The 113,233-nt window shown below is 46.3% G+C and carries 122 protein-coding genes (1 of these 122 cut by a window edge); 77 read left to right on the forward strand and 45 right to left on the reverse strand.

Features of this window, described 5'->3' with window-relative positions; translation table 11 throughout:
- The first annotated feature begins 151 nt into the window (after positions 1-151).
- From AC0IYG_RS05130 to AC0IYG_RS05175, 10 genes are all read left to right on the forward strand, one after another.
- Positions 152-292, forward strand: coding sequence for a helix-turn-helix domain-containing protein (locus AC0IYG_RS05130; RefSeq protein ID WP_471709982.1), 141 nt, complete (start codon positions 152-154; stop codon positions 290-292).
- A 310-nt stretch (positions 293-602) separates the two neighbouring features.
- Positions 603-911, forward strand: coding sequence for a hypothetical protein (locus AC0IYG_RS05135; protein ID WP_471710331.1), 309 nt, complete (start codon positions 603-605; stop codon positions 909-911).
- Positions 912-1,359: 448 nt separating this feature from the next.
- On the forward strand, positions 1,360-1,800 hold the full coding sequence (locus AC0IYG_RS05140; protein WP_471709983.1) for a divalent metal cation transporter: 441 nt from the start codon (positions 1,360-1,362) through the stop codon (positions 1,798-1,800).
- Entirely contained in the window at positions 1,743-2,585 is an 843-nt protein-coding gene (locus tag AC0IYG_RS05145; RefSeq protein WP_471710332.1) for an NRAMP family divalent metal transporter, read from the forward strand. Before AC0IYG_RS05140 ends, AC0IYG_RS05145 begins: the two co-directional genes overlap by 58 nt.
- Positions 2,585-2,749: a hypothetical protein gene (locus AC0IYG_RS05150; protein ID WP_471709984.1), complete on the forward strand. Its 165-nt coding sequence runs from the start codon at positions 2,585-2,587 to the stop codon at positions 2,747-2,749. Before AC0IYG_RS05145 ends, AC0IYG_RS05150 begins: the two co-directional genes overlap by 1 nt.
- Entirely contained in the window at positions 2,746-2,949 is a 204-nt protein-coding gene (locus AC0IYG_RS05155) for a hypothetical protein (protein ID WP_471709985.1), read from the forward strand. The genes AC0IYG_RS05150 and AC0IYG_RS05155 overlap by 4 nt, the downstream gene beginning before the upstream one ends.
- The gene (locus AC0IYG_RS05160; protein ID WP_471709986.1) at positions 2,946-3,155 is read left to right on the forward strand and encodes a hypothetical protein; all 210 of its coding nucleotides are present in this window, start codon (positions 2,946-2,948) and stop codon (positions 3,153-3,155) included. Before AC0IYG_RS05155 ends, AC0IYG_RS05160 begins: the two co-directional genes overlap by 4 nt.
- A gap of 192 nt (positions 3,156-3,347) precedes the next feature.
- On the forward strand, positions 3,348-3,608 hold the full coding sequence (locus tag AC0IYG_RS05165; protein WP_471709987.1) for a hypothetical protein: 261 nt from the start codon (positions 3,348-3,350) through the stop codon (positions 3,606-3,608).
- A 29-nt stretch (positions 3,609-3,637) separates the two neighbouring features.
- Positions 3,638-4,381 (forward strand): dihydrodipicolinate synthase family protein, encoded by a 744-nt coding sequence (locus tag AC0IYG_RS05170; protein ID WP_471709988.1) that lies wholly within the window; start codon positions 3,638-3,640, stop codon positions 4,379-4,381.
- Between the two features lie 11 nt (positions 4,382-4,392).
- On the forward strand, positions 4,393-4,689 hold the full coding sequence (locus AC0IYG_RS05175) for a hypothetical protein (RefSeq protein ID WP_471709989.1): 297 nt from the start codon (positions 4,393-4,395) through the stop codon (positions 4,687-4,689).
- A gap of 124 nt (positions 4,690-4,813) precedes the next feature.
- Here AC0IYG_RS05175 and AC0IYG_RS05180 read toward each other — a convergent pair whose 3' ends face one another.
- The 3 genes from AC0IYG_RS05180 to AC0IYG_RS05190 are packed head-to-tail and all read right to left on the reverse strand — an operon-like array spanning position 4,814 to position 7,448.
- Entirely contained in the window at positions 4,814-5,473 is a 660-nt protein-coding gene (locus AC0IYG_RS05180) for a LytR/AlgR family response regulator transcription factor (protein WP_471709990.1), read from the reverse strand.
- Positions 5,470-6,486 (reverse strand): sensor histidine kinase, encoded by a 1,017-nt coding sequence (locus tag AC0IYG_RS05185; RefSeq protein ID WP_471709991.1) that lies wholly within the window; start codon positions 6,484-6,486, stop codon positions 5,470-5,472. Before AC0IYG_RS05185 ends, AC0IYG_RS05180 begins: the two co-directional genes overlap by 4 nt.
- 26 nt (positions 6,487-6,512) lie before the next feature.
- Positions 6,513-7,448, reverse strand: a complete 936-nt coding sequence (locus AC0IYG_RS05190) for a hypothetical protein (RefSeq protein ID WP_471709992.1) — start codon at positions 7,446-7,448, stop codon at positions 6,513-6,515.
- A gap of 467 nt (positions 7,449-7,915) precedes the next feature.
- Between AC0IYG_RS05190 and AC0IYG_RS05195 the strand changes: the two genes are divergently transcribed.
- The 30 genes from AC0IYG_RS05195 (at position 7,916) to AC0IYG_RS05340 (ending at position 27,591) form a co-directional block, all read left to right on the forward strand.
- Positions 7,916-8,779 carry an ester cyclase gene (locus AC0IYG_RS05195; protein ID WP_471709993.1) on the forward strand — a complete coding sequence of 288 codons (864 nt, stop codon included), beginning with the start codon at positions 7,916-7,918 and terminating at the stop codon, positions 8,777-8,779.
- Positions 8,776-9,186 (forward strand): ester cyclase, encoded by a 411-nt coding sequence (locus tag AC0IYG_RS05200; RefSeq protein ID WP_471709994.1) that lies wholly within the window; start codon positions 8,776-8,778, stop codon positions 9,184-9,186. The genes AC0IYG_RS05195 and AC0IYG_RS05200 overlap by 4 nt, the downstream gene beginning before the upstream one ends.
- A 1-nt stretch (position 9,187) precedes the next feature.
- Entirely contained in the window at positions 9,188-10,657 is a 1,470-nt protein-coding gene (locus AC0IYG_RS05205) for a nuclear transport factor 2 family protein (RefSeq protein ID WP_471709995.1), read from the forward strand.
- Positions 10,632-10,898, forward strand: coding sequence for an ester cyclase (locus tag AC0IYG_RS05210; protein ID WP_471709996.1), 267 nt, complete (start codon positions 10,632-10,634; stop codon positions 10,896-10,898). Before AC0IYG_RS05205 ends, AC0IYG_RS05210 begins: the two co-directional genes overlap by 26 nt.
- Before the next feature lie 58 nt (positions 10,899-10,956).
- Positions 10,957-12,066, forward strand: coding sequence for a thiamine pyrophosphate-binding protein (locus AC0IYG_RS05215; protein WP_471709998.1), 1,110 nt, complete (start codon positions 10,957-10,959; stop codon positions 12,064-12,066).
- Positions 12,060-12,773, forward strand: coding sequence for a hypothetical protein (locus tag AC0IYG_RS05220; protein ID WP_471709999.1), 714 nt, complete (start codon positions 12,060-12,062; stop codon positions 12,771-12,773). Before AC0IYG_RS05215 ends, AC0IYG_RS05220 begins: the two co-directional genes overlap by 7 nt.
- Positions 12,773-13,480, forward strand: a complete 708-nt coding sequence (locus AC0IYG_RS05225) for a thiamine pyrophosphate-dependent enzyme (protein ID WP_471710333.1) — start codon at positions 12,773-12,775, stop codon at positions 13,478-13,480. Before AC0IYG_RS05220 ends, AC0IYG_RS05225 begins: the two co-directional genes overlap by 1 nt.
- Before the next feature lie 32 nt (positions 13,481-13,512).
- On the forward strand, positions 13,513-14,682 hold the full coding sequence (locus tag AC0IYG_RS05230) for a GMC family oxidoreductase (protein ID WP_471710000.1): 1,170 nt from the start codon (positions 13,513-13,515) through the stop codon (positions 14,680-14,682).
- On the forward strand, positions 14,657-15,073 hold the full coding sequence (locus tag AC0IYG_RS05235) for a GMC oxidoreductase (protein ID WP_471710001.1): 417 nt from the start codon (positions 14,657-14,659) through the stop codon (positions 15,071-15,073). Before AC0IYG_RS05230 ends, AC0IYG_RS05235 begins: the two co-directional genes overlap by 26 nt.
- A gap of 31 nt (positions 15,074-15,104) precedes the next feature.
- The gene (locus AC0IYG_RS05240; protein ID WP_471710002.1) at positions 15,105-15,296 is read left to right on the forward strand and encodes a hypothetical protein; all 192 of its coding nucleotides are present in this window, start codon (positions 15,105-15,107) and stop codon (positions 15,294-15,296) included.
- A gap of 4 nt (positions 15,297-15,300) precedes the next feature.
- Positions 15,301-15,531 carry a hypothetical protein gene (locus tag AC0IYG_RS05245; RefSeq protein ID WP_471710003.1) on the forward strand — a complete coding sequence of 77 codons (231 nt, stop codon included), beginning with the start codon at positions 15,301-15,303 and terminating at the stop codon, positions 15,529-15,531.
- A 38-nt stretch (positions 15,532-15,569) separates the two neighbouring features.
- Positions 15,570-15,962, forward strand: a complete 393-nt coding sequence (locus tag AC0IYG_RS05250) for a nuclear transport factor 2 family protein (protein ID WP_082216371.1) — start codon at positions 15,570-15,572, stop codon at positions 15,960-15,962.
- 29 nt (positions 15,963-15,991) lie between these two features.
- Positions 15,992-16,570 (forward strand): DJ-1/PfpI family protein, encoded by a 579-nt coding sequence (locus AC0IYG_RS05255; RefSeq protein ID WP_471710004.1) that lies wholly within the window; start codon positions 15,992-15,994, stop codon positions 16,568-16,570.
- Positions 16,571-16,647: 77 nt separating this feature from the next.
- The gene (locus AC0IYG_RS05260) at positions 16,648-16,995 is read left to right on the forward strand and encodes a VOC family protein (RefSeq protein ID WP_471710005.1); all 348 of its coding nucleotides are present in this window, start codon (positions 16,648-16,650) and stop codon (positions 16,993-16,995) included.
- 32 nt (positions 16,996-17,027) lie between these two features.
- Positions 17,028-17,813 (forward strand): hypothetical protein, encoded by a 786-nt coding sequence (locus tag AC0IYG_RS05265; protein WP_471710006.1) that lies wholly within the window; start codon positions 17,028-17,030, stop codon positions 17,811-17,813.
- A complete protein-coding gene (locus AC0IYG_RS05270) occupies positions 17,710-18,852 on the forward strand; it encodes an AGE family epimerase/isomerase (protein ID WP_471710007.1) in 1,143 nt (380 codons plus the stop codon). The genes AC0IYG_RS05265 and AC0IYG_RS05270 overlap by 104 nt, the downstream gene beginning before the upstream one ends.
- Positions 18,853-18,880: 28 nt before the next feature.
- Positions 18,881-19,219 (forward strand): STAS domain-containing protein, encoded by a 339-nt coding sequence (locus AC0IYG_RS05275; protein ID WP_471710008.1) that lies wholly within the window; start codon positions 18,881-18,883, stop codon positions 19,217-19,219.
- Positions 19,220-19,222: 3 nt separating this feature from the next.
- Complete coding sequence (locus tag AC0IYG_RS05280) at positions 19,223-21,010, forward strand: glycogen debranching protein (protein WP_471710009.1); 1,788 nt, start codon at positions 19,223-19,225, stop codon at positions 21,008-21,010.
- Positions 21,011-21,131: 121 nt separating this feature from the next.
- Positions 21,132-21,347, forward strand: coding sequence for a hypothetical protein (locus AC0IYG_RS05285; RefSeq protein WP_471710010.1), 216 nt, complete (start codon positions 21,132-21,134; stop codon positions 21,345-21,347).
- Positions 21,348-21,374: 27 nt separating this feature from the next.
- The gene (locus tag AC0IYG_RS05290; RefSeq protein ID WP_471710011.1) at positions 21,375-21,635 is read left to right on the forward strand and encodes an STAS domain-containing protein; all 261 of its coding nucleotides are present in this window, start codon (positions 21,375-21,377) and stop codon (positions 21,633-21,635) included.
- 73 nt (positions 21,636-21,708) lie between these two features.
- Positions 21,709-22,134, forward strand: coding sequence for an ATP-binding protein (locus AC0IYG_RS05295; protein WP_471710012.1), 426 nt, complete (start codon positions 21,709-21,711; stop codon positions 22,132-22,134).
- A gap of 5 nt (positions 22,135-22,139) precedes the next feature.
- A complete protein-coding gene (locus AC0IYG_RS05300) occupies positions 22,140-22,433 on the forward strand; it encodes an nSTAND1 domain-containing NTPase (RefSeq protein WP_471710013.1) in 294 nt (97 codons plus the stop codon).
- Positions 22,354-23,001: an nSTAND1 domain-containing NTPase gene (locus AC0IYG_RS05305; RefSeq protein ID WP_471710014.1), complete on the forward strand. Its 648-nt coding sequence runs from the start codon at positions 22,354-22,356 to the stop codon at positions 22,999-23,001. Before AC0IYG_RS05300 ends, AC0IYG_RS05305 begins: the two co-directional genes overlap by 80 nt.
- Positions 22,961-23,212, forward strand: coding sequence for an nSTAND1 domain-containing NTPase (locus AC0IYG_RS05310; RefSeq protein WP_471710015.1), 252 nt, complete (start codon positions 22,961-22,963; stop codon positions 23,210-23,212). The genes AC0IYG_RS05305 and AC0IYG_RS05310 overlap by 41 nt, the downstream gene beginning before the upstream one ends.
- A complete protein-coding gene (locus tag AC0IYG_RS05315; RefSeq protein ID WP_471710016.1) occupies positions 23,212-23,958 on the forward strand; it encodes a hypothetical protein in 747 nt (248 codons plus the stop codon). Before AC0IYG_RS05310 ends, AC0IYG_RS05315 begins: the two co-directional genes overlap by 1 nt.
- Positions 23,958-24,281 carry a hypothetical protein gene (locus AC0IYG_RS05320; protein ID WP_471710018.1) on the forward strand — a complete coding sequence of 108 codons (324 nt, stop codon included), beginning with the start codon at positions 23,958-23,960 and terminating at the stop codon, positions 24,279-24,281. The genes AC0IYG_RS05315 and AC0IYG_RS05320 overlap by 1 nt, the downstream gene beginning before the upstream one ends.
- A 20-nt stretch (positions 24,282-24,301) precedes the next feature.
- Positions 24,302-25,333, forward strand: a complete 1,032-nt coding sequence (locus AC0IYG_RS05325; RefSeq protein ID WP_471710019.1) for a WD40 repeat domain-containing protein — start codon at positions 24,302-24,304, stop codon at positions 25,331-25,333.
- Positions 25,334-25,337: 4 nt separating this feature from the next.
- Positions 25,338-26,393: a TonB-dependent receptor gene (locus AC0IYG_RS05330; RefSeq protein WP_471710020.1), complete on the forward strand. Its 1,056-nt coding sequence runs from the start codon at positions 25,338-25,340 to the stop codon at positions 26,391-26,393.
- A gap of 695 nt (positions 26,394-27,088) precedes the next feature.
- On the forward strand, positions 27,089-27,346 hold the full coding sequence (locus AC0IYG_RS05335) for a TonB-dependent receptor domain-containing protein (protein ID WP_471710335.1): 258 nt from the start codon (positions 27,089-27,091) through the stop codon (positions 27,344-27,346).
- 5 nt (positions 27,347-27,351) lie between these two features.
- Positions 27,352-27,591, forward strand: coding sequence for a hypothetical protein (locus tag AC0IYG_RS05340; protein WP_471710021.1), 240 nt, complete (start codon positions 27,352-27,354; stop codon positions 27,589-27,591).
- Between the two features lie 234 nt (positions 27,592-27,825).
- Here AC0IYG_RS05340 and AC0IYG_RS05345 read toward each other — a convergent pair whose 3' ends face one another.
- Positions 27,826-27,960 carry a hypothetical protein gene (locus AC0IYG_RS05345; RefSeq protein WP_471710022.1) on the reverse strand — a complete coding sequence of 45 codons (135 nt, stop codon included), beginning with the start codon at positions 27,958-27,960 and terminating at the stop codon, positions 27,826-27,828.
- A 61-nt stretch (positions 27,961-28,021) separates the two neighbouring features.
- On the opposite strand from AC0IYG_RS05345, the gene AC0IYG_RS05350 reads away from it, so the two are divergent.
- The 11 genes from AC0IYG_RS05350 (at position 28,022) to AC0IYG_RS05400 (ending at position 38,064) form a co-directional block, all read left to right on the forward strand.
- On the forward strand, positions 28,022-28,567 hold the full coding sequence (locus AC0IYG_RS05350; RefSeq protein ID WP_471710024.1) for a GNAT family N-acetyltransferase: 546 nt from the start codon (positions 28,022-28,024) through the stop codon (positions 28,565-28,567).
- Positions 28,568-28,570: 3 nt separating this feature from the next.
- Positions 28,571-28,873: a hypothetical protein gene (locus AC0IYG_RS05355; protein ID WP_471710025.1), complete on the forward strand. Its 303-nt coding sequence runs from the start codon at positions 28,571-28,573 to the stop codon at positions 28,871-28,873.
- A 27-nt stretch (positions 28,874-28,900) separates the two neighbouring features.
- Positions 28,901-29,155 carry a hypothetical protein gene (locus AC0IYG_RS05360; RefSeq protein ID WP_471710027.1) on the forward strand — a complete coding sequence of 85 codons (255 nt, stop codon included), beginning with the start codon at positions 28,901-28,903 and terminating at the stop codon, positions 29,153-29,155.
- Positions 29,156-29,175: 20 nt separating this feature from the next.
- On the forward strand, positions 29,176-29,397 hold the full coding sequence (locus tag AC0IYG_RS05365) for a hypothetical protein (protein WP_471710028.1): 222 nt from the start codon (positions 29,176-29,178) through the stop codon (positions 29,395-29,397).
- 62 nt (positions 29,398-29,459) lie between these two features.
- Positions 29,460-29,741 carry a hypothetical protein gene (locus tag AC0IYG_RS05370; protein WP_471710029.1) on the forward strand — a complete coding sequence of 94 codons (282 nt, stop codon included), beginning with the start codon at positions 29,460-29,462 and terminating at the stop codon, positions 29,739-29,741.
- Between the two features lie 107 nt (positions 29,742-29,848).
- Positions 29,849-31,429: a HEAT repeat domain-containing protein gene (locus AC0IYG_RS05375; protein WP_471710031.1), complete on the forward strand. Its 1,581-nt coding sequence runs from the start codon at positions 29,849-29,851 to the stop codon at positions 31,427-31,429.
- Entirely contained in the window at positions 31,401-33,122 is a 1,722-nt protein-coding gene (locus AC0IYG_RS05380) for a ligand-binding sensor domain-containing protein (RefSeq protein ID WP_471710032.1), read from the forward strand. Before AC0IYG_RS05375 ends, AC0IYG_RS05380 begins: the two co-directional genes overlap by 29 nt.
- Complete coding sequence (locus tag AC0IYG_RS05385; protein WP_471710336.1) at positions 33,010-35,115, forward strand: ATP-binding protein; 2,106 nt, start codon at positions 33,010-33,012, stop codon at positions 35,113-35,115. Before AC0IYG_RS05380 ends, AC0IYG_RS05385 begins: the two co-directional genes overlap by 113 nt.
- Positions 35,116-35,151: 36 nt before the next feature.
- The gene (locus tag AC0IYG_RS05390; protein ID WP_471710033.1) at positions 35,152-35,982 is read left to right on the forward strand and encodes a sensor histidine kinase; all 831 of its coding nucleotides are present in this window, start codon (positions 35,152-35,154) and stop codon (positions 35,980-35,982) included.
- A 60-nt stretch (positions 35,983-36,042) separates the two neighbouring features.
- Positions 36,043-37,224: a PP2C family protein-serine/threonine phosphatase gene (locus AC0IYG_RS05395; RefSeq protein WP_471710034.1), complete on the forward strand. Its 1,182-nt coding sequence runs from the start codon at positions 36,043-36,045 to the stop codon at positions 37,222-37,224.
- 105 nt (positions 37,225-37,329) lie between these two features.
- Positions 37,330-38,064: a DUF3800 domain-containing protein gene (locus AC0IYG_RS05400; protein ID WP_471710036.1), complete on the forward strand. Its 735-nt coding sequence runs from the start codon at positions 37,330-37,332 to the stop codon at positions 38,062-38,064.
- A 114-nt stretch (positions 38,065-38,178) separates the two neighbouring features.
- On the opposite strand, the gene AC0IYG_RS05405 is transcribed toward AC0IYG_RS05400, so the two are convergent.
- Positions 38,179-39,993 carry a glycosyltransferase family protein gene (locus AC0IYG_RS05405; protein ID WP_471710037.1) on the reverse strand — a complete coding sequence of 605 codons (1,815 nt, stop codon included), beginning with the start codon at positions 39,991-39,993 and terminating at the stop codon, positions 38,179-38,181.
- 201 nt (positions 39,994-40,194) lie between these two features.
- Between AC0IYG_RS05405 and AC0IYG_RS05410 the strand changes: the two genes are divergently transcribed.
- A complete protein-coding gene (locus AC0IYG_RS05410) occupies positions 40,195-41,400 on the forward strand; it encodes a heparan-alpha-glucosaminide N-acetyltransferase domain-containing protein (RefSeq protein WP_471710039.1) in 1,206 nt (401 codons plus the stop codon).
- Positions 41,401-41,506: 106 nt separating this feature from the next.
- Positions 41,507-43,156 (forward strand): glucose-6-phosphate isomerase, encoded by a 1,650-nt coding sequence (pgi, locus tag AC0IYG_RS05415; protein ID WP_471710041.1) that lies wholly within the window; start codon positions 41,507-41,509, stop codon positions 43,154-43,156.
- On the opposite strand, the gene AC0IYG_RS05420 is transcribed toward pgi, so the two are convergent.
- Entirely contained in the window at positions 43,135-43,521 is a 387-nt protein-coding gene (locus AC0IYG_RS05420) for a VanZ family protein (RefSeq protein ID WP_471710043.1), read from the reverse strand. The two genes, pgi and AC0IYG_RS05420, sit on opposite strands and share 22 nt — an antisense overlap.
- Positions 43,522-43,687: 166 nt before the next feature.
- Here AC0IYG_RS05420 and AC0IYG_RS05425 point away from each other — a divergent pair, with 166 nt between their 5' ends.
- Entirely contained in the window at positions 43,688-46,144 is a 2,457-nt protein-coding gene (locus AC0IYG_RS05425) for a carboxylesterase family protein (RefSeq protein WP_471710044.1), read from the forward strand.
- Positions 46,145-46,221: 77 nt separating this feature from the next.
- Here AC0IYG_RS05425 and AC0IYG_RS05430 read toward each other — a convergent pair whose 3' ends face one another.
- From AC0IYG_RS05430 to menB, 14 genes are all read right to left on the reverse strand, one after another.
- The gene (locus AC0IYG_RS05430; RefSeq protein ID WP_471710045.1) at positions 46,222-47,046 is read right to left on the reverse strand and encodes an SDR family oxidoreductase; all 825 of its coding nucleotides are present in this window, start codon (positions 47,044-47,046) and stop codon (positions 46,222-46,224) included.
- Positions 47,043-47,258 (reverse strand): hypothetical protein, encoded by a 216-nt coding sequence (locus tag AC0IYG_RS05435; RefSeq protein WP_471710047.1) that lies wholly within the window; start codon positions 47,256-47,258, stop codon positions 47,043-47,045. The genes AC0IYG_RS05430 and AC0IYG_RS05435 overlap by 4 nt, the downstream gene beginning before the upstream one ends.
- A gap of 189 nt (positions 47,259-47,447) precedes the next feature.
- Positions 47,448-49,361, reverse strand: coding sequence for a molecular chaperone DnaK (dnaK, locus tag AC0IYG_RS05440; protein ID WP_471710049.1), 1,914 nt, complete (start codon positions 49,359-49,361; stop codon positions 47,448-47,450).
- 166 nt (positions 49,362-49,527) lie between these two features.
- Positions 49,528-52,080, reverse strand: a complete 2,553-nt coding sequence (locus AC0IYG_RS05445; RefSeq protein ID WP_471710050.1) for a phosphocholine-specific phospholipase C — start codon at positions 52,078-52,080, stop codon at positions 49,528-49,530.
- A gap of 97 nt (positions 52,081-52,177) precedes the next feature.
- Entirely contained in the window at positions 52,178-52,678 is a 501-nt protein-coding gene (locus tag AC0IYG_RS05450; RefSeq protein WP_471710051.1) for a hypothetical protein, read from the reverse strand.
- A 102-nt stretch (positions 52,679-52,780) separates the two neighbouring features.
- Entirely contained in the window at positions 52,781-53,125 is a 345-nt protein-coding gene (rplT, locus tag AC0IYG_RS05455; RefSeq protein ID WP_471710053.1) for a 50S ribosomal protein L20, read from the reverse strand.
- Between the two features lie 105 nt (positions 53,126-53,230).
- Positions 53,231-53,425, reverse strand: coding sequence for a 50S ribosomal protein L35 (gene rpmI / locus AC0IYG_RS05460; protein WP_026631509.1), 195 nt, complete (start codon positions 53,423-53,425; stop codon positions 53,231-53,233).
- Between the two features lie 141 nt (positions 53,426-53,566).
- On the reverse strand, positions 53,567-54,118 hold the full coding sequence (infC, locus tag AC0IYG_RS05465) for a translation initiation factor IF-3 (protein WP_250770227.1): 552 nt from the start codon (positions 54,116-54,118) through the stop codon (positions 53,567-53,569).
- Between the two features lie 112 nt (positions 54,119-54,230).
- Positions 54,231-56,150, reverse strand: a complete 1,920-nt coding sequence (gene thrS, locus AC0IYG_RS05470; protein ID WP_471710337.1) for a threonine--tRNA ligase — start codon at positions 56,148-56,150, stop codon at positions 54,231-54,233.
- A gap of 84 nt (positions 56,151-56,234) precedes the next feature.
- Entirely contained in the window at positions 56,235-57,431 is a 1,197-nt protein-coding gene (locus AC0IYG_RS05475; protein WP_471710056.1) for a tetratricopeptide repeat protein, read from the reverse strand.
- On the reverse strand, positions 57,424-58,311 hold the full coding sequence (locus tag AC0IYG_RS05480) for a class I SAM-dependent methyltransferase (protein WP_471710058.1): 888 nt from the start codon (positions 58,309-58,311) through the stop codon (positions 57,424-57,426). The genes AC0IYG_RS05475 and AC0IYG_RS05480 overlap by 8 nt, the downstream gene beginning before the upstream one ends.
- A 59-nt stretch (positions 58,312-58,370) precedes the next feature.
- Entirely contained in the window at positions 58,371-59,930 is a 1,560-nt protein-coding gene (locus AC0IYG_RS05485) for a hypothetical protein (protein ID WP_471710060.1), read from the reverse strand.
- Position 59,931: 1 nt separating this feature from the next.
- Positions 59,932-60,342 (reverse strand): EVE domain-containing protein, encoded by a 411-nt coding sequence (locus AC0IYG_RS05490; protein WP_471710062.1) that lies wholly within the window; start codon positions 60,340-60,342, stop codon positions 59,932-59,934.
- Positions 60,343-60,393: 51 nt separating this feature from the next.
- On the reverse strand, positions 60,394-61,218 hold the full coding sequence (gene menB, locus AC0IYG_RS05495) for a 1,4-dihydroxy-2-naphthoyl-CoA synthase (protein WP_471710064.1): 825 nt from the start codon (positions 61,216-61,218) through the stop codon (positions 60,394-60,396).
- A gap of 127 nt (positions 61,219-61,345) precedes the next feature.
- Here menB and AC0IYG_RS05500 point away from each other — a divergent pair, with 127 nt between their 5' ends.
- The 4 genes from AC0IYG_RS05500 to AC0IYG_RS05515 are packed head-to-tail and all read left to right on the forward strand — an operon-like array spanning position 61,346 to position 63,187.
- On the forward strand, positions 61,346-62,170 hold the full coding sequence (locus AC0IYG_RS05500) for an AMP-binding protein (protein ID WP_471710066.1): 825 nt from the start codon (positions 61,346-61,348) through the stop codon (positions 62,168-62,170).
- Positions 62,160-62,417 carry a hypothetical protein gene (locus AC0IYG_RS05505; protein WP_471710067.1) on the forward strand — a complete coding sequence of 86 codons (258 nt, stop codon included), beginning with the start codon at positions 62,160-62,162 and terminating at the stop codon, positions 62,415-62,417. The genes AC0IYG_RS05500 and AC0IYG_RS05505 overlap by 11 nt, the downstream gene beginning before the upstream one ends.
- Positions 62,410-62,952, forward strand: a complete 543-nt coding sequence (locus AC0IYG_RS05510; protein WP_471710069.1) for a hypothetical protein — start codon at positions 62,410-62,412, stop codon at positions 62,950-62,952. The genes AC0IYG_RS05505 and AC0IYG_RS05510 overlap by 8 nt, the downstream gene beginning before the upstream one ends.
- Entirely contained in the window at positions 62,918-63,187 is a 270-nt protein-coding gene (locus tag AC0IYG_RS05515; protein ID WP_471710071.1) for a hypothetical protein, read from the forward strand. Before AC0IYG_RS05510 ends, AC0IYG_RS05515 begins: the two co-directional genes overlap by 35 nt.
- Here AC0IYG_RS05515 and AC0IYG_RS05520 read toward each other — a convergent pair.
- Genes AC0IYG_RS05520 through topA form a run of 4 tightly spaced genes read right to left on the reverse strand, consistent with a single transcriptional unit; the run spans position 63,184 to position 68,301 of the window.
- Positions 63,184-64,233: a helix-turn-helix transcriptional regulator gene (locus AC0IYG_RS05520; RefSeq protein WP_471710073.1), complete on the reverse strand. Its 1,050-nt coding sequence runs from the start codon at positions 64,231-64,233 to the stop codon at positions 63,184-63,186. The two genes, AC0IYG_RS05515 and AC0IYG_RS05520, sit on opposite strands and share 4 nt — an antisense overlap.
- Before the next feature lie 18 nt (positions 64,234-64,251).
- Positions 64,252-65,133 (reverse strand): bifunctional 5,10-methylenetetrahydrofolate dehydrogenase/5,10-methenyltetrahydrofolate cyclohydrolase, encoded by an 882-nt coding sequence (locus AC0IYG_RS05525; RefSeq protein ID WP_471710075.1) that lies wholly within the window; start codon positions 65,131-65,133, stop codon positions 64,252-64,254.
- Positions 65,133-65,819 carry an SIR2 family NAD-dependent protein deacylase gene (locus AC0IYG_RS05530; RefSeq protein WP_471710076.1) on the reverse strand — a complete coding sequence of 229 codons (687 nt, stop codon included), beginning with the start codon at positions 65,817-65,819 and terminating at the stop codon, positions 65,133-65,135. Before AC0IYG_RS05530 ends, AC0IYG_RS05525 begins: the two co-directional genes overlap by 1 nt.
- Positions 65,820-65,853: 34 nt before the next feature.
- A complete protein-coding gene (gene topA / locus AC0IYG_RS05535) occupies positions 65,854-68,301 on the reverse strand; it encodes a type I DNA topoisomerase (protein ID WP_471710078.1) in 2,448 nt (815 codons plus the stop codon).
- Between the two features lie 302 nt (positions 68,302-68,603).
- Between topA and AC0IYG_RS05540 the strand changes: the two genes are divergently transcribed.
- Positions 68,604-71,375 carry a bifunctional aconitate hydratase 2/2-methylisocitrate dehydratase gene (locus tag AC0IYG_RS05540; protein WP_471710080.1) on the forward strand — a complete coding sequence of 924 codons (2,772 nt, stop codon included), beginning with the start codon at positions 68,604-68,606 and terminating at the stop codon, positions 71,373-71,375.
- Between the two features lie 57 nt (positions 71,376-71,432).
- The gene (locus tag AC0IYG_RS05545) at positions 71,433-73,703 is read left to right on the forward strand and encodes an aconitate hydratase (protein WP_471710081.1); all 2,271 of its coding nucleotides are present in this window, start codon (positions 71,433-71,435) and stop codon (positions 73,701-73,703) included.
- A gap of 525 nt (positions 73,704-74,228) precedes the next feature.
- On the opposite strand, the gene lspA is transcribed toward AC0IYG_RS05545, so the two are convergent.
- Both lspA and AC0IYG_RS05555 read right to left on the reverse strand, forming a co-directional pair.
- The gene (gene lspA / locus AC0IYG_RS05550) at positions 74,229-74,741 is read right to left on the reverse strand and encodes a signal peptidase II (RefSeq protein ID WP_471710082.1); all 513 of its coding nucleotides are present in this window, start codon (positions 74,739-74,741) and stop codon (positions 74,229-74,231) included.
- Positions 74,742-75,431, reverse strand: coding sequence for a 3-keto-disaccharide hydrolase (locus AC0IYG_RS05555; protein ID WP_471710083.1), 690 nt, complete (start codon positions 75,429-75,431; stop codon positions 74,742-74,744).
- Between the two features lie 139 nt (positions 75,432-75,570).
- On the opposite strand from AC0IYG_RS05555, the gene AC0IYG_RS05560 reads away from it, so the two are divergent.
- A complete protein-coding gene (locus tag AC0IYG_RS05560; protein ID WP_471710085.1) occupies positions 75,571-77,388 on the forward strand; it encodes a M61 family metallopeptidase in 1,818 nt (605 codons plus the stop codon).
- 5 nt (positions 77,389-77,393) lie between these two features.
- Here the strand turns inward: AC0IYG_RS05560 and AC0IYG_RS05565 are convergent, their stop codons facing one another.
- On the reverse strand, positions 77,394-78,164 hold the full coding sequence (locus tag AC0IYG_RS05565; protein ID WP_471710087.1) for a TIGR03915 family putative DNA repair protein: 771 nt from the start codon (positions 78,162-78,164) through the stop codon (positions 77,394-77,396).
- A complete protein-coding gene (locus tag AC0IYG_RS05570; protein WP_471710088.1) occupies positions 78,164-79,420 on the reverse strand; it encodes a putative DNA modification/repair radical SAM protein in 1,257 nt (418 codons plus the stop codon). The genes AC0IYG_RS05565 and AC0IYG_RS05570 overlap by 1 nt, the downstream gene beginning before the upstream one ends.
- Before the next feature lie 141 nt (positions 79,421-79,561).
- Here AC0IYG_RS05570 and AC0IYG_RS05575 point away from each other — a divergent pair, with 141 nt between their 5' ends.
- A complete protein-coding gene (locus tag AC0IYG_RS05575) occupies positions 79,562-80,311 on the forward strand; it encodes a TlpA family protein disulfide reductase (RefSeq protein WP_471710089.1) in 750 nt (249 codons plus the stop codon).
- Here the strand turns inward: AC0IYG_RS05575 and AC0IYG_RS05580 are convergent, their stop codons facing one another.
- Positions 80,312-80,758 carry a DUF2059 domain-containing protein gene (locus AC0IYG_RS05580; protein ID WP_471710090.1) on the reverse strand — a complete coding sequence of 149 codons (447 nt, stop codon included), beginning with the start codon at positions 80,756-80,758 and terminating at the stop codon, positions 80,312-80,314.
- A 37-nt stretch (positions 80,759-80,795) separates the two neighbouring features.
- Positions 80,796-81,596 (reverse strand): GNAT family N-acetyltransferase, encoded by an 801-nt coding sequence (locus tag AC0IYG_RS05585; protein ID WP_471710091.1) that lies wholly within the window; start codon positions 81,594-81,596, stop codon positions 80,796-80,798.
- Between the two features lie 113 nt (positions 81,597-81,709).
- On the opposite strand from AC0IYG_RS05585, the gene AC0IYG_RS05590 reads away from it, so the two are divergent.
- Complete coding sequence (locus AC0IYG_RS05590) at positions 81,710-82,549, forward strand: sulfurtransferase (protein WP_471710092.1); 840 nt, start codon at positions 81,710-81,712, stop codon at positions 82,547-82,549.
- A 56-nt stretch (positions 82,550-82,605) separates the two neighbouring features.
- Here AC0IYG_RS05590 and AC0IYG_RS05595 read toward each other — a convergent pair whose 3' ends face one another.
- Positions 82,606-83,484, reverse strand: a complete 879-nt coding sequence (locus AC0IYG_RS05595; protein ID WP_471710093.1) for a c-type cytochrome — start codon at positions 83,482-83,484, stop codon at positions 82,606-82,608.
- A 200-nt stretch (positions 83,485-83,684) separates the two neighbouring features.
- On the opposite strand from AC0IYG_RS05595, the gene AC0IYG_RS05600 reads away from it, so the two are divergent.
- The 3 genes from AC0IYG_RS05600 to AC0IYG_RS05610 all read left to right on the forward strand — a co-directional run bounded on the left by AC0IYG_RS05600 (position 83,685) and on the right by AC0IYG_RS05610 (position 85,629).
- Positions 83,685-84,695, forward strand: a complete 1,011-nt coding sequence (locus AC0IYG_RS05600) for a helix-turn-helix domain-containing protein (protein ID WP_471710094.1) — start codon at positions 83,685-83,687, stop codon at positions 84,693-84,695.
- The gene (locus tag AC0IYG_RS05605) at positions 84,692-85,246 is read left to right on the forward strand and encodes a YceI family protein (RefSeq protein ID WP_471710095.1); all 555 of its coding nucleotides are present in this window, start codon (positions 84,692-84,694) and stop codon (positions 85,244-85,246) included. The genes AC0IYG_RS05600 and AC0IYG_RS05605 overlap by 4 nt, the downstream gene beginning before the upstream one ends.
- A 95-nt stretch (positions 85,247-85,341) precedes the next feature.
- Positions 85,342-85,629, forward strand: a complete 288-nt coding sequence (locus AC0IYG_RS05610) for a hypothetical protein (RefSeq protein ID WP_471710096.1) — start codon at positions 85,342-85,344, stop codon at positions 85,627-85,629.
- Here the strand turns inward: AC0IYG_RS05610 and AC0IYG_RS05615 are convergent.
- Positions 85,616-85,882: a hypothetical protein gene (locus AC0IYG_RS05615; protein WP_471710097.1), complete on the reverse strand. Its 267-nt coding sequence runs from the start codon at positions 85,880-85,882 to the stop codon at positions 85,616-85,618. The genes AC0IYG_RS05610 and AC0IYG_RS05615 overlap by 14 nt on opposite strands.
- A gap of 176 nt (positions 85,883-86,058) precedes the next feature.
- Between AC0IYG_RS05615 and AC0IYG_RS05620 the strand changes: the two genes are divergently transcribed.
- Positions 86,059-90,159, forward strand: a complete 4,101-nt coding sequence (locus AC0IYG_RS05620; RefSeq protein ID WP_471710098.1) for an FG-GAP-like repeat-containing protein — start codon at positions 86,059-86,061, stop codon at positions 90,157-90,159.
- Between the two features lie 72 nt (positions 90,160-90,231).
- Here the strand turns inward: AC0IYG_RS05620 and AC0IYG_RS05625 are convergent, their stop codons facing one another.
- The gene (locus AC0IYG_RS05625; RefSeq protein ID WP_471710099.1) at positions 90,232-90,465 is read right to left on the reverse strand and encodes a hypothetical protein; all 234 of its coding nucleotides are present in this window, start codon (positions 90,463-90,465) and stop codon (positions 90,232-90,234) included.
- A 75-nt stretch (positions 90,466-90,540) separates the two neighbouring features.
- A complete protein-coding gene (locus AC0IYG_RS05630) occupies positions 90,541-91,170 on the reverse strand; it encodes a pyridoxamine 5'-phosphate oxidase family protein (RefSeq protein WP_471710100.1) in 630 nt (209 codons plus the stop codon).
- A gap of 80 nt (positions 91,171-91,250) precedes the next feature.
- Between AC0IYG_RS05630 and pdxR the strand changes: the two genes are divergently transcribed.
- Together pdxR and AC0IYG_RS05640 are read left to right on the forward strand one after the other, a co-directional pair.
- Positions 91,251-92,744, forward strand: coding sequence for a MocR-like pyridoxine biosynthesis transcription factor PdxR (pdxR, locus tag AC0IYG_RS05635; RefSeq protein WP_471710101.1), 1,494 nt, complete (start codon positions 91,251-91,253; stop codon positions 92,742-92,744).
- A 26-nt stretch (positions 92,745-92,770) separates the two neighbouring features.
- Positions 92,771-93,985, forward strand: a complete 1,215-nt coding sequence (locus tag AC0IYG_RS05640) for an MFS transporter (RefSeq protein ID WP_471710103.1) — start codon at positions 92,771-92,773, stop codon at positions 93,983-93,985.
- Here the strand turns inward: AC0IYG_RS05640 and AC0IYG_RS05645 are convergent.
- Positions 93,982-94,338 (reverse strand): helix-turn-helix domain-containing protein, encoded by a 357-nt coding sequence (locus AC0IYG_RS05645; RefSeq protein WP_471710104.1) that lies wholly within the window; start codon positions 94,336-94,338, stop codon positions 93,982-93,984. The two genes, AC0IYG_RS05640 and AC0IYG_RS05645, sit on opposite strands and share 4 nt — an antisense overlap.
- Positions 94,339-94,463: 125 nt before the next feature.
- On the opposite strand from AC0IYG_RS05645, the gene AC0IYG_RS05650 reads away from it, so the two are divergent.
- Positions 94,464-94,742, forward strand: a complete 279-nt coding sequence (locus tag AC0IYG_RS05650) for a hypothetical protein (protein ID WP_471710105.1) — start codon at positions 94,464-94,466, stop codon at positions 94,740-94,742.
- A 5-nt stretch (positions 94,743-94,747) separates the two neighbouring features.
- Here AC0IYG_RS05650 and AC0IYG_RS05655 read toward each other — a convergent pair whose 3' ends face one another.
- The 4 genes from AC0IYG_RS05655 to AC0IYG_RS05670 form a co-directional block, all read right to left on the reverse strand.
- Positions 94,748-95,104, reverse strand: coding sequence for a cupin domain-containing protein (locus AC0IYG_RS05655; protein WP_471710106.1), 357 nt, complete (start codon positions 95,102-95,104; stop codon positions 94,748-94,750).
- Positions 95,105-95,256: 152 nt separating this feature from the next.
- Positions 95,257-97,425, reverse strand: a complete 2,169-nt coding sequence (locus AC0IYG_RS05660) for a TonB-dependent receptor (RefSeq protein WP_471710107.1) — start codon at positions 97,423-97,425, stop codon at positions 95,257-95,259.
- A 40-nt stretch (positions 97,426-97,465) separates the two neighbouring features.
- Complete coding sequence (locus AC0IYG_RS05665) at positions 97,466-97,786, reverse strand: DUF6660 family protein (protein WP_471710108.1); 321 nt, start codon at positions 97,784-97,786, stop codon at positions 97,466-97,468.
- 20 nt (positions 97,787-97,806) lie between these two features.
- Positions 97,807-99,834, reverse strand: coding sequence for a heavy metal translocating P-type ATPase (locus AC0IYG_RS05670; RefSeq protein WP_471710109.1), 2,028 nt, complete (start codon positions 99,832-99,834; stop codon positions 97,807-97,809).
- 205 nt (positions 99,835-100,039) lie between these two features.
- Here AC0IYG_RS05670 and AC0IYG_RS05675 point away from each other — a divergent pair, with 205 nt between their 5' ends.
- Positions 100,040-100,288: an AbrB/MazE/SpoVT family DNA-binding domain-containing protein gene (locus AC0IYG_RS05675; protein ID WP_471710110.1), complete on the forward strand. Its 249-nt coding sequence runs from the start codon at positions 100,040-100,042 to the stop codon at positions 100,286-100,288.
- Positions 100,276-100,602 (forward strand): type II toxin-antitoxin system PemK/MazF family toxin, encoded by a 327-nt coding sequence (locus AC0IYG_RS05680; protein ID WP_471710112.1) that lies wholly within the window; start codon positions 100,276-100,278, stop codon positions 100,600-100,602. Before AC0IYG_RS05675 ends, AC0IYG_RS05680 begins: the two co-directional genes overlap by 13 nt.
- A 2-nt stretch (positions 100,603-100,604) precedes the next feature.
- Here the strand turns inward: AC0IYG_RS05680 and AC0IYG_RS05685 are convergent, their stop codons facing one another.
- Entirely contained in the window at positions 100,605-102,047 is a 1,443-nt protein-coding gene (locus AC0IYG_RS05685) for an aminotransferase-like domain-containing protein (protein WP_471710113.1), read from the reverse strand.
- Positions 102,048-102,227: 180 nt separating this feature from the next.
- On the opposite strand from AC0IYG_RS05685, the gene AC0IYG_RS05690 reads away from it, so the two are divergent.
- Complete coding sequence (locus AC0IYG_RS05690) at positions 102,228-102,692, forward strand: DinB family protein (protein ID WP_471710115.1); 465 nt, start codon at positions 102,228-102,230, stop codon at positions 102,690-102,692.
- Positions 102,693-102,713: 21 nt separating this feature from the next.
- Complete coding sequence (locus tag AC0IYG_RS05695; protein ID WP_471710116.1) at positions 102,714-104,120, forward strand: pyridoxal phosphate-dependent decarboxylase family protein; 1,407 nt, start codon at positions 102,714-102,716, stop codon at positions 104,118-104,120.
- Here the strand turns inward: AC0IYG_RS05695 and AC0IYG_RS05700 are convergent.
- Positions 104,117-105,919 carry a metallophosphoesterase gene (locus tag AC0IYG_RS05700; RefSeq protein WP_471710117.1) on the reverse strand — a complete coding sequence of 601 codons (1,803 nt, stop codon included), beginning with the start codon at positions 105,917-105,919 and terminating at the stop codon, positions 104,117-104,119. The genes AC0IYG_RS05695 and AC0IYG_RS05700 overlap by 4 nt on opposite strands.
- Positions 105,916-107,718 carry a cytochrome-c peroxidase gene (locus AC0IYG_RS05705; protein WP_471710118.1) on the reverse strand — a complete coding sequence of 601 codons (1,803 nt, stop codon included), beginning with the start codon at positions 107,716-107,718 and terminating at the stop codon, positions 105,916-105,918. The genes AC0IYG_RS05700 and AC0IYG_RS05705 overlap by 4 nt, the downstream gene beginning before the upstream one ends.
- Positions 107,719-108,044: 326 nt before the next feature.
- Between AC0IYG_RS05705 and AC0IYG_RS05710 the strand changes: the two genes are divergently transcribed.
- The 3 genes from AC0IYG_RS05710 to AC0IYG_RS05720 are packed head-to-tail and all read left to right on the forward strand — an operon-like array spanning position 108,045 to position 111,428.
- Complete coding sequence (locus AC0IYG_RS05710; RefSeq protein WP_471710119.1) at positions 108,045-109,292, forward strand: glycosyltransferase family 1 protein; 1,248 nt, start codon at positions 108,045-108,047, stop codon at positions 109,290-109,292.
- Positions 109,289-110,569 carry an amine oxidase gene (locus AC0IYG_RS05715; RefSeq protein WP_471710121.1) on the forward strand — a complete coding sequence of 427 codons (1,281 nt, stop codon included), beginning with the start codon at positions 109,289-109,291 and terminating at the stop codon, positions 110,567-110,569. The genes AC0IYG_RS05710 and AC0IYG_RS05715 overlap by 4 nt, the downstream gene beginning before the upstream one ends.
- A complete protein-coding gene (locus tag AC0IYG_RS05720; protein WP_471710122.1) occupies positions 110,544-111,428 on the forward strand; it encodes a helix-turn-helix domain-containing protein in 885 nt (294 codons plus the stop codon). Before AC0IYG_RS05715 ends, AC0IYG_RS05720 begins: the two co-directional genes overlap by 26 nt.
- On the opposite strand, the gene AC0IYG_RS05725 is transcribed toward AC0IYG_RS05720, so the two are convergent.
- The 3 genes from AC0IYG_RS05725 to AC0IYG_RS05735 all read right to left on the reverse strand — a co-directional run.
- Positions 111,425-111,814, reverse strand: coding sequence for a DUF983 domain-containing protein (locus tag AC0IYG_RS05725; RefSeq protein WP_471710123.1), 390 nt, complete (start codon positions 111,812-111,814; stop codon positions 111,425-111,427). The two genes, AC0IYG_RS05720 and AC0IYG_RS05725, sit on opposite strands and share 4 nt — an antisense overlap.
- A gap of 143 nt (positions 111,815-111,957) precedes the next feature.
- The gene (locus tag AC0IYG_RS05730) at positions 111,958-112,539 is read right to left on the reverse strand and encodes a chemotaxis protein CheB (RefSeq protein WP_471710124.1); all 582 of its coding nucleotides are present in this window, start codon (positions 112,537-112,539) and stop codon (positions 111,958-111,960) included.
- Positions 112,521-113,233, reverse strand: the 3' portion of a protein-coding gene (locus AC0IYG_RS05735; protein ID WP_471710126.1) for a CheR family methyltransferase. Its footprint extends 97 nt past the window's final position; the window shows 713 of its 810 coding nt (coding positions 98-810); its start codon lies beyond the right edge, outside the window — the gene reads right to left on this strand; its stop codon occupies positions 112,521-112,523. The genes AC0IYG_RS05730 and AC0IYG_RS05735 overlap by 19 nt, the downstream gene beginning before the upstream one ends.

The raw sequence follows: 113,233 nt of genomic DNA on the forward strand, positions 1-113,233 counted from the left end.
GTCTTCCAGATTGCCTGCATCGTTCTTCTTCTTGTTGCGTCAATTTTTCCATTTCTACGAGGTTTTCGTAAATCTACGAATGTTTCGTAGTTAATTCAAAGTGTTTCCTAATATTTTATATTTACCCGGATAACATCAAATTAAATCCTGGATGGAAAAAGAGCAGACTTTGTTTGGCGTGAAGGAAATTGCAAGGCGGGCGAATGTATCCACAGCCACAGTCGACCGCGTGCTGCACAACAGGACCGGGGTTTCTGGAAAAGACAAAACAGCGGATCAACGACATCATTAAGGAGCTTGATTATCAGCCCAATATCCTGGCCAGCCGCCTCGCTTCGAAGAAAATCATCACGCTGGCAATTCTCATTCCCGAAGTTTCGGAGGAAACCGATTTTTGGCAAGCGCCGCTGAACGGTGTGCGCAGGGCAGAAGCGGAGATCAACACATGGGATTCAGGCCCACATTTTTCTTCTTCATCCTCACAGCAAGGGAATCCGATGCCCAAAAGGTGAAGGACATGGAGTTGCAGTTACGGGAATTCGATCGCGCCGTCTTTCATTTCCGAAACACAGGATTTTGCCAGAGAATGCACAAACCGGAAGATTCCTTTCGTTTTCATTGATTCTGATGTTCCCGATCTGCAAAGTCTGTCATACATTGGGCCGCATCTTTTTAAAAGTGGTTATGTAGGAGCCAAGTTGCTGACTTACAGACTGCAACCGGATAAAAAAGTGCTGATTATCAACATTTCAAAAGAAATTGACAACTTCAATTACGAAACGATTGAAGAAGGTTTCCGTGCTTACTTTGCCGACAATCAGAATGCTAACGAAATCGTGCGGATCGATATTCAAGAGACGGATTACCAATCTCGTTGCCCGGCACCTTACTTATGTTTTCCACCTCAATAAAGACATTGGCGCAGCGTTTGTGACAAATTCCCGTGTGAACACAGTCGCGTCATTTCTTAAAAACAGCCACCGCACCGAGGTTTCCTTGATCGGCTATGATTTTGTAAAAGACAATGTTCAATATCTGGAAAGTAATGTCATCGATTTTCTCATTTGCCACCGCCCCGAGGATCAGGCTTATCGCGGCATAATGGCGCTTTATCAAACATTGGTAGTGAATGCCAGCGTAGCAAAAGTGAGTTATATGCCCATCGATATTGTTACAAAAGAAAATTGCGAGTTTTATCAGAACTAGAAATAAATGATTGCAGGAATTCCCAACCGACAACTTTATTAACATATCAATTTGTGAATGAAATCATTTCCTTTCTAGATTCAACGGGCACGTGCCCGTTCGATCAATCATTGAATTAGTCATTTGAAGCTGAACCCTTAAACCGCAGACATTTTGAAAGATTCTATTCTTAAATGGCTCCGCTCGCTGGGGCCGGGAATGATCACAGCTGCATTGGTCTTCGGGCCCAGCAAAATGACCATTACTTCCAAGCTGGGAGCGGTTTATGGCTATTCTCTGCTTTGGGTTGTGGTTGCAGCCATCCTTTTTATGGCTGTTTTCACCGCAATGTCAACGCGGATCGGGATCGCAACAAACCAGTCGCTGCTATCATCTGTGCGGCAGAAGTGGGGAAAGCCCGCTTCGATTGCGATGGGCATAGGGGTTTTTCTGGTGAGCACATCTTTTCAGGCCGGAAATTCCATTGGCGTCGGGATTTCGGTGGGCGAATTATATACCACACTTCCCCGGTGCCCTGGATCATCTTTTTCAATTTGGTGGGAATCAGTTTGCTGTTTTTCCGGAGCTTCTATTCTGTGCTCGAAAAGACAATGATCTTCTTGATTTTCATGATGTTATTCTCTTTCATCACCACATTTTTCTGGGCAGCGCCGGATGCTTCTGATATATTTAAAGGCTTCACAACGCCGGTCATTCCGGAAGGCTCGCAAGGATTGATCATCGCATTTGTTGCGTCCTGTTTTTCCATTGTGGGCGCACTATATCAATGTTATCTCATTCAGGAGCGCATCCGCGTAAGGCCGGAAGTGCGAAGTGGTCGAAATGACAGCGTAACTGGCATTATTGTCCTCGGCGTCATGTGCGCCATTGTGATCATCTGCGCTGCGGCTATCCTGCATCCGAAAGGGATCGCGGTGAATTCTGCGACGGATATGGCTAAGGCGCTCGAACCGCTATTCGGCAATAAAGCATCCACACTGTTCCTGGTAGGACTTTTCGGAGCAGCGTTTTCATCATTGATCGGAAATGCTTCTGTGGGCGGCACATTACTCGGTGATGCGCTGGGCTTAGGGAGTAATTTCAGTGCCAAATCGGTGCGTTATCTGGTTGCGCTCGTCATGGTTTTTGGTGCAGGAATCGCTGTGAAGTTCGGCAAACTGCCACTCGAACTCATTGTATTTGCGCAAAGCGTCACCATTTTCGTCGTCCCGTTCATCGGGACAGCGATTTACATGGTCGCCAATGATAAAAAGATCATGGGCGAAAAGGTCAATAGTCCGCTTGTGAAAGTCGTCGCGGGAGTCGGACTGCTGGTCATTTTCTCACTCGCCATCATTAATAGTAAAGAATTATTTTTCAACAATCCGCTATTCAAATAATGACTGATTTTGAAAGTTTAGAGGAAAAGTGGCTGAGCCCGTCGCCCGCATTGATTGAGGAAATGAAGCAGATTGAAGGTGACATCCTTATTTTGGGCGCAGGCGGAAAATCGGACCAAGCATTGCAAAGCTGGCCAAACAAGCCATCGAACGTGCCGGATTGAACAAGCGCGTCATCGGCGTTTCCCGCTTCACAGAGGAAGGTCTGGCCGAAGAACTGAATGCTGCCGGAATCGAAACAATAGCAGCCAATATACTCGATGATAGTCAGTTACAAGCTTTGCCTGAGATTGCAAATGTGCTTTATCTGGCCGGGAACCAAGTCTTGGCACTTCCAATAACGAGCCTTACACATGGGCAATGAACACCTATTTACCAGGGCGTGTGGCCGAAAAATTCAGGAATTCGAAAATCGTTGTTTATTCAACGGGAAATGTTGATCCATTTACAACGGTCGCGTCGGGTGGTGCGACGGAGGAAATGCGGGCTGATCCGGTGGGAGAGTATGGTCAGTCCTGTCTTGGTCGGGAGCGCCTATTTCAATATTTCTCATCTGTGCACGGGAACTGAAGCCGCCGATTTACAGACTGAATTATGCAATTGATTTTCGTAATATGGCGTGTTGCTGGAAATCGCAAAATCTGTCCTCGGGGGTAAGCCGGTAGATCTGCGGACGGGACATGTGAACGTGATCTGGCAGGGCGATGCGAATGAAATGGCGATCCGCTCCTGCCGCCGCATTGTGAAGCGCCTTCCAAAATATTGAATATTACGGGACCTGAAACGGTTTCGCTGCGCTGGCTTGCGGCAGAGTTCGGCAGGATTTTCAATGTCGAACCGCAGTTTGTCAACGAAGAGCAGCCGACAGCCTTGCTAAGCAATGCGGCCGAATCATTCAAACTCTTCGGATATCCGCGGACAACATTGAAGCAAATGATCGGAATCACAGCGCAATGGCTGCTTGAAGGTGGAAAAACGATCAATAAGCCAACGCATTTTCAGGAAAGGCAGGGACAAGTTTGAAGGGATTTTTGAATAAAAAGAAATAGGAAATGCTTAATAATGAGACCATAAAGCTGCTCTACGAAGGCACCGTAATCCCTGCGCATCCGCTCGCACTCCGCAGCGATCTGCAACTGGATGAAGCCAGACAACGCGGCCTGACACGATATTACATGGCGAGTGGAGCAGGCGGAGTTGCCGTCGGTGTGCACACCACGCAATTCGAGATCCGTGATCCGGAAGTGGGGCTTTATGAAACCGTGCTTCGACTGGCAGCTGAGGAAGTGGATCGGGCAAGACTTGACCGTCCATTTATTAAAGTGGCAGGGGTGGTTGGGCTTACAGATCAGGCAGTTAAGGAAGCGAATGTTGCGCTGAAATATGGTTACGACATTGCTTTGGTCAGCATGGCAGCATTCAAAGACAAATCCGAAGCCGACATTATCCAACACATTAAAACTGTTGCAGAAATTATCCCTGTTTTTGGGTTTTATTTGCAAGCTGCGATCGGCGGGAGGGTTTATTCTTATAGTTTCTGGGAGCAGTTTGCAGAGATTCCCAATGTGCTGGCAATCAAAATAGCGGCATTTAACCGTTATCAAACCCTGGATGTTGTGCGCGCGGTCTGTAACAGTTCACGCGTTAATGAAATTGCACTTTACACTGGGAACGACGACAACATTGTAGCCGACCTCATTACGCCTTACCGATTCAGTGTCAATGGTCAAATCATTGAAAAAACGTTTGTCGGCGGTTTGCTGGGACATTGGGCCGTGTGGACTGAAAGGCGGTGAAAGTGCTTGCTATGGTAAAAGAATTTGTCAAAAATAACCGCGCTGACGCCACCGAAATCCTGCGTATGAACATTGAAGTTACAGATATGAATGCAGCCATTTTTGATCCGGCGCATAACTTTCACGGATGCATCACGGGTGTGCATGAAGTGCTGAAACGGCAAGGATTAATGGAAGGAATATGGACATTGAACCCGAACGAAACGCTGTCGCCCGGGCAGGCGGAGCAAATTACGCGTGTCACACAAGCATATCCACATTTAATTGATGATGAGTTTGTTAAATCATTTTTATCATCATTACATTAAAGTGGTTTAAGATAATTCTTCAAACCATTTCTTGAAAACGGGGCACCCTTCTCTTTACTGATCTAAAATTTGGTTTGAAGAAGACGGCGAAGTTCTGACGAGCAGCCTGCCATTGAAATACAATTCAATTTCCGAAATGCATTGCCGGGCAGCTGATGAACTGGCGGTTAGCACGGAAAAAGTTTGCGGGGTCTAACTGGTTTTCAAGTTCTTCGAGGGACTTATCAACGACAAATGCTTTATCATCGTTCAGAGTCACCACTACAACGCCATTTTTAATGGTTAGCCACGCAAAATCGGAATCTTTAAGCGGAATGAGCTTGTCGCGATAGGGAACCAGGAAACTTCTGCGTGGGCTTTTGCGGTTAAGAATCTGCGTGTGCATTAGCTCTTCCAGATATTTCACCTTACTGATCGCATTCTCCTCATTCAGCTGATAATATTTTTCGAGGCTAAATTGCAATGCTTCCTGCCGGATCGGTTTGAGCAAATAATCAATACTGTTCAGCTTGAAAGCGCGCATTGCATATTCGTCATGCGCTGTCGTGAAAATCACGGGACAGCCGATGGAAATTTGTTCAAAGATCTGGAAACAAGTGCCATCGCCCAGCTGGACATCCAGGAAAATCAGATCGGGAACCGGATTGCTGCTGAGCCATTCCACGGCCGTTTCCACGCTTTCGAGCACAGTCAGTATTTCAGTTTTCGGGTCAATTTTTTGGATTAATTGCGTCAGATATTGGCCCGCCGGCTGTTCATCTTCAATGATAAGAATTTTGGTCATGGGGCTTCAATCAAAGGGACTTTTACTGTGAAGTGTTGTTCGTCTTCCGTCAGCAGCGGTTTCTGGCCGGTCTGGATCTTGTAACGTTTGTCCAGGTTTTGAAGGCCAATTCCCGTGCCGGGGGAATTTAGTTTTTTATTTACGGAATTGGTAACCACAATGTGCTTTTCCTGCTCATTCAACCGAAGCTCGATCATCAGAACCTGATTGGATGTGATCACATTATGCTTAATGGCGTTTTCGATCAGGATTTGCAGCGAAAGCGGGATGATATACCATTGTCTCTGCGTTTCAGTTTCCAAAAAACAAAATGCCATTTTACCACCAAAACGTGCTTTATAAAGATCCAGATAAGCTTTTGCAGCATTCAACTCATCTTTCAGCAAGATCAGACTTTGGTTCTGGACTTTAAGGTTATAGCGCAAAATATCCGAAAGATCCAGCACGATCCGCTGCGCAAGATCCGGATTGGTAGCAATGGAAATGTTGAGAATGTTCAGCGCATTGAAAAGAAAATGCGGATTAAGCTGATTTTGCAGTGCTTCCAGCTGTGCTTTGAGCTGCTCCCGTTTGAGCTGCTCATTTTCCAGACCGATCTGGTGATTTTCCTGCGTAGTGAGCAAAAAGTTGCGAAAACCCAGGATGGCCAGCAGCAGCAGAATGTGATACAGATAATACACGACGCGGAAAACAAGCATATCCGACGCATTGTTATCCAATGTCAGCCTGAGCTGGAAGAGAATCTCGTTGATGGAGAAAAACAGCACGATCAGCATCAGCAGCTGGACCCACGGCTTCTGGCGGTTGAACCAGCTCGGGATTTTGTAAGTATGCTGCAGGCAGATGTAAACGAAGATCCAGGAAAACTCGAAACTGATAATAAACTGGATGCAAATGTCCAGAATGCCGGAGCCCGCGCTCGCCGGGTCCAGGAGTGATTCCCAGACGAAGATGAGGCGCGGAATGGTGGCAAATAAGCTTAGGATGAAACAGAGACGCCAACCTAATGACATCCCGTTCCTGTAATTTAAATCGGGGTTCATGCCAGGCTAGTCAAATATTGGCTGTTCCTGGATGTCTTACCGGATAATGTGTTTTGTTTTTGGATTAATGCCGCAACAGACTCGATTAACGCAATTTCTGCGCTCGTCCATTCGCGGTTATTGAGTGTATCTTCCAGGCCAATAAAGCCCGACCAGCCATTTGCGCCCTGAACGGGAACGGCCAGCATCGATTGTGCATCTTGCTGGTTAAACCATTGCGTTTCAGCGCTTGTCATGTGAGCGGATGGTTCGGTAACCGGTTGTTTCGCGTCAAAAAGTGCATTCCAGCGATTGAAACCAGGAACTTTAACTGATTTCCCGGCATATTTGGAAGGAACACCCGGCGCAGTTACTTCCGATTTGAGCGAAAGGTCATCGGCTTCTCCGGAGGCTTTGATGTTTTTGGTAAATAGATAGATCCTGCTCAGATCCATCACTTCCAGCAGCAAGTTGAAACCATTAGGGAAAGAATCCGCAGCCAGCTCTTCTTCAAATCGCAGTAAAACTTTTTTATGAAGACTTTCGTGGTTCTGGTTGTGCTGTGCGATCTTCTTACGCGCATTGTTTTTCCATTTTGCCAATGTGTTTTCAAGCGCAGGAATCCAGCCCAGTTTATTGGAGCAGTTGATATAATAACTCGTTTCCGTGACAGCAAGGACTCTTTCAGCCGTCACCGGGCAATGTCCTTCGGTCATGACAAGACAAGGAAGGTGATTGCCGAGCACATTGGCGAGGTCCGTGATTTTACCGTCGGGAAGCAGGCAATTGGAAATCAGTAAGTCGTATTTGGATTCATAAAAAGCTTCGATAGCAGATTGTTTCGAAGCGACTTGCCGGATGCTGAATTTATAGCCCGCATAGCCGAGCGAATCTTCCAGTAGGGCAAGGTAATCTTTTTGAATGGCAACGATTAGGAGGTTTAACGGTTTCATTCTATAAACGGTTGAGATTAGTTAAAAGAGGTAACTAGCACAAATAGGAATATGTTGACTATCAAGACACAGCGGTTTCAGCTTACTGAAATTACTTAGGAGCCTGAGTATCAAAGTGTATGTAGTTTTCCTGAGAATCTTATGACGGCTAATGTGAAAAACCGTAATGCGGAAGTGGATATTTTCATTGCAATTATACTAATTTAAGTAGAAACAGTACTACTTTTTCTGATCAAATAGCTAGAAAAAAATTGGACAAGAGATTTCATAAATCGGGGAACGGTTCGAAGTCGGGAATCAACAGGTTCACCTTTATTTTTTTCAGTTTCAATAAACATTTGAAGGTCTCAGCGGCGCTTATGGGGATATTTATGGAAGAAAAGGACAAAGACGCGAAAATATATTTCTTTTCCTTGCTCTTATTTTTTAAAAAACATAAATCCTTCTAACTGATTAATTCAAAAAACATGAACGCTAATAAAGTACTTTCTCGACGATATTTTTATCAAATTATGAATGGCAAGAATGAGCAGGTTGCTCGGGAGATCTTGTCAGACGATTTCGTTTTCACGCTGCCTACACACCCTGAACCATTTCACGGCCCGGAAGGATTCATCGGACTAATTCGCATGCTCCACGATTCGTTCCCTGATTTTTATCTTAACCCGCAGGAAATGGTTGCCAATGATGACTGGGTGATCACACGCTGGAAAGGCGGCGGCACGCACACAGGCGGCCCTTTGCTGACTGTTAAAGGCAATGTGGAGGCAACCGGCAAATCTTTTGAAGTGGACGGAATGACATGGCACACCATTAAGGATGGCAAGATCGTCGAGTCTGTTGGTCACGAAGATACGCTTGGCTTATTGCTTCAATTGGGCATTCTGCCTTCCGAGCCAAAGGCGGATACGACCGATCTGGCACTTAACCAGACCTTGGTAACACGTTATTTTGATGAGATCATGAGCCAGGGCAAACTGGAAGTGATCGAAGAAATTCTGGATCCTGAATTCGCATTCATCATTCCTACACAACCTGAGCCAATCGCAGGTTATCTTGCATTCACAAACTTCGTAAAATACCTGCGCAACGCATTTCCGGACATCAAATTCACGATCATGCGCCAAACCGGAGAAGGCAACAAAGTGGCAACGCGCTGGAACATTGAAGGAACGCATCAGGGAGAATTCCTGGGTGCAGCCGCCACAGGAAACCACGTGAAAGACTACGGCATCGACATTTTTACAATCAAAAACGGTAAGATCCATTCGGTTCAGGTGAACGAAAACGACTTCGGGCTTATGCAGCAACTCGGAGCAATCCCATCATGATGTTAGAAGACAATAAAGCAATAGTACGCAGATACTGGTTCGATTTCTGGAACGAAAAGAATGTGGCAGTCCTGGACGAAATCGCGGTTGAAGATGTGATTTTTCATTTTCCTCCCGGTCAGGCACATCAGCCGCCGACATTGAGAAAATGGTTTGAAACAGCCTTAGTCGCATTCCCAGACGTGTTTTTCACATTGCACGACGAGCTGGCAGAAGGAGACAAAGTGGTAAGCCGCTGGTCATACGAAGCCACCAACACGGGCAACTTCCTCGGAAGAGAAACCACCAGTATAAGAGTCCAGGACCAAGGCATTGACATATTTCGCATTGAAAACGGGAAGATCGTTGAAATGTGGGTTGCCCAGGACAGTCTGGGTTTGTTGCAACAATTGAAAGTAATTCAGTAAAATGGAAAAAGCAGTTGTCCGTCATAATGTGAAAAGAGGCGGACAGCTTCCGGTAAAGCCAGTGATCATTGCAGATTTCGATCCGGACACGGACGTGCTGTTTATCGATGAGCCAGAGCTTTCCAGAAAAGACCTCGTTTTCGAACAGGACGCAGACGACACATTGATCAGGCTCGCCGATTCATTCATGATCCTTGCCTCTTTAACAAATTTCACTGCGATTGATCTGGACCCGGGTCCGTTTTTGAAGAAGTTCTATAATGCATTGCAGGATAATGATATAGACGAAATTTTATCATTCGTAGCCGACGATGTGCTCTGGGAAATGGGCGGGCCGCAGGACTTAATTCCCTGGGCAGGCGCCTGGGAAGGAAAAGCAGGCGTAACCCGGTTTTTCCAACTGCAAAAAGAAGAATTGGCTTTTGAAAAACTGAATCCAACCCGGTTTGTAGCGCAGGGAAACACCGTGGCGGTTGTGCTGGAAGGAAACGGAGAAACAAAATCGGGGCAAGCGTTTTCGGGTGGCGTTGTGCATTGGGTTATTGTCAAAAATGGCAGGATCAGCCAGTTGCAATGTTACCGCGATACGTTTCCCATCATTGAAGCATTACAAGGCGGCAGGCCGTTTACCATTGCAGCAACGAGTGATCAATCAGCACATTATACCAATAAATCCGTCGCTTCACCACGAACAACGGACAGCATTGTGTTTGATGAAACGGTTTTTGACACTGCGCCAGCAACCGTAAAGTCCGCGAGGGCCATGTATGCAGCGTTGCAGGAATTGAAATCGGAAGATGTGCGCAAAGCATTCGCACCTAATGTAATCTGGCACATGTTCGGGCCACGCGACATTATTGCCTGGTCTGGTGAGCGCATAGGGCCGATCGCAGCCGTGGAATCGGCAAAGCAGATCATTGAGACAATGCGTTTTGACCATTTTAAAGCAGTCAGAATGCTTTATCAGGACAATGTTGCAGCGGTTCTTATTGATGAGCCCGGGGTTTCAAAAGCAACCGGAATCCCGTTTCACACCAGCGTCGTGCACATTGTAGTCATCAATGCAGACGGAAAAGTGGCCTCGATCCACAACCACGTCAACACAGCAGAAATAGTAGAAGCCTTTTTAGGCGGCAGACCTTATACATTAGAACGGCTTTCGGCTGTCAGCTATCAGCCGTCAGCAATCAGCATACAACCGAAAGCCGACGGCCGACCGCCGAAAGCCAAAATATTAACCCTTAAATCCAAAACTATGTCACTTACAGCAGAACAAAACAATGCGATTTGCGTAGAATTTTTCGAAACGGCCTGGAATACAGGCGTTGTACGCGAAGATTTACTGACATCCGACGCGATAGACCATTCACAAGTGGGCGGTAAAACCGTTTCTGAGCCGGGTTCGGCCAGTTTCAAAGGCATCGTGGGCATGTTCCGCCGGCGCTATGCCGGATGCGAAACTGAGCATTGAAGATCAGATATATGTTGCCGACAAAGTGGTGCACAGATGGAGACTGAACGGCACAGACACAGGCGGCGTAATGGGCATGCCGCCATCGGGAAAATCCATATCATTAACCGGCACAACCACAGCCCGCATGAAAGACGGAAAAATCGCTGAGCGCTGGGCTAACGTAGACGAATTGGGCCTTTTGCAGCAATTAGGCGTTGTGCCGCCACCGCCCGGAGCGTCGGCTCCCGGAGCACATTGATCAGAAATTTGTAAACCCTCCTCGACATTGTTTTTAAAATTGTTCAAACCCGAATTTTATGTCTAAAAAAGTACTCGCCATCTTATCAGAATACGGATATTGGGGCATTGAGCTGGTTGGCCCGCTCGAAAAACTGGAAGAAGCCGGTTACACTGTTGATTTCATCACACCCAATGGCAAAAAGGCAGAAGCATTGCCTCCAAGCTATGATACAACTTACGTAGATCCTCCTCTTGGCGTGTGCGTTACAACGCAGCTCGCCGCCGACAAAGTGAATGCTTTTGAAGCAACAAACCGTTTGGAAAAAACAATGAACCTGTCGGAAGTGATCCCGCAGCGCCCTTACTTCTCCACGCCAGACTTCCTTCGCGCATTCGAAAAGTATTACGCAGATCTTAAAATCGCACAGGAAAAACTAACCGAAGAATACGACGCAGTTTTCTTAGTAGGCGGCAGCGGACCAATCGTTGATATGGTTAACAATCAGCGCGTTCACGATGTAATCCTTGCTTTTTACAAAAAACAAATGCCTGTTGCCGGAATCTGTTATGGCGTTGCGCCGCTTGTTTTTGCAAGAGATTTCAACGAACGTAATTCCATTATCAAAGGAAAACACGTAACAGGTCACTGCATTGAATATGATTACCACGACGGGACCGGCTTCCTGCACACCGATCTGAACATGGGGCCACCGCCTTATGTGCTCGAATACATTCTTTCCGACGCCGTTGGACCAGAAGGACAATATCATGGAAATTTTGGCAAAGAAACTTCCGTAATCGTTGATTATCCATTTATCACAGCGCGTTCATTGCAATGTTCATTCGAATTCGGAGAGCAGTTTGTGAACGTTCTGGACAAGGTCTTAAGCGTTATGGCTGGTAAAACCGGGAATCAGAAGATCATTGAACAGTTCCTTGCGGATGGCATGGATTACATGTTCGGCAACCCCGGCACGGTGGAGCAAGGTTTCCTTGACGCCCTGGCCGAGTATCCGGATATGAAATACATTCTCACGTTGCAGGAAACGATCGCGGTCATGATGGGTGACGGTTATGCCCGTGCTACGCAAAAGCCAACATTGGTTCAGTTGCACAGCTCCCCCGGCATTGGAAATGCGGTGGGCGCTGTGTATCAGGCCAAAGAGGTCATGCGCCGCTGGTGGTGATCGGGTCGGATGCGGGTGTGCAATACATGAATATGGATGCGCAAATGGCAAATGACCTGGTGGCAATGATGGCTCCGGTGACCAAATATTCAACCATGGCTACGTCGTCCAAATCGTTGCTGCGCACATTGCGCCGCGCGGTCAAAATAGCTTCTACGCCTCCGATGGGGCCGGTTTACGTTTGCCTGCCCATGGATGTTCTCGACGAGATCAACGATGAGCCCGTATTCCCAAGCTGCATTCCTTCCACGCGGGTTGCACCTGCGCCGGAACTGATTACGCAGTCAGCGGAAATGTTGCTGGCAGCCGAAAAGCCGATAATTTTCGTCGGTGACGGCATTGCTTATTCAGATGCGATTCCGGAGCTTACACACGTTGCCGAGCTTTTGGGAGCTGAGGTTTACGGAGTCGAATTCGGGGATCTCGTCATGGACAACACGCATCCTTTGTATCAGGGCACAACGGGCGACATGTTTGGTTCTTTCAGCCATCCGATCACGACAAAAGGCGACGCCAACCTGATCGTTGGCACTTATATGATGCCTGAGGTTTTTCCTGAACTGGGAGAAATTTATGCGCCGGACGCCAAAGTGATCCATTTTGATCTTAATGCTTATGAGATCGCAAAAAATCACCGCGTCGACCTCGGTGTGGTCAGTGATCCTAACTTTCGCTCGCTGCGCTCGCTCAAAAGATCGAAGCATTGATGACGCCTGAACAAACAGCGAACGCGCAGCAACGTATAGAGCTGATCGGTAACGCTAAAAAGGCAAAAATAGCAGCTGAAAAAGAGGCGGACGACAAGCTGCAAGGCAGGTCGCCACTCAATATGGCGCAGTTTACCAAAGTGCTGGCCGAAAAGGTGAATCAGGATGAAACGATCATTTTTGACGAAGCATTAACGAGTTCAGCAGCGGTAAGCCGCTATTTGCCGCCCAAGCTCGCAAAACAATACTTTTTCACCCGTGGCGGTTCGCTGGGCGTGGGCTTTCCGGGTGCAATAGGAGCCAAGATCGCTAATCCTGAGAAAACCGTGATCGGCTTTTCGGGTGACGGCGGCAGCATGTACACGATCCAGACATTATGGTCAGCGGTGCGGCATAATACAGGAGCCAAGTTTGTGGTTTGCAACAATGGATCTTACAAATTGCTGCAACTCAACATTGACCAATATTGGCAAGAACGTGAAATTCCAAAACACGACCACCCGCTGCCTTTTGACCTTTCCTATCCCGCGATCCGGTTTGATCTTTTGGCTCATTCCATGGGCGTGGAAGCGGTAAGGGTTGAAAAAGAGGAAGACATTTTGCCCGCTATCGAAAGAATGCTGGCCGACGATAAACCATTTTTAATCGACCTGGTGCTGGAAGGCAGCCACAAGTCGGATTGGGTAAAAGTAAATTGTTCGCATTGACACCAACGCCAATAAACTTCACCATTTTCGAAATGGAACAACCTAGTTTTGATTACATTATTGTAGGAGCCGGAGCAGCTGGCAGCGTTTTAGCCAATCGGCTAAGCGCTGACCCGGCGATTCAGGTGCTGCTGATGGAGGCAGGCAGCCGGGACACCGAGCCTGCCATCGCAGACCCGGGCGGCTTCGTAAGCCTTTGGGGATCAGATGTAGACTGGAGCTTGCCGACCACGGACCAGTCCGGGCTTGGCGGACGGCCTGTCATGATTAATCAGGGAAAGGTTTTGGGTGGAAGCACGTCCATCAATGCCATGATGTATGTGCGTGGAAACCCGGGTAATTTTGATCAGTGGGAAGCATTAGGCGCAAAAGGGTGGGGTTATGAAGCTGTTTTGCCTTATTTCAAAAAATCAGAAGACTTCGAAAACGGCGCTTCGGAATTTCATGCAGCGGGCGGAGAATTAGTCATCCGCGACTGTCCCGATGACGTGATGCGCTCTGAGCATTTTTTGTTAGGAGCAACGGAACTCGGTTTTGACGGTCCGGACTGGGATTACAATGGTGCCCGCCAGGAAAACGGCGCAGGGCTGTTGCAATTTCACATTGATAAAAACAATCACCGCGACAGCGGCGCTTCGGCTTTTTTACATCCGGTGGCCGACAGGAAAAACCTGACTGTCTTTACCAATGTGCTCGTTTCAAACATTCTAATCCAGGATGGAAAAGCAATCGGCGTTGAATACATTTCGAGTGTAGGCAACACGGAGCAGATCCTTTCAAATAAAGAAGTGATTATTTCTGCCGGCGCATTGGCGTCGCCTAAGCTGTTGCTTTTATCGGGCATAGGACCGGCTGAGGAACTGAAAGCACTTGGCATTCCGGTTCAGGCAGATTTACCCGGTGTTGGAAAAAATTTGCAGGATCATTTGCAGCTGCCGATGATTTTCCGCTCGAAGATCCCGATGCCTAATACAACATTGCTGACGGGTAATGCGCTTTTTGTCAACACAAAAAATGACGGAAATGTAGTCGATCTGCAGATCAATTTTACACCCAGCTTGCCGCAGCCATTAGCACCGATCCTGCCGGATCTGGGCGGTCCTGTCTGTATTTTCCTGCCCATTTTGGTGCAGCCCAAAAAGCAGGGGAGAACTAACATTGCGCTCCGTCAACCCAATGGACAAGCCACTGATCAACCCTAATTATTTGCAGGAAGATGCAGATGTGGAGGTGTTATCACAAGCTGTTGCATTGGTCAGGAAGCTCGCTAACACACAAACATTTTCAGAACTGAACGGCGGGGAAATGATCCCAGGCGCCGAGGCAGACATTGAAGCATTTATCCGAAGCCAAAGTACAACAATCTGGCATCCAGCCGGAACCTGCAAAATGGGAACCGATGCGCTGGCAGTGGTTGATCCGACATTAAAAGTGCGCGGCATCGAAAACCTGCGCGTGGCAGACGCCTCCGTAATGCCGACCGTAACAAGCGGAAATACAGTGGCCGCCTGCTTTATGATCGGTGAAAAAGCGGCGGATATGATCCTTGCAGATCATGCCGTGGGTCACTATGCAAAGAGTTTAACGAATTGAAAATAAAATATTTAATCTAAAATAGAACACAATGTTAACGCAGGAAGCAATTAAAGAACTGGCTCTTGACTGGTACAAAAAGCTGGATGTTCACGTCCCGATGGTTGAAGTGTTGCCGCTGCTTGCTGATGCGGAGCTGGAAATGGTTTTCCCGGAAGCAACAGTTTACGGTTATGCAGGATTTGAAGGCTGGTTTCAGCGCGTGATCCGGATCTTTTTTTGACGAAGTGCACACGGTCAAGGTCGTTGAGCCGGTCATTAATGGTGATACTGCGGTGGTGAAAGTAGTGGTGCAATGGGAAGCCAGCGTATGGAATGCCCCTGAACCATTCAGCAAACGCATCAAATGCGATGCTTTCCAGACCTGGGAAGTGAAATTGAATGACGCCGGCAAAGTCGTGATCACCAAATACATTGTCGACGGCCTGGAATATCACGAAGGATCAGCGACACTCTAAATCAGGATATTAACCCTTCTCTATTTTTATAAAAACCCATGAAAAACGTTCCGGATACCAAGTTGGGCAGAATGTACAAAGAGCACATTCAGCATATTCTTGACAAAAACATTGACGCGCTGCTCGACCAATATACAGACGACGCCACATTGATCAGCAGCTTCTCCAAATCCCCCGTGATTTACAAAGGACGTGACCAGGTGAACGAGCATATGCAAGGCATTCTGGGCATCGACGGACTGGAAACAGACATTGTTTTCTGGGCTGAAACCGAAAATCCTGAAACATTAATGATCACCGAACAGATCACGATGACGGTTGGCGGTGAGAAAAGTGAAATGCGTTTTGCGGACAGCTGGGTGCTGCAAGACGGAAAGATCGCCATTCACTTCGCGGGAATGGTTCAGCATCCCGACGGAACATTAGCCTAACTAAATAGAACCTCCTAAACCCTTTCATCATGAAACTGGCAGGAAAAAAAATCGGTGTGCTCATTGAGGCCGATTATTTTGAGAATGAAATCTTCTACTACAAATTCCGCTTTCCCGAAGAAGGCGCTGAGCTGCATTTTCTGACAAGGTTATGGGGGCAGGATAAACTCACATTCCTGGGGCACGAATACCGCGCACCGATGGATTGCTGGGAGTCATTTGAAAACATGAGCGACGAAGAGCTGCGCACTTACGACGCCATTATCGTGCCTTCGGGCATGGTTTCCGATCGCCTTCGCTACACCGAAGACGTCGAGAAAATCCCGCCTGCAACTGAATTCCTGAAACGTGCTTTTGCTGAACCCGGCATTCTGAAAGGCATTATCTGTCACGGATTATGGCTGACTGCGCCTGCAACCGAGCTCGTTCGCGGCCGTAAACTGGTCTGCCACAACAACCTGATCGGCGATGCAAAGGCTTATGGAGCCATTTATACCAACGAAGACGTGGTTGTGGACGGCGATCTGATCACCGGACGCTCTGGCGGTCACGCGCATTTATTTGCCAAAAAGATCATTGAAACATTGTCAGCAGCTAACCAGAATTGATATGAGCGCGACATTTTTCCACCTGGCACTGACCGTCAGGAACCTCGCTAAGTTCGAGGAGTTTTATTCAAAATATTTTGGCTTTCGCAGAGCGAAGGGTAATCAGTCTGGGCGATGACGCTGAGCTGATTTTCCTCAAAAACGACGACAACATTTACTTCGAAATATTCCCGCCCGAAGAAGAGCGGCCTTACCCGATGTCCGAAGCCGACGGCCCGCATTATCCGGGATTAAGGCACATTGCATTCTCCGTTGACGACATTGATGCCAAAGTGGAAAGCATGGGCGAAGACGCCGTCATCACCCTCGGTCCGCTGCATTTCGACGACGTGATCGAAGGCTGGAAAACCGTCTGGCTCAAAGATCCGGAAGGGAACATTATAGAAATTACCCAAGGCTACCGCGATCAGGAAGACCTCGCATAATAAACTCTCAAAACACCTTTACCAACTAACGCATGAATATAAATTTCACTTTTTCAGATACCATTGCAGGTTATATCACGGGATATAATGCAGAGGAACGCTGGTTTACCGTGGAAACATCGGACAAGCGTCCGTTCAAGATCCATCTGATCGCTTCCACTTATGCACGCGGCGTACAAAACCTGACCGAAGGCTGGCAGGATCCGGGCGATATCGCTCCGTTTTTGTCTACAAACGGCCAGTATGTTTTCGCTTATGGAACATTCTATCCGAATGCAGGTGCTGATGAAGCAACATTTGAAGCGCAGCAGCTGATTTTCCCGGGTAAGGAGCCAAAAGCGTATCGCCACGAGGAGCAGAATTATTGGATCACGCAGATCAGTTCTATTGCTTCCAGCTATCTGAAATGGCAGTTTGATTATCCGAAAGAGGAGATCAATTATAAAAATTACCGTACAATGCTCCATTTGGGAGGTTCCAAAAAAGGAGATTACTTGCAGGAAACAGACACGATTTCAAGAATGGTTTACGGATTTGCATCGGCATATCTGTTGACCGGAAAAGACGAATTCCTGGAAGGTGCAGAGCTAGGAACCGAATATCTGCGCGACCATATGCGCTTTTTTGACCAGGACGATGACCTCGTTTACTGGTATCACGGTTTGAAAGTAGAAGGCCAGAAAGAAACCAAATTGCTGACTTCAGAATTTGGTGATGACCTGGCATTCGCTTCCTATGTACGAGCAGATTTACGCGCTTGCAGGCCCGACGCAGACTTACCGCATCACGGGCGATCAGCGCATCCGCGACGACATTGACAAGACCATTGACCTGTTTGAAAAATATTTCAAAGACCACGACGGCGAAGGTTACTTTTCACATTTGCACCCGATCACATTGGATGCACACGAGGAATCTTTGGCGCATAACAAAGCACGCAAAAACTGGAACTCGGTAGGAGACCACGCACCGGCTTACCTGATCAACCTTTGGCTGGCGAGCGGTGAGCAGAAGCACGCGGACTTCTTGGAATACACATTTGACACCATTACCAAGTATTTCCCGGACTACGAAAACAGCCCGTTTGTTCAGGAGAAATTCTTTGAAGATTGGAGTAAAGACCAGACCTGGGGATGGCAGCAAAACCGTGCAGTAGTAGGCCACAACCTGAAAATTGCATGGAACCTGATCCGTCAGCAGTCATTGACACCAAAAGAAGAATACTTAGCATTTGCTAAAAAAATTGCTGAACTGATGCCGGCAGCTGGCTCCGATCAGCAGCGCGGTGGCTGGTATGACGTGGTGGAACGTGTGAAGAAAACCGGCGACAAGCACCAGTTTGTATGGCACGACCGCAAAGCATGGTGGCAGCAGGAGCAGGCAATCCTTGCTTACCTGATCATGTATGGCGTTTTGGGCGACGAAGAATACGAAAAACAAGCGCGCGAGGCAGCAGCATTCTACAATGCTTTCTTCCTGGATAATGACGATGGCGGTGTGTATTTCAATGTGTTGGGCAATGGTATGCCGTATCTTTTGGGAACAGAGCGTTTCAAAGGAAGCCACTCGATGAGTGCATATCACAGCACGGAGCTTTGCTATCTGTCAGCGGTTTATATCAATTTGCTGATCACGAAGCAGCCAACTTATTTCTACTTCAAGCCTTATCCTAACGGTTGGAAAGACAATATTCTGCGCGTTTCGCCAGATATTTTGCCTCCGGGAAGCGTGTACATCAGCGAGGTTTTCATTGATGATCAGCCTTACACGGATTTCGATGCTTACGCACTTACCGTGAAACTTCCTGAAACAGAGGAACGCATCCGCGTCAAAGTCCAGATCAGTTCGGCCAAGTAATTTGAAACCACATTAAGACATTATTCAGATGAAAGTTACCATTACGGATCAGGAGGAAATTACGGTTGTTGCGGTTTCCGGTGATATCGACAGCAAAACGGCGCCTGAATTTGAAAGAAATGCAAAGGTGGCCATGGACAAAAGCAAGCACATCGTGATCGACCTTACCGAGGTCGGTTTTATGTCCAGTGCCGGTTTGCGTGTGCTTTTGATGGTGTACCGGAACATCCGGTCGCAGGAAGGCAAAGTCGTGCTCGTGGGTGTTTCCGAAGAAATCCAGGACGTGATGTCGACCACCGGTTTTATCAACTTTTTTACCATTGTTGAAAAGCCGGAAGATGGAGTTGCATTTCTAAAACAAGATTAATCCATGGCAACAGATATCAGGATCGATTACTATCCGACGCACGAACAGCAGGGCATAAAATTCAGACGCGGACACGTGCTGCCATTTGGTGCCACCATGGTCCCTAACGGAATCAATTTCAGCATTTATTCCAGTGAAGCCATCGACTGTACGCTTGTATTGTTCGAAAGAGGCGAAGCGGAACCGTTTGCCGAAATTCGTTTTCCGGAGGAATTCCGGACGGGCAATGTGTATTCCATGATCGTGTTTGATCTGGATTACGAGCGCCTCGAATATGGTTACCGCATGGACGGCCCTTTCAAACCCGAAGAAGGTCATCGTTTTGACAAAAGCATTATACTCAGCGATCCCTACGCCAAAGCAATTGGCGGACGGGATTCCTGGTTAGCCAAGCCCAATTGGGACAACATTTATCCCTATCGCTCGCGCCTCGTTTTTGAGGATTTCGATTGGGAAAATGACCACCCGCTCGAAACGCCGATCGAGGACCTGATCATTTACGAGATGCACGTGCGCGGTTTCACGCAGCACCCATCTTCGAATGTGAAGAATCCAGGCACATTTGCGGCCATTCGCAGCAAGATAGCCTATCTCAAAGAGCTGGGGATCAATTGCGTGGAGCTGATGCCGATCTATGAGTTCGACGAATGGGAAAACAGCAAAGAAAACCCGGTTACGGGCGGCTTGATCGTCAATTTCTGGGGTTACAGCACGGTTAATTTCTTTTCTCCAAAGGCAGGTTATGCCGCCACGGGGAAGTTTGGCATGCAGGTGGACGAGCTTAAAACGCTGGTGAAAGAACTCCATAAAAACGGCATTGAAGTGATGCTGGACGTGGTTTTCAATCACACAGCCGAAGGCGATCACCGCGGGCATACGATCTCTTTCAGGGGAATTGATAACAAAACGTATTACATGCTGACGCCTGAGGGCTATTATTTCAATTTCTCAGGAACCGGAAACACATTGAACTGCAACAACCCGGTGGTGCGAAATATGGTTTTGGATTGTCTGCGTTACTGGGCAGCCGATTACCACATTGACGGTTTCCGTTTTGACCTCGCCGCCATTCTTGGCCGCGACCAGAATGGAGCGCCATTAAGCAACCCACCTTTGCTCGAATCACTCGCATATGACCCGATTTTGGCCAAATGCAAGCTCGTAGCAGAAGCCTGGGACGCCGGCGGATTGTATCAGGTGGGTTCTTTCCCGGCTTACGGACGCTGGGCAGAATGGAACGGAAAATACCGCGACTCGATCCGTAAATTCCTGAAAGGGGACGAAGGTTTGGTGGGTGAAATGGCGCAATGCATCCAGGGTTGGCCTGATCTGTACTATTACAGAGGCCCTACGGCCAGCATTAACTTCATCGCTTGCCACGACGGATTCACGCTTTATGACCTTTTCGCATACAACGAAAAGCACAACGAAGCGAACGGAGAAAATAACAATGACGGCGGCAACGACAACCATTCCTGGAACTGTGGGGTGGAAGGTGAAACCGACGATCCATACATTAACCAGTTGCGCCATAAGCAGATAAAAAATGCATTGACGATCCTGATGGTAAGCCAGGGCGTGCCTATGATCCTTTCGGGTGATGAAGTGGGGGTTACCAAAAACGGTAATAACAACACCTATTGCCACGATAACGAGCTCAACTGGCTGGACTGGGGCCTTATGGACAAAAACGCAGATATTTATCACTTTGCGCAAACGCATGACCGCGCTTCCGCCGCGCCCACCCGGTGCTCAGGAGCAGGACGCATTTCCAGCACATCGATTATGTAGGAAGCGGATACGCGGACATTACATCCCACGGAACGCAGGCCTGGCAACCCGACTTTTCAAGCGGCAGCCGCTGCCTGGCATTCATGCTGGACGGGGCGCTCATGCCAAAAGCGGAACCATCGTGGACGATTCCATCTACGTAGCAATGAACTCCCATTGGGACGGCTTATACTACGAACTTCCAACGCTCCCGAACGGACAAAGCTGGCACCTGGCCGTGAACACGGACATGCCGTCAGGCCAAGACATTTACGAGATCGGCAAAGAGCCGAAGCTGGATGATCAGGGCAGATTCCTCGTTGGGGGCAGGGCGACGGTGGTGTTGGTTGGTAAATAAATTTTTAAATCTCAAAACATTCATAAAATGGCTTTTCAAATAGAATCACTAATACAAGACCAGGTGGCTACTTTCACGCTGCATGGCGAGCTGGATTCACTTTCGGCGCGGGTTTTTCAAACTGAGATTGAGAAAATCGCTAATCAGCCCATCGATTCATTGGTGCTTGACTTAGAGGATCTTAACTTTATGTCATCTGCCGGGCTTAGGGTTTTAATTTATTCAAAACAGAAAATCGGTCCGAAATTATCCATTTACATTGTGAGATCCGCAGGAGCTGATCGTTGACACGCTTACCAAAACAGGCTTGCAGCACAGCGTGACTATCGTTGATCAGTATCCAGTTTAAAAATCCAGAATAATGGAATCGAGAAGTTTTCCCGGCACTGTTGATTCGCTCGATGCGCTGCGGGAATACATTGGTGCGCTTTCACAGCGGGCTGGATTGGCCGGAAAGCCAACTTACAGCCTCAAACTGGCGGTTGACGAAATTGCTACGAACATCATTCTGTATGGTTATCAGGAGCCCGACATAGAAGCTGATTTTCAGGTGCTGAGCGAAATTACCGATGACCGGCTGGTGGTGATCCTGGAAGACATTGCGGCACCATTTGATCCGTTGGCGAAAGACTTGCCGAATGCGCAGGATCTTACGCTTTCGCTTGAAGAGCGCGGGATTGGCGGTTTGGGTATTTTCCTGACCATCAATGGTGTCGATGAGTTTTCGTATGCATATGCCGATGGAAAAAACCGTAACAAATTCGTAATGAAAATTGCCGCAACCTGAAAAATATGGTTGATAATTCTACTGTTACCAATCCATTTCCAGGCCTTAGAAGTTATGATTATGAAGATCATGCTTTGTTCTTCGGCAGGGACGCGCACATCCGAGAGTTGAAAAACAAGCTCCTGGATGGGCGCTTTCTTGCGTTGATCGGATCGTCCGGAAGTGGCAATTCTTCTTTGATTAAAGCTGGTTTGATCCCTTCAACTCGAAGAACGCGATGTGACGAAGCAAAGGGATACAGGCCTTTGGAAAGTGATGATTTTCTCGACCGGGTGGACATCCGGTTCGAAACTTTGTAAATGCAGTGAAAACGGCCATGCGGAGCGACGACCCGGACTGGGACATACCTGCGACACATTGGCCATTGAAAAACAGCTGAGCACCGATCCGAAGGCAGCATTAGCATTGCTCTCGGCCGCCACGGACCGGAAGATTTTGATCGTTATCGACCAATTTGAAGAGTTGTTCCGCTACGAGCTGGCGGATGATTTTTCTGGCAAGAACAGGACCAATGCATTCGTGCAATTGCTGCTTGCGCTGATCAATCAACGGGAATTACCCGTGCACGCGGTCATCACCATGCGCTCAGATTATCTCGATCATTGCACGGAATTCAACGGACTCACCGAAGTCATTAACCGCGGTTATTATCTGCTTCCAAAGATGAATGCGGAGGAAGTAAAGCAGGTGATCGTCGGCCCGGTGGAGTCAGCGGGTGCGAGCATTGAGCCAGCATTGGTAACCGGACTTTTGAAAGAACTTTCCGACAATCCGGATTTCCTGCCCATTCTCGCAACACGCATTAATGCGCACTTGGGATCGCTGGATGTCAACAAAACCGTTTTCTTCTCCCGTTTCGCGTGCTGATTATGAAGCAATTGGCACCATGCAGGAATCGATCACGATGCATGCCGAGGAAATTTACACGCAGCGGCTGGACGAAAAAAGACGGAATGCAGCTGCCAAACTTTTCAAATCACTCATTGTACTCGGCCCGAGCAGACGCATCTTCGCTACACCCGACGCCTTTACGCGAAATCATTCAGATAACGGGCATTCCGGATTATCTGCTGATTGATGTCATCCTTGTTTTTCGGGAAAACGGCGTCTCGATTTCGCACCCCAAAACCGGGTGTAAAAATCGATCACGATTCCATTATTGACGTTTCCGTTGAAAAAGTGCTCACATTCTGGGAGCGGTGCCGGAAGTGGATCGAAGAGGAACTGGAATCGGCCAAACTTTACAAACAACTCAGTTATTCCGCCTCGCTTTATCAGGAAGGCCGCACCGGACTTTGGGTAAATCCCGAATTGCAATTAGGACTTAAATGGCTGAAAGAAAGCGAGCCGACATTGGAATGGGCGCAGCGCTATGACCCGTTTTTTGAGCGTGCAACCAATTTTTTAGATTATAGTAAAAGCCAATATGAGCTCGAAGTCCGCCAGAAAGAAGACCGTCAGAAACGGGAGCTCCGTAAAGCGCGGATCTTCGCTTCTGTGCTTGGGATCAGTTCGTTAGTATCGCTTTTATTCCTGATTGTTGCACTCGTGTTGCGTACGCAAGCGCAGCAGAGTGAGAAAACGGCTTTGGAAAAAGAAAGCCTTGCATTGGAAGAAAGAAGACGCGCCGAAGACCAGACGCGTGCAGGCCATTTCGCAAAAGAAAATTGCCGAGCAGCAAGGCACATTTGCCGAATTGCAAAAGACATTGACCGAAGAACAAAAAGGCATTGCAGTCAGAGAGCAGGAAAAAGCGGTAAAGGAAAGCATTGCCGCAAAAATCGCGAAGCAAATTGCCGAAGAACAGAAAATCCAGGCGGATAATGCAAGGAAAGCTGGCCGTTGAATCGCAAAAACAAACAGAAATTCAAAAAGAATACGCAGTAAGCGCGCAAAAGGAATCGGACAGGCAGAAAGTTTACGCGCAATCGGCTCAAAAAGAGGCGGAAAGCTGGCGTAATGATGCATTGAAACAGCGCTCCAAAGCCGTGGCCCGCTTCATCGCCATTCAATCATTTCAAATGCCCGCAGGCGATGAACTGACTGCATTGCTCGCATTAAAAGCCTACGATTTCAATATAAAAAATGGCGGTGAGCGCGAGAATCCGGATATTTTCAATGCATTATCCAAAGCCGCCGGAGGCTAAGGCAACATTGATCGCCCATAATGACATTGTACGCGTGGTTGCCGAGCCGCAAGCTGCAAATTCTTTGTTTGCAACCGCAGGCGATGACGGCATTGTCGAGTTTGTGGAGTTACCAGACGCCCGCTGCCAAGCCACTCATATTCCGCAACCCGAGACAAACATTCCGGAGCATTCGTTCGGTGGCTTTTATGCCCGATGGAAAATCCATTTTCACCGGTTCATCCAATGGCCAGATCGTTCGCTGGGACAATCTGGTTTCCGGAACGGCACCGGCCAAGACCATTATCGGCCACGACGGGATCATTTTCTCGATGACGGTCAGAAACATTAATAACAAACCTAACTTAATTTCTATCAGTTCGGCCGGTCAGATCAGGCTTTGGGACGTCAGCGACAAGAAGCTCGATGTGCTGAAAAATGTGAATGTTGGGACAGAAATCGCGGCCGTGGAAATGCCCGGTGACGGGCGTTTCATGTTCCTGGCAACGGGAAATGGCAAACTGATCCGCCTCGACCTGACCAAACTCGACGCCAAGCCAACGGAATTTTCCCTGCCTAACCTGCGCGGCCGACTGATATCAATGGCATTTACTCCAGATCAAAAACATTTGTATTTCGGCACAAGCTCGGGCATGCTCTACAATTTGCGGATGAGCAACGACGAACCTGTTTCGAATTCTTTAACTGGCACGCAGGGAACGCATACATCCGGAATTACGAGCATTGCATTCGCACCCGACGGCAGCCGCATTGCAACGGCTTGCTATGACTGGAAAATCCGCATCTGGAATGCAAAAGAAGATCTTTCCAAGCAGCAGCCCGTCTTGTTGAGTGACTTTGATTATTGGGTAATGGACATTCAGTTTACGCGCGACGGCAACAAATTGCTCGCGGCCGGGGCAGACAAAACGGTCCGCATATGGGACATTAACTCAGCGGATCTGTTCGCCGAAGTTTCCAAAAAAGTGAAGAGAGAATTGACCGAGGAAGAGTGGGATCAATACATCGGAAAGGATATTCCTTACGAAAAACTGTCCCGCAATATCAGATAAGCATATGAAGCAAAAATTTACACTTCTCTTTATCATTATAACCCTAGCATTGTCATGCTCGCATGCGTTTGCGCAGGAAGATTGCGACGCAACAGTGATCATTCCCGAAGCTGACAGAAAATACCGGACGGGCAATTTTGATGAGGTTTTTCAAATATTGAATCCTTGTCTGAAAACCAAGTTTTCGCCTAATGCCCAAGTGCAGGCTTACAAGATCATTGCGCTCACTTATCTGGCGCTTGATTCATTGCCGCAGGCTGCAACGGCTGTAAGAAACCTGTTGATAGCAAACCAAAATTACGAGCCGGAGTTTTCTTCTCTGCCTCAGTTTAAAGACCTCGTTGCCCAGCAGCGCGACCTCATGGACCGCATTATCCAGATCACTTCCGTTTCCAAAAAGGCTGAAAACCTCCTGCAAGTGCCCGCAACCGTAACCGTTTTGACCCAAACCGACATTGTAAAACGCGGCTACAAAGACCTGACCCAAATGCTCAACGACATTCCGGGTTTCGACGTGATCCGTGGAAACGGGCCTTCCTATGTGACATTTTACCAGCGCGGTTACCGCTCCACATCGAACGACCGCACGATCCTGCTCGTAGATGGTGTAGAGGAAAACGACTTGAATTCGGACAACATTCCCATTTCGCGACAATACGCATTATCCGACATTGAGCGCGTGGAGGTGATTTATGGCCCTGCCTCTACAATGTATGGTGCCGATGCGTTTATGGGTGCTATTAACCTCATTACCAAGCGTTTCCTGGATCGTGAAATGCCGGAAGGGGAAGAAAATGGTCGTTTCCACAAATGGCCAGATTCGCTACGGATCATTAAATACAAAACTGGTCGATGGCGTGGTGACGATGCGGACGAAGGACGTGGCTGTTTCTGTGACGTCACGCTTTTTTGCTTCCGACGAGCTCAATTACAGCCGATATCCGGAATGGAATTACGACCCAAGAACGGCAAACAATTATCCGGCCCAACAAAATATCAATGGTGCCGCAGCGCAGACTTACATTACCAACAACAAACTGACGACGCTTTTTCCAAATAGCGATCTATACCAGATCGGTTACGATGCGAACGGCGCGGCGAATGCATTAAGCCTTACGAACGCAGGCAAAGCCAAAGCCGCCGAGCTTGATAACGCGAATCTGTTTCAGGCCAATGTGAATGGAAAGCAGGTCGGGTTCAATGATGATTCGAAAGAAACTTCTTTATCCGCGCCAAGATCGAGTTCGAAGGATTTTATGATCTCGCTCATGAGCTGGAAAACGGATGAAGGCGCAACGCCCTGGTATACAAACCGCTCCCGCATTGTCACGCCCGATGTCTCGCGCTGGGTGGCCAATAACAAGGCTTTTGCATTGACTTACAATAAGTTTATTTCGGAAAAGGTGCAGATCATGAACCTGACTTCCTACCGCCTGCACGAGCTGAACGGTGCAACCAACCTGCCTACTTACCGCGGTTATTTCAATGGCAGTTACGGCGTGATCGATCTACTAAACGCGCGCAAACCGACTTACTCGATTCCTTACTGGTATCGCGTTTCCAATCAGCTTCGAAACGAGTTCAGGGTTTTGCTTACGCCATTGCCGAAGTTGGACATTAACAGCGGCATCGAGATCCGGAACAGCATTATCCAGGCCAACTACATAACTTCCCAAGCTGAAAACGCAGACGAAACCGGACGCCCGGATTCCACATTGGCAGGCGGCGATAACTTCCGCGTTTTTTGACATTGGCATATTCACACAAGCCACTTACAACTGGACCGAAAGTCTGAAAATGGTCCTCGGGTTCCGGCTTGACCACAACCAGATCCGTTCCAATGGTGGTTATGGTTTTGTGTTCAACCCGCGTTTGAGCTTGATTTATTCCAAAGGCATGTTTGTCTTCAAAGGGATTTATACTGAGGCGTTTAAAGATGCTTCTTATCTTCAAAAATATGCCACAAACCGCGAGCGCCAGCTGAACAATCCGACTTTACAACCCAGCGTGTAAAGAATGTGGAAGGCAGCGTTTCGGTTCGGGTAAGCAAAGCAATGTCGTTTAATATTGCGGGTTATATCGCCAATTACAGCAATGCGGTTGGATTGGCTGCCGCAACGACTCCGGCGGGTTTGCCTACGCAACAATTTCAGGCATTGGGCAAGCAGCGGATTATGGGGTTGCAGTCTGAGGCCAGATATGACATTAAAAACCTGAACATCTGGCAACTTCACTTACAGACAATCCGCGCGATCTGAGCAAAGTGGAAGGCCAGAAGATCCGGTAAAAGCGACATTGCGCCGTGGTCTGCGAACCTGGGCGCTGTTTATGAGCCCGTCAAAAATCTCAGCATCAGCGTCACAAATAATTACATCAGCGCCAGAAAGTCCGGCGTCGGCACATCCGGCAGCAGCAATCCGATCACACGTTTTGATGCGATTTACCTGCTTAATTCCACATTGACTTATCACAATGTGCTGGATATGTTCAGTTTACAGGTTCAGGTTTCTAACATTCTGAACCATGAATATTTTGTCCCGGGCATCAGGGCGGCGGAAGGCGTGACCTCTCGGCATCGCGTTATCCGCAGGAAGGTCGCGTGTTCTCGGTGGGCTGCTTTTTGACACGAACAGGAAATAAGATTGACACAACAAAATGGAGTTATTGCATATAAAATCCCCTCGCTTAATGGAAACAAGGTTTGAAATCAGAAATTCTGAATTCCTGCTCATGAAAGTGGATTACCCCGAACGGCTGGACGAAATGGGGGCGCTCAGGGTGTTGGCCTGGAAGGATGAGCAGGGGGTAAGCCGGGATTTTTTTTCGCATAAGGCGTGGCTTGATGATGAAGATCTGCTGGCGCATCATTGGGTGATCCTGCATAATAAGGAAATTGTGGCGGCTGCACGGCTGAGCTTTCACAATGATTACAGTTCCATCCCGCACGCCGATCTTTTCGACGGTTCCATCCTGGAAGGCTTCGGAAATGGACCTTATGCGTCGCTCAACCGGCTCGTGGTGTCTCCGGGTTATCGCGGAAATGGCTTTTCAGATTGCCGGAATGAGCGGATCAGTTTCGCTGCCTCCCGCGGCGTCAAACTCATCATTGCACAGCCCGTTGCCTCGCGCATTAAGCCGCTCGAAGATCTTGGCTTCCGATATCTCGGAAAAATCAGGCCTTTATATCAGATGCCCGAGCGGAATATCTATTATTATCGAAGATTTACAACATAATCTGTGAAAAAAATCAAGGACATATCGCGGATGCTCAACATCAGAAAGGACGAGGAAAGCCTCGTGAGCCTGCTGATGGCCTATTCATTTTTTATGGGTGGCGCAACTGCATTGTTCGAGACGGTGGTCGCTTCTTCGTTTCTGGTGAGTTTCGACCGGCTTATGCTGCCGCAGGTTTATGTGGTCGGCGGCATTTTTGTGTATTTGCTCGGGCTTGGTTTGACGCGCATTCAAAAGCGGATTGCATTGACCGGCTGGGAGAAAATGCCGACTTTTTCTGGATCATTTCCATCGCTTTTTTTCTGACATCGTTTATCATTTGACGGGAAGCAAATGGGTGTTTTTCTGCCGTTTATTCTGGTAAACCGGATTTTTGTTTTGGTCAATGGCGTAACATTCTGGGCGGTTGTTGTAAAACTTTTTAATTTCCAGCAATCCAAAGATTGTCCTCGCTCATCAACAGCGGTGAAGTTTTTTCTGCTTGTGATCATGTATCTGGCGGTGCCGGCTTTTGTGAAATTTTTGCCGATCGATTCACTTCCTGGATCATTGCGGTTGGTTTTTTGGTCGTTTGTGCTGTTTTGCTGAAACAAATCCATAAGCGCCACGTGACCGCAGACCACACACGCATTGTGGTCAAGGTGAAGGCGGCCGATGATGCAGTTCAGGATGGAGTGGATTCGAAATATTATAGAAACATATTCCTGCTGGCGCTGTTGCCCGTTTTTGCGCTGTTTTATGTCGAGTACATTTTCTTCACCGAGTCGCGCAATGTCTTTCCTGACAAAGAATCGCTGGCCAGCTTTCTCGGCTTCTTTTTCTCGGCATAAGCGCCATCTTAGAATTTTTTATCAAAAGCTTCCTTTATAACAAGCTGATCAGCAAATACGGGTTGAGATTGATCCTGATCCTGCCGCTGAGCCTTGTTTTCAGTTTTGCGGTTTCCGTGATTTATGGTCTGGGTTATGACACGGCTGCGATCTTTTTTGCCTGCATTGCATTGTCCCGGTTTTTCATGAGTGCGATCAGAAAGGCTATTGCGGAGCCTGCTTACCAGGTTTTATATCAACCCATTCTGGCCAGATTGCGGCTCAACATTCAGGGGCGGATCGAAGGGGGCGGGCGAAGGCGATGGGCGGCCTCGTCGCGGGAGTGCTGCTTTTTGTGCTGGTGAAAAAATGTTTCGCGCTGGGATGCATTAGAGCTCTGCGATCCTGTTTCTGGTCGTTGCGATCTGCTGGACTTTGCTGGCATTTTATCGGAGAAAATTCTTACAAAAAAATGGTGCGGGACAAAGTCTTTCAGTTTCCCGAACGGGCTGGAAAAAAACCGACCTATGTTCCGGGTGAGATTGCTTTTGACAAGCCATTTGAAATGCTGATCAACCAGATTTTTTCACCAAAAGTGGAAGATCGCATTGAGGCGGCGCTGGGGTTGGGCGGTTCCAACCGTTTTCTGACTTACAAATATCTGATCCCGCTTTTGCAGGATCCGCATAAAAAAGTGCGGGAAGCGGCCATTTACACCGCCGGGGAATTGAAACGGCCTGAGCTGTGGCCGTTTTTGATGGAACAAATGGAAACCGACCGTTATTATTCCGTCTCGTTTGATGCATTGGTAAAATCGGGCCCTGCGCTTTTGAAATACATTGAAAAGACATTTTTGAGCAACAATGACAACCGTTACAGGCAGCTGCATTTAATAAAAATTGTAGAGCAGATCGGCGGTCCAGAAGCGATCCGGTTTTTGCGCAGAAACATTGAAAATCCCAACCGGTTTGTAAAAGACAAAGTCCTTGACGTGTTGCGAAATCTGCGTTACACGTGCAACACCACGGAGCAGACTGCCATGCTGAATGAGCTGGATGAGCATTTACGGATTTTTGCGTGGCTGCTCTCCGCACAGCACGATCTCATGGACGCTTATGAGCCCGAAACGCAGCTGATGATGAACATTGAAAGGGAAAAGCTGCGCATTATGCGGAAAGCATTCATTGTGCTTGAAGCCGTTTATGGTTCGCGGTTTCACGCCGTGACATTGCTGAAAAGTGACCAATCGACGGACGCAAGAGATTATCTCACAGAGATTTGCGATCTGCTTTTGCCAGAAAACATTAAAAACAAAGTGTTACCTTATCTCGATAGCGATTCGCTGGATGAAATGCGCCGACGTTATGCAGAGATTTATCCGCTGGCCACGCTGACAATCGAAGAGCGCCTGATAGACATCATTAATAAGGACTACACGCGGATTTCAAGGTGGACGAAGGCTGTTGCAATTCAGGAACTGCGTCATTTCAATGCAGAAATGGTCACGCCGGTTTTGGTTGCCAATGCGGTTTCAAGGTCAAAGGTGATTTCAGAAACAGCATTTTATATTTTAAGAATCGCTAACCCGGCCCGTTTCCGTTCGCTGCTGGAAGTGATGACCAGAAGCAATGATGCCTTTCACCTGGAAATTATGAAGCCGCTTGAATGGCTGTCGACAGAGGAAGATCTGCTGATTTCCAAACTCCGCCGCTTGCGCGAAACATATGCATTGGGTGGCTTGCTAAATGGCGAACTGCAAAAAATTCTGCTCACTTCGAAACACTTCCAGGAAGAAGGCGGCGAGGTCATTGATCTGCGGCGGCATCTGGGCGACGGCGATGTTTCCATTATGGTTACCTACGGAAAATTGTTTTTCTCGAAGATCGGCGCATTGGAAGGAGGGCAGATCCGGAATGTGACGGAGCTGAACGAACTGGGCGTTGCCATGATCCCTAATGTGCTGGAAGACACGGAGTTTTATATCATTGAAAATTTTCTATTAAAAGATCTTAATATCAGGCAAAATGAGGAGGAAAGTGTTGAGATCCATTAAGTTACTGCTCTTGTTGTGTCTGCTGGCTGCCTCGAAACAACTTTCGGCACAGTCGCTGAATGCTGCAAAGCCGGAGGTCGGAAGGCCTTTGTCGGACTTTTACAGATCTTCGGAATATCACGCGCATGGACAGAATTTTGCGATTACGCAGGACAAGTCGGGCGTAATGTATTTTGCCAATTTTGCGGGCGTGCTGGAATATGACGGTGTTTCCTGGAAAACCATTCAGACAACGAATGTTACGCGTGTTTCAGCGCTCGCAAATGATGCAAAAGGCCGCGTGCTCGTCGGCGCGAACGGAGAATTTGGTTATCTCGGCAATGATGCGTTTGGTGTTCATCAGTTTGTGAACCTTTCGGCTAAGCTGAAAGATAAATTTGCCCAGGTGACTCAGATTGTGCCAACAAAAACGGGCGCGTGGTTTGTGACGGACCATATCAATTTTTTCTGGAACGGGACGAAAGTAATCGCATTCAAACACAACCTTAAAATACAGTCCGCATTTCCGCTTAATGGTGCGATGCTTGTTTATTCCAAAAACAGAGGCATTACATTGATCCGTGATGAGAACATTCTGGAAATTGCGCAGAATGACAATGTGCCTGCCTTGCTCGATCTTACTTCTGTGGTGCCGTTAAGCGATGGCTCAGCACTTATTGTGACGACAAGCCAGGGGATATTCCAGTTGAAAAACAACCGCATTCAGACCCTGGACGGCAATGCGAATCCCGTCTTAATCCGTAATCAAGCCACTTTTGCGACAAAATTACAGGATGGAAACATTGCAATTAGCATGGCGACTGGCGGCATGCTGGTGATCAATGCAGATGGCAATGTGCAGTTTCCGGTTTATGCCGGCGCAGATTTGGAGGAAAGTCAGGTTGCATCCATGTTTACAGACCGCGAGCACAATCTCTGGCTGGCGCTCAATGATGGGATCGCACGTTTTGATATGCCGTCGCCAATTTCAGTTTTTGGCACGGAAGATGGCCTGAAAGGCTCAGTAACAGCCATCAGGCGTTTTCAGGGCCGCATTGTGATCGGCACATTGTATGGCTTGTATTTTATCGAAAACAATAAAATAGTCCATGTTGAAGGTTTTTCCGGGAGTTGCCTGGGATTTGATGAGGCAGGAGATGCGCTTTACATTGCTTCAAACAAAGGCCTTTTCCAATGGTCCAAGGGCGCTGGAATGGTGAAAATCACTTCTAATTTTTCGCTGAGCGTTACGGCTGCAAAGTCTGGCAATGCATTATATGTGGGCATGCAGGACGGGTTAGCGCGGTTTGTGCGTGCCGGAAATAGCTGGCGTTCAGAGCGGGTTGCAAGTGTTACCGAGCAAATTGTTGGCGTTACAGAGTTTCCTGCGCAGACTTTTTGGCTCGAAACCCTTTCCAATGGCATTATCAAACTGGATGCGAAATCGGGATCTGTCAAACGCTTTTCAGCAGCGCAGGGCATTGCGAGTCCGCTTTATAACAAGGTTGCATTGTACGAAAACAAACTGATCGTTTCCAATAAAGACGGTTTGTTCACTTATGAGCCGCAAGCCGATCGCTTTGCGCGCGCGACTTGGCTGCATGTTGAAAAAACCTGGTTTGACCGCGTTCAGGGAGATCAAAAGGGAAACATCTGGACAACGCGCGGCGACAAAAAAATCAGCTTCATTTTTCAAAAAGAAGCCTTCCGGTGAATTTGAACTCGTAGAAACGCCATTGCTTCCGATTGCCGAAGTTCCTTTTCAGGTGATTTTTCCTGATCAAGACGGGAGTGCCTGGCTCGGCGGGGATCAGGGCCTTCACCGGCTTGATCTGCAAGTGCCGGATCAATACGTTTATGAATATCCGGTGTTGCTCAGAAGTGTCGCTACGCAAGACAGTTTGCTGACATTTACCCAAAATGGCGAGCTTAGCAAACCGCTTGGTCACCGTCAGAACAGTCTCATTTTCGAATTCGCTTTGCCAAGTTACCATAGCAATCAGCAAGTTCAATATCAATATTTTCTGGAAAATTACGACCGCGAATGGTCCGACTGGAGTCCGCTTAGCCGGAAAGAATACAGCGGGTTGCCTTCGGGGACATACACATTCAAAGTGCATGCGAAGGACGTTTATAACCACGTTTCCAAAGACACAACAGTGACATTTAAAATCCGTGTGCCCTGGTTTCGGCAATGGTATATGATCGCATTGTACGTGCTCTTGCTGTCGGTGATCGTTTATTTTTTGGTCCGGTGGCGATTAAGGAGCATTCTGCGCGAAAAACAGGAGCTGGAAACACGCATTCTCGAACGAACGGAGGAAGTTGTGAATCAGAAAGAGGAACTGGAATTTCAGTCCGAAGAGCTTTCTGCAACGAACGATCAGTTGGAGCGGATCGATGAATTTGTGAAATCCATCAATGGCGAGGTCAATACGGGAAGGCTATTTCAGCTGGTTTTGAATAAGTTATGCGAATTCCAGAATGTGAACGGCGCGTCTGCATTGATTTACAACAAAGCGACTGACAATTACCAGATTATCGCACTGGCAGGCTCCGTCGCCAACGCAAATGTTGAAGATATCCGACTTACTTCACGAGAAGCTGGACAGCGTTATGTGGAAAATGGGGAGGAGATTTTTGAAGATATATTTTTGAAAAACAACTTCAAAAGCCAGAACAGCAACAAATCCATCGACGAGCTTTTTTCGCCAAAATCGCTGATAACGATCCTTATCCGCGTTGACGGTGATGTGAAAAGTTACATTACGCTTGAAAACACGGACCGTGAGAATGCATTTGGTGAGCGGGATTTCAACATGGTTAAAAACCTGAAAGAGCATTTGATCGGTGCTTACATTAAAACCAACATTCTTGAAAATCTGGAAAACACATTGTCTAACCTGAAATCAACGCAGGAGGAATTGATCCGGCAAGAGCGGTTAGCTTCGGTAGGCAGCCTTACCAAAGGAATTGTGGACCGGATCCTGAACCCGCTGAACTACATTAACAACTTTTCACAATCGTCCGGAAAGCTTTTAAAAGAGATCACGGAAGTGACGGACAAACATCAGGACGGCTTGTCAGAGGACGAAAAAGACGATCTCGACAGCGGTTTCAGCATGCTTCAAAAAAATCTTGAAAAAATTTACGAACACGGAAACAGCACAACCCGGATCGTGAAGGATATGCAGAAGCTGCTGAAAGGGAAATCGGCGGATTTCATGGTTACAGAACTGAATCCATTTGTGGAAGCCAAGTCCAAAACAGCCATTCAGGAAGTGTTAAATGAGTATAAAGATGCGTCTGTAAAGCTGGAAATGGCGCTTTATCCCACGCCGGTAAAAGTGAGCTTGCTGCCGTATGAATTTGCACAAGTAATCACGAATGTCATCAGTAATGCGTGTTATGCGCTGCTGGAAAAGGCCAAGATCGATAAGACTTTTGAACCACTGATTCTAATTTCTTCAAAACCCATTGCGGGCGGGATCTGCATGATCATCCGCGATAACGGCAAAGGAATTCCTGTCAAGGAGCAGGAGCAGCTTTTCAATCCGTTTTTTACAACAAAACCGACGTCGAAAGGGACCGGTTTGGGCTTGTATATGAGTAAGGATATTATTGAATATCACAAAGGACGCATGTCGGTAAATTCATTGGAAGGAGTGTTTACCGAAATAGAAATTTTCCTGCCGGTTGTCGCTTAACATGCTAAATGCAGCAAATTTTAAATAACCATGACTATGGGAGCCGGAATAACGGAACAAGACATTGCACTATACCAACAAAAAATCATTGAGCTCAACAGGCTTGCGGAGATAGGACAACTGAGCGCGGGAATTTTACATGAGATCAAGAATCCGGTGAGTTTCGTGAACAATTTTTCCAAGCTTTCGCAGGGTTTGGTGGGTGAGCTGCTTGACATTTGCGGTAAGCCGCTTGCGGATATGAATGATGGCGACATTGCCGATGAAAAGGATCTGCTCGAAACGCTGTCGCAGAATCTGGTCAAGATCAACGAAAACGGCAAGCGCATTGAGCGCATTATCCAGGGAATGCTCGCGCAAACCCGTTCGGATGCAGCTGTGCTTGAACCCACTGACCTGAACCAGCTGCTGGAAGAATACAGTAAGCTTGCGTATCAGGGCGTGCGGGCGGATGACAGCACATTCAATGTAATGCTAAAATATAACCTGGATCACGAGGTTGGAAATGTAAGACTTGCGAAAGGGGAATTTGGCCGGGTGATCGTAAACCTGGTGAATAATGCTTGCTATGCCGTGAATGAAAAGGTAAAACGGCAGCTGGAAGGTTACGAGCCGGTCATTGAAATCACCACAACAAAGCTTGCCGATCAAGTGGAGATCAGAATCTGTGATAATGGAATCGGGATTCCGGAGGACATTGTTGCCAAGCTTTTTCAACCGTTCTTTACGACCAAACCGCAGGGTAAGGGCACGGGTCTGGGTTTGTCGCTTACTTACACGAGCATTACGGACACGCACAAAGGCAGCATTGAGGTGACGTCGGTCGTCGATGAAAAAACGGAATTCCGGATCGTTATTCCGGCTTGAAATGCAAATTTTTAAAGGGTAAATTTTTTATGATATCAATATTTAAAAACATATAAAATAATGGCAATCAGGATATTAAGTGTAGACGATGAGCAGGATATGGAGATGTTGATTCTTCAACTGTTCCGAAAGCAGATCAGGGATAAAAAGTACGAATTTGTATTTGCAAACAACGGGATCGAGGCATTGGAACGGCTGGAAGAATCCGACGACATCGCACTCATTCTGTCGGACATTAACATGCCCGGCATGGACGGTCTGACTTTCCTTTCCAAAGTAAATGAGAAACAAAATCCGTTGCTGAAATCCATTATGGTGTCCGCTTACGGTGATATGGACAACATCAGGACGGCCATGAACCGTGGCGCATTTGACTTTGTAACCAAGCCAGTCAACTTTGAGGATCTGGAAATCACGATCTCTAAAACGGTCGAGCACATTGAAATGCTGGCCAGTTTGGAGCGTGGCCGGGAGCAATTGATTGCCATTCAGAATGATTTGAGCGTGGCGAAAGAAATCCAGATGTCGATGCTGCCCAAAACGGTTCCTGCCAACATTGGTAAAGCCGGGGTTGACTTGCACGCATTCATTCATCCTGCCAAGGTTGTGGGCGGCGACTTGTATGATTATTTCATGATGGATTCCGAGCATTTATTCTTTATGATCGGTGATGTTTCGGATAAAGGTGTTCCTGCTGCGTTATTCATGGCTATTAGCAAAGCCATTTTCAAAAGCCAGTTCTCTAACCGCAATGGAGATTCGATCACTGAAAAAGTGAAGATCGTGAATGAATTTTTGAGTGAAGATAATTCCTCTTATATGTTCGTTACGGCCTTTGTTTGTATTTTAAATGTAAAAACGGGTGTTGTAGAATATGTGGACGCCGGTCATGAGCCGCCCGTCATCATTCGCGCCAACGGCGAAACCGAACTCGTAAAAAAGGAGGGAGGCATGGCCTTATGTTTCGATCCGACATTTGAATTCGAATCCCGCACGCTGACCTTGAACCCGGGCGATAAATTTGTACTATACACGGACGGCGTAACGGATGCCAACAATTTGGCCGGCGCACGCTATGGCCTGCATTATCTCCAAGATTTCTTCACCACTGGCGAAGGCTCCACCCAGGAAACCGCCAAAGAAATGAACGAAGCAACATTAGAAAGCCTCATCGACTTCATAGGAGCCGCAACGCAATTTGACGACATTACCATGTTGTCATTGAGATATTTGCCTGGGTAAGAGTGGAATAATAAGAGATGGCGTTACCAAAATGTAGTTGTCACGTCTAAATGTAGAACCACATTAAACAGAAGGGTTTCGTGTCGGAACCCTTTTTTTGTTCTTATGAATTTTACATTTTATTTAGACGAGTGCGGTGACCAGGGGCTGGCAAAGGTTGATCCGGGATTTCCCGTGTTTGTGCTTTGCGGCGTTTTGTTCGATAATGTTGACTACAATGCATTTTGCGAGTTGGTTGATGCCCTTAAATGCGAATTCTTCGGGCGTTCAAACGTGATTTTGCACTCACGGGATATAAGGAAGTGCGAGAAGGAATTTTGTGTTTTGCTTAATGGTGATGTGAAGTCAGCGTTCTATAAACAAATCAATGATATCATATCTGAAAGCCAATACAACATAATCACGGCGGCTATTGATAAGAATGCGTATTGTTTAAAGTACACATCGGCTGGGCCGGATCCTTACGATATCGCACTGTCCTTTGTTGTCGAAAGGATGGTATTTTTGCTGGAAGGGCTGAAACTGAAATCCAGGGAAGTGTTAATAGTGATTGAGAAGCGAGGTAAAAAAGAGGATAGAATGTTAGCCCAGCATTTCGAGACGATCAGAAATAAAGGAACCTACTATGTGTCTAAGGCTAGAATGGCGGGTTGCAATATAAACATTGAATTTAGAGATAAGAAAGAGAATATCGCGGGGCTTCAATTGGCTGACCTAATCGCATATCCGGTTGCCAGGCGTGTCATGGATCGCTGTGCAGAAAATGCTTCGTTCGAGATTTTTCAGACTAAGATTTATCAGAAAAACGGGAAGCTTTACGGATTAAAGATATTCCCGTAAAAAACAAAAGAGCTTAACAGAAAACTGTTAAACTCTTTTGCCGACCGGGGAAACCCCAATCCCAAGACAAAGATATACTTTTTGTTTGCAGTGCCAAATTTTACGCTCAATATTCTAATACAACCCAGCCACCGGCTGATGCCTCATCAGCGCCAGCTTGTAATTTTCTTCGTAACGCTTTTGAAGTTCTGACCAGCATAGCGTGTCCAACACGGATTTGGGTAGGGTGGCGCGGGGGATGTAGGTGTGGTTTTCGAAATCTTCTACGAATTGGGTTAGGATCTCGGTGAGCTGTATAATTGCTTCTTCGCTTGATTTTTCGCGGCGTTTTATGATTTTGACTTCGTTGTTTCCTTCCAATCCAGCAGCTTCACTTGCGAATTGGCCGAATCCTGAGGCGTCGCTGGTGACGACGGGCGTCCCGTGCAGAACTGTTTCCATAGGCGCATATCCCCAGGGCTCGTATAAGGAAGGGAAAATGCCGAGATGGCACCCGCGCACAAATTCCAGATAATCCATGGAGAATAATGAAGTCGCGCGTTCGATGAAATCCGGATGATAGATGATTTTTACACGGTCCTCTTCTTTGTTGTTCAATCCCGCGTGCTGACAAAATTCCAGCATTTCATCGTGCCCGGTCAGTTGATGGGTTGTGGTAGGCGGAAGGCTTTTTCTTTTGAAATTGGCGAGCGCCTGGCGCCACGTCATTTGCAGGTCATCGTCTACAAGCTGGTTGAGGTCCGGAAGTCTGTGGCCTGTGGTACCGGTAACATTTTCATAGATCTTTGGCCCTAACCTCGCGCTGATCATTTTACAGATCTTTTGCAATTCCTGAAACCGCTGTTTCGATTCCAGCAAATCTGCCTTGACATTATAAAAAGGCTGTTTTGAAATGATAAACAAAACCACATTAATGTCTGATTTTTTTCGGACCAGTTCTGCGTTAAGCCTTGCAACTGCCTCCAATGTTACATCAAAACCCTTATTACGAAATTCATATCGCCCGGACGTGAAGAAATAAAGCGTTTTTTCCCGCTTCAACTGATAACTCGGTGAGAAAAGCGCTGTGGTGAATGCGTCAATTTTCTCACGGTTCTGCAAATGCTTTTCAAAGACTTCGTGACCGACACCTGGCTTTCTGTGGATGCCGCTATGCAATATACTGTCCGGACTGCGCCCCAAGAAAACCTCACATTCCCGGGCAGTAAATTTGCTGTTTGTTACAAGCACATTCGCATGTTCCGCTGCCTTGCGCTCGATCCTTACCTGTGCTTCAATTCCGTATTCCTGCGCTTTTTGCTGCCAGTTGAAAGTTGGGATCCTTTGAAAATAGTTATGCTCATTTGGAGCGAGATAGCGCCCCAGCAATGTTGCGTGGGTTGTGAAAACAGTCGCGATACGAACTTTCTGACAAACCAGTTCGGGAAGTCCGGATGCGGCCATCCACTCATGATAATGCGCAACAATGTCCTGATCGACATTGATTTCCTCTGTCAGTCGGGAGAGGAGCATTCGGGTTACTTCACCAAAGCCAATCACCTGATCCAGAAGCGGTTCACTTACAATCGTTGACACCTGATGATGGTTCCATAAGATCGTCTTCGCGTTGTTTAGTATGGCGGCCGGAATGTTGGGATTGATGAGGATAACCTTTGGTCGGGCTTCTTCCAGGAGCCAGTATCCGTAATGTATTTCGATGTCGAGGCTTCGTATATACGCAATGGCTTTTTCAAGCGGCGAGTCGTCCATTTCGCGGATGGGCCGGAAATCCAGTTTTGCTTTTTCCGGGATATAGGGCCCGATAAGCACATAATTTTCGCCGTAAGTGTCGGTCATCGTCGGCACTTTGGACTTGATATACGTGAATATTCCACCAATCTGGTTGCAGACTTCCCAGGCAATCTCGAACAGAAGCGGTTCTGGTTTCAAAATGAAAGAGGGTATGTAGGATATTTCAATTAAAATTAATTATTAAACCAAGTTGTATGGGTTGTGATTTAGCTAAACCGTAAAATCCGAAGCTAAAACCGCCAAAACCGCTGTTGAGTTAGTTCTACACGCAAAAATGCATTCTGCCAACTGCCGTATTTGCTTTATCTTAGGTTTTCAAAAATTACTTCCTAAACCTCAATGCAAAATTTAAAACCCGCCTCGCTGCGCCTCGACTCGATTGATATTTTTCGGGCCGTCACCATGTTACTGATGATTTTTGTTAACGATTTCTGGACGCTCAAAGAAGTTCCCGAATGGATGGAGCATAGCAAAGGTGCAGATGATGCAATGGGCCTTTCAGACGTTGTGTTCCCTGTTTTTCTGTTCATTGTCGGCTTATCCATTCCATTTGCAATTGCCAACAGGCGTTCGAAAGGCGATAGCAACGGGATCATTCTCTTTCACATTGCGGAGCGGACTTTTGCACTGCTGCTAATGGGCATTTTCATCGTGAACCTCGAAAACGCGACGAGCGAACTGATGGTGGTAAATAAATACATTTGGGAGATCGGAATGGTGATCGCGTTCTTTTTGATCTGGAATGTTTATCCAACCAATCCGGAGAGAAAACCACTTTTTCTGGGTTTGAAAATGTTGGGTTATCTGCTGCTGATCGGTCTCGCTTACATTTATCGCGGCGGTGACGAGGCGAATCCGTCGGGAATGGAAACGCATTGGTATGGCATTCTTGGCTTGATCGGCTGGGCTTATTTGCTGTGCGCACTCGTTTATTTCTTGGCCAAAGACAGCCTTGCATTGAATGTTGCGGGTTGGCTGTTTTTTGTTTTGTTTAATGTCGCTGACTTCGCGGGCATTCTATCTTTTTTAGAGCCTGTAAAAGAACATATTTGGATAGTAGGGCGCGGGTCTATGCCTGCTTTTACCATGGCGGGCGTTGTGGCATCGGTCATTTACAGGCTTTACAGCAAGAAAAACGGGATCACTTCAACCTATTTGCTGATTCTCGCAGTGCTGGGCATTGTTTGTCTGGTTTACGGTTTTGGAATCAGACCACTTTGGGGAATATCGAAGATCAGGGCAACGCCGGCATGGGTTGGAATTTGCAGCGGGATTGCTTTCATCGTTTTTGCGTTCCTTTTCTGGCTGGTTGACTTGAAAAAGATAAAAGGCTGGGCAGCAATCATTAAGCCCGCCGGCACAGCAACATTGACTTGCTATCTTGTCCCTTATTTTTGGTATGCCGTGCTGACGCTTATTAATTTCAGTCTGCCCGAATTTTTAAGAACAGGCGTCATCGGATTAGTGAAGTCATTTTGCTTTGCGTTACTCGTCATTATCGTTACCGGCCTGCTCAACCGGGTTGGAATAAGACTCAAGATTTGAGGTTTTGGTGCTAAAACGACCTCAAAAGTCATATTTTTGCATTTATAGGAACGATAAAACCGCGGTTGCGGTCTTTAAACTGATTACAAATTTAACGCGATATCTAATGCTCAAAACCGTGCCCTTTGACCAACTCGCAGCTTACAAAAAGCTGAAAACGCATCATAAAACCATTTCTCAGAAACACTTAAAATCGTTTTTTGAGGAAGATGCAGATCGTCACAAGAAGTTTTCGATCCGGTTTGGAGACATTCTGCTGGATTATTCGAAGAACCGCATTACAACCCGTACGCGCTCTTATCTTGTGCAGCTTGCCGAGGAAGCCGGACTTGCTGACGCCATCGAGCAGATGTTTACCGGTGAGAAAATCAACGCTACCGAAGGTCGTTCGGTTTTGCACGTTGCATTGCGCAACCGTTCAAACGAGCCGATTTTGTCTGATGGAAAAGATGTTATGCCCGACGTGAATGCTGTTTTGGCAAAAATGAAAGAGTTTTCTGGCAAAGTGAGATCAGGCAGCTGGAAAGGATTTTCGGGAAAAGAAATCACAGATATTGTCAACATCGGGATTGGCGGAAGCGATCTGGGCCCGGTTATGGTGACTGAGGCATTGAAAGCTTATGCGAAACCAGGTCTTAATGTGCATTTTGTATCCAATGTCGATGGCACCCACATCGCAGAAACGATCAAGTCGCTGAATCCTGAAACGACGCTTTTCATGATTGCATCGAAGACTTTCACGACTCAGGAAACGATGACCAATGCGCATAGTGCACGGTCCTGGTTTTTGGACAAAGCGGTTGATAAGGAACATGTGAAGAAACATTTCGTTGCCATTTCCACAAATCAGGCCGAAGTTGAAAAGTTTGGCATCGATCCGGAGAATATGTTTGGATTTTGGGACTGGGTTGGAGGCCGCTATTCGCTATGGTCTGCAATCGGGCTTTCTATTGCTTGTTTTGTAGGTTTCCAAAACTTTGAGCAATTGCTTTCTGGTGCACACGAAATGGATAAGCATTTCCGGACAACGAAATTTGAAAGGAACATTCCGGTCATTCTAGCGCTGTTAGGCGTTTGGTACAATGATTTTTTCGATGCGCAAACCCAGGCTATTTTGCCTTATGATCAATATCTGCATCGTTTTGCTGCGTATTTCCAGCAAGGCGATATGGAAAGTAACGGCAAGAGCACAGGACGCGACGGAAAGCCTGTGGGTTACCAAACTGGTCCCGTGATCTGGGGCGAGCCTGGAACCAATGGTCAGCACGCATTTTACCAATTGATTCATCAGGGAACAAAGTTGATTCCTTGCGATTTCATCGCGCCTGCAACGAGCCACAACCCGCTTGGAGAGCATCATAAAATGCTTTTGTCTAACTTCTTTGCGCAAACAGAAGCATTGATGAATGGTAAAACCGAGGAGGAAGTGAGAGCAGAACTAGTGGCTGCGAAGAAGTCGAAAGAGGAGATAGAATTTCTAACACCGTTCAAAGTATTCTCAGGAAACCGTCCTACGAATTCTATTTTGGTGAAGAAAATTACTCCTAAGACACTGGGAAGCCTTATTGCGATGTACGAGCACAAGATTTTCGTTCAGGGAATTATCTGGAACATTTTCAGCTTTGACCAATGGGGCGTTGAGTTAGGCAAGCAGCTTGCCAATAAGATTTACCCGGAACTTCAAAACGATTGGCCGGTTACGAACCACGACAGTTCAACCAACGGACTTATCAATCAATACAAACGGTGGCGGTAACGATCGATTAAAATCGATTTTATAGCAAAGCCAATTAACACGCCAACAGCATCTGCCACTGCGTCCCACCAATCAAAGGTCCGGTCGAAGGGCAGGAGCTGTTGGTAAAATTCCAATCCCAAGCCGTAAGCCATTCCGAGCAGCACCAAAAGTGCTGCTTTTTGCGGATAAGCCAGTGTCCACAAAATGATCCAAGCGGTGAACAGCCCCGAATGCACAAACTTATCAAATCCTACGACTGGTGCAGCTGGAATATCTTTTCCAGGCCAGGTGCACGCCACCAAAATCAATAATGTCCAGAACCAGGCAACCCAGGAAGTGCCGGAAAGAAATTGAATCAGGTTTCGAAAGGTCTTGGAGAGCATGGTCAGGCTAACATAGGTTTTTCACAAAAATATGCTGTTTCTACATTGCAAATGGACCTTTCCAACATTTCTATCCAGAAATCAATTTTTAGTATTTTGAAGATGTCAGCTCGGCTTAGTAAATTTTTTTAATAAATTTAAGCATCACAAAACACCTGACCTTTTAATGAAGCGTTATTTATTGACCTTAATCTCACTCCTTGCAGCCCTGCATTCCGGGTTTGCACAAAAGATTTACCATTTCGAAGAAGGCCTTGGCGTAGGTCCGTGCCATCAATACGGGCGCGAAGCATTATATACGGATCAGCTTGCTTATCAGTTATATAACGGCACTTTGTTAAAGCCACAAGATGGAATCACTTTATTGAAAAACGCGAAAGGCGAGGACATTAAGTGGAAAAAAGTGAAGGCCGATTCGACGCATCGGTTGCGTGGAGATTCCTTTTCAAACGGCTATGTTTATTTAACCTATCAATCGGATAAGGAGCAAACGGCGATCTTAACTGTTGCCGGACATGACATGCTTTTCTTCAATGGCGTCCCACGCGGTGGCGACATGTATCGTTATGGGTGGATGAATTTGCCGGTTCGTTTGAAGAAAGGCACGAACGAAATTTATGCGCGTGTCGCACGCTTTGGCCGGTTTGGCGGCGTTACTGCCAATCTAACTTTTCCCGAAAAGCCGGTTTTCCTGGATACAAAAGACATTACATTGCCGGATGTCGTACCCGGTCTGAGAAACGATTCGCTATGGATCGGGGTGGTGGTTGCCAACACAACACAAAAGCCTTTGTCAGGACTTCAAATCAAAGCGAGTGTTTCAGGCAAGGAAATCAGCACAAATCTTCCCGTGGTGCAGGCAACTGCTTTACGGAAAGTCGGATTTATAACAAATGGAACGGATCTGCCAGTGGGCAAGCATGAGGTTTCAATCACTTTAATGCAAGGGGGTAAAGCCATTGATAAAAAGACTGTTAACATTCAGGTTGTTGAAGAAAACAAGCAATACAGCCGAACATTTGTCAGTGATTTGGACGGAAGTGTGCAGTATTACGCAGTTTCTCCGCAGATCAAGTCAGATTCAAAGGAGCAACCCGCATTGTTCTTTTCTGTGCACGGCGCGGAAGTGCAGGCGATCAGTCAGGCGCGGGCTTACAAGCCGAAAGATTGGGGGGTTGTTGTTGCGCCAACGAACCGTCGTCCGCGTGGATTTAACTGGGAAGACTGGGGCAGAATGGATGCTCTCGAGGTTTTGGCGATTGCGAAAAAACAATACAATCCTGATCCTGCAAAGATTTACCTGACCGGCCACTCCATGGGTGGGCACGGAACATGGTTTTTGGGAGCAACTTATCCTGAAAAATGGGCAGCGATTGCGCCATCGGCAGGTTATCCGACATTGTCATCTTATGGCTCGCATGACGGCGTGATTCCGGACAGCGCAGGTTCGCCCGTCGAATCGATTATGTTAAGGGCCAGCAATCCGAGCAATGTGCTTGCACTGATTTCTAATTATAAAAGTTTGGGTGTTTATATCGCGCACGGAGACGCAGATAGGACCGTGCCCGTGACATACGCGAGACAAATGCGTGAGATTCTCAGCAAATTCCACCGTGATTTCAGTTACTACGAGCACATTGGCGGCGAGCATTGGTATGGAGACATCAGCGTGGATTGGCCGCCTATTTTCAACTTTTTTAGCTGGCATTCCATTCCCAAAGATACAGCGGTCAATGCGATCGATTTCATGACAGCTAATCCGGGCGTTTCTTCCAAGATGCGTTGGGCAACCATTCATCAACAAGTGACTGCGCTCAAATACAGCAGGATACAATTGGCTTTGAATAAAAAAGAGGGTAAGATCACTGGGTCGACGAACAATGTTGCAACACTTTCGCTGGATTTGGGAAGTTTCCCTGCCGGAACGAATGTGAAAATCACATTGGACAGTCTGTCGACAATTGAACACCAGGTGAAGGCTGATAATGAGACTATTTTCCTGGCGAAAGACAATGCATGGAAAATCACTGATGCACCTGCAAAATCGCAGAAAGGGATTTTGAGAAACGGAACTTTGAAAGATCCGTTCAGAAACAGAATGGTGTTTGTATATGGAACCGGTGGAAGCAAGGAAGAAGCGGGCTGGGCTTTGGAGAAAGCCAAATTTGACGCTGAATCCTGGTATTATCGTGGAAACGGCGCTGTCGATATTGTTTCGGATAAAGAGTTTCTGCCAGCGAAATTTAAAGATCGGGGCGTAATTTTATATGGTAACAAGGAGACTAATGCTGCCTGGAATGTGCTCTTGAAAGATTGCCCGGTGAATGTGACGAAGGGTAAAATTGTAGTTGGAAATAAGCAATTTACTGGCGATTTGGCGACCTATTTCGTTTGGCCGAGAGCTGACAGCGACATTGCGTCGGTCACGGTCATTAGCGGCACGAGCAAGAAAGGTTTTCAGGCAGCTAATGCGAATCAATATTTCAGCGGTGGAAGCGGTTTTCCGGATCTGATGATCTTTTCAACGGATATGCTGAAAGAGGGCGTGAAGGAAGTGAAAATGGCCGGTTTCTTTGGAAATGACTGGTCTGTTGAGAAGGGGGAGTTTGTAAGCAACGAATAAGCAAAGTGTTATAAACAAGAAAAGCGCCGGAATCCAATTCTGGCGCTTTTTTCGTTTGTATGAAGTGCAATTTTTAATTAACCGTTGTCGGCAAATTCGGGATATAGGGTCATTCCGCCATCAATGTAAAGCGTCTCGCCATTAACATAATCGGAATCATCTGACGCCAACCATGCAACGGCTTTGGCAACATCCTGCGGCGTTCCTATTCTCTTATATGGGATCAATTCCAAAAGGCCTTTGTATTTATCCGGATCAGACCAAACATCCTTGTTGATAGAAGTCTTAATCGCACCTGGACTTACAGAATTTACGCGGATTTTATGTGGAGCAAGTTCCTGAGAGATTGATTTCATGAACATCATTATGCCACCTTTTGAAGCTGCGTAATTCACGTGACCAGCCCAGGGAATGACATCGTGTACAGAACTCATCAGAATAATTTTCCCAATCGAAAGTTCGCTATGGTCAACTTCTGTTTTAGCTTTCTCTTGTGCAACAAACTGCCTCGCGGCTTCGCGACAAGCAAGGAACTGACCGGTAAGATTGACATCGATCACTTTTTGCCACTGATCCAGTGTCATGTCGAGGAATGAAGAATCTTTTTGCAAACCCGCATTACTTACCAGAATATCAAGGCGGCCATATTTACTGATTGTCTCATTAAACAAAGCCTTCACCTCTTCTTCATTGCTAACATCCGCTTTTACCAAAATCGCGTTTCCGCCTTTTGACAAAATTTCGTTCAGCGTCTTTTCACCCTCTTCCTGATTCGAGCTGTAATTAACAACGACTTTGGCACCAAGCTCTGCAAGATGAATTGCGCAAGCTTTTCCGATGCCTGAGCTAGAACCGGTTACAAGTGCAACCTGATCCCTGAATTTCAGATCCAATCCCGTCATATAATTTCTTTTTCAAAAGACTTCAATTTTTTCCAAACACGACGGTTTACATTTTTAACCGCCCAGTTTTTAGCAATTAAGATTGCCTTTGAAACCGCCTCACGAGGAGAAATATTGTTTGTTCTTAAAAGCTCCTGTGCAATAGTAACCGCCTTTTCGCGGGTTGTAGGAGATAAATACATCAACTCTGGTAACGCGATTCTGCTGTCCATACTGAATTTGAATTTTAGTGGCTTTGGTTTGATAGTCTGATGAATTTGTACCTGAAACGATAAAATTTGATGCCAGAAACGGCTCCTTTATATTCGTGATTATTGCAGTATTGTATTACACACTTTCAGCACATTGCGTGTAAAAAAAATCCCCATCTGGTTAAAGACGGGGATTTTAAAGTTGCCTTGTTATTTGACTTCCTCAAAGTTAACGTCCGTCACGTCGTCGGTTGCACTGCCATTGTCAGCGGCACCTGGATTTCCTTGCGGATTACCAGTTGGGCCACCTGGCTGCGGCTCGCCGCCTTGTGCGTACATTTCCTGGGAAGCTGCTTGCCATGCGGCGTTCAGTTTCTCCATTGCGGTGTCAATTCCTGCAAGATCCTGGCTTTGGTGTGCTGTTCTCAGCTCACCAAGTGCTCCTTCAATCGTAGTTTTATTTCCTTCCGAAAGCTTATCGCCAAATTCTTTCAGCTGCTTGTCAGTCGAGAAGATCAAGCTGTCCGCAGCGTTGATTTTTTCGATTTTTTCGCGTTCTGCTTTATCAGCCGCTTCGTTAGCTTTCGCTTCTTCACGCATCCGGTTGATTTCAGCATCTGTCAAACCGCTTGAAGCTTCAATGCGGATTTTTTGCTCTTTGCCTGTTCCTTTATCTTTCGCAGACACGTGCAGGATACCATTCGCATCCACATCAAATGTTACTTCGATCTGTGGCGTTCCGCGTTGTGCGGGTGGAATATCCGACAAGTGGAAACGGCCTAATGTACGGTTTTGATTTGCCATTGGACGCTCACCTTGCAAAACGTGGATCTCAACAGAAGGCTGATTATCAGCGGCAGTCGAGAATGTCTCCGTTTTTTTCGAAGGAATCGTTGTATTTGATTCAACCAATTTAGTGAAAACACCACCCAATGTTTCGATACCCAATGACAATGGAATCACGTCCAAAAGAAGAACGTCTTTCACTTCACCTGTCAAAACACCACCTTGAATTGCAGCACCAATCGCCACAGCTTCATCAGGGTTAACGTTTTTCGAAGGTTTTCTGCCAAAGAATTTCTCAACTTCTTCCTGCACACGAGGAATACGCGTCGATCCACCAACCAAAATTACTTCGCTGATGTCGCTGTTAGAATATCCTGCGTTTTTCATTGCTCTTTTGCAAGGCTCCATCATTCTCTGGAACAATGTGTCAGCAAGCTGCTCGAATTTCGCACACGTCAATGTGCGTACAAGGTGTTTTGGAATTCCGTCAACCGGGAATATATAAGGAAGGTTGATTTCAGTCTGCGTCGAGCTTGACAATTCAACTTTGGCTTTTTCCGCAGCTTCTTTCAAGCGTTGCAATGCCATTGCATCTTTTCTCAAATCAACAGCTTCATCTTTCTGGAACTCGTCTGCAAGCCAGTTAATGATCACCTGATCAAAGTCGTCACCACCAAGGTGCGTATCACCATCAGTAGATTTTACTTCGAAAACGCCGTCACCCAATTCAAGGATAGACACGTCAAATGTTCCACCACCTAAGTCGAACACAGCAATCTTCATATCCAGATGCTGCTTGTCAAGACCATAAGCAAGGGCAGCGGCAGTAGGCTCGTTGATGATACGTTTCACATCAAGACCTGCAATCTGTCCAGCTTCTTTTGTAGCCTGACGTTCGGCGTCGTTAAAGTAAGCAGGGACCGTAATAACCGCTTCTGTTACTTCCTGACCAAGATAATCTTCCGCAGTTTGTCTCATTTTTTGCAAAATGAAAGCAGAAACTTCCTGTGGTGTATATAACCTGTCCCCGATTGGAATACGAGGCGTATTGTTAGGACCTTTTTCAACGGTGTATGCAACAGTTTTTTGCTCACTTGTTACATCATCGTATTTTTTGCCCATAAATCTTTTTATGGAGCTGATAGTATGCTTGGGATTCGTGATCGCCTGACGTTTAGCTGGTGCACCGATTTTGCGTTCACCATTATCCATGAATGCAACCACTGAAGGGGTTGTACGGGCACCTTCGCTGTTTGCAATTACAACCGGCTCGTTACCCTCCATGACAGCCACACAGGAGTTCGTTGTTCCTAAGTCTATGCCAATAATTTTTCCCATTGTTCTATATTAAAGTTAAGTATAATTTGATTCTGACTAATTCGCTGGAGCGCTGAGCGCAACAGCTGATATGAGGCTTTACTAAAAAGCCCGTACCAGAAACAATGAAAGAAATGGGGAATGACAAAGTGTCAGGCTGCAAATCGCAACCTGAACACCATTTGCTTTAAGATTGTAATAGCTGTCCCATCAACGGGTCGCTTGTGCTGAGTTGCCCGGTTTCGACGTGACCGGCATAGCGAACCAGAAAGTCTGGCTGCTCATCCACTTGAATAGAGAAGTCATACCAATGTGAGCTGGCTTGAAGATTCAGAAGAATTTCAGCCGCTAATAAATCAGATGACGATTGGGATTGGAGCTTTACTTCCTGACTGTTAGTCTGATATGCATTGTCTTTGATGGAGATTCTGCTATCGGCCAGTTGTTTATCAGCCTCGATACGCAGCCTTACATTACCAGTCGGTTTTTGATTTCTATCTAAATGATATTCAAAACCAACCTTGATTTTGCCAGACGCCTTATCCCCCTGAAATTCCCTGAAAAAGCCATTTGGGCCGTAAACGCGTAAATGATAATTGCCGCCCTCGAAATCTTCAGGTTTCCATGAGCCAGTCAGCGCATCACCTGCTTTAACGGCATAATTCCAGACCCTTACCTGCTCATTTTTGTATTTTCCAGGCGCATAAACAACAAACGGAGCCCCGGCTGCCTTGTCGCGGAATGTGCCATTTTTGGCTTCCAGCCTGATGTCAAATGAATTTTTGGCAGTGTTAAAGGCGCCGTCCGCTGATAGTTCATACGGGATCGGGCAGGACGGACGGGTGCCCGGCTCCTGCTTGGGCATCCATGTTGACGCTAGAGGATTGTCATTGATTTGCGCAATCTCCGTTGGCGACAGCGCCTTGTAAGCATTTGGGAGTTTCTTGAATTGCGCATTGTAAATGCTCTCCATAAACTCAGTCCTCGCCAGGAATGTGGGCAATGCTATTTTTTCGCCGTCGTAAGGCGTGAATGTTGAAGTCAAATCACCGCAGATTGTGCGCCGCCATGTGCTAATGTTGGTTTCCTCAATCTTTTTACCCGATTTATGACTGGTGAATTTTTCCAAAAATTGCAGGATCGATGTATGGTCAAAAACTTCCGAGCACACATTGCCGCCGCGATTCCAGGGTGATGCAACGACTAATGGAACGCGGTAACCAAGCCCGATCGGACTTTCCCGGCTTTCCTTTTTGTCCTTTTTGGTCATATCCTGATCTATTGTGACAAATTCCGTTTTGCAATCAATGCCTTCCGAAACTGCACCGGTGTCTTCCTTATACGGATTTGGAACTACGAAAGGCGGCACGTGGTCAAAATATCCGTCGTTTTCATCATAGCAAAGGATGAAAATGGTTTTTTTCCAGACTTCCGGGTCTGCCGTAAGAATGTCCATCACTTCCGAAACATACCAAGCGCCATACCAGGGCGAAGTCGGATGATCAGAAAAATTTTCAGGGGCAACGAGCCAGGAAACGGTCGGGAGACTTCCGTTTTTCACATCACTGCGAAATTGATGCAATACATCACCCTGTGGCGCTTTTGCCTCGTGCTCAATGTCTCCGTCCAGATATTTTACCGTGGTTACTTTGCGGTAATCCTGATCGTTTTTGTTGGTTGTAAATGCTTTTTGATGAATATTTTTGGTTCGCTGCGAAAGCTTCTCATAATTTTCCGGGCTCCATCTTTCAATCTCTTCTTTGGCAAAAATCAATTCCTTGTGCTTCGCCTCCAGTGATTTTTGCAGATCTGAGGCTTCCTTGGTTCCCTTCGCCAGTTTGGACAGCTTTTCCTCAGCATGTTTGATTTCGCTGGGCAAAGCATTTATTCTCGCCTTTTGATATTGCTGATAACCTGTGTGAAACCTGACCTGATATTGCGTGAACCACTCTATTGGATTGTCCGTAAAATTGGCCAGCCAGGAATCTTCTTCACCCGTCAGGCCTGTATCGAGGCTCAATTCATTTTGGTAAATACGCCATGAAACGCCATTGTCTTCCAGTCTTTCAGGGAAAGTCATCCACGACGCCTCGGCATCGTCCGACACGTTTTCGTTGCGAACATTGGCATAATGCTGAGGTTCCGGTTTCTCACGGATCGTGCCTGACCATAAATAAAGCCGGTTAGGCGTGGTGCCCGTTAATGATGAACAGAAATTTTGATCGCAGACTGTAAATGCATCCGCTAAGGCATAATAAAATGGAATGTCCTCACGGTTATAAAATCCTTGCGTCAACGGCATTTTCGCATATTCCTTATGACCTGGCTGCTTCGCCACGAGCCATTGATCATACTTTCCACCATTGCGCGCATCCACCTGATTGGTCCAGGAATGTGGCAGAGAGCCCATCCAGGTTGCATTCGATTCCTTCATATTGAGCCTGAAAGGAACATAGGTCTCACCAAATGCATTGGTTTGAAGCCAAACAGAATTTTTATTGGGAAGTGTAATTGCTCTCGGGTCATTAAATCCGCGAACGCCGCGCAAGGAGCCGTAGCAGTGGTCAAATGAACGGTTTTCCTGCATCAGGATTACGACATGTTCGGCATCCAGATAAGTGCTTCCTTTTATAGGATCGATCGCAAGTGCTTTCTGAATAGAAGCTGGTAGGACACTGAACATGCCCGCTGCTCCGGTAAGCAATGTCGCTTTTTTGATAAATTCTCTTCTTGACTCCATGTACGGGTTAGGATTTATACTGTAACATAGTACATTTTTTTGAACAAATGTACTATGTTACTGCATACGAGATTTTATCGCTATGTTATGGTTTGCGCTATTTCTTGCCGAACAATCCGCCCAGCATTCCGCCGATATCCAAACCGCCTTTTTCTGTTTCGTTGGCTTGTGTCGGAGCATCATTGTTTTTTCCCAGCAATCCACCCAGCACGCTGCCCAGGTCCAGACTAGAATCGTTCGGATTATTGACTTTTCCGATTAAGCCGCCTAACACGCCCGGAAGAATAGAACCAACCACATTGCCAGCAGCCTGATCGCTCAAACCGAATTTGCGCATGAGCGCTCCAATGGCGTTTGTTGCGATGGAGGCAACCATTGGATTGTTCATTAAAGAGCCGCCGGACAAGCCCTGCGCGCCGGAAAGCAATCCGCTAATGCCATTGACATTTCCGGTTTGTGCCTGATTTTGCAAATCTCCTGTAATGGACTCCGTCAAAGTATGCATAACGTCTTCATTCTGCTCATTGGGAATTTCGGGATTCTGAACAACGGCTTGCTGCGAATGTTCCCGAATCAGGTTTTGAAGCTGTTCTAACATGGTTTTCTTTGTTTGAAATGTGTAAAAACGAAAAAGGCTTTGCCGCTATGACAAAGCCTTTTAATACATAAAAAAATCCCGCCAAAGAGGCGGGATGCTGTTTTATTTTACCTGATCAACGATTGCTTTGAACGCATCCGGATGATTCATCGCCAAGTCAGCGAGAACTTTACGGTTAAGCTCGATGCCACTTGCACTAAGCTTGCCGATGAAAGCAGAATATGATAAACCGTGAAGACGTGCTCCTGCATTAATACGCTGGATCCACAATGCACGGAAATTACGTTTCTTTTGCTTGCGACCTTTGTATGCGTAAGCCAAACCGCGTTCTACCGCATTTTTAGCAACTGTCCATACATTCTTACGACGGCCGAAATAACCTTTCGCAAGTTTTAATACTTTTTTACGTCTTGCACGTGACGCAACGTGATTTACTGAACGTGGCATAATTTAACTGTTTTTGATGGTCGGCGCTCTGATGAGTCTTGAAATGCCTTCTATCGGGTTGAACAAAAAACCAGAATTGGTATTTTTAAAAAATGGCTGCGAAAATTATTTCGCCAGCATGGCCATCACCTGCTTAACATTAGACACATCGATAAGACCAGTTTTAACCAATCCGCGCTTACGCTTGTTTGATTTCTTTGTCAGGATGTGGCTGTGGAACGCGTGTTTGCGTTTGATTTTACCAGTGCCGGTCAGCGCGAAACGCTTTTTAGCACCAGAGTTGCTTTTCATTTTAGGCATGATTCAAAAAATATTAATTGATAAAATATAAAACAGCGCGCGAAATTAGCGAAAATGTTTATAAAATGAAAATCGTGTCCCTGACAAAGTCAAAGACACGATCTTACAATCAATGCTATATAAGCCAATAACGGCTGAAAACTATTTTTTTGCTGGTGCAGGAGCAAGAATGATCGTCATTCTCTTTCCTTCAAGTTTAGGCTCCATTTCAAGCTTGCCGTAATCTGAAAGTGCTTCTGAAAATTTGTTCAACAGATTAACACCTCTTTCTTTAAATACAATTGTCCGTCCTACAAAATGCACGTATGCTTTTACTTTCGAACCTTCTTTAAGGAAATTTATCGCATGCTTTAATTTGAAATCAAAATCGTGATCGTCCGTATTAGGACCGAAACGAATCTCTTTAATGACTACTTTCTGAGCTTTTGCCTTGATCTCTTTTTGCTTCTTTTTCTGCTCATACTTGAACTTTGAATAGTCGACCACCTTACAAACAGGCGGCACCGCTGTCGGTGCAATCTCAACTAAATCAAGGCTTTGTGCCTTTGCAAGCGCGCGGGCAGTATTGATATCAACTATGCCTGGTTCAATGTTCTCTCCAACCAGTCGTACTTCTTTTGCTGTAATTCGTTCGTTTATTTTATAAGGTTCTTCGGGAACTCTTAACCGTCCACTCGGGGGTCTTAATGCCATATAACTTGGTTTGGTGTTTTTTAGGGCCTTGTTGTTGAATCAAAAAATTTAACACACCCGACACAAAAATAGTGCCTTAGTGCGGGAATAATAACAAAAACTTAGAAAATCATCAAATAATGGCAGCTTCTTTCTTGAAAAAGCCGATAAACTCCTCTATTGTCATACTTCCTAAGTCGCCTTCGCCTTTCCGGCGGACTGACAATTTGCCTTCTGCCATCTCTTTTTCTCCAACGATCAACATAAACGGAACCTTGGTAACTTCCGCATCGCGGATCTTGCGACCAATTTTCTCATCACGGTGATCCACAAAGCCGCGGATGTCATGATCCTGTAACTGGAAGAAAACGTCTTCCGCGTAATCTGCAAACTTTTCTGAGATGGGTAAAATAGCGATCTGATCAGGAGAAAGCCACAATGGGAACTGTCCAGCTGTGTTTTCGATCAAAATGGCAATAAAACGCTCCATAGAACCGAAAGGCGCGCGGTGAATCATTACAGGCTGGTGTTTTTGATTATCTGAGCCTGTATATTCCAGTCCGAAACGTTTAGGCATTTGATAATCAACCTGAATGGTTCCAAGCTGCCACTTTCTGCCCAATGCGTCACGCACCATAAAGTCGAGTTTCGGACCGTAGAATGCGGCCTCGCCCAATTCGGTAACGGTGCTTAACCCACGTTCCTGAGCAGCTTCCACGATTGCACTTTCAGCTCTTTCCCAATCTTCGTCTTTTCCAATATATTTAACTTTGTCATTCGGATCACGAAGCGATATTTGTGCGCTGTAATCTTCGAAACCAAGCGTTTTGAAAACATAAAGTACAAGATCAATTACGCGGATAAATTCTTCCTTAACCTGGTCGGGACGGCAGAAAATATGTGCGTCGTCTTGCGTAAAACCGCGAACGCGTGTAAGTCCATGTAATTCACCGCTTTGCTCGTATCTGTAAACCGTTCCAAACTCAGAAAAGCGCAATGGCAGATCTTTGTAGGAGCGGGGAGAAGTCTTGTAAATTTCGCAGTGATGCGGGCAGTTCATCGGTTTCAACAAATACTCTTCACCCAGATTCGGCGTTTTGATCGGCTGAAATGAATCCTTACCATATTTTTCCCAGTGACCGGAAGTAACGTAAAGTTCTTTGCTTCCAATGTTTGGTGTAATTACCGGCAGATAACCCGCACGCGATTGTGCTTTGCTCAAAAATGATTGCAGCCTTTCACGAAGCATAGCGCCTTTCGGCAACCATAATGGAAGTCCCTGACCTACTTTTTCAGAAAAAGCAAACAATTCCAGTTCCTTGCCCAAGCGACGATGATCGCGTTTTTTAGCTTCTTCCATTAATGTTACATACTCTTCCAGTTCTTTTTGTTTTGGAAAAGTAATCCCGTAAATGCGGGTTAACATTTTGTTTTCCTGCTTGTTACGCCAGTAAGCGCCAGCAATGTTCGTTAGCTTAACCGCTTTGATAAAGCCTGTATTTGGAATGTGCGGTCCGCGGCAAAGGTCGGTAAATGTGCCCTGCTCGTATAATGTAATGGAGCCATCTTCCAGACCGTCAATCAGTTCCAGCTTGTATTCGTCGCCTTTTTCAGTAAACAGTTTCAAAGCATCTGCCTTACTGATCGGCTTTCTGATATATTCGTTTTTCTGGCGAGCCAGTTCAAGCATTTTCGCCTCGATTTTCGGAAAATCTTCCTGCGAAATAGACTGATCTCCCAAATCGACATCGTAATAAAATCCCTTCTCAATCGACGGCCCCGTTCCGAACTTAACGCCCGGATAAAGTGCTTCAAGCGCCTCTGCAAGTAAGTGGGCAGAAGAGTGCCAGAACGTTGATTTGCCGTCCTCATCGTTCCAGGTAAGCAATTTGACAAGGGAATCCTGCGTGATCTCACGCGTCGGGTCCCAAATTTCATTGTTTACTTTGGCCGCAATCACATTCCGGGCCAATCCTTCACTGATACTGAGTGCAATGCCAAGAGCAGTGATACCTTTTGGGTAAAACCGTTCGCTACCATCGGGCAGGGTAATTTTAACTTAGAGACTCGTCTTCCATTCAAAAAATTAATTCTATGACTGTTATGCAAAGGGTTGTGGAGGCCACAAAGTACAAATCTATTCAATTTTAGCTTTTCGAGACGAGTCAACGCGGATATTTGTCGTTCCTCTAGGTTTTATCACATTAATTTTCACGCGCGTCGTGTCTAGCAGCTTATAGCCGGAGCTCTTGTTCTGATCCGGATAATAGGAGGGATAAATGTCCTGATTTTCCTGTTTTCTGATCCTGAAAAGGCCATATCGCGCTTCCTGATCTCCCGGACTGAGTGCTAATGCAGTGGAATAATAATCTACGGCTTTCGTGTAATCGCCCGTTTTTTCATGAGCTAGGCCCAGCATGTTGTTGATTTCCTTTGACTTAGGCTTTGTTTTCACCAATTGGTCTAATGCCCGGATTGCCTTATAATATTGTTTGAGCTCAATGGCAACCGAAGCGACGCGCATCAGTGCATCTTCGTAGCCTGGTTTTAGCAAAACAGCTTTCTGATAATTAAAAAAAGCAGTGTCCGGCTTGGCCAGCGCGCGATAAATTTCTCCTCGCTCAAAATAAAGGCTGGCAACATTCGGAAACCGCCTGATCGCCTTCACATTAACCGTGAGCGCTTGTCCGGGATCATTGAGTTTTCGCAAAATAATTGTGCTCTGTTCGTAAGCCCGCAGCAATTTGGGATTAACATTCATTGCATATTGAAAACTGGAAAGGCTGGCCAGCGAATCGCCCTGTCTGGCCTGCAACATTCCCTTTACATAATAAGCCGAGCCGTCGTAAGGCGCCATTTTCATGGCCTGGTTCAAATAATTGACAGCTTCCCGAAAGCGACCTTTGGCTTGCAGCACGTCTGCCAGCAACACATACAACTCAGGACTGCTCTGCTGCAATGCTTCTGCGCGCTGTGCGTCTTCTAATGCCGCATCAATTTCCCCAAGCTCCCGTTTGATCTTTCCGCGAAGCAAAAAGTAGTCGCTGACGTTTTCCTGCTCATAGATTGATTCATTAATGTCATCCAGCGCCTCCGTATATTGTTCTTTTTCAAAGTAAATGCGCGCCCTTTTGAAATAATTGTGATCTGTGTCAATGCCCCTGCTGATAAGCTCGGTTAATGACAGCAGCGCATCTTTCTGCCATTGTTCGTGCGACTTTTTAACCACCGGCGGAATGCGCGTAGCATTCCTGGCATCACTTTGGCAAGCTGTGTTGAGGCCTGCTAAAAGGATCGATAAAACCAATGATATGTGTCCGAGATATTTAGACATTCTGGTCTGAGAATCGGGAAAATACGCCGAGCGGAAGATTTTTGCCAAATGAGTCGGGAATAAACAATTCGCCAAACTCGTGGTGAATCTGCGTTCCGAAATGTGCTTTTATCAAATTTTCAACGATTAGCGCTGAGAACCCTAACGAATACAAATTGATGATAAAGAAGAAATTCTCCTTCTTAAGTAACAATGCGCATAGCCGCAAAATTTCATTCAGACTTTCTTCCAAAAGCCATTTTTCACCGTCCGGTCCGCGGCCATAAGCAGGCGGGTCCAGAATAATGCCATTATATTGATTGCCACGGCGCACTTCGCGTTGTACGAACTTCAATGCATCTTCAACAACCCAGCGAATGTTGTCCAATCCGCTCAATTCCATGTTTTCCCGCGACCAGCTTATCACTTGCTTCACGGAATCAACATGCGTAACATCAGCGCCAGACGCTTTCGCAGCCAGTGACGCAATGCCAGTGTATGCAAAAAGATTCAAAACAGAAGGCTTGCTTTCGGGAATCTGCTTTAATTTTTTTGCAATGTAATCCCAGTTTGTTGCCTGTTCAGGAAACACGCCAACGTGCTTGAATGATGATAATGCGAGTTTTGAACGCAGATGCAATGCACCCGTTCTGTATTGAAAAACCCATTTGTCCGGCATGCCGTCTTTCGCAATCCACTGGCCTTTTTCCTGGGAATTCTTATCTCTTTTGAAAACCGCATTAGAACGCTTTTCCCATTCGGCTTCGGAAAGCGATTTGTCCCATATCGCCTGAGGTTCAGGCCGTGACAGAATGTACGGGCCAAATCGTTCGAGCTTTTCAAAACCGCCGGTGTCGATCAATTGGTAATCAGTATGTTGCTCAGGAGATAATAATATCATGAAAATAGATTTCGGAGATTTTCGCCCAATTCCGTCGGCTTCAGCCAACGGAAATGGGGTCAATATGCGATTTTGTTTAAATAAAATACATTGCGTCGTCCGCGCGTTTGCGGATCGCCGGCTGCGTTGATAATGCGTTGCTCGCCCCAGGCCAGGTAAAAGTTTCCGTACCAGTAATCAATGTCATCGGTGGTGGTTTTTCTTACTTTGTCACCTTCTACATTGGTTTCATTCGGGATCACGCGGTCGCCATCAACAACCTGATCTCCCTTAATGATCTTACTCCGAATTGCACCGTTGTGGCTGTAAACCAGCCTGGAATTGCCATTTGTGAATGTCTGCACTTTGATCTTTTCGCGCAGCTCCATGCTTTTCACATTGTCGAAATTAATGCTGTTATCCCAAAGCAATTTGCCGTTCTGGTCAACATCCGCAACGACGGCATGCGTGTAAGTAAAACCGTCGAAAATCTGCTGGTTATAACCACGTCCGCCATACATTGGATTCCATAAATAAGGGTTGTAAAGCCCCATTCCAAACGGATAACCCATCATTCCGCCATATCCTAAGCCACCCATCATGCTCGGATTTTGATAGCGATATTCCGGATAAAACACTTCTGCCACCAACAGGAAATTATTGTCTTTCGGCACAATGTCGTGGACCAGCAGCCTGTAATTCAGTTTCAGATCGTCTCCGCTTTCCTTCTTCTTACGAATGCGCTTTTCCATCTTTTCCTGCTGCCGCTCATTCATGAAATTGAAGAAGTTCTTGAAGTCTGTAAAGCTGTGATAACACGTGAAAACGGGCTCATCACCAACGATTTTACTGATATACAAGCCCTGCGACGCGGCAGTTGTTGCGCTTTGCATGTTGCGATAGCCATAGGTTCCGATAACCACTCTCACAGAGTCATTCAAAACCTGCAACCGGCCGCTTAGCAACGAAAAATCATCTTCCGGATCAACGGAAACCTGTGCATAAAGCTCGCCGGTTTCTTCATAGGAACGTGCGACAATGCGTGTTTGCCTTCCTTTTTTTACTGCAAAACACACATTCACCAAATGATGCGCCGTGTCCACTTCAACAGTTTGAATGGCATTGGAACCCTTAATCGCAGACGGCAGAATTTTGGTTTGGGAAGTCCTTAACTGGGTGAAAATCAACACCGGTTCATTGCGAACCATTCCAGCCATGAAAACGGAATAGCCCAGTGTTTTGAAATCGGTGATCTCGAAACGGTCGAGTGTATTAATGGTAAATGTCTCAACAAAACCCGGCCCCACATTCACTTTTACGATCTGATAAAGCGAACTGCGAAACTTGCTGAACAGCAAAAACACCGCCTGACCGTCATAGGAAGCCGTTATATAATCGAGATTGGCTTCGATTGGTCCATCTATAGACCAGACACGTTCCAGATTTGTATCAAACTTTTGAACATTGAAAGTCCCTTTTTCCGGTTTTGAGATCAGCAGCACGCCTTGTGCGCCAAGCGGCACAGTTTGATAAGCTGTGTTCCCGGGTAAAGGCAATTCAATCCGCTTAACGCCCTGCGCAATGGCTGTCGCCGAGGTTAGGAGCAACAGCAAATAGAATAACCGAAATGTCTTGTTCAAATTAAGATTCATGTGCTAATGCAACAATAATATCGAATTCTTCGCGCTTAACCGGAACGACCGACAGCCTGGACAAACGCACAAGCTCCATGCTTTTCAGGATATCATGCTTTTTGATTTGTTCAAGCGTAACCGTTTTTGGAAAATGCTCCACCGGCACCACATTCACAACGACCCAGTCGCCCGTATCAATGGTTGGATCGGGATAATGTTCTTTTGAAACTTTCGCCAGGCCCACGATTTCTTTGCCAATGTTGCTGTGATAAAAAAGAACAAGATCACCTTTTTTCATTGCCATGAGATTATTACGTGCAGCAAAGTTTCTGACGCCGTCCCACATGCCTTCTTTTTCTGCTACAAGGTGGTCCCAGGAATATTTATTTGGTTCACTTTTTACAAGCCAATGGTTCATGAAATTCTGGTTTGGTTATTAACGAATGGTTTGAATGATTCAGACAATTGATCAGGGAAATTTTGGGTATTTGCTGAAATCAGGCTTTCTTTTTTCAAGAAATGACTGTTGCCCTTCTTTCGCTTCTTCGCTTAAATAATAAAGCAATGTCGCATTTCCCGCCAATTCCTGGATTCCCGCCTGGCCGTCAAGCTCCGCATTGAACGAGCTTTTCAGCATTCTGATCGATAGCGGACTTTTTTCCTGAATTTTTTTACACCATTCAACTGTCGTTGTTTCCAAATCTTCCAAAGGAACGACTTTGTTCACCAAACCCATTTGCAATGCTTCCTGCGCATCATATTGATCGCATAGGAACCAGATTTCACGCGCTTTTTTCTGTCCCACGACGCGGGCAAGATAAGATGCGCCGAAGCCTCCGTCAAAACTGCCGACTTTCGGTCCCGTTTGTCCGAACCTTGCGTTTTCCGCTGCAATAGAAAGGTCACAAATGACATGCAGCACGTGTCCGCCGCCAATGGCCCAGCCTGCAACCATCGCAATAACCGCCTTAGGAATCGACCGGATCATGCGTTGCAGATCCAGCACATTCAAACGCGGCACGTGGTCATCGCCAATGTAACCGCCATGTCCGCGCACAGACTGGTCGCCGCCGGAACAAAATGCTTTTCCGCCTTCGCCTGTCAGAATGATCACATCAATGCGCGGATCTTCGCGGCAAATGTGCATCGCGTCGATCATTTCGGTAACCGTAAGCGGCGTGAATGCGTTATGTTTGTGCGGGCGATTTATGCTTATTTTTGCAATGCCTTCGTGAAGCGTAAAAAGGATTTCTTCGTATTCTTTAATGGTTTCCCACTGAATTGAACTTGACATAGAATCGAAATGTAGATGAATAATCTGTCGGAAAGAGCAACTGCTTAGGCTGCCAGCTCGTTCGCAACGAATCTGCGAAATTACAGATTGTTTGGGTTTCCTTCAAAAACAAATGAATAACTTTCCAATGCCCTGGACCACAAGCCTGAACGCAATCAAAAGTCAGCAGAGACCGCAAGATCCTTACCACGCGAAGGCCTACGATTTCATGAAATTATGGCTCGGCGGTCAGGAAACTTTCACCTTACAAACATCCGGCTCCACCGGCGCACCCAAGCCGATTAATGTCAAAAGAAGCCAGCTGATCAGCAGTGCGGAAATAACGGGAAAGGCGCTCGCACTTGGAAAAGGAACACGTGCATTGGTGTGCTTAAATGTGGGTTACATTGCCGGATTAATGATGCTCGTGCGCGGAATGGTGCTCGATTGGGAGCTGACAATCATTGAGCCTTCATCAAATCCGCTTCTGAATGTTGCTGATAATGAGGGTTTTGATTTCGTAGCAATGGTCCCTTTGCAACTGAATGCTGTTTTGGAAAATCAACAAACGCGCGATCAGGTTGGAAAGTTGGGAAAAGTGCTTTTGGGCGGCGCGCCGGTTAACGTTTCGTTGCAAAGACAAATAGCCAATCTGGAAATCCCTGTTTTTCAAAGTTATGGGATGACGGAAACTGTTTCACACATTGCATTGCGCCGGTTGAATGGCGGTGAGGCGAAAACTGATTATCAGTTTTTGCCAAATATTGATTTTGGGACAGATGACCGGGGTTGTCTGCATGTTTCAGGCGCAGTAACGAACGGAGAAATCGTTCAAACGAATGATCTTGTCGAAATTTCAGGCTATGCATTCAAATGGATCGGCAGGGCTGATAATGTGATCAATTCGGGTGGAGTGAAGATTGTATTGGATAAAATCGATGGTCAGGTTGGAGTCATATTGGATGACCTTTGAGCACAATGTTCCTTTCTTCTGCTGGTTCGAGCCGGATGAAAGGTTGGGACAAAAACTGATCCTTGTTTTGGAAGGTCCGGAAAACGAAGCTTTGGCAGAACACATTCTCTCAGAAATTAGAAAGCGCCTTTCCGCCTATGAAACGCCGAAACATGTTTACTTTGCAACACATTTTACCAAAACAATAACGGACAAGGTCGACAAGCGCGGCACGGTCCAACAACTTTTCGCATCTCAAAATGGATAAAAATATTCAAATCCCGGGTTACTACATCGTTCGCTTTCAGACTGCCTCAGTCGTTCCGGCGCCATATTCCCATTTCTATACATTAAAGCTGGATATTACCGGAAAGGATCAATTAGCAGTTGATTTTGACATTAAATATCTGGATCGGGATGAACTGGATGAGGACGATCTGCTGGACGAAGGTTTCTCACCGGACGATGATTATGCATGGAAAGGCAATGTTCCGGCGATCTGGATCGATCAGTTTCAGGACATAATGGCTTCGTCCAAAATCATCAGAAAAAGAGAGGAAAGTGAGTTTGAGGATTTTATCGAAATTGAGCTGGATGAAAATGGTAAAATGGTGACCATTTATCCCGTTGATAAGGAGCGCTGGTCATACTTTTTGCAGGAATTCATGCAGGCTGTGTTTGAAGCGGGTGGGCGAGAAAAGCCATTCGAGCTGACTTATCTGGAAATCGACGGAGAAAAACAGAATCAGTTGGATCTGAGAGCATCATTTGCAGAAAAATCTTTCACGTATTATCAAGAATAAAGGCGCTGCGCGGAAACTGGATTGGACGCAGTTGCAGAAGATCATGGACACGGTTTACAAAGCAGAATTTGTGCCTGACAATGCTTCGGACAAAAAGCCTTCAAAAAAGGGAAAATACGTTACTGCGGGAGACGGACTTTGGTATCAAATGGGCGTTGCGATTTGGAGACCACCGCAAAAAGCCGGGATTTGGAAAAGATCGAGGCACTATTTAATACTTTGTCCAAATAATTAAGATCTGTATTGGCTCAGTTCCTGCTGTAATTCATCCACCAGCAGGCTGACCTTTTCAAGTGAAGGGTGCGGCAACGGCATTTGCAAACTAACGAAAGCCTTCACTTCCCAAACTTCCTGCACATCCTGCAATGGAATTTCCAATGCCTCAAAACCGGCAACATCAGAAGTAAGCAGCAAAAGCCCGGACGTTTTGACGTGGTTGAATGCGGTCCGATAGACAAATCCGTGGCCTCGGAGCACAAAAATATATTGCATTCCGTCTTTTATATCGTACCAGTTCCGCACAAATGTTCCCACCAGAATAGAACCCGGATAAGTGAAATCTGCGCCGCTTTCAAACGCCCGATAATAACCCATCGGCAGGTTAGGAAGCTGGAAAACAGGCAGCTGAGTCAGATAGGCCGGATTTTGGAAGTTAGCCAGATATTCGGCTTGTAAATTTTTCGCAACCCATTGAATAGTTGGGTAAGTAACAGCCTTTTCTTCAACCTGCGTATTAAATGGAGTTGTTTGAAACTGATTGTTAAAAACCGGCAGCTGCATATCCGGACGCACATTCACCGGCGCGTTTGGCGTTACAGGTTGAGGCGCAGGTTGTTGCCGCGCGGCTGGTTGGATTGGTTCTTCACCATTAACTGGCTTGAAGTTAACCTGCTTCGAAACGACCCTGATCTCAGGCTCGGGCTGCTGATATTTGTCCATGATCTTGGACAAAGGCTGCGGCTCTGAAAACGCTGGAATTCTGGTTTGAGCAGGAGCAGGCACATTACCCGAATGCGAAACCGTCATCGGCCGTCCGGCATTCATGGGAAGCGACATATCCGGCGTTTCTCTCAGTTTCCGAAGATCATTTTTAAGCAGGTTATCAACCGAGATTCCGAAAGCCGCTGCCATATTTTTCAAATTCGTCAGGTTCGGATTTGCGCGGGCTTCTTCATAAGCGCCAAGCAATGAGCGCTTTATAGCGATCTTTCTAGCAAATTGCTCTTGTGTGAGGCCATTCAGCCTGCGGAGATATTTGATATTATTGCTGACGATGCTCATTGTAAAATGCCTTTCAGATTATTTATAAATCTCTTTCTTCGCAGCTTTAAATGTGTTGGTTAGCAACCCGCAAATTGTCATCAGACCAACGCCTCCCGGAACCGGCGTAATATAACTCGCCTTGGGCGCGACATCATTAAAATCCACGTCGCCTTTGATCGCAAAACCACTTTTTTTAGTCTCGTCTACAACGCGCGAAATGCCAACATCAATTACCACTGCTCCTTCTTTAACGTAATCAGCGGTCACAAATTCTGGTCTGCCCAATGCAACGATCAAAATATCGGCGGTTTGGCAGATTTCTTTTAGATTTTGTGTTTTTGAATGCGTGATCGTGACTGTGCAATTGCCTGGATATTCGTTGCGCTGCATCAAAATGCTCATGGGTAAGCCTACAATCTGGCTGCGGCCAATGACAACGCAATGCTTGCCGCTTGTTTCGATTCCTGCGCGGATCAGCATTTCCATAATGCCGAAAGGCGTCGCGGAAATGTAAGCAGGAAGTCCTTTGCACATTTTCCCGACATTAACCGGGTGAAAACCGTCCACATCTTTCGCCGGATTAACGGCTTCCATAATGGTGTTTTCAGAAATGTGCTTTGGCAAAGGCAGCTGAACGATAAATCCGTCCACGTCGGGATCATTATTCAATCCTTCAACCGCGTCAAGCAATTCTTTCTCACTTATTTCCGGCCCGAATCTGAGCAATGTCGAAGTAAACCCGATTTCTTCACAACTGCGGATCTTGGATGCCACGTAAGTTTCACTTGCGCCGTCCTGGCCCACGAGAATGGCTGCCAAATGCGGTTTTTTGCCGCCGTTAGCGATCCATGCCTCGACCTCGTTCTTTATTTCAAATTTTATTTGGGATGAAATTGCTTTCCCGTCCAGTAACTGCATTATTGATTCGTAATATTTTTGATAAGAATTTCCATTCCCGTTGTCGCCTTTTCCTGAATGAATGTCATGTTCTTTTTCAGGTTAATGTCAGGTTTTGCAGGATCAATGATATAAATCGGTTTACCCGACCCAACGTAATGCACCAGCCCGGCTGCTGGGTAAACTGCTAATGATGTGCCGATTACAACAAAAATGTCCGCTTGTTCAGCAACGTCCACAGCCACTTCCATCATCGGCACTTCTTCGCCAAACCAAACAATGTGCGGCCGCAGCTGGCTGCCTAATTCGCAAAGGTCTCCGGTTTTTAATTCCCATGAAGACATTTCGTAAACGAGCTCGGGATTTTTTGTGCTTCTGGATTTGAAAAGCTCGCCGTGCAAATGGATTACATTCGACGATCCCGCAATTTCATGCAGATTGTCAACATTCTGCGTAATGATCGTCACATCGAAATCTTTTTCCAGCTCCACCAATGCATAATGTGCAGCATTAGGCTTCACATCAGCCGCTTGTTTCCGGCGTTGGTTATAAAAATCAAGCACCAGTTCCTGATTTCGCTGCCAGGCTTCGGGCGTCGCCACATCTTCGATGCGATAATTGTCCCACAAACCGCCGTTATCGCGGAAAGTGCTGATGCCGCTTTCTGCGCTGATGCCGGCCCCCGAAAGCACTACAAGTTTTTTCATGTTCAATTTTATCTAGTGTGTAAATGATTGTTGTTTAGCTCTTTTTGGCCGCTTTTGGTGCTGCTGTCTTTTTCGCGGCTGGTTTTGCGTCAGCTTTCTTTGCCGCAGGTTTTTTCACTGCTGCTTTTTTCTCTGCCGGTGCTTTTACAACCGCTGCCTTGGCGGCGGGCTTTTTACCAAATCTTCCAGCCGGTTTATCAGGCGTTTCAGCCGCCAGTTTAACCACTTCTTCATAAGTAAGCGATGCTGGCTCCGTCCCTTTTGGAATTTTTACATTCTTTTTACCAAAAGCAATGTAAGGTCCGTATTTACCATTAAGCACCTTTGCATCAGGATCTTCACTGAATTCTTTGATCGTCCTGTTGCTGTCTTGCAAACGCTTTTCGGTAATGATCTCAACCAGTCTTTCCTCGGTCACGCCCATTGGATCATCCGTTCTTGCGAGCGAATAATATTTGCCGTCGTGCTTTACATAAGGTCCGAATTTGCCAATGTTCACAATCAGCTCTTTGTCTTCAAAAACGCCTACTTCGCGTGGCAATTTGAAAAGTTCGAAAGCCTCTTCCAACGTGATGTTTTCCATCAGCTGGCCTTTCATTAAGCTGGCGAATTTTGGCTTTTCTTCATCTTCCGCATCGCCGATCTGCACATAAGGGCCATATTTTCCAATCCGCACAGACACTTTTTTACCCGTCGCCGGATCCTCACCCAGATCGCGTGAAGTAAGGCTCCGGTCGATCGCTTCTTCGTTTGCCTCAGCCACCTTTTTCTGAAATGGCGTGTAAAAGTTCTTGATCATCTGGCGCCATTCGAGATGACCTTCCGCGATGTGGTCAAAATCCTTTTCAACACTCGCTGTAAACGAGTAGTCGATAATGTCATTAAAATGGCTTACCAAAAAGTCATTCACAACCATTCCCGCACTGGTCGGGAAAAGTTTAGCCTTCTCAGAGCCGTATATTTCTTTGTTAACCTTGCTGTTGATCTGATTATTGGCAAGCGTCAGTTCCTTAAACTCGCGTTCGGTTCCCTGGCGATCCTCTTTTACGATGTATTCGCGCCTTAATATGGTAGAGATTGTTGGTGCGTATGTGGATGGACGTCCGATGCCCATTTCTTCCAGTTTCTTTACCAAACTCGCTTCCGTATAACGCGGCGGATTTCTGGTGAAACGCTCCGTCGCCTTCATATCGGCCAGATTCAGGATCTGGTTAACGTTCAACGGAGGCAGCATGCCTTTTTGCTCCTCATCATTCTCATCGTCGCTCGATTCCAGGTAAACTTTCAGGAAACCCTCAAATTTGATGACTTCACCTTGTGCAACCAATTCTTCCGAAGTTGTGGAAATTGAGATTGTTGCAGTTGTTCTTTCCAGCTGAGCGTCAGACATTTGTGATGCAATGGCCCGTTTCCAGATCAATTCATACAAGCGCTGCTCGTTACGGTCGCTGCTGCCATTCAATGTTGAGAAATCCGTAGGCCTGATGGCTTCGTGCGCTTCCTGCGCCGACTCATTCTTGGTCTTGAATATCCTTTTATTATAGTAATCCTGTCCGTATTCCTTTGTAATCTGAACCCTCGCTTTTTCCAATGCTTCCTCCGACAAATTGGTCGAATCCGTTCTCATATAAGAGATTTTACCAGCTTCATAAAGACGCTGTGCAACGGTCATGGTCTGCGCTACGGAAAAGCTCAGCTTACGGGATGCTTCCTGTTGTAATGTAGAAGTTGTGAATGGGGGTGCAGGTGTTTTTTTAGCTGGTTTAACTTCAAGACTTTTGATCGAAAACTGTGCGCCAATGCATTTTTCAAGAAATTTCATCGCATCTTCTTCCTGCGGGAAATTCTTGGCAAGCTCTGCATTGAGGACCTTTCCATTCCCTAAGTCAAAGTGCGCAGTTACTTTAAAGCTGCTTTTGCTCCTGAACGCATCAATTTCTCTTTCCCGCTCCACAATAATCCGCACCGCAACCGACTGTACGCGGCCCGCTGAAAGATTTTGTTTTCCAATCCTTATTTTTTTCCAAAGCACTGGTGAAAGTTCATAACCCACGAGCCTGTCCAGAATCCGCCGGGCCTGCTGCGCATCCACGAGATCCACATCGATAATACGAGGCTTGGAAATCGCATTTTGTAAAGCAGTTTTCGTAATTTCTCTGAACACAATTCTTTTGGTGTCGTCAGGCAACCCCAATGCTTCTTTCAAGTGCCACGATATCGCCTCTCCTTCGCGGTCATCATCCGTTGCGAGCCACACTTCCGCACCTTTCGCCAGTTTTTTGAGCTCCGAAATCACTTTTACTTTGTCAGCTGAGATTTCGTAAGAAGGTTGGAAACCATGCTCTACATCCACGCCCATATCATGCTCCGGTAGGTCACGAACGTGCCCGAAACTTGACTTGACAGTGAAGTCTGCGCCTAAATAACTTTCAATGGTTTTGGCCTTCGCCGGTGACTCTACGATCACCAGATTTTTTGACATAACAATGGATTTAAGGGATCTTGTAGCACTTTAATTGTCCAAATATAGGGTACAATCCTGCAAAAAATCAAAGTGCCGCTGAAAAGGTAGGTTAAAATCGCCGATAATCAGACAGGGCCTATACGGCGTTTTTAAAAATATTTATCAAATATATTGGCACAAAGAACAAAAAGAATCAGGGCAAGGTTATCTAAATGCGTCCTCAGAATATAATGATGCTAAATAGTAGCGAAAAGCGCCAGTAACGCCTTCGTATATTCTGTAAATTCGTACTTTCGCGTGTTTTATTCACGACTTCTATCATGAACATTTATAAGGATTACATCAAAGAAATTGAAGAAAGAGCAACCCAGGGACTTCATCCAAAGCCAATCGACGGCGCTGAATTGCTAAGCGAAATCATCGCTCAAATCAAAGACTCTGAAAACGAGCATCGCGAAGACTCCCTCAAATTCTTTATTTACAACACATTACCAGGCACAACCAGTGCCGCAGGTTCGAAAGCCAGATTCTTGAAAGAGATTATCCTTGGCGAATCCATCGTCCCGGAAATATCACCCGCATTTGCTCTGGAATTATTGTCGCATATGAAAGGCGGCCCTTCCATTGGTGTATTGCTGGACCTTGCATTGGGCAGCGACTTTTCAGTTGCGAAACAAGCAGCCGACGTCCTCAAAACGCAGGTGTACTTATATGATGCAGACACAGATCGTTTAAAAGAAGCATTCAAAAGCGGAAATGTGATCGCTCGTGAAATACTTGAAAGCTATGCCCGCGGCGAATTCTTCACAAAACTGCCGGAGATTCCAGAGGAAATTAAGATCGTTACATTCATTGCAGGCGAAGGCGACATTTCGACGGATTTGCTTTCTCCGGGTAACCAGGCGCATTCTCGCTCTGACCGCGAATTGCATGGTCAATGTATGATCACAACTTCTGCGCAGAAGCAAATTAAAGCATTGCAGGAAGAGCATCCTGACAAAAGCGTAATGCTGATCGCAGAGAAAGGCACCATGGGCGTAGGCTCATCCCGCATGTCAGGTGTGAACAATGTTGCGCTTTGGACGGGTAAACAAGCAAGTCCGTATATTCCTTACGTTAACATTGCACCGATCGTCGGCGGAACAAATGGTATTTCACCGATTTTCCTTACAACGGTTGACGTTACGGGCGGAATTGGCATTGACCTGAAAAACTGGGTTAAGAAAGTAGACGAAAACGGCAATGTGATCCGCAATGAAAGCGGTGACCCGGTTTTGGAAGAGGTTTACTCAGTTGCTACGGGCACTGTTTTAACTATTAATACAAAAACAAAGAAACTTTACAACGGCGACCAGGAACTGATTGACATTTCCAAGGCGCTAACTCCACAGAAAAAAGAATTTATCAGAGCAGGCGGTTCATATGCCATTGTTTTTGGTAAAAAAATACAAACGGTTGCAGCGAAAATTTTAGGCATTGAGCCGACATTGGTTTTTGCTCCGTCCAAAGAAATTTCAAACGAAGGTCAAGGTCTGACAGCAGTTGAGAAAATCTTCAACAGAAATGCAGTCGGAACAACACCGGGTAAAGTTTTACACGCCGGATCAGATGTTCGCGTAGAAGTTAATATCGTCGGTTCGCAGGACACGACGGGTTTAATGACTGCTCAGGAACTTGAATCCATGGCGGCGACAACGATTTCACCGATTGTTGATGGTGCGTATCAGTCGGGTTGCCACACGGCGTCGGTTTGGGATAAAAAGGCGCAGGCTAACATTCCTAAACTGATGAAGTTCATGAATGATTTCGGATTGATCACCGCGCGTGACCCGAAAGGCGAATATCATTCGATGACCGACGTGATCCACAAAGTCCTTAACGACATTACAATTGACGAGTGGGCGATCATTATCGGTGGCGACTCCCATACAAGAATGTCCAAGGGTGTTGCTTTTGGTGCTGACTCCGGAACAGTTGCTATCGCACTGGCGACGGGTGAAGTTTCCATGCCGATTCCTGAATCGGTGAAGGTAACATTCAAAGGTGACATGAAAGAGCACATGGATTTCCGTGATGTTGTTCATGCAACGCAAGCGCAAATGCTGCAAAAGTTTGGCGGTGAAAACGTATTCCAGGGCAGGATCATTGAAGTGCATCTGGGAACATTGCCAGCCGACCAGGCGTTCACATTTACAGACTGGACAGCGGAAATGAAAGCGAAAGCTTCCATCTGTATTTCCGAAGATGATACATTGATCGAATCACTGGAAATTGCCAAAAACAGAATCCAGATCATGATCGATAAAGGCATGGAGAACCACAAGCAGGTTCTTCAGGGATTGATCAACAAGGCTGATAAGCGGATCGCTGAAATTAAATCGGGTGAAAAACCTGCTTTGGTGCCGGATGCAAATGCAAAATATTACGCAGAGGTCGTGATTGATCTTGACCTGATCATTGAGCCAATGATTGCCGATCCTGACGTTAATAACAAGGAAGTTTCAAAACGTTACACCCACGATACAATCCGCCCGCTGTCGTTCTACGGCGAGGACAAAAAGGTTGATCTTGGTTTCGTAGGTTCTTGCATGGTTCACAAAGGAGACTTGAAAATTGTTTCTCAAATGCTCCGGAATCTGGAAGAACAGCAGGGTAAGGTGGAATTCTTTGCTCCGCTGGTTGTAGCAGCTCCGACTTACAACATTATAGAGGAGTTGAAAAAAGAAGGTGACTGGGATGTTTTGCAGAAATATTCTGGTTTTGAATTTGACGATAACGCTCCCAAAGTTGCAGCGCGTACGGAATATGAAAATATGATGTATCTGGAACGTCCCGGCTGTAACCTCTGCATGGGTAACCAGGAGAAAGCTGCAAAAGGAGATACGGTTCTGGCAACATCGACACGTCTTTTCCAGGGACGCGTTGTTGAAGATTCGGACCGTAAAAAAGGTGAGTCTTTGCTAGCATCGACACCGGTTGTTGTTTTGTCTGCTATTCTGGGACGTATCCCGAATCTGGACGAATACAAAGCAGCGGTGGTTGGCATTGACCTGACCAAGTTTGCACCTCCTGTTAAACAATTGGCCAGATAGTCCCTACTGGCACAGTTGTTGACACGTGTGACTGAATTAGCATAAAATATAATTACTATGGCTTTTGACTTAGATATGATAAAGGGCGTCTATGCCCGAATGCAAGAAAGAGTAGAAGCTGCTCGTAAAATTGAAGGGCGGCCTTTAACGCTTGCAGAGAAAATTTTATACTCACACTTGTGGGAAGGAACACCTACGCAAAAGTACGAGCGTGGGAAGTCCTATGTTGACTTTGCACCCGACCGTGTGGCCATGCAGGATGCTACGGCACAAATGGCCCTTTTGCAGTTTATGCAGGCGGGAAGGCCGCAAGTTGCCGTTCCATCAACTGTCCATTGTGATCACCTGATCCAGGCAGAAGTGGGCGCGACGCAGGATTTGAAAAATGCAGTTGACAAGAATAAAGAAGTTTACGACTTCCTTTCTTCTGTTTCCAATAAATATGGTTTGGGTTTCTGGAGAGCAGGAGCTGGTATCATTCACCAGGTTGTGCTCGAAAATTACGCGTTTCCAGGTGGCATGATGATCGGAACGGACTCACACACGCCTAATGCGGGTGGGTTGGGAATGATCGCGATCGGTGTCGGCGGTGCTGATGCGAGTGATGTAATGTCAGGACTTGCCTGGGAGCTGAAAATGCCACGTTTGATCGGCGTTAAATTGACCGGTAAGCTAAGCGGTTGGACGGCTGCAAAAGATGTAATTCTTTGGGTTGCAGGCCAATTGACTGTGAAAGGCGGAACAGGTTACATTGTTGAATATTTCGGAGAAGGTGCTGAAAGCATTTCGGCAACGGGAAAAGCGACGATCTGTAACATGGGCGCTGAGGTGGGAGCAACCACTTCGATTTTCGCTTATGACCATAGAAGCGCTGACTATCTGAGAGCAACGGAACGCGCGGATATTGCAGACGCAGCGGATGCTGTAAAAGAATATTTGAGATCTGATGACGAGGTTTATGCCGATCCAGCTTCATACTATGATCAACTGATCGAGCTTGACCTTTCAGCATTGGAACCACATGTGAACGGACCATTTACGCCGGATTTGGCGTGGCCGCTTTCAAAATTCGCAACTGCGGTTAGAGAAAATGGCTGGCCGGAAGTGCTTTCGGTTGGTTTGATCGGTTCTTGCACCAATTCAAGTTATGAAGATGTGAGCCGTGCGGCATCGCTCGCGCAGCAGGCAGTTGATAAAAAATTGACTGTAAGCTCAGAATATACAATTACACCAGGTTCTGAACTCGTTCGCTACACTGTGGAACGCGATGGTTATCTGGACACATTTGCTCAGATTGGCGGTGTTGTTCTGGCGAATGCTTGCGGGCCTTGTATCGGTCAATGGGCACGTCATGGTGCGGAGAAAGGTGAGAAAAACTCGATCATTACTTCGTTCAACCGTAACTTCTCAAAACGTGCGGATGGTAATCCAAACACGCACTCCTTTGTTGCTTCCCCTGAAATCGTAACGGCACTGGCCATCGCTGGTCGCCTTACTTTTGATCCGCGTAAAGACACGCTAACCAACTCGGAAGGTGTGGAAGTAATGTTGGACGAACCAAGCGGTTTGGAGCTTCCTACCAAAGGTTATGCAGTAGAAGATGCTGGTTATCAGGCGCCTGCTGAGGATCCAAGTCAGGTTCAGGTTTTGGTTAGTCCAACGTCGGATCGTTTGCAATTGCTGGCACCATTCCCTGAATGGGAAGGAACGGATCTAAGAGGTTTGAAATTGCTAATTAAGGCAAAAGGAAAATGTACGACGGATCATATTTCAATGGCTGGCCCTTGGTTGAAATACCGCGGTCACCTTGATAATATTTCTAACAACATGCTGATTGGTGCCGTTAACTATTACAACGAGCAAACCAACACCGTAAAAAATCAGCTTACCCACGAATATTCAGAGGTTCCAGCAGTTCAGCGTGACTACAAAGCACATGGCATTGGAACAATTGTGGTGGGCGATGAAAACTACGGTGAAGGTTCATCTCGCGAACATGCAGCAATGGAGCCACGTTTCCTTGGTGTGCGTGCGATTTTGACGAAATCATTTGCACGTATCCACGAGACGAATTTGAAAAAACAGGGAATGCTCGCATTAACATTTGCGAACACTGCTGATTATGATAAAATTCAGGAAGATGACACAATTGATATCGTTGGTTTGCAGACGTTCGCAGAAGGTCAGCCGCTGACAATCGTTTTGCATCACGCGGATGGCACATCCGAAGAGTTCCCGGTAAATCATACTTACAATGAGCAGCAGATCGAGTGGTTCAAAGCAGGTTCCGCATTGAACATCATTCGCAAATCCGTTGCAGCGGCGTAAGGGGATCCCAGAGCGATGTGATATCGACGGGGGGAAGTTCGGTAGCGAAGCAAAATCCCAGAGGGATGCCATCTTGGTAGAAAGGAGACCGTAGCAACGAAAAATCCCAGCGGGATGCCATCTTGGTAGCAATCAAATAGGTAACAAATTACAAATCCCGGAGGGATGTAACGTCGTGTAGGTCGTTACATCCCTCCGGGATTTACATTTTACGGCGAACTTTTTAGGCTACCGATATTGCATCCCTCTGGGAATTTACATTTTACGGCGACCTTGTTTGGCTACCGATATTGCATCCCTCCGGGATTTACATTTTACGGCGACCTGGTTAGATTACCGATATTGCATCCCTCCGGGATTTACGTTTTAAGTCGATTTTGCTGGCTACCGATATTGCATCCCGCTGGGATTTGCCTTTATCCTTGATTTTTTAGGCTACCAATATTGCATCCCTCTGGGATTTACATTTTACTTCGATCTTTTCGGCTACCGATATTTCGTCCCTCCGGGATTTTCCTCCGCACTTCACCCTAAAATCCTTGCTTTTTGTCTCGTGTAGGATTGAATGAAAAATATAAACATTCCCATAATGATCGAAACATCGGCCATATTGAAAATTCCGGTTTGGAAAAAGCCGAGGTTAATGTGCAGAAAGTCAGTAACAGAACCATGAATAAGCCGGTCGTAAATGTTTCCGATGCCGCCTCCGATGGCGAAGCTGAGGGCCAGGGCGCTCATGAGCGTGAGGTTTTTCTTGAAAAGAATGTAAGCAATGCCAAAGAAAAGTACGATCAGCGGAATTACGGAAAGCAAAATAACTTTCAATCCATGCGGCAATGAACTGCCTATGCTTAAAAACGCGCCTGTATTTTCAACATAAGTGATCGTGACAATGTCTTCCACGACACTGATCGTTTGATAGAACCCCACATTTTTCCGGATCGCATTCTTCGAAATCTGATCGCAGCCGATGTTCGAAATAAGGATTATGACAATCGCGATATTCCGCATTAACCGGTCTGATTTTACTTCAAACATTTATTTTGTCAACGATTTAATGGGTGCAACCTTCACTTCCTTGAATTCAACCTCAGACCCTTCCGCCTGTAATGCGATCTGGCCCTTCTGCGCTGTTGCATTATAACCGTAATTGACCATCACTCCGTTCAGCCAGACTTTAATTGAATTTTTCACACATTCAATCGTCATCGAATTCCATTCGCCAAGCGGCTTTTCGGTGCCATCGGTCAGGTTCGGAATTCTTCTCAGCTTGTCGCCATTAACACCCCAATTTTCCTTCGGGCCGCGTCTTTTTTCCATATCCGGCACTGTAATGTCTTCTTGTATACACCAGAAATCCCCTGCATTCTGGTTCATCATCTGGACCTCAATCGATTTCGGGAACATATCATAAAGTGCTCTCGGCGTTGACACAAAAACCAATGCACCACAGTTTCCTGGTTTTCCGGCAAAACGATATTGGAAAGTCAGACGGAAATTTTCGTATTGATCATCGGTAATCAAATGTCCACCGGGTTCGCCCAGGCTTACCAGCAGACCGTTACGGACAATAAATGGCGTTTTCAATGCAGGATTTTTATCCATTTCGGGCACGTCAATGTGCCAGCCTTTCAGGTCCTTTCCGTTAAAAAGTGTTTTGGTTTGGCTAAAAGCGCCTTGGGAAAAAAGAATTAAAGAGAGGCAAAAAGGCAAAAATATTTGTTTCATCAATAAGGTTATAACGGGTTAGAATATCATTTAGAACGGAAAAATTAAGCAATTATGCCCACACGCCAATCGATCCCGTATTAAATCTAACAGATATAGATTAAATTGACCGCTTCCATTCTGAAATCGCATCTGTTGCATGAAAAAACTATTTTACCTGTGCGCTCTCCAATTTTTTGCTTGCTCTGCTTTTGGGCAAAAAATCAATTACGAAGTTTCCTTTCCTAACATTGCGCATCATGAAGCGAACATTTCAGTTTCGGTTAGTGATGCTCCGCAGAAAGAACTGACATTTCGGATGAGCAGATCGTCGCCGGGGCGCTACGCCACGCATGAGTATGGCAAAAATGTGTATGACGTAAAAGCATTTGACAAAGCTGGCACTGAGCTGAAAGTGCAGCGTGCGGACGGCGATGTATACAAAGTTGCTGGTCTGAGTGGATTTGTCAAAGTTCAATACACGCTTTACGCCAACCACGCCGATGGGACTTATGCGGGAATCGACCCTAACAGCGTGCATTTGAATATGCCGGCGACATTTATGTGGATTACAGAACTGCAAGCCGCGCCTATCGAAGTAAAATTCAATTTGCCGGAAAGTGCTAAATGGACCATTGCGACTCAGTTAAAACCGACCGCACAGCCTAACATTTTCACGGCAGCCGGTTTACAATATTTCATGGATTCACCCGTGAAAATCGGAAAGCTAACCATTAAAGAATGGACGCTGAATAATCCGGACAAGAAGCCGGCAAAGTTCAGGTTGGCATTGGAAATCGCAGGAAGTGACTCATTAGCAGATAGTTTTGCTGGAAAAGTGAAACGTGTTACGCAGGAAGCGCAAATGGTTTTCGGAGAATTTCCTGCCTTCGATTTCGGGCAGTATACATTCCTGGCGAGCATTAATCCTTACGTGAAGGGCGACGGCATGGAGCACCGCAACAGCACCATGATCACGATTCCGATCGCTTTTACGGGTAATAATAATTTGTTGGGCGTTTTTTCTCATGAGTTTTTTCATGCCTGGAATGTGGAGCGCATTCGTCCGAAACCGCTCGAACCTTTCAATTTTGAGAAAAGCAACATGAGTTTTGAACTGTGGTTTGCCGAAGGTTTTACTCAATATTACGGCGATCTCATTTTGGCACGCGCTGGATTTGATTCACCTGAAGAATATAGTCAGACATTAACCTTTTTGGTCAATACAAAAGAAAATACGGCTGGCGCAAAACGCGTTTCTCCCGTTCAGGCCAGCTCCAATGCGGTTTTTGTCGATGCCGGAGTTGCCATTGACAAGACCAATTATCCTAACACTTACACATCTTATTATCCGTATGGTGCGGCGGTTGCGCTGGCACTTGACCTGGAATTGCGCACGCGGGGGATGAATCTGGACGGATACATGCAGGCTGTTTGGCAAAAGCACGGGAAACCGGAAATAGCATATCAGGTTGGCGATTTGCAGCAAGTGCTGGCAACTTACTCCAAGGATAAGGCTTTCGCTGATGGGTTTTTTGATAAATATGTCAACGGATATGAATCATTTAACTATGCTCCGCTGCTTCAAATGGCTGGTTTTGTGTTGAAAAAGCAATTTGCCGGACAAGCGTGGATAGGAGACGTGCGCTATAAGGAAGGCCCGGGATTGACCATTTTGTCCAATACAATTATCGACTCGCCGCTTTACATTGCGGGACTCGATATTGATGATCAAATTTTGAAACTGGACGGAAAAACGGTTACTACGCAGGCAGAACTGACAGCAATATTAAAGGCACACAAGCCAGGCGAGCAGCTTCCAGTCGAATTCCAGCATCGGGATGAGAAAAAAATGGGCATGCTGACGCTGAAAGAAAATCCAAGATTGGTTGTGGAAATGAATGAAAAGGCAAACATGCCGGTGACTGAGGAAATGAAAAAATTCCGTCAGGATTGGCTTGGAAGCAAGGTCAAATGAGGCTGCTATTCCTGTTTTTCTGATAAATATTTCCAGTAACGCTTGGGCACGTGCCGAATGTGCAGTTTCATATTCTTTCTCGCCGGAATGTTGACGCTCCGGAAATAATCTTTCCAGAGCGTCGCATACAATTCCTCTGTCGGATCCAACACACTTTCGGGAAGCGCATTGAGGCTTGGCGACATTTCCGCAGTAAAATCAAAAGTGATTTCCTCAACTTTTTCCAGATCATAAAACAAGCCGTATTTCCGTCTTAAATCATAAATGATCCATTTCTGATCTGCATAGCGATTTTTGAAATGCTTTATGATCAAAGGCAGAACATTGAAATCGGGGTCGATGTGCGCGTAAAAAATGCCGTCACCGGTTTTTTGAAAGCGGATAAAAGCTTCCATCCGGTGTTTTTCGCGATGCACTTTGTGGCTCATCTGCGAAATTTCCAGCACATATTTGTTTCCAAAATTCGCCTCAGCGCCCGCTGGATTGTCTATAATGTATCGAATGAATTCAAAGAGATCCTGAAAAGTGGCGGGCTGTTCCGATAGGAAAGATTTGTAAATCGCATGCATCCATTGCGCATCCAACTTTTTAGCCAATCCGCCCCAAACCCGTTTTGCTTTCGTATCGTCACTAATCACATTAAACGCTGTTTTGAAAACATCGGGCACATAATGCAGCTCGCTAACGAGCTTTATTGCACCAGATTTCCGTTTGTAACATTCAAAAATGGCAGTCAGCAAACCTTCCAGCGTTCCGTCAAACACGAAAATATCCATCAGAAAAGGGATAACTGGTTTTTTGCCACTTTCAAATATTTGCTGTTGCTTTCAGCCAGAATCACTCCCTTAATGTGCCCAGCCTCATAATCCCGCAATTGCAGGGGACTGTCGGCGTAGCGAATAAAATGTTTCGCCTTATTGAATGACAGGCCGATTTTTTTCAATTGATCCTGATGCAACCGACCGAATTTCCTGGCCTGCACTATCTTCAAAGCGGATCCCACGCCTATGCCCGGAACGCGCAAGATCATGTGATAATCAGCCGTGTTGACATCAACCGGAAATTGTTCCAGATGCCGCAAAGCCCAGCTGAGTTTAGGATCAATGTCCACCTCGAGATTGGGATGTGCATCATTTAAAATTTCTTTGACATCGAAACCGTAAAAGCGCATCAGCCAGTCCGTTTGATACAACCGGTTTTCACGGATTAAAGGCGGTTGCGAGCCGATAACCGGTAAGCGCGCATCGTGACTTATGGGAATGTAACCCGAATAATAAACCCTTTTCAGCGAGAAGTTTTTATAAAAAGCATTCGCCGTATGCATGATCTCCTTGTCGGATTCCGGCGTGGCGCCGATCACCATTTGCGTGCTTTGCCCCGCCGGAACGAACTTCGGGACGCTTTTGATCAATGCTTTCTCATTGCTAAGCTGTTCAATGTTCTGCCTGATGTATTCCAAAGGCTTTTTTACATCCTCGTGCGACTTATCGGGAGCAAGCAATTTCAATCCCGATTCGGTGGGCATTTCCAGGTTAATGCTCATCCGGTCTGCATACATTCCAGCTTCTTTCAAAAGCTCTTCACTTGCTCCCGGGATCGTTTTAAGATGAATATAACCATTAAACCGTTCCTCGTTCCGTAGCTTTTTCACGATCCGGACGAGCCGTTCCATCGTGTAATCTGCGTTTTTGAAAATTCCGGAACTGAGAAAAAGTCCTTCAATGTAATTGCGGCGATAGAAATTCATGGTGAGCTCAACAACCTCATCCACAGTAAAAGCCGCACGTTTGATATCATTGCTGCTGCGCGAAACACAAAATGCGCAATCGAATATGCAATGGTTGGTAAGCAGGATTTTCAGCAGTGAAACGCACCTGCCGTCTTCCGTGTAAGTGTGACAAATGCCCGTTCCCTCGGCATCGCCCAATCCCCTGTTTTCGTTTTTTCTATTACTGCCACTGGATGAACAAGATACGTCGTACTTTGCTGCATCTGCCAAAATTCCCAACTTCTCACGTATCCGCTCGTGCATAGAATATTTTTCAATTTGTTGAGCCGTCCTAAAATATTGTGAAGGACATCACAGTTATAACAACGATAATTACGCTAATATAGTGCTTTTCAGTATCAATTCAATGATACTATCAGAACCAGATTAATAAAAACGTTCAAGATGAATTTCGGTCGAACTGAGATTTTTTTACTCACACTCTTATTCGCAGCTTTCGGCTCCGTACAGGCCCAGCCCGAAGAACCCAAGGTTACCCGCTACAATGGAAAAATAAGTCAGCAGATCGTCATGACGAAGGATTCGCCGATTTACGACCATGCGTCAGGGAAGCGGATCACTTATGCGGTTTATGATGAAATGCTCCGGAAAAATCCAGGCGTTTACCGGACGCAGCCTATTTTTGACAAATATGGAAAGGCGTCTTCTTTTGAGATCGTGAAAAAAAGCCAGTTGCTTATTCAGAGTAACGGCGGTGTGATGCAGAATTCGGATTTGATGCCCGAAGTGGGGGAGCCGCTGCCACCTTTTGTGATGACAGGACTGGACGGCAAAGAATATAATTCTGAGAAATTGAAAGGCAAATATGTGCTGCTTGGTTTTTGGGTAAAATTTGAAAAACCCCTTTATACATTCGCCAGCACGAAGGTTATCTCAGATTTTATTGATCAAAATAAGAAAAAGGGCATCGAAATCGTGTCCCTCGGCACCACATTGAACACCGAAGACGAATGCCTGGAAGCGATCCCGAAACGGAACTGCGGTTTCATTCCCGTCCCGGAATCGTTTGGTTTCAATCAGCGCTATAAGATCAGCGAAACGCCTTACTTCATTCTTTTAGACAAAAAAGGAAATGTAAGGGCAATGGCGCCGCATACGGACTTTTCGACGATCAGTGAGTTGATATTGAGATAACTAGTATCCCTTCGTTTTAAGTTTTTCCTGGAATTCCGTCGCGATCTTCATGCCCCACTGCTGTCCGACTTGCATGGATTCCTGCATTATTACCGGCGTTTTTAATGCATATTTTTTGCCAATCGGCGTGTTATAAAACGCAATGAGCTGCTGCAAATCGTCCTGTGTTAGATTTTTCACATAAACCGGTTCCAGCATATTTACGAGGTCATCAATGGAGGTTTTCAAAAATTCACCTTCAAATTGCTGCCACACGCTGTCAGGAACATTGGTTCTTTGTTCCTTGAACATTTTGAACATTTGCTGGATCGCCGCCTTATAGCTTTGTTCAGAACCTGAGACTTCAAACATTTCCTTCATTTTTGCACGATACGCCGTGTTGCTTTGCGCATTGCAAAACACAACTCCGGACAACATTAGTAACATGGTGCAAGCTAATTTTCTCATGGGTTTCTAGTTTATGAATGTTAAATGTATTCTTGAATTAACCGAGCTGACCGCTGATGCGATTGTAAACGCCCGTTCGTTGCCAGTCCCTTTTTTCGCCCAAAAACATTCGCCGCGAAGTTTTAAAACCAAAATAATTGAGCGCATTGAGCTCATGGATTGCAAATGCATTGTCAGACGGAAGCACGGCGGTGTTTTCATCAAGCGCCCGCCGACGGATGAGGGCGGCTCCGGCTTGTTCCGTAATGGCCATGATCGGTGCATCGCCCCAGCCCGGAATGTAAAATCCTTCCACTTTTGAATTGGCCACGTAAAGCTTTGCAGATGCAATAAAATCCGAAATGACGCCGCTGCGATCTTCACCCGACACTTGCTGGTCTACATCAAAAATCTGGGGCAAATATTGAGGGTCAAAATCGATAATGTTTTCCGATTCAGCATATTCCACCACGCTGCCATTGTGGTGCATATGCGTATAGACCGCTTCCAGCTCAAACCCGAGTTTAATGTACACAGGAAAGCCAAATTCGGTCGCGTCCAGGTAAATTGTTTTGAATTTGCTTTGGTCAATGTTGGCGATGAGATCAATGGTAATCTGATTTCCGAGACCTTTTTTACGATCATTGGGATGCACGACAATGCATGCGAGCCAGGCCGTGTCGGCATGCATTATGGACGTTCCAACGGCCACAAGCTCAGTTCCTTCCATAATTTTGATTGGATAGCAGAGCGGTGATTTAATGAAATATTCAAAACGTGGGATCAGACTTCCCCAGTCGGGCGGCTGGATGGCAGGCAGCTGGTTCAAATCTGCGGGAGTGAATTTAGAACTTCTCATTTCGCTAAATTCTTAAATTTCTCTTGCTAACCGTTCAAAAATTATAACTTTCTTTTTCAGGCAAAGCGCTAAATATTTTTACTTTTAGCCAACTATTCCAAAATTCAAAGCATATGGAAATTGTAAAGGCCGAAGAAATCCGGCACATTCTGGAAAGTGGTAAAACCGCCATTATCGATGCCCGCGGAGGCGCTGACGCGCAGGAACGCTTCCGCTCAGGACATTTTGAAAATGCGCAATTGGCCGATCTGGAAACAGATTTGTCCCAAAAAACCACCAATGCGGCTCACGGCGGAAGGCATCCTTTGCCGTCTCCTGGCGTTTTTGCGAAACTGCTTGGTAAGCTCGGCATTGCGCCGGACACGACCGTGCTGGTCTATGATGATAAAAAAGGTGCGAATGCCGCAGCCCGTTTCTGGTGGATGCTGAAAGCCGCCGGCCATCAAAAAGTTTATGTGGTCAGCGGTGGTCTCGACGCCATTGTCAAAGCCGGATTGTCCATTTCCAAAGGCGCTTCCGATAAACCTGCCAGTGAACCGGATTATCCGTTTTATGAGTGGAAGCTGCCTATGGCGGACGCCGATCAGGTGGAAGAAGCGGCAGCGAACCCAGATTTCCTGGTGATCGACGTTCGTGAAAATTACCGTTTTATTGGTGAAAGCGAGCCTATTGACCTCGTTGCGGGGCACATTCCCGGAGCTGAGAATATTCCCTTTGCCGGAAATTTGGATAAGGATGGCAATTTTTTACCGGCAGCAGAATTGGCCGAAAAATATAAAAGCGCGTTAGGCGGACGAGATATCAAAAACGTGATTGTGCATTGCGGTTCGGGCGTAACAGCTTGTCACACATTGCTTGCGCTTTCGGAAGCAGGTCTGGAGGGTGCGTCGCTTTACGTCGGTTCTTGGAGCGAATGGTCGAGAAATGACCGGCCCGTGGGGACTGGCAATTAAGCATAAAGAAAAGTGCGGTTGCAATGCATTTAAGGCACATTACAACCGCACTTTTTTTAGTTAATCGATTTCAAATAAGCATAAAGCGACGCTAATTCCGGCTTTGTGTATTGCGCGGTCATTTTCCAGGGCATATTTTCATTTTTCATCACATGTCCTTCGGGTGTCGCCCCGGTTTTCAGCGTGTTAAAGAACTGCTCCTCAGACCATTTACCAACATTCCCTGAATTCGTAATGTTCGGAACAGGAGGAAAGCTCGGAGCAATTGGATCTCCGCCTTTAAGATCTTCACGATGGCAGCCAGTGCAGGAAACGGATAAATATTTTCCTTGTGCAACGCCTTCGGTCGAGTCCGCGTTTGCCAGCATAGGTTTGCTATGGTCAATTTTTTCGACTGAAAGCAGCGGCATTTTATCCAAATAACTCATAACCATTGCCACAGGCCCCAGATCGTGATCCGGCAGCTCCCGATCAACAGGTTCAATTTGCTGACAGTAAGCAATAAGCGCGTGCATGTCTTGTTTGGACAACAAAGCAGTCTCGTGGGATGGCATAAAAATCAGCGGGCGACCGTCCTGTCTGATGCCATGCCGCAATGCATTTACCCAGTCTGCTGTATCATAACTTTCGGGTAAGCCGCCTTTTCCCTTTGTTAAATTGCTTGCTACGATCCTTCCAAGCGGTAAATCGTCAACCATAATCTTGCCCGCGAGATCAGATCCGTGACAATCTGTACAACCTTTGATCACGGAAAGATGCCTGCCACGGGCGATGGAAGCGCTGTCGGTCGGCAAGTCAATTTGTTCCTGATCGAAGTTGTAAACAAGGTTTATCCTTCGGTTCATTTGAAATTTAATGACTGCATATCCGATTGCCGCAATCACGACAAGTGCGCCCAGCATGATGCCTGTCCATTTTAGAATTTTTCGAATCATGGCTAATGAATGTTTGAGAAAACAAAATTCATTTGGCCAGCCATGTGATCGCCTACGCAATGCGGATTAAAAGCTACGCGAAACGGATTTTTCTGGTAAATCTTATTTTCTGCCGTTCACGAACTGAAATCCTTGCCGGATGACAAATCGGTTTATTTTTGTTCGCAATGTTTTACAAATCAAACGCATAGCAATTTCAAATGGCGGCATATGTTTTGAATTCTACGGATGTTCTTGAATTTAATAATTATCCTAATCCGCAATATGTTGGCGCCGATCATGATGTGTCCGGCGAGAATGATTTCGCCTGTTTCCACGAGTCGCATATTGGCACCATTCGCTTCAAGAACGCATTATTTCCGCATATGCATGTGATGGATCTGCGATGGAGCTCGAACCGTGACGTGATTTTGCGTGGGACCGATGGGAGCAGCAACATCAACATTAACTTTCACATGGCTGGCAACCTGGACACAACGTTCAAAGGGCTCGGTGAACAGCTTCAAATGCGCCCCAGAAAGCATAATCTCGTGTTTTCACCCGAAAATGGAGACATTAATTATCTGCAATCCAAGTCGCAACTGGAAATGTTCCACCTCAGTTTTGACAAAACATTTTTTGCAAATGCCATTGGTTGCAGCGATGCTTGGAGTGAGCAAATTTTGAAAAATCTGTTGCTTGACAGGCCGTTTGCAGGCACAAAAGGGACATTGGACGTGACGCCTGCCATGCAATTATTGATCGAAGAAATCAGAAATTGTAATGGAACAGGGCCGCTGAGAAACCTGATGATTCAATCGAAAGCACTTGAATTATTAGCGCTTCAACTGGATCAATTTCGATCGCCTAAAAGCATACATAAAGAAATCAAACCGCAGGAAGCTGAAAAACTGCATTTTTTAAGGGATTATCTCGATGCGCATTTTTTAGAAGAACTGAGTCTCGCAGCGCTGAGCCGCATTTGTTTGCTGAATGAGTTTAAGGTCAAACGAGGGTTTAAGCTGCTGTTTGGGAGCACGGTTTTCACTTATTTGAGAAAAAAAAGAATGGAACATGCGGAGCGATTGCTACTCGATTGTGCAATGCCTGTGGAAGAAGTAGCCCACATTCTCGGCTATGAGCATGCGCATCACTTTTCTGCCGCCTTTAAAAAGTATCGGAATGAGTCTCCATCCCAATTCAAGCAAAATAAATTAATCGCATTGCAATGAAGCAAGACTTAGGTAAGATCAAGATTATCAAGGGCCTCGCATTCGCATTACTCGTTGCATTATGTTCCTATAAGGTGCTGGTTTTGCAAAATTGGCAGATTGCGGAAGGTTACACAATCAAGTTTGAAGGCAAATACGCGAGTGGCTCATTCTCCGATCTCGCCGGCCAGATTAGCTTTGATCCCGACAGTTTGGACGCATCCAGATTCGATGTGACGATTGATGTCGCCACCATTGACACAGGCATCGAGTTAAAAAACAAACATGCGAAAAGTGACAAATGGCTTGATGCTGAGCAGTTTCCGAAAATACATTTTACATCTTCAAAGGTTATGAAGCGCGATTCCGGCTTTGTCGTGCGCGGCATATTGGATCTCCACGGAAGGAAAAAAGAGATCGCAATTCCATTTTCGTTTCACCAAGAATCGGGCGCCGGGAAATTTTATGGCAAGTTCAAAGTCAATCGGGGAGATTTTGACATTGGTAAGACCAATGAAAAAGAGTCAGATTCCACAACAGTAGAAGTTTTTGTGCCCGTTTTTGGCCGATAAATAATCGCCCGGCTTATTGAACGGAAAAGTGTGGCTTGACGAATTAGTTGGTATGATATTTTGTAAATCGCTTTAATAACATTTTAATAACAGCCATGAAGCATAACATAGCGTGCCATTATAAAGACGGGGCACTGATCTTTTGCACCACACACGATTACTCGTACAACGAAGCACACGAAGTGCTGAATGTGTTCAATGTCTTGGGACTCGTGTCTAGATTAAGGGTTAAATCAAACGACATTTTTTCAGTCGTAGGCCGACTTAATGTTGGTTACGATCCATTCCACAACGAGCCAGGGAAATGGACGGAAGTGATGACGCAACTCGTTAAAAATAAGTCTATTCTGGAAAAGCAGCTGGAAGCTATTAATGTTTGTTAAGCGCTTCCAGCTGTTTTATAAGATCATTCAACTCCCTTTCAGCGGCTCTTAAAGATTTCAATTCATCCGGTTCAACAACGTTTTGCGCCGGATCATCGTAATTCTTGCTTTCCTCCATTGTCTCCGGATTCTCCCGGTTCTCTTTCGAAAATTCTATTTCCAGATCAAGATTAGTCCGCTCAAATTCCACTTGCTGACGTTTTGAAAATATTTTCTCCTCCAATTCCTTTTTAGTCACTTCGTCATTATTCATGCTTTAATCTTTTTGTTTGGATAATAAGCACGAAAAAATCACGCCACTTATTTACCGATGGCTCATTCATTCGAGGCCGATTGCTCATCGCTTTCTTTCAGGGTTTGTGAAAATCTTAACATTTGTCCGGTGGCCAAATACCATGACACGACATCATCTACCCTAAAATAAAAACCATGAAACAATTTTACAGACAGGGCATTTTTGCGGTTGTTTTCATCATGCTGGCAATGGCATTTTTCGCTAAAATCTACGATTTGAAGTCTGATCAAGCCATTTCGAAAACGGTCATTCCTTCAAAAAACAGTCAAACCGCGCCAAAAGTAGCACCCGACAGCACGATCAGCAGCATTCAGCAAGGCCTGGCAAAGCGTGAATACAACATTTCTTTCGACTCAGAAAAGAACACATTACAAAGCCCCAACCGCAAGCACGGTTTGCGCGCCTATTACAAGCCAGGGGAGCTAACCGTAAAGAACCGTGTAGACTCAGCAGGCCACAATTTCTCCCTAAAACTGGTAAACAAAGGCATCTTCGCTGACGGCAAACTGATCTTTTCATCCCAGCCGAGTGCAGCATCAGAAAACACAGATAACAAGCTGCTCATTAAGCACAAAGGCTTCACAGAACAATTCATCAACACCGAGGAAGGCGTCCGCCAGAATTTCATCGTACACCAGGCACCAACCGGCACCCAGGAACTGCAAGTAAGGCTGTCAGCCACTGGCTTGCAAGTAAGCGATAACCAAAATAATGAACTTGAATTCTACACGGAAAGCAAAAGTGGTGATATAGAAAATCAGCTAATTTACAAGGACATCAAATGCTGGGATGCAGGAGGAAATGCATTGCCAGCAACATTGCGCTATGAAGACGGGCTGGTCAGGCTAACTGTAAACGTCCAGTCCGCTGCTTACCCGGTCACCATTGACCCGATTATTGTGAATGGGAATCCGGCTAATGCGAATGCAATGGTGGAAGGCAACCAGCCAGGTGCAAATGCAGGTCATGCTGTCAGCAGCGCTGGGGATTTGAATGGAGATGGTTACAGCGATGTGATTGTAGGCGCACCCTATTATGATAACGGTGAAGACGCCGAAGGGGCCGCATTCATATACTACGGATCGACTTCCGGCCTGGGCACCAATGCAAGTTTGATTCTAGAGAGTAATCAGCCAGATGCACAATTTGGACTAAGCGTCTCGGGTGCTGGCGATGTCAATAAAGATGGTTTCAGTGATTTGATTGTTGGAGCGCCTCTCTACGATAAAGGACATGCCAATGAAGGCGCTGCATTTGTCTACCTGGGCTCAGCAAATGGATTGGCTACCAATGCGTCCGTCGTTCTGGAAAGCAACCAGTCAGACTGTAAATTTGGTGTCTCCGTCAGCCTTGCAGGGGATGTCAATGGGGATGGTTACAGTGATGTGCTGGTGGGTTCTCCTTCGTTTGATAAAGGTCAAAATAACGAAGGGGCGACATTCATTTACCACGGCTCACCTGCTGGCATTGGGCCTAATCCAACACGTCTTTTAGAAAGTCATCAGGTTGATGCACAGTTTGGGTTTTCCGCCGCAGGAGCAGGGGATGTAAACGGTGATGGCTACAGTGACATTATCATCGGATCCATCCTCTATGACAAGGGTCAGAGTAATGAAGGAATGGCATTCGTCTATCATGGATCTGCTATTGGAATTAATCCAGCACCTGTTTCGTGGCTAGAAGCCAATCAGGTATCAGCAGCATTTGGCTGGTCGGTGGCAAGTGCAGGCGATGTAAACGGCGACGGTTACAGCGATGTCATTGTCGGCGCTTATTCATTTGATAATGGACAAACCAACGAGGGGGCAGCCTTTGTATTTCACGGCTCTGCGGGTGGGGTTAGCATCAATGCTGCGAGCACACTTGAAGGAAATCAAGCCGAAGCAAAAGCTGGCTACTCGGTTGCAAGCGCGGGGGATGTAAATGGCGATGGTTATGCTGATATCATTGTCGGTGCAATCCATTACGATCAGGGCAATTCAAACGAAGGGGCTGCTTTTATCTATCAAGGCTCAGCCACAGGACTGGCCACAACGCCAGCATCAACCCTTGAAAGCAATCAAATCAATGCATGGATGGGCTGCGCAGTAGCCAGCGCCGGGGATGTAAATGGCGATGGTTACAGTGATGTCATCACAGGTGCGAGCACATACGACAAAGGGCAAAATGATGAAGGAGCCGCGTTTGTTTGGTCTGGGATGGCAGAGGGGATTAAAGAAGCAGCTACGTTTGTTGCTAAATTCCAATTTGACTACCAGCGCATGAGTACTTCTTCCGCAGGTGATGTAAACAGTGACGGATTCGGTGATCTGATAGTTGGGATTCCTGACTATAATGACAAAGGAGCTGTTTTTATATATCATGGCTCAATCAATGGCATCGGCAATAATCCTAACACCGTAATTGAAAATGTTCCTTCAAGTGATGAATTTGGGTGGTCTGTATCTAATGCTGGTGACGTAAATGGTGACGGTTACGGAGATATTATTGTTGGTGATATATTATTTTTTGTTGAGATGAACCCCCAAACATTTGAAATTATTTCTGGCGCAGCCCTAGTTTATTACGGATCACCGCAAGGAATAAATAAAAATGTAAGCACCATCTTAAAAAGTAAAAAAAGCACCTCGCTCATGGCCTGGTCTGTATCTAGCGGAGGTGATGTGAACGGCGACGGATATGGAGACATTTTAGTGGGTGATGAAAGTTACGATAACGGACATTATGATGAAGGTGCAGTTTTTGTTTATCACGGGTCTGCTAATGGTATAATCCCAGTCGCTGCAACAATATTGGAAGGGGATAAAGATTTTACCCAATTAGGATATTCGGTTTCTAGTGCTGGCGATGTCAATGGTGACGGTTACGGAGATATTATTAGTGGAGGCCCATATTATTCAAACGGACAGACGCAAGAAGGAGTTGTATTTGTTCATTATGGATCACAACTAGGAATATCAAAGAATCAATTCATCAAACTCGAAAAAGATAACCAAGAAGCTAATTTTGGTATCAGCGTTTCTGGTGCTGGGGATATCAATGGCGATGGGTTTAGCGACGTGATCATTGGTGCGAATCAATTTTCAAATGGACAAGCTAACGAAGGGGCGGCAATTCTGTATTATGGTCAGGCGTCTGGGCTAAATCCTGACACGTCTGTCTTGGAGTGCAACCAGATTAATGCTAGGATGGGCTCGTCCGTTTCAACCGCCGGAGACTTAAATGGAGATGGATATGACGATGTTATTGTAACCATTCCAGAGATACTTGTCACTCAGAGCATAAAAGGCAAGTCGGTAGTATATTATGGCTCGTCTGCTGGAATAAGCAATGTAACACCTTCAACAAGTTTAAATAATATAAATCCGGTGGATGCATTTACCGACTTCGAATTGACTGCCGCTTCCGCGGGTGATCTAAATGGAGACGGATATGGAGATCTTACAACAGGTTCATATTTTTTCAATTACGAGAATATGAGACAAAAGAATATCGGTCAGGTTTATCACGGCAACAGCAACAAAAACATCCAAAACAACCTCCGCCTCTACAACTCCAACCTCACAACCTCCATCAACCAAACCCAAAAAGCCAAGAACGACTTTGGGGCGGGGCTTTATGTTAAGTCGTTTATTGGGAAGAATAAGGGGAAATTGGTGTGGGAGACGAAGGCGGTTGGGCAAGGATTTTCTAAGGGCGCCAATAATGTTATTACAAGTAGTACAATGTCATCAGGTTCGCAGAATGCTTATGCGAGTCTGGGGTTAACTGGGACTGAGTTGAAAAATTTGATCGCTAAACAGGGGCCTGCAACAAAGGTGCGCGTGCGGGTTAAGTATGATCCTGCGCTTGCTTTGACGGGGCAGGTTTACGGGCCGTGGCGATATTTGCCTGCTTATCTCGTTGGTAGCAGCATTTCTCCGGCGCCGGAAGATGTGGTGAGTGATATGTCAGAGACGGTTAAGCGTAAAGCGCTTCTTTCAAATGCGGATTTTAATCAGACGCGTGTTAACGTATATCCTAATCCGGTTTCTGATAAGCTGCACATTGAGTCAATCGAAAATCAGTCTGTTAAGAGTTTGCAAATTCTTACGGTTAATGGCAAATCTGTTTTGCGGGCGACGTCGGGTGAGCGGGAGCTGGATGTGAGCAGTCTGGAACGTGGGAATTACATTCTGATTGTTGCGCATCAGGATGGGTCGAAAACTACTAAGAAATTTGTGATTGTAAAGTAGGATGGAAGTGGCGATAGAAATCCTCCTGGTGTGGGAGGATTTCTATCGCCTTTATATTGGTAACAGCTTCATCTAAACTAAAATCGCAATATCTGGCTCTTCCATAGGCTCGTTGCTAACCATGGAGTAACCCAGTCCAATTCGTTTTCCGGAGTTTTCGGCTTGCTCCAAAAGCCAGAAAACTTTTTCTTCGCCTTCCAGCTGTAACGCCTGGTAAAGTATATTCCCGTAATGAAATTCCTGGGAACCAAGTCCGTTCTTTAACGCAGCCAATTGGCAACGGTCAAAAATCTCCTTTCCTGTCATGGGTAAGCAATGTTTGGATTCATCTGGCATCGTTCTGCCCAAAAGATGCACAATGCCTTGCCCAGGTTGCATCCGCTAAGCCAAATGTTTTGGAAGCGGAATATTTTGGCTCAATGTATCAGCAACAGGAGCTAAATATTGGGTTTGAATAGGAATCAACCCGGACCAGATTGGCAATTCAAGATCTTCTTCTTCGTCATGCGGCATTCCCGACCGCGTTTTTGCAGACGCCTCCGCTAGTGAAAATGCCAGCCCGGTCGTTTTCTTCACTTCGCTGTCTTTCATAGGGCGTAAATAATCCCAGCTGTTCGGAACAACTTTCTCAGTAAGCCATTCAAAAGCAGCCCTTTTGGTTTCAAAGTCTTCTATCTTCTCCGCATGGGCGAAAATAATCACCGAACGATAATTGACAGAATGACTGAAAGCAGACTTCGCAACAACCAAAGCATCCGCCAGCATTACCGTAATACAAACCGGAATCCCTTTCTCAATTTCCCGAATAAAATGACTTCCTACAGAGCCATGGATGTAGATTTTGTCTTCATAGCGAACAAAGGCAGTCGGAATGGAAAAAGGGCGGTTGTCAACGGAATAGCTGATTGTGCAAAATAATGCTTCGTCCAGAATTGAATAGATAACTTCCTGGTCGGAGGTGGAACGTTTGGCTAGCCGGCTCGGCTGCAAATGGGATGGAGGAGTGCTCATGTGTTTTTGTTTTCTTGCAAAAATATGCTGTAATTGGATGCTTCAAAGAGTCCAATGCTTACAAATTAAGTAGTCCAATTATGGTGCAAGTGCTGTCAACGTTGCTGAATGTGCAGAAGACGGACAAACAGCCTGTTTATTTGCAGATTGCCAATCAGCTGATGTCGCTCATCCGAAATGGCACATTGCAAACTGGTTACAGATTGCTCAGCACAAGGCAATTAGCAGATTTATTGAAGGTGCACCGCAGAACGGTTGTCCAGGCGTATGACGAGTTGCTGGCACAAGGCTGGCTTGAAAGCCATACCGGAAATGGAACATTTGTTGCCAAGCATTTGCCCGAAATTCAGCCACGAAAGTCGGAAAGCGACCATGCTAAACCCATTTCTCCGGCTGAAAAAGCGGGTTTCACATTTAAAGCATTGTCACATCTGGATCGTCCGGTGCTGAAACACGGGACGCGGTTGCACCTGGATGACGGTTTTCCTGATCCGCGACTGGCCCCACTTGAAGATCTTTCAAGAGCCTATCGAAGCCAGCTGCTCAGCGGAAATCCTTACATCAGGCTCGGATACGGTGATACAAAAGGGTCTCAATGGCTGCGGCAGGAGTTGTCGGCATATCTCAACGAAACGCGGGGAATGAAGGCTTTACCCGAAAATATTTTGATCGTAAGGGGTGTAATTATGGGAATGCATTTGGTCTGTACTGCATTATTGGAGCCTGGTGACAATGTTGTTGTGGATGCACCCGGCTGGTCAGGAGCAACAATGAACTTCATTCAGGCCGGGGCCAACATCCTTCGCGTTCCGGTGGACGAGCATGGTATGGACGTGAATGCATTGGAAGCATTGTGCCAAAAACAAAAGATCAGGCTGGTTTATCTGACTTCCCATCACCATTATCCCACAACCGTCGCCCTGCGCGCCGACCGCAGGATTAATCTTTTGAAATTGGCAGAAAAATATGGTTTCATTATTTTTGAAGATGATTATGACTGTGATTTTCATTATTTGAGTAAGCCATATATGCCGCTGGCGGGTGCGGATCCGGCGGGAATGGTGCTCTATTGCGGATCATTCACAAAGACCATATCTCCCGCTTTTCGAATTGGTTATTTGGTCGGTCCGGCGGATGTGATCACGCATTTGGCCAGGTTACGTAGGATTATTGACCGGCAGGGTGACCAGATGTTGGAAAATGCAATGGCAGAACTTTTGCACACGGGCATTATTCAAAGACATTTACGAAAATCAGTCCGGATTTATAAGCAGCGGCGTGACTTGTTCTGCGACTTATTGAAAAATGAATTGGGAAAATATGTCCAGTTCCAGGTGCCGGATGGCGGAATGGCTGTCTGGACGCATTTCGATCCGGCAATTGACCTCAAGAAGCTGGCTGAAAAAGCACTCCAAAAAGATCTATATATGGCAAGCGCCGCTTTCGTAAAACCCATGTTTCCAGGTGAAAATAATGATCCGCAAAATGGTATAAGACTTGGATTTGCATCTTCAAATGCGGAGGAATTGGTGGAAAGTGTTGAGATAATTAAAAACTTATTGGAAAATTTGTAGCCGTTATTTTGCCTTGAAAAATCTTTATGTTTAAGAAAATATCAGATAGTTACCGGTTGTCATTCAGTGGATTATCCCGGGAAACATGGCTTTTAAGCGTCGTGATCCTTGTCAATCGGTGCGGTTATATGGCGGTGCCTTTCATGAGCATGTACATTACGCAAAGCTTGCACAGAAGCATCGCAGACGCCGGGCTCGTGATTACATTATTCGGCATCGGGTCGGTGCTGGGCGGCATTGCGGGTGGTTACTTAACGGATATCTGGGGCTTTCGGCCGGTGCAAATTATTTGTCTTATTGTTAGCGGAATGCTGTTTGTCCTGTTTGAAATGATAGACAATTTTACCGCATTATGCTGCCTCATCGTCATTTTGAGCTTTTTTGTCGAAGCATTCAAGCCGGCGAACAACACGGCGGTGGCTGCTTATTCTTCACCGCAGAATCTCACACGTTCGTATGCACTAAACCGGCTCGCCACCAACATTGGTTTTGGTTTTGGCACTTCGGTAGGAGGGCTTTTGGCTGCGATCAATTACAGCCTGCTGTTTTGGGTTGACGGTGTGGTGTATATGGCGGCTGGTTTGCTGATCCTGATCTTACTTCCCAATGCAAAAAGTGCAGTCCGTAAATCAGTTGCGGACGATCTCGAAGCGGCTGGTCAATCGCCCTGGAAAGATGGGTTATTTGTCAGGTTCATGGTGATCGTGATGCTGTATATGATCTGTTTTGTGCTGCTTTTCAGGCTTGTACCCGTTTATTGGAAAGAAGAAATGCACATTGGGGAATCGACGATCGGGATCTTGCTGGGCATGAACGGACTCGTTATCGCGCTTTTTGAAATGATACTCATTCAAAATCTGGCGAACCGGAGGCCGGATTCGCATTATATCATCCTGGGGACCGTTTTCAGCGGATTTGCTTTCAGTATGCTCGTCGTGCCCGCCATTCTGCCCGTGATCCTGGCAGCTGCGGCCGTGCTTTTATTTACAACGGGCGAAATGCTCGCTTTGCCTTACATCAGCACATTTGTGATGAGCCGGGCCAGCACGGCGAACCGGGGGAAATATTCGGCAGCTTACTCAGTTTCGCAGTCCGTTGCACAGATTATCGGTCCCGCGGCCGGCGGTTTCATCGCGGCGCATTGGGGATATGACGTGTTATGGATGGCGTTGGTGGTGCTCAGCTTCTGCTGCGCCGCCGGCTTCAAACTATTATTTCAAACGAAAATGGGACTAAGCTAGTCCTCTGCCTGATCTGCCTTTTTCGACTGTTCCAGCATGTCCAGCAGTTCTTTATTTTTCTCCGCTTCCCGCTCCAAAGCCTTTTTTTGAAGCTCGATCAGGTCATCTTTTTTAACCATCACGTAATTTTCACGAGGCTCTTCAAACTGGGGCGATTCGCCGATCAGATAAGCGGCAGTAGTGCTGAAAAGCTCCGCTAATTTCTTGAATTCTGCGATGGATGGCTCATTTTTATCCGTCTCCCAATTGGAGATTGTGCCCTTGCCTTTTTTCTCCATAATAACAGCCAGCTGCTCCTGACTCAAACCTAATTTCTCACGACCCTGCTTAATTCTTTTACCAATACTTAGCATTAATCTAGATTTTAGTACAATTTATTTGATATTGATATAACATTATTGTACTTTTGTATATCAGTTATCGTAATGCACAAATTACAAAAAAGCTGTAATCTTATCACACATTATCCTCTCATCGAATGCAAAAGGTACACAACCGATTACCAGAGTATGGCTTTCTGACCATCAAAGAGCGACTGCTTATCCGCTTTGTTAAGTCAAGAAATATTGTTGGTAAAAATTGGCGCGGCGTGCTTGCCGCCAAGGACCCGTTCTTTAACACAAAGCAGGGCAGTGATTTTCTCACCTCAGTTGCCCAGGCCGTGTCAGATGGTAGCCGCGGAAATGTCGACCGGATTGAAAGAGTCACGGTCGCACTCGAAAAAATTGCGGGAATCAGGCCGGTTTCGGAAGTCTAGACCGCCTATTTCAATTCCGTTGTAATGAATTCCAGAATGCCGGTGCCGGTATTTTTCAGGTCGTGAATGGAGCTGCCTTGCTCAATGATATTTTGAAATGAGGTCTGTCCTTTTTTGAACGTGAAACTTACTTGGCTGCCGTCTTCCTGGTTTGAAACGCCCTGTCCATCTTGCAGCACAGTCCAGAAGTAATCGTAGTTATGACGGTGATAATGAATGCGTTCGCCCGGTTGCAGGCTGATGTGCCAGACCTTTACTTTATCGTTTTCAAAAAGTAATGTGTCGCCAACAGACTGGTTTTGGGTGTTTTCGACCAATTCGTCATGCAGTTCTTTGGGTGATAATGCAGCGGTTCTGGACATGCTCATAGCGGTTTAAGTTATCGTTGGACGTTTTTACCAAAGGTTTTGATTGTATTAAAGGCCATTTTAGCTGATTAATACTCATTTTACAATGTCTGGGAAAGTAGAAAAGCGGCGCGAAAAGGGCTTGCTAACACCTTTTCGCGCCATTTTTACAAATTGATCTTAATGCCGCCGTTGAAAACGAAACCGTCCAGCGGCGCATAAATATCTCGGAAAACCGGATTGGTTACCGATCCTGTATAAATGTTGTCAAACCGCGTTTGCCGCGCGTCCAGGAAGTTTTCAAAATTGATATAAATCGAGAACCGTTCCCAAAGCCGCTCAACCATAAAGCCCAAAATGACGTATTCCTTTCCGGTTTTACCATCGCTGAGCTTCTGCTTACTGAAATAATATGCCTCTAATCCAGCTTTCCATTTGTCTTCAACCTCATAGAAAAGCACAGAATTAATGCGGTGCTTAGGCGTCAGATAGTTTTCACGATGGACATTGTTCTCCTTAATGCGCGCATCCGTAAATGTGTAGCCAAGGAAAAGCTTGAAATCCGCGTAACTCAATTTCAAATTGGTTTCCGTTCCGCGCGTATCAATGTGTCCGGAAATGTTTTGAAATTCGTAAATGTCGCTCGTTACAGGTTTGAGAATGAGCGGCTTGTTGATTTTTGTATAAAAAAACAACTGGTTAATGCTGACATTGAGCTGGTCATCGAATATCGAAGTCTGATAATTAATGTCCCAATTGCCGCCAAAACTGTGTTCGAGTTTATTTTTATCTTGATCAATGCCCAAAACGCCTTGATATTGAATGCGTTCGCTTTCCTCCGTGAAGATTGTTGGCGCTTTGTAACCCAATCCGCCGCCGATCCGGGACGTAAACTTCGGCGCCAGTTTCAGCAATGCAGACAGTCTGGGCAAGAAAGCGACGCCGTAATCCATGACATAATCAGCGCGGAGGCCGGTTTCAACATGCAGCCAGTCTGCAGCTTTCCATGTATTTTGGGCAAAAGCACCGAGCGTATTCAGGTTGTAATTCCGGTTTGAACGGGAAGCAGCCATTGTTTCTTTAAACTGATCGGTCCACAAATTCGCACCTGCGATCCATTCCAATTTATCGCCGTGATTGGCATACGAAGCCTCTGTAAAAGTCGAATATTGCGTTCCGTTGAATGCATAACCCGGCGTCGTCAGCTTCCGGTTGAAATAACTTACGCTGTTTTTGACAATGAAATGCTCATGATTTCCGAAGATATGATCCAGCAGAAACTGCGTGCTGATGCGCTCCGTTTTGTTCTTTTCGAAGTAAGTGTGCCCCGCTTCCCGCTCGTTTTTAATGTAATGCATATCGCCGCCGATCCGGTTTTCGAACGAAGTGTTTACACCCAAACTAATCGTTGTGTTCGCATTGGGATAAACAAAAAACCGCGGATTGAATGTGAAGCGCTCAAACTTTGGAATGGCTGACAGGTCAATGCCGGCAGGATCATAAGCCGCGTTTCGGTTGTGTGCCGCAAAAATCGTTGCGCCGGTTTTACCAAATCTTTTGGAATAAAATCCATTGATATCAAAGCCGCCCGCACTCGTTCCGTTCAGATGAAATTTTAGCTCCTGCGCTTCCTTAGGCGTTTTTGAAATTAAATTGACGAGCCCCGCAATGGCGCCCCCGCCATACAATGTTGACGCGGAGCCTTTGATCACTTCCACCTGTTTAAGGTCAAGCGGGGGAATCTGCAAAAGGCCAAGTCCGCTCGCCGCGCCGGAATACAACGGGAACCCGTCTTTCAAAATCTGGGTGTAACGCCCGTCCAGCCCCTGAATCCGAATGCTGGCATTGGCGCTTGTGGCCGAAGTTGTTTGCACCTGAATCCCAGTGCTTTCACTCAAAACCATCCGAATGTCGCCAGGCTTCATATTCGCTTTTTCATCCAGTTCTTCACCGGCGATAAATTCCACACGCGTGGGAATGTCCTCAATCGTACGCGAGCTGCGCGTGGACGAAATGACCACTTCTTCCATTTCTTCGGCCTCGCTGACCATGAAAATCGTAAGCGTATCCGACGCGGGAAGCGCAATGGTGTCCACACGCGGCTGGTAACCCACAAATGTCGTGTTCAAAACGACCGATTCGCCCGAAATTCCGGTAAGTGTCGCCAGTCCGTCCGCATCGGAAACGGCGCCGTTTGTGGAGCCATTTATCTGCACTGTGGCCCCAGGAAGTGCGTTTTTTGTCTGCTGATCTTTAATGTAAACAGATAATGTATTTTGTGCCTGGGTGACGCTGACGTACAGCATAACCAGCACAAGCAAGATGGATTTTTGCATTGTGAAATTTAAATCGTTAAAAAATAATTAGCGGAACGATTTAAACGAGCTTCGGCGGTTGCCAGATAGATTGGGGAATGATCTTGAAATAAGGATCAGCGTATAAAATGCGGCTTTTCTCTGCGATAGCCGGCGCTTTTATTTCAAATTGATAGGCGCTCAAAACGCTCAGCATTTGCCCGCAGCAAGCGCAAATGCAAAACGGAGAGCAATTCTCTGAATGGTTGTCGTGATCTTGATGGTTATTATTATTAAAAGCTGCTTCATAACGCTCATTATCGGCACATTCAACTTCGTCGCCGCATGGAAGCAGCGCGAGTGAAAGCATGTAAAAGGCCAATATGAATGTCAGAAATTTCAATGCAGTCTGTTTTTTTGATATTACAATTTCTTACCCTGAATCCTGAATGCGTTCAAAATCGCCAGCAAAGCTACGCCAACGTCCGCAAAAACCGCTTCCCAAAGCGTCGCAATTCCACCCGCACCAAGGACCATAACCAGGACTTTGACACCCATTGCAGCCGAAATGTTCTGATAAACAATGCTTTTGGTAATTTTTCCGACCTTAATGGCCGATGCAATTTTTGATGGCTGATCGTTCTGGATTACAATGTCTGCGGTTTCAATGGCCACATCCGAGCCCAGCGCACCCATCGCAATGCCCACGTCCGCGAGCGCGATCACGGGGGCGTCGTTCACGCCATCGCCTGCGAAAGCAATGTGCTTTCCGGATGCTTTCAGTTCTGAAACCAACCGCACTTTGTCCTCAGGCAAAAGATTGCCATAATGCTTGCTAATGTTCAGCTGGCCAGCAATATGCGAAACGACGGCTTGCTTATCGCCTGAAAGCATCACGGTTTCAATTCCCAATTTCTGCAACTCGGCAATCGCTGCGGCAGCATCCTCTTTGATCTCGTCTGCAATGGTAATGTAGCCCGCATAAGAGCCGTTAATTGCCACTGAAACAATGGTTTCAGTGATTTCTGTCAATTCTTTCGGATAAGCAACCTGAAATTTATCCAGCAATTTAAGGTTTCCGGCAAGCAGCAGATCCGGTCCGACTTTTCCTTTTAATCCATGTCCGGAAATTTCTTCCACTTCCGTTGGTTTGGTCAACGTCAATGTTCCGGCGTGTTCCACCACGGCCTTAGCAACCGGGTGCGTCGAATATTGCTCCAACGACGCCGTTTTTAAGATAAAATCATTTTTATCCAATGTTGTCTCAACCTTCTGGACTTTAAAAATGCCCTTTGTAAGTGTGCCCGTTTTATCCGAAACCAGCGTGTCGACTTTGGTGATAACATCCAGAAAATTAGCGCCTTTTACCAAAATCCCATTGCGCGAAGCAAGCCCTATGCCGCCAAAATAACCCAGCGGAATGGAAATCGTAAGTGCGCAAGGGCAGGCGATAACCAGGAAAACCATCCCGCGGTAAAGCCATTGATCAAAGTCATAATTGGCAACAAAAAAATAGGGGAGAAGAATGATCAAAACGGCTAATAGGAACACAATGGGCGTATAAATTTTCGCTAACCTGCTAATCAGCAGCTGTGTAGGCGCTTTTCTGGCGGTTGCTTGCTGAACCATTTCCAATATCCGGGACAGCTTCGAGTCTTTGAATAAAGTGCTGACCTCCACTTCCACGGATTTCTCCATATTGATCATTCCAGCAAGAACAGTTTCTTTTTGCACTTTCTGGTCTGGCACAGATTCGCCGGTTAATGCTGCCGTGTTGAATGTTCCATTAAGCGATCTGAGCGTGCCGTCAAGCGCAACTTTTTCTCCTGCTTTTACAACAATGGTCTCACCGATCTGCACCGATCCGGGCGCCGCTTGCGTATCTTTCCCGTCCCTGATGACCGTAACTTGTTCGGGTCTGATGTCCAGCAATGCCTTTATGGAACGTTTCGAGCGACTGACTGCCAAATCCTGAAAAAGCTCACCGATCTCGTAAAAAATCATCACTGCAACACCCTCGCTGAATTCACCAATGTAGAATGCGCCAATTGTTGCAATGGTCATTAATGTAAACTCATTGAAAAAATCACCCCGCATCACGCGCCGGAATGCAGTGGCGATGGTTTTATTTCCTGCCAAAACATAGGCAACCAGCATCAATACGATTTCGGCAATGCGGTTAACCTCGATTTTTAATATAAATGTTGTGATCAGGAAGCCTGCAAGGATCAGCAAACTAAGCCAAAGCATCGAGCGACTTTCGAACAAGCTTTCGTCTCCTCCATCGCCGTGGCTGTGTCCTTCGTGGTCATGATCGTGATCGTGTCCATCGTGATCATTATGGTTATGAGGTGTGGCTTTATTTTCAGCTTTTGCCGGTGCAACAGCGTCGGATGAGCAGCAATCTTTTTCGTCGTGGTGTGTGTGTTTATTTGTTTCGCTGAGTTTCATTATGTTAGAATCAATGGGCTTAATGATTTGACAAAGATAGCCCCTAACACCATGCAACAGGGTTACAAGTCCTGAAAATCAACTAATTGCAATGTTGTTGCAGTGAGTGATCGAGCGTATTATCAGGTTGGAAGCGTAAAAACTGTTCAAGATTGGAGACCAGAAAGCGCTTTTGATTGTTATAACATTATTATAACTTTGTCCTATGCTGGTAAGGGTTAGAAAGATTGGAAATTCCCAGGGTGTTATCCTTTCAAAAAACATGATGGAGCAATGTAACATCAAAGACATTGTAAACGTGGAGGTTAAGGGCGCTGCCATTGTCATTGAGTCAGCAACTGAAAATCCGAGGGCGGGTTGGGAAGAGCAATTTCGCCAGGCCGATTCCCAGAAAGATGAAGATTTGCTGGATGGACTGACCAATGCATTTGACGAATCGGAATGGACGTGGTAGTCAGGCGATTCGAAATTTACTTTCTGAACTTAGATCCGACCATTGGCAGTGAAATTCAAAAGTCGCGACCCTGCGTCATTGTCTCGCCCGACGAAGTGAACCGGGCGCTCAACACGGTCATTGTTGCGCCATTGACTTCAACCATTAAGCGATATCCTACCCGCATTGATTGCACGGTGAGTAACAAAACAGGGCAGATCGCAATTGATCAGCTTCGGGCGATTGATAAAGTGAGGCTTTCCAAAAAGATTGGCATTCTGGATTCTGTCACTGCTGAGCGTGTTTTGGAAGTGATCAAGGCACTTTTTGCCTGATTTTAGTTCATCCGAGCTGCGATTAATGAACCTAGTTTCAGCAAAGCCTGATCAATTCCCGCACTGTATGGCGCACCAAAACTGATCCGGATGTAGTTCGTAAATCTGCCATTAATGCTGAAAATATGACCGGGTGATATGCTGATGTTTTCCAGAATTGCGGCTTCAAAAAGCTCGAAAGCATTGATTCTCGGATTCAACTCAATCCATAATACGTAACCACCCTGCGGACGGCTGATTTTGGTTTCGGCTGGAAAATATTCCGTGATCGCCTGGGTGTAACGCAGGCATTGCATGTGTAGCGCTTTCCGCAGATTCCGCATATGGAGGTCGTAGCGGCCGGTTTCGAAAAAATATCCGATGGCAGTTTGTGTCGGGGTGGCGGAGGAAACGGTGTGCGCGATTTTGTTGCTAAGCACTTTATCAATGAATCTGCCCGGGATGCACCAGCCGACCCGGTAACCCGGTGCCAGCGTTTTGGAAACAGAAGAACACAGCATAACGAGTCCTTTTTTATCAAAACTCTTGCAAGTTTTAGGCCGGTTTTTACCAAAATACATTTCTCCATAAATGTCATCTTCAATGAGCGGGATTTCCCTTTCAGCAAGCATTTGAACCAACTGCTGCTTCCGCTGATCCGGCATACAGGCTCCCGTCGGATTGGAGAAATTGGGAACAAAAAGAACTGCTTTGATCGGCGTCGTTTTTAAGGATTCTTCCAGAAAATCAATGTCAGGTCCGTCCTGTGGATCACCTGGCACTTCAAATATTTTCAGACCCAGATTTTTAAGCACATTAAAAATGCCAAAATAATTGGGGCTTTCCACAGCCACCATATCGCCGGGCTTCGCCACAGCTTGCAGGCAAAACGCCAGCGCTTCCATGCACCCATGCGTTGTTACGACCTCATCCTCAGTAACATTGCCATTCCAGTTGAATGCATATTTCGCAATTTGCTTCCTCAAATTCCGGTTTCCCTGAATTTCTTCATACTGCGTGCAGCTATGCGCACTTTTCCGGACAGCTTCCATCAATGCTTTATTGAGCTTCGCCACCGGAATCAGCTCGACGGACGGCGCAGCAGTCGACAGCCTGATCGTGCCTTCCCGCGTCAACCTTTGATAAATTTTCCGGATCATTTCGTCCACATCGGGATTAGCAAGTTGGTCGACAGACATTTTTGCGGCTTGGACTTTCATCTGCGGCGCCGATCTGTAACGGACAAAATATCCGGATTTGGGCCGCGCTTCCACATAACCTTTGTTTTCAAGCTCAACATATGCCTTATATGCGGTGCTCAAACTGATGCCCTGTTCCTTACTGAGTGCCCGGAGCGAAATAAGTTTATCGCCGACTTTGAGCAGGTTATGCTCTATTTGATGTGCCAATCGTTCCGCAACCTGGGTGTATAGGAATTCGTCCCGGTCGATTATTGCCTCCGCCATGTGATTTGATTCAAAAATCTGTTATGGCCAAAATTAACAAAACTGAATCTGTTTTTTCTATTCATGAGGATGCAATTTTGCATTGCAGTTCGATTTAATGTTTCTATCAGCACGCCAGGCCGCATGGAAAGCTGAATGGATTTTTTAAATTGAGCTGCACCATTAAAACATTTATTAGCTATGGGAAATGAAATTATTGTTCAGCTCTTTGAGCGCGATCTGAAAAAGCTGCGGAACGAAATAGCAGCCTATCCTTCGGAAGATTCATTATGGGTGCCTTTGCCGGGAACGATCAACACCGGCGGCAATTTGTGCCAGCATTTGATTGGTAACCTACGCACTTACGTGGGGCTTACATTGGGTAATGTTGGATATGTCAGGAATCGGGATGCCGAATTTGCAGCGCGTTATTTTACACAGAATGAACTGATTGCAGAAGTTGAGAATGTGTCAGAAATCGTCATCAGATCCATTAACACCTTATCGGAAAACCAGTTAAAAGCAGAATATCCGCGCGAAGTTCTTGATATGTTCGCGAGCCAATCGATTGAGCTTATTCTTACGCATTTGTCCACGCATCTTGCTTATCACCTCGGCCAGATCAATTACCACAGGCGCTGGGTTTCTACGCTCACCACTCCTTAATTTTATTTCAAAACAATTGCCATGAATAATGCGCTAAAACAAGATCTCGATCACATTGACGAGATTCTTGACCATGTAAAAAACAGAAGCTTGGATTTCCTTCACGAGCTTTCTGACCTGCCGACTTATGCAAATGATCTGGAAATCGCGTCGGCGAAGTTGCCAGCAGAAGGATTGGGCACGCAAAAAAGTCTTGATTACTTTAAAGAAAATTACCAAAAACTCATCGTAGCAAGCGCGGGACCAAGATTCTGGGGATTTGTCACAGGCGGCACAACGCCGGCGGCCATTGCGGGTGACTGGCTGACATCCGTTTTTGATCAGAATGTGCAGTCAATCAAAGGCGCTGGTGACGTTTCGGCGATCATTGAGAGGGAAACCGTTTCGCTGATGTGTGAGCTTTTCGGTTTGCCGGACGTCTTCCATGGCGGATTTGTTACCGGCGCCACCATGTCAAATTTCACAGGTCTGGCTGTGGGGAGGCAATGGGCTGGCCGGAAACTGGGCATCGACATTTCCAGAAACGGCATGTCACCCGAAATCCTCGTGATGTCCGCAACGCCGCATTCATCGGTGATCAAATCAATGTCTATGCTCGGTTTTGGCAGTAATAACCTGTTGAAGATTGACACATTATCTGAGCGGGAAGCAATGGATGTTGCTGACCTGGAAGCAAAATTAATTGCCGCCAAAGGCAAATCCGTCATTGTAAGTTGCAGCGCGGGAACTGTCAACACGGTCGATTTCGATGACATTAATGCGATTGTTGGCTTAAAAAAGCGTTACGATTTCTGGCTTCATGTGGATGCTGCTTTTGGTGGTTTTGCAGCATGTTCTCTCGCGCATGAACATTTGCTGAAAGGCTGGGAGCAAGCGGACAGCATTACCGTCGATTGTCATAAATGGATGAATGTGCCTTACGACAGCGCGGTTATTCTCGTCAGGAAAGCGCATGCGGTGCTGCAAGTCGAGAGTTTTCAAAACACGAATGCGCCTTATCTGGGCGATGTGTCGGAGAACTTTACTTACCTCAATTTACTGCCCGAAAATTCCCGCCGTTTTCGTGCATTACCCGCCTGGTTTAGTCTGAATGCTTACGGGAAATCGGGTTTTCAGTGGATTGTGGAAAACAGCATTGCGCGCGCCAATGAACTTGCGGCCTACATTGCGCAAAGCGAATTGTTCGAGCTGGCGGCCCCGCTGCGGTTGAATGTGGTCAGCTTTTGCCTGAAAGATCAGGAATTAGATCAAACGGCATTCCTTCGCACATTGAATGAAGACGGAATGGTTTTCATGACGCCCACAACTTTAAACGGCAAACTGTGCATCAGAGCAGCATTTGTAAATTACCGGACAACCTACGAGGACGTTGCAATCGCCATTAAGGCGCTGGAAAATGCATTGATCCAGATGCGGGTTGAAAGCTAATAAATCACAAGCTTTTTCACCAGGCTCCGTCCGGCAGACTCAACTTTAAGCAGATAAGCGCCTGCTCCCAGATTTTCTGGCAAAAAAGCCGCCGGCATTTCAGTCAATGTCATTTTCTTAACTTCTAAAATCCGTCCGGAAACGTCCATTAATGTCATATTAACGCCGAAAGAAGCCTTTTCAACGAGCCTGATCTGCATTTGTCCCGCAGCGGAAGGATTGGGGATGAGCTCGACATCAAACCTTTGCGGATCGGGATTCGCAGCCAGCACAACGTCTTTCGGCGTTACATTGACGTGGAAAATGTCATTAATGCAGTTCTGCTCGTCCTTGACTTCAAAATCCGTCGACTGCGCAGGGCTTACCTTTAAGGTCGGCGTGGTTTCGCCCGTGCTCCACAAATGTGTGCCGATGAATGAAGGTTTTAATTCGACACTTTCACCCGCTCTGATCGTAATGCTCGATTCCTTGCTAATGTCTTTTTCGATTGTGAACTGGTCATGGATTTCGCCGTCTGTGGCAATCCACCTGGCATCCAGCCGATTATGCTCCACTTCCAGCACAAGCCCGCCGGAACGCTCGGCATCCGAATAATACATGGCCTTATGCGGAAAACCGGCTGCCGGTGAACCGAGCTGCCCGGCTGATCCTGAAACCACATAAACGGTTCCTTTATTGGATTCAGTCTTTTTGAAATACGGACAAGATTGGGGCGAGCCGTCATAACGCCCCGAGGATGTGCTCAGATTATGTTTGACCGCATCAAATGTTTCGGCCTTATCATAATGTCCCTGCATAAGGCGCGAGCGCTCGTACACGTGGCTATGACCGCACAGGATCAGATCGACGCCGTTTCTTTCCAGGATTTTGATAAAATTCTCCCTGATGCGAATCAGGTCTTTCTCCGTTTCAGAATTGCGCGAACCTTGCGAATAGGGTGGGTGATGCCAGTAGGCGATGATCCAGTCCTTATTCTGATTCGCTGCGAGGTCTTTTTTGATCCACTGAACTTGCCTGCCGAGCGTGTCGTAAAGCCGGGTCGCATAATCTTCCTTGCCGTAAGAATCGAGCGAGAGAAAATGGACATTCCCGTAATCATAGGAATAAAAAGCCTCGGTTTCGGATGCTACGCCGCCGGCTTCGCCCTGGACTGGAAGTGTGAAAATGTCGTAATAAGGAACATTATGGTCGTTTTGCCGGTCTGGATTGTCGTTGTTATAATCGTGGTTTCCGGGCGTTGGGAAAACGGGGTTCTTTTTTAGAAATGTGTCTTTGTAAAAATTGAAAAAGTTGGACTGATATTCTGCATCGCGCCCGAAACTATATGCATTATCGCCCAGCAGGAGCAATGCATTCATATATTCATCACCTAAATATTTCAAAACGGCCTCTTGCACCCGCTGCTGCGTGGCTGAATTGGTGCCGCAATCGCCGAGGACGCCGAATCTATATTTTCCTTTTGTGCCCGGCGTCGGTGTCGTCTGGAAATAATTTTCGGCGTCGCCCTGCAAAACCTGGGTCGACGAGCCGATTGAATAATAATAGCGCGTTGCCGGAGCGAGATTTAAGAGTTTGATTTCGTGTTCTGATTCTGAAGCGGATTTTTCAGCCTGCATATTCAAAGCATCCGGGGAAGTGCCGTAGCGGACCAGACTGGAAGTTGCCGCATCTGTCCGCCAGCGTATCACCATGCTGGATGAGGTTGCCGATTGCAAGTAAGGCCCACGCAACAATCCCGTTTGTGCGTAAGCCAGTTTAATGTGGAAAAGGAGGAAGATGAGCAGTAAATTTCTTTTCATATGGTGTCTGTAAGGGCGTGCAGGAATGCGATGATGTCTTTCTTTTCTTTTTCGGTCAAGTTCAACGGGGCAGGAGAAAGTGTTTGCTTTGGCACATCCAGCCCAAGTCCAACACCGCCGCCGCGGTCATAAAAATCAATAACTTTTTCGAGTGAGCCGAATGCGCCGTTGTGCATATACGGGCCGGTTACTCCCGTATTTCTGACCGTTGGCGTTTTAAATGCGGCCTGATAATAAGGCGTTGCGCGCACGTCCATGCGGCCATTGTCATTGTCTTTTTCGGGATGGTCGAGGTCGTCGTTGGCAGTGGTGCCAATGATCTCGAATTCGGTTAATGCGTAAAAAGGCGGAATAAGACCATTGAAAAGAGGCGCAAAATGGCACGTGCCGCATTGCGCTTTTCCCATAAATAAGTTGAAACCACTGACTTGTTCTGCGGTCATCGCCCCGCGGTCTCCCGCTAAATAGCGATCAAAAGGAGCATTATAAGGGGTTAATGTGCGGATATAGGCGGCTAAGGCTGTGTAAAGCTGTTTTTCGTTCGGTTTGCCACTTGTTTTTGGAAATGCCTTTTTCCACAAGCCCTTGTACTTTTTGTTTTTAGCCAAAAACTGAAAGCTCTTACCCGGATCACCATTCATTTCCGCCTCATCGCGCAGGACATTTTCAATCTGCGCTTCAAGCGTTTTGGCGCGGCCGTCCCAGAATTGGTTGTGCTGTGCTGCCGCGTAAAAAAGGGAAGGCGCATTCCGCCTGACCGTTGTTTCGGGATGAATGCCAATGCTTTTCGGCAGGCCGTCCGTAAAATAGTTAGCAGGATTGTGGCATGAAGCGCAGCTCTTGGTGTTATTGCCCGACAAACGGGTTTCGAAAAAAAGCTTTTCTCCCAATAAAACCTGCTGGGCAAGAACAGTTGGCACGGCCGATGAATCACGCTTTTTCAGCGCATTGTTGCTGAATAAATGTGGCGCCTCAGGATTAAGCATGCCCGGCATCGGGCTTTCCAGATTCATTTTGCTGATCATTTCCTGCAAATGCGTTTGTAACGGCAGGGCTTGATCCATGAGGAATTTAAGCCTGTCAAATGAATCAAAATCCTGATTAGCGTTCAAATAAGCGATGGAGCTTGTCAGATAAAATTGAACGCTGTCGCTGTGACTATCCTTAATGTAAGGTTGTAGCACGTGATCGAGCGTTTTTAATGCAGTTTCTGATTCGCTGATTCCACTTTTAAGTAATGGCGCGTCAAATCCACTGATCCCGAGCGCAATGACTCTAATCAGTTCCAGTCGGACGCTTGCAAGAATCTGTTTATCGTCGGTTTCAAATTTGTAAAGCAATGCGTGCAAGTCGCTGGCGGCATGGCTGAGCAGCTCTGCCTGGGCAATCAAATCGCCTTTTGAATCCTCGGTAATGCTGTCAAACAGCATGGCTTCCATATACTGCATCCCCGACGGCTCCATGTATTCGAGATAGGGTTCCTCAATTTCGTTTTTGGGTGGGCGGTTGTAAATCCGGGAAGAAGTGAAGAAAAAATGCTCTAAGAAATATTCGATTTGCTTATAAGATTCCCTCACGCCGATCAGCCTTTCTTTCGCCAATTCGATTGTCCGCGGCTCCTGGGCGTCAATGTTGCGGAAAACCGTTTCCAGTTCATTCAGCTGGGCTGCATAAGCTTTCGCATCTTCCCGAAACAGGCTTATACTCTGGGAAACACCGATTGACCCTGCCTGTTTTTCAGCAGAAAAAGCAAAAACAAGGAAAGACGCGATGACCAGGAATGTAAAATTTTTGCGCATACGCAAACTCGGGTTTACAGACCTAATATTACAGATAATTATTAGTTTTTCCGTGCAAAGAGGCAGGTGCGTTTATGCGTAGGCGTTCAGTTTGGCCTATAAATGCCAGAAACAACTTGTTGAGCAAACGAATCTACAACGCCACGAAAATTCTGTGTCGTGCACAAAAATCTTCCACTAACAACCCTTAAAACCAGTGAAAAAGAGCGCCCGGCAAGTCTGGCATAGTAATTTATCATGGGCTTGGAAAAAAGATCCGTTTCGACATGTGAGAGTCTTCCGAAGTGGAAAAACGGGTTATTCATTCATCAACATTCATAATCATAATGGTCGATACTGCAATCAGCAAGGATTTTTCTAAAAATCATCTGCAACAATTAGCGCCTACCCAAGCTAAGGATCAGGAAACACTTCCGAAAAACATGCTTTGTTTTTCACATCTTAGATGGGATTTTGTTTACCAGCGGCCACAGCATCTTTTAACCCGTTTTTCAGATGTAACCGCCGTTTATTTTCTGGAAGAACCAATTTTTGGTCAAACGGACGTTCCATATCTGACCTTTTCACAACGCCTGCCAGAACTCTGGGTTTGTGTGCCGCATTTGGCCGCCGGACTCAGCAAGGATGAGGTTAATAAGCAGCTTCGCGAGCTTATCAAGGTGTTTTTTGTAAATAAAAACCTGGATGACTTCATCTTCTGGTATTATACGCCAATGGCGCTGGAATTCTCGTCGCATATCACGCCCGGACTTACGGTTTACGATTGCATGGACGAACTTTCGGCATTCAAATTTGCGCCGGACTCACTTAAATGTCTTGAACAAAACCTGCTTACAAAAGCGGATGTAGTGTTTACAGGCGGACATTCACTTTTTGAATCGAAAAGAAATCTGCACGCGAACATTCACCCGTTCCCGAGCAGCATTGATAAAAAGCATTTTGGAAAGGCAAGAAAGCAGAACAGCGAGCCAGCTGACCAAGCCAAGATCAAAGGACCAAAAGTTGGTTTCTATGGCGTAATTGATGAGCGTTTCGACATTAAGCTTATTGAAGATATCGCCAATGCACGCCCGGACTGGAACCTCATGCTCATTGGACCGGTGGTGAAGATCGATCCGGCGACGCTTCCAAAAAATAAGAACATTCACTATCTCGGCGCACGGTCTTATGATCAGCTTCCCGCTTATTTGTCTGGCTGGGACGTTGCACTCGTGCCGTTCCTGTTGAACGAATCAACGCGTTTCATCAGCCCGACCAAAACGCCCGAGTACTTGTGTGCAGGCAAGCCCGTTGTTTCTTCCGCGATTCGCGATGTGGTGAATCCTTATGGAAAGAACAAACTGGTTTCTATTGCTAAAAACAGCGCTGAATTTGTCAAATGCATTGCCAAGTGGCTTGACATGGGTGACAAAACAGAATGGCTGAATAACGTCGATAAGTTTTTGCTGACTAATTCGTGGGATTTGACTTGTGCTGGAATGACTGATTACATGGCTTCAACTTATAAAAACAAAAAAATTGTTTCATTGCCTGCGATGAGCGCGACGAAGAACCGAATCAGCGCCGAGCAATGACAGAAATCAAAAACCCGTTTAAATCTTTCTGGATGGGAGGATTTGAATGTGCAGACCAGCTCAATATCCATGGGGATCGGGTGGACCTGTTGAAGGACACCGGTCACTTGCAGGTGATTGATAGGGATTATGAGATGCTGCGGCAGTTTGATATCCGCACCGTTCGCGAAGGAATCAGGTGGAGTCAGGTTGAAGTGAAGCCTTATCAATATGATTTCAGTTCAGTCAAACTAATGATCCTGGCCGGGCAGCGGCAGGGTGTGCAGCAAATCTGGGATATTTGTCATTTTGGTTTTCCGGACGACATTACGCCGTTGCATCCGCATTTCACGAAGCGGTTTGTGGCATTATGCAAAGCATTTGCATTTTTCTACAACCACATGTCTCCCGAACTGCCGCTGATCGTGACGCCGATCAATGAGGTTGGCTTTATATCCTGGCTGGGTGGCGATGCGGCCGGAACCGCTCCTTATAGTCGCAATAATGGCTGGGAAATGAAGTACGCGCTCATGCGTGCATACATTGCGGGCGTGCAGGCACTCAAAGAATATGATCCGCGCATCCGGATCCTGACCACCGAGCCGTTGATCAATGTCGTGCCCGAATTTGGTGCAGATGCATTGGAGATCCAGCGTGTGCAGGCCGAGCATGACCTTCAATATCAGGCAGTTGATATGCTTTGCGGCAAAATATGCCCGGAGCTGGGTGGCAAGCCCGAATATCTGGATATGCTGGGTTTTAATTACTATTATAATAACCAGTGGGTTGCCGGAACGCACCAGTATATGGGCTGGAATGATCCGATCATGGATCCGAGATGGCGCGGATTGTCTGATTTGCTGCGGGAAGCGCATTTGCGTTACGATGTGCCCGTCGTGCTGACGGAAACGAGTCACCCGCTGGAAGACAGGCCGATTTGGATTAGTATGGTGGCTGAGGAAAGCTGCAAGCTGATCGAGGAGGGGATTCCGTTGTGGGGTGTTTGTTACTATCCCATCATTGACCGGCCGGATTGGGACAATGTTCATTATTGGCACCATTCGGGGATCTGGGACACAGACCCGCTTGTTTACGGAACGAGCAGAGTATTGCATATGCCGTCTGCGGGAGCATTGCTGGCTGGCCAGGTTAATTTGAGACAGGTCCAGCGCATGGCTCAAAATCAGGAATCATTTAAAAAGGCACAAAAATCGTCCATGATAGACTATATCGTTAAATTGCCGGGAAAAATCATCAAAGATTTTGTTTCCCATGCAGACGACGTTCCCGCGACTTGACATAGGACCGCTCTCCGAATACAAAGAGGACGACGTGATGATCAGCCGTTTTTCAGCGTATTTGGAAGAGCATCAAAGCCTTGTATTTCCGCACCGCCATAGTTTTTATCATTTTGTGCTTTTTACCAAAGGCGCAGGTTCGTATACGATTGACTTTAACCGGTTTACGGTAAAACCGTTTCAGATTTATTTCATGATTCCCGGGCAGGTGCATGCCTGGGATTTTGACGGTGAGATCGAGGGTTATGTCGTAAACTTTTCTGAGCTCTTCTTCCGGTCATTTTTGTTGCAGCCGGATTATCTCGATGCTTTCTCTTTTTTCGACGGCGACAGCAGCCATGGTGTGATCGACATTAAGCCTGAAATTCAATCCGGCATTGCCTCTGTTTTCGAACAATTGCTTTTGCAGGCGCCTAAGGGCCCTTTCAGGGAAGATATGATCCGTGTTTTAATGTTGCAGTTATTTTTGCTGCTCGAACAAAGCCAGTCCAGAGAGCAGCATCACATGGCTGCGAGTCAGAAAAATCCCTTGATCAAAAACTTTCAAAAGCTGATCGAAAAGAATTTCGCAAATCTGCGCCAACCCGGTGAATATGCTGATCTGCTGCATGTTACCCCCAATCACCTGAATGCAGTTTGTAAAGAACATCTTGGTTTGCAAGCAGGCTCGGTGATCCGCAACCGCATTGTGCTGGAAGCCAAAAGGTTGCTTATTAACATCGATCTGACAGTTTCGCAGATCGCCTATAAGCTCAATTTCAGCGATAATTCTTATTTCACGCGTTTTTTCAAAAAAGAAACGGGCATGACGCCGGAGGTTTTCAGGTCCAAATCCGCCAATCAGCCCGTCAGGCGTTAATGCTTAACCGATGAAGGTTCGTCGGAAGCCGGTTTGATAAATAATGCAAGCCACGAACGACGTGCAAGCCGGTAAAACAATGGTGTTAGAATGATCAAAACGGGAATAATGCTGATCAAAAAGTAGTCAAGATATTGCTCGAAAAAATTGACGAAGATCAGGAAATAGATCACCATAAAGGCGACATAGAACGAATAGCTCATGTAAAGTGCGCCTTGATAAAATCCCGGCTCAGGCACAAGATTCTCACCGCAATGCGGGCAGTGCTTGTTCATTTTGTCAAAGTTTCGAAGATTATAGGCGCTTTTTGAAATGAAAAAATCACCTACGCCGCATCTCGGGCACTTGTTAAAAAGAACGCTGTATAATTTGCTAGGCTTTGCCATGTGATGTAATATTTGATTGAGACAAATTTCGCCACAAATCACCTGAGAAAGAAAGACGGATGCTAGCTTTTATGGCACTAATCAACGGTTGATTATGAAAACTATGCCAGAAACGATTTCAAAGGAGACAATGGCGTCGCTATTCAATGCAGATTGTTGATGAACTGGGCCATTTGCGGCACATCTAAAACGTGGTCAATCACCGTGTGCATCAGCGCATAATGCGGCATATAAGGCATTTGCGCGGTGTCAGGATTTTGGACGACGGTGACACCGCCATTTTTTTTCACCACCGAAAGTCCCTTTGTCCCATCTTCATTAGCACCCGACAAAAGCAATGCAGCAAGGGAAGGACCGTAGGCTTCTGCGGCAGACTCAAATGTGACGTCAATGCTGGGGCGGCTGAAATTAACTTTCTCAGAATAGTCCAAAGCAAATGAATGGTTTTTTTCGATCAGCAAATGATAATCGGCAGGAGCAAGATAAATGTGTCCGGGCAGGATCACATCTTTGTCCTCAACTTCGTGGGTAGGAGCGAGGGATTTGGTTGACAACAGTTCAGAAAGGGATGAATCGGCAGAATGACGGCGGTGCAGCACGATAATGATGGCCACTGAAAAATCTTTTTTCAGTAACGGAAGCAAGCTGAAAAGCACTTGTAAACTTCCCGCGGAACCACCGATCACCAAAGCTTTTACTCCGTTTTCTAAACGATTTTCTTCCATATCTTTTCCCGGTTAAGCTGTTTGAAGTTATTCTGGACCACGGAAAACTTCAATGTCTCTTTGGTTCCCAAAGCCAGGAATCCCAAAGAGCCAAGGCTGGCGTCAAACAATTTTAAAACCCTGTCCTGCAAATCTTTCTCAAAATAGATCAGGACATTTCTGCAAAATATGAGATCAAATTCATTGAACGAACTGTCTGAAACGAGATTATGCGTGGAAATGATGATTTTTTCGGAAAGCTCCCTGTCGAACTTCGCCTGTCCGTAATTGGCTGTGTAATATTGTGAAAAGTCCTTCACGCCGCCGGAAGCAATGTAACTCTCGGAATATTGCTTCATTTGCTGCAATGGAAAGATCCCTTTTCGCACTTTTTCCAACACGCTTGGATTCAAATCAGTGGCATACAAAAGTGATTTTTTCAGCAGATTCGCTTCTTTTAACAAGATGGCCATTGAAAAAACTTCCTCTCCAGTGGAGCAGCCCGCATGCCACACGCGAATGAATGGTTTGGTGCCGAGCACCGGCAATATGTCTTCGCGCACCGATTTATAAAACGAAGGGTCGCGGAACATTTCAGTCACATTAACCGTGATTTCCTCGACGAACCTTTTCAGATAACTTTCGTCGGTTCGTACGCGATAACGAAATTCGGCAAAGCTGGGAAATTTGTCCAGAGAATAAAGCCTTACAATCC

The sequence above is a fragment of the Dyadobacter sp. AC419 genome (assembly GCF_979253085.1).

What these genes read in the sequence shown, in the direction of transcription:
- AC0IYG_RS05700 (WP_471710117.1), bottom strand. Translation starts at nt 105,919, where the DNA reads ATGAAAAGAAATTTACTGCTCATCTTCCTCCTTTTCCACATTAAACTG.
- AC0IYG_RS05595 (WP_471710093.1), bottom strand. Translation starts at nt 83,484, where the DNA reads ATGATTCGAAAAATTCTAAAATGGACAGGCATCATGCTGGGCGCACTT.
- AC0IYG_RS05295 (WP_471710012.1), top strand. Translation starts at nt 21,709, where the DNA reads ATGGAATCGAGAAGTTTTCCCGGCACTGTTGATTCGCTCGATGCGCTG.
- AC0IYG_RS05685 (WP_471710113.1), bottom strand. Translation starts at nt 102,047, where the DNA reads ATGGCGGAGGCAATAATCGACCGGGACGAATTCCTATACACCCAGGTT.
- AC0IYG_RS05565 (WP_471710087.1), bottom strand. Translation starts at nt 78,164, where the DNA reads ATGGATATTTTCGTGTTTGACGGAACGCTGGAAGGTTTGCTGACTGCC.
- AC0IYG_RS05605 (WP_471710095.1), top strand. Translation starts at nt 84,692, where the DNA reads ATGAAGCAAGACTTAGGTAAGATCAAGATTATCAAGGGCCTCGCATTC.
- AC0IYG_RS05170 (WP_471709988.1), top strand. Translation starts at nt 3,638, where the DNA reads ATGCTTAATAATGAGACCATAAAGCTGCTCTACGAAGGCACCGTAATC.
- AC0IYG_RS05420 (WP_471710043.1), bottom strand. Translation starts at nt 43,521, where the DNA reads ATGCTCTCCAAGACCTTTCGAAACCTGATTCAATTTCTTTCCGGCACT.
- AC0IYG_RS05425 (WP_471710044.1), top strand. Translation starts at nt 43,688, where the DNA reads ATGAAGCGTTATTTATTGACCTTAATCTCACTCCTTGCAGCCCTGCAT.
- AC0IYG_RS05380 (WP_471710032.1), top strand. Translation starts at nt 31,401, where the DNA reads ATGAGGAGGAAAGTGTTGAGATCCATTAAGTTACTGCTCTTGTTGTGT.
- rplT (WP_471710053.1), bottom strand. Translation starts at nt 53,125, where the DNA reads ATGCCACGTTCAGTAAATCACGTTGCGTCACGTGCAAGACGTAAAAAA.
- AC0IYG_RS05730 (WP_471710124.1), bottom strand. Translation starts at nt 112,539, where the DNA reads ATGGAAGAAAATCGTTTAGAAAACGGAGTAAAAGCTTTGGTGATCGGT.
- menB (WP_471710064.1), bottom strand. Translation starts at nt 61,218, where the DNA reads ATGTCAAGTTCAATTCAGTGGGAAACCATTAAAGAATACGAAGAAATC.
- AC0IYG_RS05620 (WP_471710098.1), top strand. Translation starts at nt 86,059, where the DNA reads ATGAAACAATTTTACAGACAGGGCATTTTTGCGGTTGTTTTCATCATG.
- AC0IYG_RS05190 (WP_471709992.1), bottom strand. Translation starts at nt 7,448, where the DNA reads ATGAAACCGTTAAACCTCCTAATCGTTGCCATTCAAAAAGATTACCTT.
- AC0IYG_RS05375 (WP_471710031.1), top strand. Translation starts at nt 29,849, where the DNA reads ATGGTGCGGGACAAAGTCTTTCAGTTTCCCGAACGGGCTGGAAAAAAA.
- AC0IYG_RS05410 (WP_471710039.1), top strand. Translation starts at nt 40,195, where the DNA reads ATGCAAAATTTAAAACCCGCCTCGCTGCGCCTCGACTCGATTGATATT.
- AC0IYG_RS05675 (WP_471710110.1), top strand. Translation starts at nt 100,040, where the DNA reads ATGCTGGTAAGGGTTAGAAAGATTGGAAATTCCCAGGGTGTTATCCTT.
- AC0IYG_RS05400 (WP_471710036.1), top strand. Translation starts at nt 37,330, where the DNA reads ATGAATTTTACATTTTATTTAGACGAGTGCGGTGACCAGGGGCTGGCA.
- lspA (WP_471710082.1), bottom strand. Translation starts at nt 74,741, where the DNA reads ATGTTTGAAGTAAAATCAGACCGGTTAATGCGGAATATCGCGATTGTC.
- AC0IYG_RS05645 (WP_471710104.1), bottom strand. Translation starts at nt 94,338, where the DNA reads ATGCTAAGTATTGGTAAAAGAATTAAGCAGGGTCGTGAGAAATTAGGT.
- AC0IYG_RS05310 (WP_471710015.1), top strand. Translation starts at nt 22,961, where the DNA reads ATGTCAACAAAACCGTTTTCTTCTCCCGTTTCGCGTGCTGATTATGAA.
- AC0IYG_RS05690 (WP_471710115.1), top strand. Translation starts at nt 102,228, where the DNA reads ATGGGAAATGAAATTATTGTTCAGCTCTTTGAGCGCGATCTGAAAAAG.
- AC0IYG_RS05255 (WP_471710004.1), top strand. Translation starts at nt 15,992, where the DNA reads ATGAAACTGGCAGGAAAAAAAATCGGTGTGCTCATTGAGGCCGATTAT.
- AC0IYG_RS05615 (WP_471710097.1), bottom strand. Translation starts at nt 85,882, where the DNA reads ATGAATAATGACGAAGTGACTAAAAAGGAATTGGAGGAGAAAATATTT.
- AC0IYG_RS05715 (WP_471710121.1), top strand. Translation starts at nt 109,289, where the DNA reads ATGACAGAAATCAAAAACCCGTTTAAATCTTTCTGGATGGGAGGATTT.
- AC0IYG_RS05680 (WP_471710112.1), top strand. Translation starts at nt 100,276, where the DNA reads ATGGACGTGGTAGTCAGGCGATTCGAAATTTACTTTCTGAACTTAGAT.
- AC0IYG_RS05570 (WP_471710088.1), bottom strand. Translation starts at nt 79,420, where the DNA reads ATGCACGAGCGGATACGTGAGAAGTTGGGAATTTTGGCAGATGCAGCA.
- AC0IYG_RS05280 (WP_471710009.1), top strand. Translation starts at nt 19,223, where the DNA reads ATGGCAACAGATATCAGGATCGATTACTATCCGACGCACGAACAGCAG.
- AC0IYG_RS05215 (WP_471709998.1), top strand. Translation starts at nt 10,957, where the DNA reads ATGTCTAAAAAAGTACTCGCCATCTTATCAGAATACGGATATTGGGGC.
- AC0IYG_RS05270 (WP_471710007.1), top strand. Translation starts at nt 17,710, where the DNA reads ATGACCTGGCATTCGCTTCCTATGTACGAGCAGATTTACGCGCTTGCA.
- topA (WP_471710078.1), bottom strand. Translation starts at nt 68,301, where the DNA reads ATGTCAAAAAATCTGGTGATCGTAGAGTCACCGGCGAAGGCCAAAACC.
- rpmI (WP_026631509.1), bottom strand. Translation starts at nt 53,425, where the DNA reads ATGCCTAAAATGAAAAGCAACTCTGGTGCTAAAAAGCGTTTCGCGCTG.
- AC0IYG_RS05320 (WP_471710018.1), top strand. Translation starts at nt 23,958, where the DNA reads ATGCAAGGAAAGCTGGCCGTTGAATCGCAAAAACAAACAGAAATTCAA.
- AC0IYG_RS05650 (WP_471710105.1), top strand. Translation starts at nt 94,464, where the DNA reads ATGCAAAAGGTACACAACCGATTACCAGAGTATGGCTTTCTGACCATC.
- AC0IYG_RS05225 (WP_471710333.1), top strand. Translation starts at nt 12,773, where the DNA reads ATGACGCCTGAACAAACAGCGAACGCGCAGCAACGTATAGAGCTGATC.
- infC (WP_250770227.1), bottom strand. Translation starts at nt 54,118, where the DNA reads ATGGCATTAAGACCCCCGAGTGGACGGTTAAGAGTTCCCGAAGAACCT.
- AC0IYG_RS05205 (WP_471709995.1), top strand. Translation starts at nt 9,188, where the DNA reads ATGGAAAAAGCAGTTGTCCGTCATAATGTGAAAAGAGGCGGACAGCTT.
- AC0IYG_RS05510 (WP_471710069.1), top strand. Translation starts at nt 62,410, where the DNA reads ATGGATAAAAATATTCAAATCCCGGGTTACTACATCGTTCGCTTTCAG.
- AC0IYG_RS05630 (WP_471710100.1), bottom strand. Translation starts at nt 91,170, where the DNA reads ATGAGCACTCCTCCATCCCATTTGCAGCCGAGCCGGCTAGCCAAACGT.
- AC0IYG_RS05640 (WP_471710103.1), top strand. Translation starts at nt 92,771, where the DNA reads ATGTTTAAGAAAATATCAGATAGTTACCGGTTGTCATTCAGTGGATTA.
- AC0IYG_RS05660 (WP_471710107.1), bottom strand. Translation starts at nt 97,425, where the DNA reads ATGCAAAAATCCATCTTGCTTGTGCTGGTTATGCTGTACGTCAGCGTC.
- AC0IYG_RS05390 (WP_471710033.1), top strand. Translation starts at nt 35,152, where the DNA reads ATGGGAGCCGGAATAACGGAACAAGACATTGCACTATACCAACAAAAA.
- AC0IYG_RS05490 (WP_471710062.1), bottom strand. Translation starts at nt 60,342, where the DNA reads ATGAACCATTGGCTTGTAAAAAGTGAACCAAATAAATATTCCTGGGAC.
- AC0IYG_RS05450 (WP_471710051.1), bottom strand. Translation starts at nt 52,678, where the DNA reads ATGTTAGAACAGCTTCAAAACCTGATTCGGGAACATTCGCAGCAAGCC.
- AC0IYG_RS05325 (WP_471710019.1), top strand. Translation starts at nt 24,302, where the DNA reads ATGACATTGTACGCGTGGTTGCCGAGCCGCAAGCTGCAAATTCTTTGT.
- AC0IYG_RS05710 (WP_471710119.1), top strand. Translation starts at nt 108,045, where the DNA reads ATGGTCGATACTGCAATCAGCAAGGATTTTTCTAAAAATCATCTGCAA.
- AC0IYG_RS05250 (WP_082216371.1), top strand. Translation starts at nt 15,570, where the DNA reads ATGAAAAACGTTCCGGATACCAAGTTGGGCAGAATGTACAAAGAGCAC.
- AC0IYG_RS05520 (WP_471710073.1), bottom strand. Translation starts at nt 64,233, where the DNA reads ATGAGCATCGTCAGCAATAATATCAAATATCTCCGCAGGCTGAATGGC.
- AC0IYG_RS05600 (WP_471710094.1), top strand. Translation starts at nt 83,685, where the DNA reads ATGGCGGCATATGTTTTGAATTCTACGGATGTTCTTGAATTTAATAAT.
- dnaK (WP_471710049.1), bottom strand. Translation starts at nt 49,361, where the DNA reads ATGGGAAAAATTATTGGCATAGACTTAGGAACAACGAACTCCTGTGTG.
- AC0IYG_RS05360 (WP_471710027.1), top strand. Translation starts at nt 28,901, where the DNA reads ATGGGTGTTTTTCTGCCGTTTATTCTGGTAAACCGGATTTTTGTTTTG.
- AC0IYG_RS05555 (WP_471710083.1), bottom strand. Translation starts at nt 75,431, where the DNA reads ATGAAACAAATATTTTTGCCTTTTTGCCTCTCTTTAATTCTTTTTTCC.
- AC0IYG_RS05160 (WP_471709986.1), top strand. Translation starts at nt 2,946, where the DNA reads ATGAACACCTATTTACCAGGGCGTGTGGCCGAAAAATTCAGGAATTCG.
- AC0IYG_RS05350 (WP_471710024.1), top strand. Translation starts at nt 28,022, where the DNA reads ATGGAAACAAGGTTTGAAATCAGAAATTCTGAATTCCTGCTCATGAAA.
- AC0IYG_RS05560 (WP_471710085.1), top strand. Translation starts at nt 75,571, where the DNA reads ATGAAAAAACTATTTTACCTGTGCGCTCTCCAATTTTTTGCTTGCTCT.
- AC0IYG_RS05180 (WP_471709990.1), bottom strand. Translation starts at nt 5,473, where the DNA reads ATGACCAAAATTCTTATCATTGAAGATGAACAGCCGGCGGGCCAATAT.
- AC0IYG_RS05315 (WP_471710016.1), top strand. Translation starts at nt 23,212, where the DNA reads ATGTCATCCTTGTTTTTCGGGAAAACGGCGTCTCGATTTCGCACCCCA.
- AC0IYG_RS05525 (WP_471710075.1), bottom strand. Translation starts at nt 65,133, where the DNA reads ATGCAGTTACTGGACGGGAAAGCAATTTCATCCCAAATAAAATTTGAA.
- AC0IYG_RS05275 (WP_471710008.1), top strand. Translation starts at nt 18,881, where the DNA reads ATGAAAGTTACCATTACGGATCAGGAGGAAATTACGGTTGTTGCGGTT.
- AC0IYG_RS05670 (WP_471710109.1), bottom strand. Translation starts at nt 99,834, where the DNA reads ATGAAACTCAGCGAAACAAATAAACACACACACCACGACGAAAAAGAT.
- AC0IYG_RS05195 (WP_471709993.1), top strand. Translation starts at nt 7,916, where the DNA reads ATGAACGCTAATAAAGTACTTTCTCGACGATATTTTTATCAAATTATG.
- AC0IYG_RS05500 (WP_471710066.1), top strand. Translation starts at nt 61,346, where the DNA reads ATGCCCTGGACCACAAGCCTGAACGCAATCAAAAGTCAGCAGAGACCG.
- AC0IYG_RS05265 (WP_471710006.1), top strand. Translation starts at nt 17,028, where the DNA reads ATGAATATAAATTTCACTTTTTCAGATACCATTGCAGGTTATATCACG.
- AC0IYG_RS05695 (WP_471710116.1), top strand. Translation starts at nt 102,714, where the DNA reads ATGAATAATGCGCTAAAACAAGATCTCGATCACATTGACGAGATTCTT.
- AC0IYG_RS05475 (WP_471710056.1), bottom strand. Translation starts at nt 57,431, where the DNA reads ATGTCTAAATATCTCGGACACATATCATTGGTTTTATCGATCCTTTTA.
- AC0IYG_RS05395 (WP_471710034.1), top strand. Translation starts at nt 36,043, where the DNA reads ATGGCAATCAGGATATTAAGTGTAGACGATGAGCAGGATATGGAGATG.
- AC0IYG_RS05530 (WP_471710076.1), bottom strand. Translation starts at nt 65,819, where the DNA reads ATGAAAAAACTTGTAGTGCTTTCGGGGGCCGGCATCAGCGCAGAAAGC.
- AC0IYG_RS05655 (WP_471710106.1), bottom strand. Translation starts at nt 95,104, where the DNA reads ATGTCCAGAACCGCTGCATTATCACCCAAAGAACTGCATGACGAATTG.
- AC0IYG_RS05545 (WP_471710081.1), top strand. Translation starts at nt 71,433, where the DNA reads ATGGCTTTTGACTTAGATATGATAAAGGGCGTCTATGCCCGAATGCAA.
- AC0IYG_RS05130 (WP_471709982.1), top strand. Translation starts at nt 152, where the DNA reads ATGGAAAAAGAGCAGACTTTGTTTGGCGTGAAGGAAATTGCAAGGCGG.
- AC0IYG_RS05435 (WP_471710047.1), bottom strand. Translation starts at nt 47,258, where the DNA reads ATGGACAGCAGAATCGCGTTACCAGAGTTGATGTATTTATCTCCTACA.
- AC0IYG_RS05480 (WP_471710058.1), bottom strand. Translation starts at nt 58,311, where the DNA reads ATGATATTATTATCTCCTGAGCAACATACTGATTACCAATTGATCGAC.
- AC0IYG_RS05445 (WP_471710050.1), bottom strand. Translation starts at nt 52,080, where the DNA reads ATGGAGTCAAGAAGAGAATTTATCAAAAAAGCGACATTGCTTACCGGA.
- AC0IYG_RS05175 (WP_471709989.1), top strand. Translation starts at nt 4,393, where the DNA reads ATGGTAAAAGAATTTGTCAAAAATAACCGCGCTGACGCCACCGAAATC.
- AC0IYG_RS05300 (WP_471710013.1), top strand. Translation starts at nt 22,140, where the DNA reads ATGGTTGATAATTCTACTGTTACCAATCCATTTCCAGGCCTTAGAAGT.
- AC0IYG_RS05505 (WP_471710067.1), top strand. Translation starts at nt 62,160, where the DNA reads ATGACCTTTGAGCACAATGTTCCTTTCTTCTGCTGGTTCGAGCCGGAT.
- AC0IYG_RS05230 (WP_471710000.1), top strand. Translation starts at nt 13,513, where the DNA reads ATGGAACAACCTAGTTTTGATTACATTATTGTAGGAGCCGGAGCAGCT.
- pgi (WP_471710041.1), top strand. Translation starts at nt 41,507, where the DNA reads ATGCTCAAAACCGTGCCCTTTGACCAACTCGCAGCTTACAAAAAGCTG.
- pdxR (WP_471710101.1), top strand. Translation starts at nt 91,251, where the DNA reads ATGGTGCAAGTGCTGTCAACGTTGCTGAATGTGCAGAAGACGGACAAA.
- AC0IYG_RS05725 (WP_471710123.1), bottom strand. Translation starts at nt 111,814, where the DNA reads ATGGCAAAGCCTAGCAAATTATACAGCGTTCTTTTTAACAAGTGCCCG.
- AC0IYG_RS05585 (WP_471710091.1), bottom strand. Translation starts at nt 81,596, where the DNA reads ATGAGAAGTTCTAAATTCACTCCCGCAGATTTGAACCAGCTGCCTGCC.
- AC0IYG_RS05290 (WP_471710011.1), top strand. Translation starts at nt 21,375, where the DNA reads ATGGCTTTTCAAATAGAATCACTAATACAAGACCAGGTGGCTACTTTC.
- AC0IYG_RS05210 (WP_471709996.1), top strand. Translation starts at nt 10,632, where the DNA reads ATGCCGGATGCGAAACTGAGCATTGAAGATCAGATATATGTTGCCGAC.
- AC0IYG_RS05580 (WP_471710090.1), bottom strand. Translation starts at nt 80,758, where the DNA reads ATGAGAAAATTAGCTTGCACCATGTTACTAATGTTGTCCGGAGTTGTG.
- AC0IYG_RS05385 (WP_471710336.1), top strand. Translation starts at nt 33,010, where the DNA reads ATGTTGAAAAAACCTGGTTTGACCGCGTTCAGGGAGATCAAAAGGGAA.
- AC0IYG_RS05610 (WP_471710096.1), top strand. Translation starts at nt 85,342, where the DNA reads ATGAAGCATAACATAGCGTGCCATTATAAAGACGGGGCACTGATCTTT.
- AC0IYG_RS05625 (WP_471710099.1), bottom strand. Translation starts at nt 90,465, where the DNA reads ATGACAGGAAAGGAGATTTTTGACCGTTGCCAATTGGCTGCGTTAAAG.
- AC0IYG_RS05590 (WP_471710092.1), top strand. Translation starts at nt 81,710, where the DNA reads ATGGAAATTGTAAAGGCCGAAGAAATCCGGCACATTCTGGAAAGTGGT.
- AC0IYG_RS05705 (WP_471710118.1), bottom strand. Translation starts at nt 107,718, where the DNA reads ATGCGCAAAAATTTTACATTCCTGGTCATCGCGTCTTTCCTTGTTTTT.
- AC0IYG_RS05150 (WP_471709984.1), top strand. Translation starts at nt 2,585, where the DNA reads ATGACTGATTTTGAAAGTTTAGAGGAAAAGTGGCTGAGCCCGTCGCCC.
- AC0IYG_RS05240 (WP_471710002.1), top strand. Translation starts at nt 15,105, where the DNA reads ATGTTAACGCAGGAAGCAATTAAAGAACTGGCTCTTGACTGGTACAAA.
- AC0IYG_RS05720 (WP_471710122.1), top strand. Translation starts at nt 110,544, where the DNA reads ATGCAGACGACGTTCCCGCGACTTGACATAGGACCGCTCTCCGAATAC.
- AC0IYG_RS05185 (WP_471709991.1), bottom strand. Translation starts at nt 6,486, where the DNA reads ATGTCATTAGGTTGGCGTCTCTGTTTCATCCTAAGCTTATTTGCCACC.
- AC0IYG_RS05430 (WP_471710045.1), bottom strand. Translation starts at nt 47,046, where the DNA reads ATGACGGGATTGGATCTGAAATTCAGGGATCAGGTTGCACTTGTAACC.
- AC0IYG_RS05575 (WP_471710089.1), top strand. Translation starts at nt 79,562, where the DNA reads ATGAATTTCGGTCGAACTGAGATTTTTTTACTCACACTCTTATTCGCA.
- AC0IYG_RS05330 (WP_471710020.1), top strand. Translation starts at nt 25,338, where the DNA reads ATGAAGCAAAAATTTACACTTCTCTTTATCATTATAACCCTAGCATTG.
- AC0IYG_RS05200 (WP_471709994.1), top strand. Translation starts at nt 8,776, where the DNA reads ATGATGTTAGAAGACAATAAAGCAATAGTACGCAGATACTGGTTCGAT.
- AC0IYG_RS05235 (WP_471710001.1), top strand. Translation starts at nt 14,657, where the DNA reads ATGGACAAGCCACTGATCAACCCTAATTATTTGCAGGAAGATGCAGAT.
- AC0IYG_RS05540 (WP_471710080.1), top strand. Translation starts at nt 68,604, where the DNA reads ATGAACATTTATAAGGATTACATCAAAGAAATTGAAGAAAGAGCAACC.